Annotated in this window: 117 protein-coding genes and 2 tRNA genes (2 of these 119 cut by a window edge); 80 read left to right on the top strand and 39 right to left on the bottom strand. The window is 60.6% G+C overall.

Going from position 1 to position 111,521, the window contains the following annotated elements; all coding sequences use genetic code 11:
* The 17 genes from P3C18_RS13015 to betI all read left to right on the top strand — a co-directional run.
* Positions 1 to 861 carry the 3' portion of a glycine betaine/L-proline ABC transporter ATP-binding protein gene (locus P3C18_RS13015; RefSeq protein WP_275962267.1) on the top strand. 345 nt of this gene lie to the left of the window's left edge, so the window shows 861 of its 1,206 coding nt (coding positions 346-1,206); the start codon falls outside the window, past its left edge; it ends in the stop codon at positions 859 to 861.
* Positions 854 to 1,735 carry a proline/glycine betaine ABC transporter permease gene (locus P3C18_RS13010; RefSeq protein ID WP_275962266.1) on the top strand — a complete coding sequence of 294 codons (882 nt, stop codon included), beginning with the start codon at positions 854 to 856 and terminating at the stop codon, positions 1,733 to 1,735. The genes P3C18_RS13015 and P3C18_RS13010 overlap by 8 nt, the downstream gene beginning before the upstream one ends.
* 30 nt (positions 1,736 to 1,765) lie before the next feature.
* Positions 1,766 to 2,710: a choline ABC transporter substrate-binding protein gene (locus P3C18_RS13005; protein WP_275962265.1), complete on the top strand. Its 945-nt coding sequence runs from the start codon at positions 1,766 to 1,768 to the stop codon at positions 2,708 to 2,710.
* A gap of 382 nt (positions 2,711 to 3,092) precedes the next feature.
* Positions 3,093 to 3,953, top strand: a complete 861-nt coding sequence (locus P3C18_RS13000) for a glycine betaine ABC transporter substrate-binding protein (protein WP_275962264.1) — start codon at positions 3,093 to 3,095, stop codon at positions 3,951 to 3,953.
* A 304-nt stretch (positions 3,954 to 4,257) separates the two neighbouring features.
* Complete coding sequence (locus tag P3C18_RS12995) at positions 4,258 to 5,979, top strand: DUF262 domain-containing protein (protein WP_275962263.1); 1,722 nt, start codon at positions 4,258 to 4,260, stop codon at positions 5,977 to 5,979.
* A gap of 76 nt (positions 5,980 to 6,055) precedes the next feature.
* Positions 6,056 to 6,952 (top strand): hypothetical protein, encoded by an 897-nt coding sequence (locus P3C18_RS12990; protein ID WP_275962262.1) that lies wholly within the window; start codon positions 6,056 to 6,058, stop codon positions 6,950 to 6,952.
* A gap of 114 nt (positions 6,953 to 7,066) precedes the next feature.
* Positions 7,067 to 7,273 carry a DUF2986 domain-containing protein gene (locus P3C18_RS12985; protein WP_275962261.1) on the top strand — a complete coding sequence of 69 codons (207 nt, stop codon included), beginning with the start codon at positions 7,067 to 7,069 and terminating at the stop codon, positions 7,271 to 7,273.
* 40 nt (positions 7,274 to 7,313) lie between these two features.
* Complete coding sequence (locus P3C18_RS12980; RefSeq protein ID WP_275962260.1) at positions 7,314 to 7,619, top strand: cupin domain-containing protein; 306 nt, start codon at positions 7,314 to 7,316, stop codon at positions 7,617 to 7,619.
* A gap of 46 nt (positions 7,620 to 7,665) precedes the next feature.
* The gene (locus P3C18_RS12975; RefSeq protein WP_275962259.1) at positions 7,666 to 8,241 is read left to right on the top strand and encodes a nucleotidyltransferase family protein; all 576 of its coding nucleotides are present in this window, start codon (positions 7,666 to 7,668) and stop codon (positions 8,239 to 8,241) included.
* Positions 8,238 to 8,693, top strand: coding sequence for a hypothetical protein (locus P3C18_RS12970; RefSeq protein WP_275962258.1), 456 nt, complete (start codon positions 8,238 to 8,240; stop codon positions 8,691 to 8,693). Before P3C18_RS12975 ends, P3C18_RS12970 begins: the two co-directional genes overlap by 4 nt.
* Positions 8,694 to 8,800: 107 nt before the next feature.
* A complete protein-coding gene (locus P3C18_RS12965; RefSeq protein ID WP_275962257.1) occupies positions 8,801 to 9,496 on the top strand; it encodes a hypothetical protein in 696 nt (231 codons plus the stop codon).
* A gap of 29 nt (positions 9,497 to 9,525) precedes the next feature.
* The gene (locus P3C18_RS12960) at positions 9,526 to 10,500 is read left to right on the top strand and encodes an endonuclease/exonuclease/phosphatase family protein (RefSeq protein ID WP_275962256.1); all 975 of its coding nucleotides are present in this window, start codon (positions 9,526 to 9,528) and stop codon (positions 10,498 to 10,500) included.
* Between the two features lie 71 nt (positions 10,501 to 10,571).
* Positions 10,572 to 10,880: an NIPSNAP family protein gene (locus P3C18_RS12955; RefSeq protein WP_275962255.1), complete on the top strand. Its 309-nt coding sequence runs from the start codon at positions 10,572 to 10,574 to the stop codon at positions 10,878 to 10,880.
* Positions 10,881 to 10,907: 27 nt separating this feature from the next.
* Entirely contained in the window at positions 10,908 to 11,450 is a 543-nt protein-coding gene (locus P3C18_RS12950; RefSeq protein WP_275962254.1) for a DinB family protein, read from the top strand.
* A 32-nt stretch (positions 11,451 to 11,482) separates the two neighbouring features.
* Positions 11,483 to 11,719, top strand: a complete 237-nt coding sequence (locus P3C18_RS12945; RefSeq protein WP_275962253.1) for a helix-hairpin-helix domain-containing protein — start codon at positions 11,483 to 11,485, stop codon at positions 11,717 to 11,719.
* Positions 11,716 to 12,393 carry an L-2-amino-thiazoline-4-carboxylic acid hydrolase gene (locus tag P3C18_RS12940; RefSeq protein ID WP_275962252.1) on the top strand — a complete coding sequence of 226 codons (678 nt, stop codon included), beginning with the start codon at positions 11,716 to 11,718 and terminating at the stop codon, positions 12,391 to 12,393. The genes P3C18_RS12945 and P3C18_RS12940 overlap by 4 nt, the downstream gene beginning before the upstream one ends.
* 146 nt (positions 12,394 to 12,539) lie before the next feature.
* Positions 12,540 to 13,130, top strand: coding sequence for a transcriptional regulator BetI (gene betI, locus P3C18_RS12935; RefSeq protein WP_275962251.1), 591 nt, complete (start codon positions 12,540 to 12,542; stop codon positions 13,128 to 13,130).
* A gap of 134 nt (positions 13,131 to 13,264) precedes the next feature.
* On the opposite strand, the gene P3C18_RS12930 is transcribed toward betI, so the two are convergent.
* Together P3C18_RS12930 and P3C18_RS12925 are read right to left on the bottom strand one after the other, a co-directional pair.
* Positions 13,265 to 13,555, bottom strand: coding sequence for a type II toxin-antitoxin system RelE/ParE family toxin (locus P3C18_RS12930; protein WP_275962250.1), 291 nt, complete (start codon positions 13,553 to 13,555; stop codon positions 13,265 to 13,267).
* Positions 13,552 to 13,824 (bottom strand): ribbon-helix-helix protein, CopG family, encoded by a 273-nt coding sequence (locus P3C18_RS12925; protein ID WP_275962249.1) that lies wholly within the window; start codon positions 13,822 to 13,824, stop codon positions 13,552 to 13,554. The genes P3C18_RS12930 and P3C18_RS12925 overlap by 4 nt, the downstream gene beginning before the upstream one ends.
* Before the next feature lie 294 nt (positions 13,825 to 14,118).
* On the opposite strand from P3C18_RS12925, the gene betB reads away from it, so the two are divergent.
* The 11 genes from betB (at position 14,119) to P3C18_RS12870 (ending at position 28,448) form a co-directional block, all read left to right on the top strand.
* Positions 14,119 to 15,591, top strand: a complete 1,473-nt coding sequence (gene betB, locus P3C18_RS12920; RefSeq protein ID WP_275962248.1) for a betaine-aldehyde dehydrogenase — start codon at positions 14,119 to 14,121, stop codon at positions 15,589 to 15,591.
* A 263-nt stretch (positions 15,592 to 15,854) separates the two neighbouring features.
* Positions 15,855 to 17,543 (top strand): choline dehydrogenase, encoded by a 1,689-nt coding sequence (gene betA / locus P3C18_RS12915; RefSeq protein WP_275962247.1) that lies wholly within the window; start codon positions 15,855 to 15,857, stop codon positions 17,541 to 17,543.
* A 211-nt stretch (positions 17,544 to 17,754) separates the two neighbouring features.
* A complete protein-coding gene (gene argS / locus P3C18_RS12910) occupies positions 17,755 to 19,494 on the top strand; it encodes an arginine--tRNA ligase (RefSeq protein WP_275962246.1) in 1,740 nt (579 codons plus the stop codon).
* Complete coding sequence (locus P3C18_RS12905) at positions 19,495 to 20,175, top strand: SPOR domain-containing protein (RefSeq protein ID WP_275962245.1); 681 nt, start codon at positions 19,495 to 19,497, stop codon at positions 20,173 to 20,175. It abuts the gene before it with no gap.
* Positions 20,176 to 20,316: 141 nt separating this feature from the next.
* On the top strand, positions 20,317 to 20,847 hold the full coding sequence (hslV, locus tag P3C18_RS12900; protein WP_090254921.1) for an ATP-dependent protease subunit HslV: 531 nt from the start codon (positions 20,317 to 20,319) through the stop codon (positions 20,845 to 20,847).
* Between the two features lie 27 nt (positions 20,848 to 20,874).
* Entirely contained in the window at positions 20,875 to 22,215 is a 1,341-nt protein-coding gene (gene hslU, locus P3C18_RS12895) for an HslU--HslV peptidase ATPase subunit (RefSeq protein WP_275962244.1), read from the top strand.
* 57 nt (positions 22,216 to 22,272) lie between these two features.
* Complete coding sequence (locus P3C18_RS12890) at positions 22,273 to 22,647, top strand: DUF971 domain-containing protein (protein WP_275962243.1); 375 nt, start codon at positions 22,273 to 22,275, stop codon at positions 22,645 to 22,647.
* Positions 22,648 to 23,162: 515 nt separating this feature from the next.
* Positions 23,163 to 24,842 (top strand): class II poly(R)-hydroxyalkanoic acid synthase, encoded by a 1,680-nt coding sequence (gene phaC, locus P3C18_RS12885; RefSeq protein WP_275962242.1) that lies wholly within the window; start codon positions 23,163 to 23,165, stop codon positions 24,840 to 24,842.
* 156 nt (positions 24,843 to 24,998) lie between these two features.
* Positions 24,999 to 25,859: a poly(3-hydroxyalkanoate) depolymerase gene (phaZ, locus tag P3C18_RS12880; RefSeq protein ID WP_275962241.1), complete on the top strand. Its 861-nt coding sequence runs from the start codon at positions 24,999 to 25,001 to the stop codon at positions 25,857 to 25,859.
* 204 nt (positions 25,860 to 26,063) lie between these two features.
* The gene (gene phaC / locus P3C18_RS12875) at positions 26,064 to 27,746 is read left to right on the top strand and encodes a class II poly(R)-hydroxyalkanoic acid synthase (protein WP_275962240.1); all 1,683 of its coding nucleotides are present in this window, start codon (positions 26,064 to 26,066) and stop codon (positions 27,744 to 27,746) included.
* Positions 27,747 to 27,833: 87 nt separating this feature from the next.
* Positions 27,834 to 28,448 carry a TetR/AcrR family transcriptional regulator gene (locus P3C18_RS12870; RefSeq protein WP_275962239.1) on the top strand — a complete coding sequence of 205 codons (615 nt, stop codon included), beginning with the start codon at positions 27,834 to 27,836 and terminating at the stop codon, positions 28,446 to 28,448.
* 63 nt (positions 28,449 to 28,511) lie between these two features.
* Here the strand turns inward: P3C18_RS12870 and P3C18_RS12865 are convergent, their stop codons facing one another.
* The 3 genes from P3C18_RS12865 to P3C18_RS12855 all read right to left on the bottom strand — a co-directional run bounded on the left by P3C18_RS12865 (position 28,512) and on the right by P3C18_RS12855 (position 30,155).
* On the bottom strand, positions 28,512 to 29,294 hold the full coding sequence (locus tag P3C18_RS12865) for a phasin family protein (protein WP_275962238.1): 783 nt from the start codon (positions 29,292 to 29,294) through the stop codon (positions 28,512 to 28,514).
* A gap of 10 nt (positions 29,295 to 29,304) precedes the next feature.
* The gene (locus P3C18_RS12860) at positions 29,305 to 29,745 is read right to left on the bottom strand and encodes a phasin family protein (protein ID WP_275962237.1); all 441 of its coding nucleotides are present in this window, start codon (positions 29,743 to 29,745) and stop codon (positions 29,305 to 29,307) included.
* 131 nt (positions 29,746 to 29,876) lie between these two features.
* Positions 29,877 to 30,155, bottom strand: a complete 279-nt coding sequence (locus P3C18_RS12855) for a polyhydroxyalkanoic acid system family protein (protein WP_275962236.1) — start codon at positions 30,153 to 30,155, stop codon at positions 29,877 to 29,879.
* A 440-nt stretch (positions 30,156 to 30,595) separates the two neighbouring features.
* Between P3C18_RS12855 and ubiE the strand changes: the two genes are divergently transcribed.
* The 9 genes from ubiE to P3C18_RS12810 all read left to right on the top strand — a co-directional run bounded on the left by ubiE (position 30,596) and on the right by P3C18_RS12810 (position 36,522).
* Positions 30,596 to 31,366: a bifunctional demethylmenaquinone methyltransferase/2-methoxy-6-polyprenyl-1,4-benzoquinol methylase UbiE gene (gene ubiE / locus P3C18_RS12850; protein ID WP_275962235.1), complete on the top strand. Its 771-nt coding sequence runs from the start codon at positions 30,596 to 30,598 to the stop codon at positions 31,364 to 31,366.
* Positions 31,366 to 31,983: an SCP2 sterol-binding domain-containing protein gene (locus tag P3C18_RS12845; protein ID WP_275962234.1), complete on the top strand. Its 618-nt coding sequence runs from the start codon at positions 31,366 to 31,368 to the stop codon at positions 31,981 to 31,983. Before ubiE ends, P3C18_RS12845 begins: the two co-directional genes overlap by 1 nt.
* Positions 31,980 to 33,569 carry a ubiquinone biosynthesis regulatory protein kinase UbiB gene (ubiB, locus tag P3C18_RS12840; RefSeq protein WP_275962233.1) on the top strand — a complete coding sequence of 530 codons (1,590 nt, stop codon included), beginning with the start codon at positions 31,980 to 31,982 and terminating at the stop codon, positions 33,567 to 33,569. Before P3C18_RS12845 ends, ubiB begins: the two co-directional genes overlap by 4 nt.
* Before the next feature lie 67 nt (positions 33,570 to 33,636).
* Positions 33,637 to 34,038 carry a phosphoribosyl-AMP cyclohydrolase gene (gene hisI, locus P3C18_RS12835; RefSeq protein ID WP_275962232.1) on the top strand — a complete coding sequence of 134 codons (402 nt, stop codon included), beginning with the start codon at positions 33,637 to 33,639 and terminating at the stop codon, positions 34,036 to 34,038.
* 22 nt (positions 34,039 to 34,060) lie between these two features.
* Complete coding sequence (locus P3C18_RS12830) at positions 34,061 to 34,393, top strand: phosphoribosyl-ATP diphosphatase (protein ID WP_275962437.1); 333 nt, start codon at positions 34,061 to 34,063, stop codon at positions 34,391 to 34,393.
* 28 nt (positions 34,394 to 34,421) lie between these two features.
* Positions 34,422 to 34,652 (top strand): twin-arginine translocase TatA/TatE family subunit, encoded by a 231-nt coding sequence (tatA, locus tag P3C18_RS12825; protein ID WP_275962231.1) that lies wholly within the window; start codon positions 34,422 to 34,424, stop codon positions 34,650 to 34,652.
* Between the two features lie 3 nt (positions 34,653 to 34,655).
* A complete protein-coding gene (gene tatB, locus P3C18_RS12820; RefSeq protein WP_275962230.1) occupies positions 34,656 to 35,006 on the top strand; it encodes a Sec-independent protein translocase protein TatB in 351 nt (116 codons plus the stop codon).
* 2 nt (positions 35,007 to 35,008) lie between these two features.
* A complete protein-coding gene (gene tatC / locus P3C18_RS12815) occupies positions 35,009 to 35,818 on the top strand; it encodes a twin-arginine translocase subunit TatC (protein ID WP_275962229.1) in 810 nt (269 codons plus the stop codon).
* Positions 35,815 to 36,522, top strand: a complete 708-nt coding sequence (locus P3C18_RS12810; protein WP_275962228.1) for a 16S rRNA (uracil(1498)-N(3))-methyltransferase — start codon at positions 35,815 to 35,817, stop codon at positions 36,520 to 36,522. Before tatC ends, P3C18_RS12810 begins: the two co-directional genes overlap by 4 nt.
* 65 nt (positions 36,523 to 36,587) lie before the next feature.
* On the opposite strand, the gene P3C18_RS12805 is transcribed toward P3C18_RS12810, so the two are convergent.
* Positions 36,588 to 37,091, bottom strand: a complete 504-nt coding sequence (locus tag P3C18_RS12805; protein WP_275962227.1) for a helix-turn-helix domain-containing protein — start codon at positions 37,089 to 37,091, stop codon at positions 36,588 to 36,590.
* A 100-nt stretch (positions 37,092 to 37,191) separates the two neighbouring features.
* Between P3C18_RS12805 and P3C18_RS12800 the strand changes: the two genes are divergently transcribed.
* Positions 37,192 to 37,920: an SDR family oxidoreductase gene (locus tag P3C18_RS12800; protein WP_275962226.1), complete on the top strand. Its 729-nt coding sequence runs from the start codon at positions 37,192 to 37,194 to the stop codon at positions 37,918 to 37,920.
* Positions 37,921 to 38,040: 120 nt separating this feature from the next.
* A complete protein-coding gene (locus tag P3C18_RS12795) occupies positions 38,041 to 38,628 on the top strand; it encodes a 2-hydroxychromene-2-carboxylate isomerase (RefSeq protein WP_275962225.1) in 588 nt (195 codons plus the stop codon).
* A 7-nt stretch (positions 38,629 to 38,635) separates the two neighbouring features.
* Here the strand turns inward: P3C18_RS12795 and dtd are convergent, their stop codons facing one another.
* Both dtd and pip read right to left on the bottom strand, forming a co-directional pair.
* Positions 38,636 to 39,073, bottom strand: a complete 438-nt coding sequence (gene dtd, locus P3C18_RS12790) for a D-aminoacyl-tRNA deacylase (RefSeq protein WP_275962224.1) — start codon at positions 39,071 to 39,073, stop codon at positions 38,636 to 38,638.
* Positions 39,070 to 40,041: a prolyl aminopeptidase gene (gene pip, locus P3C18_RS12785; RefSeq protein ID WP_275962223.1), complete on the bottom strand. Its 972-nt coding sequence runs from the start codon at positions 40,039 to 40,041 to the stop codon at positions 39,070 to 39,072. The genes dtd and pip overlap by 4 nt, the downstream gene beginning before the upstream one ends.
* 108 nt (positions 40,042 to 40,149) lie before the next feature.
* Here pip and P3C18_RS12780 point away from each other — a divergent pair, with 108 nt between their 5' ends.
* On the top strand, positions 40,150 to 40,584 hold the full coding sequence (locus P3C18_RS12780; RefSeq protein WP_275962221.1) for a hypothetical protein: 435 nt from the start codon (positions 40,150 to 40,152) through the stop codon (positions 40,582 to 40,584).
* A gap of 4 nt (positions 40,585 to 40,588) precedes the next feature.
* Here P3C18_RS12780 and P3C18_RS12775 read toward each other — a convergent pair whose 3' ends face one another.
* Entirely contained in the window at positions 40,589 to 41,143 is a 555-nt protein-coding gene (locus P3C18_RS12775) for an isoprenylcysteine carboxylmethyltransferase family protein (RefSeq protein WP_275962220.1), read from the bottom strand.
* Between the two features lie 102 nt (positions 41,144 to 41,245).
* Between P3C18_RS12775 and P3C18_RS12770 the strand changes: the two genes are divergently transcribed.
* The 6 genes from P3C18_RS12770 to P3C18_RS12745 are packed head-to-tail and all read left to right on the top strand — an operon-like array spanning position 41,246 to position 45,631.
* Positions 41,246 to 41,653: a beta-hydroxyacyl-ACP dehydratase gene (locus P3C18_RS12770; RefSeq protein WP_275962219.1), complete on the top strand. Its 408-nt coding sequence runs from the start codon at positions 41,246 to 41,248 to the stop codon at positions 41,651 to 41,653.
* Positions 41,646 to 42,530, top strand: coding sequence for an ABC transporter ATP-binding protein (locus P3C18_RS12765; RefSeq protein ID WP_275962218.1), 885 nt, complete (start codon positions 41,646 to 41,648; stop codon positions 42,528 to 42,530). The genes P3C18_RS12770 and P3C18_RS12765 overlap by 8 nt, the downstream gene beginning before the upstream one ends.
* On the top strand, positions 42,527 to 43,714 hold the full coding sequence (locus P3C18_RS12760; protein ID WP_275962217.1) for an ABC transporter permease: 1,188 nt from the start codon (positions 42,527 to 42,529) through the stop codon (positions 43,712 to 43,714). Before P3C18_RS12765 ends, P3C18_RS12760 begins: the two co-directional genes overlap by 4 nt.
* On the top strand, positions 43,696 to 43,962 hold the full coding sequence (locus P3C18_RS12755; protein ID WP_275962216.1) for an acyl carrier protein: 267 nt from the start codon (positions 43,696 to 43,698) through the stop codon (positions 43,960 to 43,962). The genes P3C18_RS12760 and P3C18_RS12755 overlap by 19 nt, the downstream gene beginning before the upstream one ends.
* On the top strand, positions 43,959 to 45,083 hold the full coding sequence (locus tag P3C18_RS12750; RefSeq protein ID WP_275962215.1) for a beta-ketoacyl synthase N-terminal-like domain-containing protein: 1,125 nt from the start codon (positions 43,959 to 43,961) through the stop codon (positions 45,081 to 45,083). The genes P3C18_RS12755 and P3C18_RS12750 overlap by 4 nt, the downstream gene beginning before the upstream one ends.
* Positions 45,074 to 45,631 (top strand): hypothetical protein, encoded by a 558-nt coding sequence (locus P3C18_RS12745; protein ID WP_275962214.1) that lies wholly within the window; start codon positions 45,074 to 45,076, stop codon positions 45,629 to 45,631. Before P3C18_RS12750 ends, P3C18_RS12745 begins: the two co-directional genes overlap by 10 nt.
* Positions 45,632 to 45,747: 116 nt before the next feature.
* On the opposite strand, the gene P3C18_RS12740 is transcribed toward P3C18_RS12745, so the two are convergent.
* Genes P3C18_RS12740 through P3C18_RS12725 form a run of 4 tightly spaced genes read right to left on the bottom strand, consistent with a single transcriptional unit; the run spans position 45,748 to position 49,148 of the window.
* Positions 45,748 to 46,743: a BtrH N-terminal domain-containing protein gene (locus tag P3C18_RS12740; protein ID WP_275962213.1), complete on the bottom strand. Its 996-nt coding sequence runs from the start codon at positions 46,741 to 46,743 to the stop codon at positions 45,748 to 45,750.
* Positions 46,740 to 47,147: a hypothetical protein gene (locus P3C18_RS12735; RefSeq protein WP_275962212.1), complete on the bottom strand. Its 408-nt coding sequence runs from the start codon at positions 47,145 to 47,147 to the stop codon at positions 46,740 to 46,742. Before P3C18_RS12735 ends, P3C18_RS12740 begins: the two co-directional genes overlap by 4 nt.
* Entirely contained in the window at positions 47,144 to 48,310 is a 1,167-nt protein-coding gene (locus P3C18_RS12730) for a beta-ketoacyl-ACP synthase III (protein ID WP_275962211.1), read from the bottom strand. Before P3C18_RS12730 ends, P3C18_RS12735 begins: the two co-directional genes overlap by 4 nt.
* Before the next feature lie 19 nt (positions 48,311 to 48,329).
* A complete protein-coding gene (locus tag P3C18_RS12725) occupies positions 48,330 to 49,148 on the bottom strand; it encodes a dialkylrecorsinol condensing enzyme (RefSeq protein WP_275962210.1) in 819 nt (272 codons plus the stop codon).
* Between the two features lie 226 nt (positions 49,149 to 49,374).
* On the opposite strand from P3C18_RS12725, the gene P3C18_RS12720 reads away from it, so the two are divergent.
* A complete protein-coding gene (locus tag P3C18_RS12720; RefSeq protein ID WP_275962209.1) occupies positions 49,375 to 49,725 on the top strand; it encodes a DUF2141 domain-containing protein in 351 nt (116 codons plus the stop codon).
* Positions 49,726 to 49,733: 8 nt separating this feature from the next.
* Here the strand turns inward: P3C18_RS12720 and P3C18_RS12715 are convergent, their stop codons facing one another.
* The 7 genes from P3C18_RS12715 to P3C18_RS12685 form a co-directional block, all read right to left on the bottom strand.
* On the bottom strand, positions 49,734 to 50,297 hold the full coding sequence (locus P3C18_RS12715; RefSeq protein WP_275962208.1) for a lipocalin family protein: 564 nt from the start codon (positions 50,295 to 50,297) through the stop codon (positions 49,734 to 49,736).
* On the bottom strand, positions 50,297 to 50,551 hold the full coding sequence (gene bamE, locus P3C18_RS12710) for an outer membrane protein assembly factor BamE (RefSeq protein WP_275962207.1): 255 nt from the start codon (positions 50,549 to 50,551) through the stop codon (positions 50,297 to 50,299). Before bamE ends, P3C18_RS12715 begins: the two co-directional genes overlap by 1 nt.
* Before the next feature lie 68 nt (positions 50,552 to 50,619).
* Positions 50,620 to 51,237: a DUF924 family protein gene (locus P3C18_RS12705; protein ID WP_275962206.1), complete on the bottom strand. Its 618-nt coding sequence runs from the start codon at positions 51,235 to 51,237 to the stop codon at positions 50,620 to 50,622.
* A 3-nt stretch (positions 51,238 to 51,240) separates the two neighbouring features.
* Positions 51,241 to 52,248, bottom strand: coding sequence for a class 1 fructose-bisphosphatase (locus P3C18_RS12700; RefSeq protein ID WP_275962205.1), 1,008 nt, complete (start codon positions 52,246 to 52,248; stop codon positions 51,241 to 51,243).
* 92 nt (positions 52,249 to 52,340) lie between these two features.
* Positions 52,341 to 53,984, bottom strand: coding sequence for a histidine kinase N-terminal 7TM domain-containing protein (locus P3C18_RS12695; RefSeq protein WP_275962204.1), 1,644 nt, complete (start codon positions 53,982 to 53,984; stop codon positions 52,341 to 52,343).
* Positions 53,985 to 54,178: 194 nt separating this feature from the next.
* Complete coding sequence (locus tag P3C18_RS12690) at positions 54,179 to 55,549, bottom strand: DUF3999 domain-containing protein (protein WP_275962203.1); 1,371 nt, start codon at positions 55,547 to 55,549, stop codon at positions 54,179 to 54,181.
* Positions 55,546 to 59,136: a DUF2339 domain-containing protein gene (locus tag P3C18_RS12685; RefSeq protein WP_275962202.1), complete on the bottom strand. Its 3,591-nt coding sequence runs from the start codon at positions 59,134 to 59,136 to the stop codon at positions 55,546 to 55,548. Before P3C18_RS12685 ends, P3C18_RS12690 begins: the two co-directional genes overlap by 4 nt.
* 314 nt (positions 59,137 to 59,450) lie before the next feature.
* On the opposite strand from P3C18_RS12685, the gene P3C18_RS12680 reads away from it, so the two are divergent.
* The 5 genes from P3C18_RS12680 (at position 59,451) to P3C18_RS12660 (ending at position 63,679) form a co-directional block, all read left to right on the top strand.
* A complete protein-coding gene (locus P3C18_RS12680) occupies positions 59,451 to 59,849 on the top strand; it encodes a YkgJ family cysteine cluster protein (protein ID WP_275962436.1) in 399 nt (132 codons plus the stop codon).
* 45 nt (positions 59,850 to 59,894) lie between these two features.
* A complete protein-coding gene (locus tag P3C18_RS12675; protein WP_275962201.1) occupies positions 59,895 to 60,716 on the top strand; it encodes a helix-turn-helix domain-containing protein in 822 nt (273 codons plus the stop codon).
* A 48-nt stretch (positions 60,717 to 60,764) separates the two neighbouring features.
* Complete coding sequence (locus P3C18_RS12670; RefSeq protein ID WP_275962199.1) at positions 60,765 to 62,171, top strand: FAD-binding oxidoreductase; 1,407 nt, start codon at positions 60,765 to 60,767, stop codon at positions 62,169 to 62,171.
* Positions 62,172 to 62,182: 11 nt separating this feature from the next.
* Positions 62,183 to 62,524 (top strand): cupin domain-containing protein, encoded by a 342-nt coding sequence (locus P3C18_RS12665; RefSeq protein ID WP_275962198.1) that lies wholly within the window; start codon positions 62,183 to 62,185, stop codon positions 62,522 to 62,524.
* Between the two features lie 78 nt (positions 62,525 to 62,602).
* Positions 62,603 to 63,679, top strand: coding sequence for a polyamine ABC transporter substrate-binding protein (locus P3C18_RS12660; protein WP_275962197.1), 1,077 nt, complete (start codon positions 62,603 to 62,605; stop codon positions 63,677 to 63,679).
* Positions 63,680 to 63,755: 76 nt separating this feature from the next.
* On the opposite strand, the gene cptA is transcribed toward P3C18_RS12660, so the two are convergent.
* The 3 genes from cptA to thiI form a co-directional block, all read right to left on the bottom strand.
* Positions 63,756 to 65,513 carry a phosphoethanolamine transferase CptA gene (cptA, locus tag P3C18_RS12655; RefSeq protein WP_275962196.1) on the bottom strand — a complete coding sequence of 586 codons (1,758 nt, stop codon included), beginning with the start codon at positions 65,511 to 65,513 and terminating at the stop codon, positions 63,756 to 63,758.
* A 164-nt stretch (positions 65,514 to 65,677) separates the two neighbouring features.
* Positions 65,678 to 67,498 carry a translational GTPase TypA gene (typA, locus tag P3C18_RS12650; RefSeq protein WP_275962195.1) on the bottom strand — a complete coding sequence of 607 codons (1,821 nt, stop codon included), beginning with the start codon at positions 67,496 to 67,498 and terminating at the stop codon, positions 65,678 to 65,680.
* 161 nt (positions 67,499 to 67,659) lie between these two features.
* Entirely contained in the window at positions 67,660 to 69,114 is a 1,455-nt protein-coding gene (gene thiI, locus P3C18_RS12645; RefSeq protein WP_275962193.1) for a tRNA uracil 4-sulfurtransferase ThiI, read from the bottom strand.
* Positions 69,115 to 69,440: 326 nt separating this feature from the next.
* Between thiI and glnA the strand changes: the two genes are divergently transcribed.
* From glnA to ntrC, 5 genes are all read left to right on the top strand, one after another.
* Positions 69,441 to 70,847, top strand: coding sequence for a glutamate--ammonia ligase (gene glnA, locus P3C18_RS12640; RefSeq protein WP_275962192.1), 1,407 nt, complete (start codon positions 69,441 to 69,443; stop codon positions 70,845 to 70,847).
* Between the two features lie 173 nt (positions 70,848 to 71,020).
* On the top strand, positions 71,021 to 71,575 hold the full coding sequence (locus P3C18_RS12635) for a DUF4124 domain-containing protein (RefSeq protein WP_275962191.1): 555 nt from the start codon (positions 71,021 to 71,023) through the stop codon (positions 71,573 to 71,575).
* A gap of 2 nt (positions 71,576 to 71,577) precedes the next feature.
* Entirely contained in the window at positions 71,578 to 72,195 is a 618-nt protein-coding gene (locus P3C18_RS12630; RefSeq protein ID WP_275962190.1) for a DUF4124 domain-containing protein, read from the top strand.
* 210 nt (positions 72,196 to 72,405) lie between these two features.
* Positions 72,406 to 73,488 carry a nitrogen regulation protein NR(II) gene (glnL, locus tag P3C18_RS12625; protein ID WP_275962435.1) on the top strand — a complete coding sequence of 361 codons (1,083 nt, stop codon included), beginning with the start codon at positions 72,406 to 72,408 and terminating at the stop codon, positions 73,486 to 73,488.
* Complete coding sequence (ntrC, locus tag P3C18_RS12620) at positions 73,485 to 74,918, top strand: nitrogen regulation protein NR(I) (RefSeq protein WP_090254813.1); 1,434 nt, start codon at positions 73,485 to 73,487, stop codon at positions 74,916 to 74,918. The genes glnL and ntrC overlap by 4 nt, the downstream gene beginning before the upstream one ends.
* Positions 74,919 to 75,207: 289 nt before the next feature.
* Here the strand turns inward: ntrC and P3C18_RS12615 are convergent, their stop codons facing one another.
* Positions 75,208 to 75,639 (bottom strand): hypothetical protein, encoded by a 432-nt coding sequence (locus P3C18_RS12615; protein WP_275962189.1) that lies wholly within the window; start codon positions 75,637 to 75,639, stop codon positions 75,208 to 75,210.
* On the opposite strand from P3C18_RS12615, the gene trmL reads away from it, so the two are divergent.
* The gene (trmL, locus tag P3C18_RS12610; protein WP_275962188.1) at positions 75,638 to 76,102 is read left to right on the top strand and encodes a tRNA (uridine(34)/cytosine(34)/5-carboxymethylaminomethyluridine(34)-2'-O)-methyltransferase TrmL; all 465 of its coding nucleotides are present in this window, start codon (positions 75,638 to 75,640) and stop codon (positions 76,100 to 76,102) included. The two genes, P3C18_RS12615 and trmL, sit on opposite strands and share 2 nt — an antisense overlap.
* A 124-nt stretch (positions 76,103 to 76,226) precedes the next feature.
* On the opposite strand, the gene secB is transcribed toward trmL, so the two are convergent.
* Genes secB through P3C18_RS12595 form a run of 3 tightly spaced genes read right to left on the bottom strand, consistent with a single transcriptional unit; the run spans position 76,227 to position 77,422 of the window.
* Positions 76,227 to 76,712 (bottom strand): protein-export chaperone SecB, encoded by a 486-nt coding sequence (gene secB / locus P3C18_RS12605; protein ID WP_275962187.1) that lies wholly within the window; start codon positions 76,710 to 76,712, stop codon positions 76,227 to 76,229.
* Positions 76,713 to 76,752: 40 nt separating this feature from the next.
* Positions 76,753 to 77,007 carry a glutaredoxin 3 gene (grxC, locus tag P3C18_RS12600; RefSeq protein ID WP_275962186.1) on the bottom strand — a complete coding sequence of 85 codons (255 nt, stop codon included), beginning with the start codon at positions 77,005 to 77,007 and terminating at the stop codon, positions 76,753 to 76,755.
* Between the two features lies 1 nt (position 77,008).
* Positions 77,009 to 77,422 (bottom strand): rhodanese-like domain-containing protein, encoded by a 414-nt coding sequence (locus P3C18_RS12595; protein ID WP_275962185.1) that lies wholly within the window; start codon positions 77,420 to 77,422, stop codon positions 77,009 to 77,011.
* 147 nt (positions 77,423 to 77,569) lie between these two features.
* Between P3C18_RS12595 and gpmI the strand changes: the two genes are divergently transcribed.
* From gpmI to P3C18_RS12580, 3 genes are all read left to right on the top strand, one after another.
* Positions 77,570 to 79,105, top strand: coding sequence for a 2,3-bisphosphoglycerate-independent phosphoglycerate mutase (gene gpmI / locus P3C18_RS12590; RefSeq protein ID WP_275962184.1), 1,536 nt, complete (start codon positions 77,570 to 77,572; stop codon positions 79,103 to 79,105).
* Positions 79,106 to 79,265: 160 nt separating this feature from the next.
* Entirely contained in the window at positions 79,266 to 80,507 is a 1,242-nt protein-coding gene (locus tag P3C18_RS12585; RefSeq protein WP_275962183.1) for a murein hydrolase activator EnvC, read from the top strand.
* Between the two features lie 39 nt (positions 80,508 to 80,546).
* Positions 80,547 to 81,842, top strand: coding sequence for a S41 family peptidase (locus P3C18_RS12580; protein ID WP_275962182.1), 1,296 nt, complete (start codon positions 80,547 to 80,549; stop codon positions 81,840 to 81,842).
* A gap of 97 nt (positions 81,843 to 81,939) precedes the next feature.
* Here the strand turns inward: P3C18_RS12580 and P3C18_RS12575 are convergent, their stop codons facing one another.
* From P3C18_RS12575 to hisB, 8 genes are all read right to left on the bottom strand, one after another.
* On the bottom strand, positions 81,940 to 82,695 hold the full coding sequence (locus P3C18_RS12575; protein WP_275962181.1) for an ABC transporter substrate-binding protein: 756 nt from the start codon (positions 82,693 to 82,695) through the stop codon (positions 81,940 to 81,942).
* Between the two features lie 135 nt (positions 82,696 to 82,830).
* Complete coding sequence (locus P3C18_RS12570) at positions 82,831 to 83,586, bottom strand: ABC transporter substrate-binding protein (RefSeq protein WP_275962180.1); 756 nt, start codon at positions 83,584 to 83,586, stop codon at positions 82,831 to 82,833.
* A gap of 97 nt (positions 83,587 to 83,683) precedes the next feature.
* Positions 83,684 to 84,421 carry an ABC transporter substrate-binding protein gene (locus P3C18_RS12565; RefSeq protein ID WP_275962179.1) on the bottom strand — a complete coding sequence of 246 codons (738 nt, stop codon included), beginning with the start codon at positions 84,419 to 84,421 and terminating at the stop codon, positions 83,684 to 83,686.
* A gap of 164 nt (positions 84,422 to 84,585) precedes the next feature.
* On the bottom strand, positions 84,586 to 85,356 hold the full coding sequence (gene hisF / locus P3C18_RS12560) for an imidazole glycerol phosphate synthase subunit HisF (RefSeq protein WP_090379512.1): 771 nt from the start codon (positions 85,354 to 85,356) through the stop codon (positions 84,586 to 84,588).
* Positions 85,357 to 85,366: 10 nt separating this feature from the next.
* Positions 85,367 to 86,104 carry a 1-(5-phosphoribosyl)-5-[(5-phosphoribosylamino)methylideneamino]imidazole-4-carboxamide isomerase gene (hisA, locus tag P3C18_RS12555; RefSeq protein ID WP_275962178.1) on the bottom strand — a complete coding sequence of 246 codons (738 nt, stop codon included), beginning with the start codon at positions 86,102 to 86,104 and terminating at the stop codon, positions 85,367 to 85,369.
* 36 nt (positions 86,105 to 86,140) lie between these two features.
* Positions 86,141 to 86,401, bottom strand: a complete 261-nt coding sequence (locus P3C18_RS12550) for a DUF2164 domain-containing protein (RefSeq protein WP_275962177.1) — start codon at positions 86,399 to 86,401, stop codon at positions 86,141 to 86,143.
* Positions 86,402 to 87,040 (bottom strand): imidazole glycerol phosphate synthase subunit HisH, encoded by a 639-nt coding sequence (gene hisH, locus P3C18_RS12545; RefSeq protein ID WP_275962176.1) that lies wholly within the window; start codon positions 87,038 to 87,040, stop codon positions 86,402 to 86,404.
* A complete protein-coding gene (hisB, locus tag P3C18_RS12540; protein ID WP_275962434.1) occupies positions 87,041 to 87,634 on the bottom strand; it encodes an imidazoleglycerol-phosphate dehydratase HisB in 594 nt (197 codons plus the stop codon). It abuts the gene before it with no gap.
* 171 nt (positions 87,635 to 87,805) lie between these two features.
* Here hisB and P3C18_RS12535 point away from each other — a divergent pair, with 171 nt between their 5' ends.
* From P3C18_RS12535 to P3C18_RS12445, 19 genes are all read left to right on the top strand, one after another.
* The gene (locus tag P3C18_RS12535) at positions 87,806 to 88,906 is read left to right on the top strand and encodes an NAD(P)/FAD-dependent oxidoreductase (RefSeq protein WP_275962175.1); all 1,101 of its coding nucleotides are present in this window, start codon (positions 87,806 to 87,808) and stop codon (positions 88,904 to 88,906) included.
* A 261-nt stretch (positions 88,907 to 89,167) separates the two neighbouring features.
* Positions 89,168 to 91,402 (top strand): AsmA family protein, encoded by a 2,235-nt coding sequence (locus tag P3C18_RS12530; protein ID WP_275962174.1) that lies wholly within the window; start codon positions 89,168 to 89,170, stop codon positions 91,400 to 91,402.
* On the top strand, positions 91,399 to 92,475 hold the full coding sequence (gene mutY, locus P3C18_RS12525; RefSeq protein ID WP_275962173.1) for an A/G-specific adenine glycosylase: 1,077 nt from the start codon (positions 91,399 to 91,401) through the stop codon (positions 92,473 to 92,475). Before P3C18_RS12530 ends, mutY begins: the two co-directional genes overlap by 4 nt.
* Positions 92,472 to 92,744, top strand: a complete 273-nt coding sequence (locus P3C18_RS12520) for an oxidative damage protection protein (protein ID WP_275962172.1) — start codon at positions 92,472 to 92,474, stop codon at positions 92,742 to 92,744. Before mutY ends, P3C18_RS12520 begins: the two co-directional genes overlap by 4 nt.
* Before the next feature lie 220 nt (positions 92,745 to 92,964).
* Positions 92,965 to 93,040 (top strand) — tRNA-Phe (locus P3C18_RS12515).
* Between the two features lie 23 nt (positions 93,041 to 93,063).
* Positions 93,064 to 93,399, top strand: coding sequence for a hypothetical protein (locus P3C18_RS12510; RefSeq protein ID WP_275962171.1), 336 nt, complete (start codon positions 93,064 to 93,066; stop codon positions 93,397 to 93,399).
* 19 nt (positions 93,400 to 93,418) lie between these two features.
* Positions 93,419 to 94,933: a type I restriction-modification system subunit M gene (locus P3C18_RS12505; protein ID WP_275962170.1), complete on the top strand. Its 1,515-nt coding sequence runs from the start codon at positions 93,419 to 93,421 to the stop codon at positions 94,931 to 94,933.
* Entirely contained in the window at positions 94,923 to 96,122 is a 1,200-nt protein-coding gene (locus P3C18_RS12500; protein WP_275962169.1) for a restriction endonuclease subunit S, read from the top strand. Before P3C18_RS12505 ends, P3C18_RS12500 begins: the two co-directional genes overlap by 11 nt.
* 432 nt (positions 96,123 to 96,554) lie before the next feature.
* Positions 96,555 to 97,220, top strand: coding sequence for a YecA family protein (locus P3C18_RS12495; RefSeq protein ID WP_275962168.1), 666 nt, complete (start codon positions 96,555 to 96,557; stop codon positions 97,218 to 97,220).
* Between the two features lie 261 nt (positions 97,221 to 97,481).
* Positions 97,482 to 97,784, top strand: a complete 303-nt coding sequence (locus P3C18_RS12490) for a type II toxin-antitoxin system HigB family toxin (RefSeq protein ID WP_275962167.1) — start codon at positions 97,482 to 97,484, stop codon at positions 97,782 to 97,784.
* On the top strand, positions 97,784 to 98,143 hold the full coding sequence (locus P3C18_RS12485) for a transcriptional regulator (RefSeq protein ID WP_275962166.1): 360 nt from the start codon (positions 97,784 to 97,786) through the stop codon (positions 98,141 to 98,143). Before P3C18_RS12490 ends, P3C18_RS12485 begins: the two co-directional genes overlap by 1 nt.
* Before the next feature lie 62 nt (positions 98,144 to 98,205).
* Positions 98,206 to 101,457 (top strand): HsdR family type I site-specific deoxyribonuclease, encoded by a 3,252-nt coding sequence (locus P3C18_RS12480; protein ID WP_275962165.1) that lies wholly within the window; start codon positions 98,206 to 98,208, stop codon positions 101,455 to 101,457.
* A complete protein-coding gene (locus tag P3C18_RS12475; RefSeq protein ID WP_275962164.1) occupies positions 101,457 to 102,185 on the top strand; it encodes a SprT family zinc-dependent metalloprotease in 729 nt (242 codons plus the stop codon). Before P3C18_RS12480 ends, P3C18_RS12475 begins: the two co-directional genes overlap by 1 nt.
* A gap of 467 nt (positions 102,186 to 102,652) precedes the next feature.
* A complete protein-coding gene (locus P3C18_RS12470; RefSeq protein ID WP_275962163.1) occupies positions 102,653 to 103,426 on the top strand; it encodes an ABC transporter ATP-binding protein in 774 nt (257 codons plus the stop codon).
* 19 nt (positions 103,427 to 103,445) lie between these two features.
* Entirely contained in the window at positions 103,446 to 104,198 is a 753-nt protein-coding gene (locus P3C18_RS12465) for an ABC transporter substrate-binding protein (protein WP_275962162.1), read from the top strand.
* 50 nt (positions 104,199 to 104,248) lie between these two features.
* Positions 104,249 to 104,944, top strand: a complete 696-nt coding sequence (locus P3C18_RS12460) for an ABC transporter permease (RefSeq protein ID WP_090254729.1) — start codon at positions 104,249 to 104,251, stop codon at positions 104,942 to 104,944.
* Entirely contained in the window at positions 104,941 to 105,711 is a 771-nt protein-coding gene (locus P3C18_RS12455) for an ABC transporter permease (protein WP_275962160.1), read from the top strand. Before P3C18_RS12460 ends, P3C18_RS12455 begins: the two co-directional genes overlap by 4 nt.
* A 36-nt stretch (positions 105,712 to 105,747) precedes the next feature.
* Positions 105,748 to 107,022, top strand: a complete 1,275-nt coding sequence (locus P3C18_RS12450; protein ID WP_275962159.1) for a methyltransferase — start codon at positions 105,748 to 105,750, stop codon at positions 107,020 to 107,022.
* A 248-nt stretch (positions 107,023 to 107,270) separates the two neighbouring features.
* Positions 107,271 to 107,346: transfer RNA gene (locus P3C18_RS12445), tRNA-Thr, on the top strand.
* 261 nt (positions 107,347 to 107,607) lie between these two features.
* Here the strand turns inward: P3C18_RS12445 and P3C18_RS12440 are convergent.
* The 4 genes in view from P3C18_RS12440 to P3C18_RS12425 are tightly spaced (at most 9 nt apart) and all read right to left on the bottom strand, a layout consistent with a single transcriptional unit that may run on beyond the window.
* Complete coding sequence (locus P3C18_RS12440; RefSeq protein WP_275962158.1) at positions 107,608 to 109,014, bottom strand: lipid II flippase MurJ; 1,407 nt, start codon at positions 109,012 to 109,014, stop codon at positions 107,608 to 107,610.
* Positions 109,015 to 109,023: 9 nt separating this feature from the next.
* Positions 109,024 to 109,833 (bottom strand): acyltransferase, encoded by an 810-nt coding sequence (locus P3C18_RS12435; RefSeq protein WP_275962157.1) that lies wholly within the window; start codon positions 109,831 to 109,833, stop codon positions 109,024 to 109,026.
* On the bottom strand, positions 109,830 to 111,227 hold the full coding sequence (locus tag P3C18_RS12430) for an O-antigen ligase family protein (RefSeq protein WP_275962156.1): 1,398 nt from the start codon (positions 111,225 to 111,227) through the stop codon (positions 109,830 to 109,832). Before P3C18_RS12430 ends, P3C18_RS12435 begins: the two co-directional genes overlap by 4 nt.
* Positions 111,227 to 111,521 carry the end of a glycosyltransferase family 1 protein gene (locus tag P3C18_RS12425; RefSeq protein ID WP_275962155.1) on the bottom strand. The gene runs 809 nt beyond the window's last position, so the window shows 295 of its 1,104 coding nt (coding positions 810-1,104); its start codon lies beyond the right edge, outside the window; its stop codon occupies positions 111,227 to 111,229. Before P3C18_RS12425 ends, P3C18_RS12430 begins: the two co-directional genes overlap by 1 nt.

The following is a 111,521-nucleotide window of genomic DNA, read 5'->3' as shown; positions in this document are numbered from 1 at the left end:
TTCGCCCTGATGCCTTCGCGCAGCGTGCTGGACAACGCCGCCTTCGGCCTGGAAGTCGCAGGCAAGAGCAAGAAGGTGCGTGAAGAGCGCGCCATGCAGGTACTCAAGCAGGTTGGCCTGGACACCTTTGCGCACAAGATGCCGCATGAGCTGTCCGGCGGCATGCAACAGCGCGTCGGCCTGGCCCGCGCCCTGGCGGTTGACCCGTCAATGATCATCATGGACGAGGCGTTTTCCGCCCTCGACCCGCTCAAGCGCCGCGAAATGCAGGACGTGCTGCTGGAGCTGCAGAAGACCGACCGCCGCACCATCATCTTCGTCTCCCACGACATCGAAGAAGCCATGCGCATCGGCACCCGCATCGGCATCATGGAAGGCGGCAAACTGGTTCAGGTCGGCACCCCGCAGGAGCTGATCGACAACCCCGCCAATGATTACGTGCGCAACTTCTTCAACACCGTCGACACCAACCGCTACCTCACCGCCGGCCAGCTGATGGCCAACAGCGTGCCGATCTACGTGCACAACGGCAAAGCCCCGGATGCGCAAACGGTCTGCCAGGAACTGCAGGCGCTGGACAAGCACTACGCCTTTATCGTCGACGAGCAGAACACCTTCCAGGGCTCCATCAGCCTGGAGCGGATCGCCCTGCTGGTCGAGGGCGGCACCACCTGCGGCCTCGACGGCCAGGTGCTCAAGTCAATCAAACCGATCCCCGAAGACCTGCCGCTGGACCAGGTGATTGAACGCCTGGTGGACAACGAAGGGCCGATCCCGGTGGTCGACAGCAACGGCCGCTACAGCGGCGCCATCAGCAAAGGTCGCCTGCTGACCCGCCTGCAGGGAGAGTTCCATGAGTGAGAAACAGCTCGACCTGGGTAGCTGGGTCAACGACGTGGTGCAGCACCTGCTGGACAACTACAGCGATGGCTTCGACAGCATCGGCGCGGTGGTCAACGGTTTTTCCGAAGGCATCGAATGGCTGCTGATGCTGCCACCGGCCTGGCTGCTGATCGCCATCTTCGTCGCCCTCGGTCTGTGGCGCATCAGCTACAAGTTCGCCATCTTCACCGCCGTGGCCTTTGTGCTGATCGTACTCACCGGCTTCTGGGAACAGACCGTGGTGACCCTCGGCCTGACTTTCTCCGCCACGCTGATCAGCCTCTTGCTCGGCATCCCCCTGGGTATCTGGGCGGCGCGCAGCGAGCGGGTGGCGACCACCATCCGGCCGATTCTCGACTTTATGCAGACCATGCCGGCGTTCGTTTACCTGATTCCCGCCGCCATGCTCTTCGGCCTCGGCCGTGTGCCGGGGATCATCGCCACGGTGATCTTTGCCATGCCACCGGCGGTACGCCTGACCAACCTGGGCATCCGCCAGGTGAATAAAGAGATCATCGAAGCCGGCCAATCCTTCGGCTGCACCCCGCGTCAGCTACTGTTCAAGGTCCAGCTGCCCAACGCCATGCCGTCGATCATGGCCGGGGTCAACCAGACCATCATGATGGCCCTGTCGATGGTGATTATTGCCTCGATGGTTGGCGCCGGTGGCCTGGGTAACGACGTACTGGCGAGCATCCAGCGCCTGGACATCGGCCTGGGTTTCGAAAGCGGCATGGCCGTGGTGTTGCTGGCGATCATTCTCGACCGCATCACCGAGAGCTTCGGCACACCGCAAACCGCCAAGCGCAGCAGTCTGTTCAGTTGGTTCAGCGGCAAGCTTCAACGCCAGTAATCTAAATTTAACCATCACAGGGAATCGCAGATGAAGACGATTAAACAGCTCGCAGGCGTTGGCCTGCTCTCCGTGGCCATGCTGCAAAGCGCCTGGGCGCAGGAGCCGGAGAGTTGCAAGATGGTGCGCTTCGCCGAAATCGGCTGGGCCGACATTGCCGCCACCACCGGCGTGGCCATGACCCTCAGCGAAGGCCTGGGTTACCAGACGCGCAAAATCATGGCCTCCGTGCCTATCGCCTTTACCGGCGTGCAGAAAGGCCAGATCGACGTCTTCCTCGGCTACTGGGCGCCCTCGATGGACCCGGTGATCGAACCCTTCACCAAGGATGGCGGCGTCAAAGTGCTGCCCAAGGCCAACCTTGAAGGCGCCAAATACACCCTCGCCGTGCCGACCTACGCCGCAGAAGCCGGGCTGAAAAGCTTTGCCGACATCGCCAAGTTCAAAGACCAGCTGGGCGGCAAGATCTTCGGCATCGAGCCAGGCAACGACGGCAACCTGCTGATCGACGGCATGATCAAGAGCAATCAGTTCGGCCTCGGCGACTTCAAGATGGTCGAGTCCAGCGAAGCCGGCATGCTGGTACAGCTGCAACGCGCAGTGAAAAAGCAAGAACCTGCCGTGTTCCTCGGCTGGGCACCACACCCGATGAACACCCAGTTCGACATCACCTACCTGGAAGGCGGCGATGACGTGTTCGGCCCGGACTTCGGCGCCGCCAAGGTATACACCGTCGTGCCGCCGGATTACGAAGCGCGCTGCGCCAACGTCGGCAAACTGCTGAACAACCTGCAGTTCACCGTGGAAATCGAAAGCCAGCTGATGGAAAAGGTCCTGGATAAACAGAACCCAACCAAAGTCGCCGCCGACTGGATCAAAGCCAACCCGGCGATCCTCGACCAGTGGCTGGCCGGCGTTACCACCTATGACGGCCAGGACGGCGTTGCAGCGGTGAAGAAACACCTCGGCCTGTAAGCCAAACACCGCGCCGCCCCAGACACCTGCGGGCGGCGCGGTTAGCGAAAGCACCTGAATAAGCACCACACCCGCGAGGCCATACGGCCATCGCATGGGTTGTTGCAGCCGCGATTTAACGCATGACACCTGTAGGAGCCAGCTTGCTGGCGATGCTTTTGATCTGCCGGGATCGCCGGACCGCAAAAAGCTGGCGCCTACACACAACCGGGCCATTACGTAGCCCGGATGCAATCCGGGAACGGACTCGCCGGCACTGCAAAACCCCGGATTCCATCCGGGCTACACAAGCGCAACAGCAACATGTTTACCCAGCTAGGCCCGCAAGAAGAACGCGCCAGTAACTCACTGAACTGCCACTCTCACTGACGGAGCACACCCTATGCGAAACCTGAAAAACCTCTGCCTGCAAAGCCTCGGCGTCGCCGCCCTGGCCCTCGGCATGAGCAGCGCCATGGCGGCGGACAAACCCACCCTGAACATCGGCTACGTCAACGGTTGGGACGACAGCGTCGCCGCCACCTTTGTCGCTGGGGAAATCCTCCAGAGCAAGCTCGGCTACAGCGTAGCGCTCAAGCCCGTAGAGCCCGCCATCATGTGGCAAGGCGTAGCGCGCGGCGACCTCGACGCCACCCTCTCCGCCTGGCTGCCCGCCACCCACGGCGAATACTTTGAAAAGCTCAAAGACAAAGTCGAAGTGCTCGGCACCAACTACGCCGGCGCCAAAATCGGCCTGATCGTGCCCGACTACGTACAAGCGAAAACCATCGCCGACCTGCAAACCTACGCCAAAGACTTCGACGGCAAAATCACCGGCATCGACGCTGGCGCCGGCGTCATGCGCCGCGCCGAAGAAGCCATCAAGGAATACGCCCTGGCTGACATCAAACTGATGCCAAGCTCCGGCCCAGCCATGGCCACCGCCCTGACCCGCGCCGAGAAAAACAAACAAGCCATCGTCGTCACCGGCTGGATTCCGCACTGGATGTTCGCCAAATGGAACCTGCGCTTCCTCGAAGACCCGAAAAAAGTCTTCGGCGATGACGAACACGTCGACACCGTTGCCAACCCAAGCCTCGCCGGCAAGGCCCCAGAAGCCGCAGCCTTCCTGAAGAAATTCTCCTGGAGCGGTGAAGAAGTCGGCGCCGTCATGCTCGCCATCCGCGAAGGCGCCAAACCGGAAGACGCCGCCAAAGCCTGGATCAGCAAAAACCCGGAGCGCGTTGCTGAATGGCTTAAATAAGCCAAGGCACCACCTCTATATATAAAGCGGGCTACGGCCCGCTTTTTTACGCCTGCGAAATGACGGCGGGAGAATGTTCTAGACAGGGGGATAGGGGGCTGGATAGGGTTGAGGCATGGTGGCTGAGTAGTGGCCAGGTGGTCGCTTGGGCCGGCCTAATCCTGCTGACTTGCGACATACGATGCGGGATATAAACAGACCGCAGGTAAAGCGAAGTCACACGAAAGATAAGAGCGGCATGGGTATGTCGCATAATTAATATCTATAATTTTTTGCTCCTAAACATTTACGGAGAAATCAAATAATGTCGTTCCAAACACCAATTACAATTTGCGAAGCAATTAGGAACATTGAGCAAAATAGGTACTTGCTACCATCTATCCAAAGAGAGTTCGAATGGAGCCATGATAAAATAGAATGGCTGTACGACTCAATCATGAGAAATTATCCGATTAGCTCGTTTCTATTTTGGCGAGTAGAAGGCGAGACAAAGACTGACTTCAAGTTCTATCAATTCATTAGAGAATATCGGCAGAGATACAAAACTCACAACGAAGAATTTAGCACTTTGGGGCATAGCGACTTCACCGCAATCCTAGACGGCCAGCAAAGACTTACTTCTTTATATATTGGCTTAAGGGGTAGCTACGCATACCGCACTCCTCGGCTACGCGAAGAAAACTCTGAAAGAGTCTACCCAACACGTTACCTCTACCTGAACATTACTCGCCCTCTAGAAAATGAAGAAGATGGTAGAATTTTCGAATTCAAATTTTTAACAAAAACCGAAGCTGACGAGCACTCAGAATCGTGGTTCAAAGTTTCAGAAATATACGGACTCTCCGACGACTTTGATTTCAACAAACATTTAGATGACCACAAACTCAAAGACAATGAGTTCTCATACAGAACCCTCTCCACACTAAAAAACGTCATTCATTCGAAACCAATAATTAATTTCTTCTTAGAAACAGAACAAAAAATAGACAAAGCCCTAAACATTTTCATCCGCATAAACAGCGGAGGCGAGCCGCTTAATTTCTCAGACTTAATTATGTCGATTGCCGTTGCAAACTGGGAAACAAAGGATGCAAGACGAGAGATTCACGCACTGACTGATGCAGTTATAGAGAAAGGATTCTCCATAACAAAAGACTTTATATTAAAAGCATTCTTATACCTACACAGCAAAGACATCAAATTCAAAGTTACAAATTTTTCAAAAAGCAATGCAAGAGACTTTGAAAATGAATGGAACAGAATAAGGGACTCAATTCTATCTGCGTTTGATCTTATAAAATCATTCGGATTCATAGACGCCACGCTTACATCTAAAAACTCCGTTCTACCCATCGTTTATTATCTATACCATCGAGATATTTATAATGAATTCGAAAGCAGAACTGAGCACTCTGCGGATAGATTAATAATCAAAAAATGGCTTCATACAGCGCTTGTAAAGCGACTATTCGGCGCAACAACAGATAGCGTACTTAGCCAGATTAGAAAAGCCTTTACTGATGATGTCACCGAGCGATCAATCCCCTCAGACATTAATCAATTCCCAGTCACCAAGATAAATGGGCAAATCAGAAAAGATACCGGCATCAGCGATGAGTATATTGAAGAATTGCTTTTAACACAGAAAGACGACAAGTACTCTTTTTCTATATTAGCCCTGCTCTACCCAGATTTGGATTATAGGAATAATAACTTTCACAAGGATCACCTACACCCCGTGACCATGTTTAATAATCTCAATGATGCATGCGCCTACACTAATGACTGGCAAACATACAACTCTATAAAAAACTTGCAAATGCTTGATGCTAACGAGAACATGTCAAAAAATGGAAAGAGTCTATTTGACTGGGTAAGCAATCAAACCAACTCACCCGATAGGCTTCAGCCTTTTTTAAAGTCGCACCTTATACCGGACATAAGCCTTAGCATTGACAACTTCAGTCAATTTATTGAGCACAGAGAAAAGTTATTGCGAGAAAAACTAAGGGAAATTCTCGTATAAGCTTTTCATTGTACAACATACGCTCACAGGACTGACTAAAGCCAGCCCCTTAACTTAATCGTTAGAGCACTTAATCTTGAACACTGAAGACGAAGAATATAACGTAAAAAACGAAGGCTCTCGCAATCTGACATACATGCCTTGGCATGAGCACGCGAAGGAGTTCCTCTTATCTCAATGGAAATTATTTTTTATTTTCTGGGTAGGTATATTTGGCATTTTTTGGGGTTTAATCGAAGCCTTTAGTTTCTTTATCTCCGATTTGAGCCTGAGCAATATTGCTGTCCTTTCTACCGGGCTAATTATTGGATTGACAGCCTCACTCATTCACTGCACCAATATGTATATAGATTCGCCCCCCAAGGGCTTAGAGAATGAACCTCTGAAAATTCAAAAAATTGCATTCTCAAAGAAGCAATATTGGGAATACGCGCTCGCTTATGAGTTGATCAAATCAAGAATCCATGAAATCGACCAAGAACTGGAAGATGTAATTAAAAACAGAGTTCATATAAAAATAAAAAGAGTGATGAGTACCGAGCAGTATTCCGAATGGCTTCAGACAAGACCTGAGAATCTCCTCCGCATAGTTGCTGTAGCAAAACAATTGTTGATATTTGATTTAATAGAAGCAATCCATGCTAACGAATCAAACGAGGTTGACTATCACAACCTCATAAGAACCATAGAGCTAATTAAAGACGCATATAAAAGCGCATATGAATTTGAAGTAGAAGGCCGAGAAATAAAGATACCGGAAGAACTAGAAGCCGTGCATGAGATACAAGCCGGGTGGGCATCTGTTGTACGTGACGGATTCCATCAAATGCTAGAAATTCTGCAATCCGTTGCAACTCGGAAAAAAGGCGACTTTTCACCGCTAGACAAAACCATTGTGTTTAAAGAGCCTCCACGGATTGATGAATTTTGTGAAGAGCTAGAGAAAATTACCGCATCCATTGGATATCAATAATGGAATTTATTATTACCCTACTAAAAACAGTAGGGGACAGACCACGAATTAAGTCCAGACTGCTCATTCAAACGACTCAATAGTCCATCCTTAATACCTAAACCGAGTAAAACAATGAACCGCCGCAAAAAGATCAAACAGCTACTAGAAGCTCACGCCAAAAAAGCCAACGCCAAATTGGCACCAAAAAAGAAATCCACCTACATCAGCAAAGCCGACCGTTTAAAGCTGGCCGCTGAAGCCAGCCAAGATTCAATCGTTACTCCCGAGCCAGCGGGGTCGGATTTAATCGCCGAAACCAAAGACGCTTCACAACCATAAATTCAATACGCCGTGATGAACTACAAGGAAGAAAGCTCATATGCCTGGCCAATACCCAAACCGAATCAAACAGCTGCCCTTATTCGACGGCCGCTTTGACGCCTATAAGCTTGAAGCCAAAGACAGCACCGTTCTGTTTGCCTCCTACCCCGCCGGTACCTCCATCCCGCCGCATACCCATGACACCGATAACCATGGCGTGATTACTCGCGGCGAATTGATCCTGAGCATGAATAACCAAACGATCAGGGTTGGCGTCGGCGAGTGGTATCACGTACCTGCAAACGTTGAGCACTCGGCTTTGTTTGAGGTCGAGACCGATGAGGTTGAGTTCTGGTTTGTGTAAGGCACAACACCCCGAAATAAACCTGCCGCCTTTTGTGTAGATCACCATGCAAGCAAAATTTCGCGCCGACGTACTGCTTAACCGCCATAACGCACAGATCATCGAGCGCTGGGATGCGTTGAATCTCACGGATGGTTGGCTAGTGGCTGGCTGCCTGTTTCAGACGGTGTGGAATGTGCTTTCTGGGCAACCGCCGGAGAGCAAGATCAAAGACTACGACTTCTTCTACTTCGACCCTGCTGACCTGAGCGAAGCGGCTGAAAACGCCGTGCAGCATCATGTAGAAAGCGTATTGGCAGACCTGGGCATAACCGTGGAAGTCGCCAACCAGGCGCGGGTTCATCTTTGGTATGAACAGTATTTTGGCTATCCCTATGCAGCGCTGAGCAGTGCCAGGGAGGGCATCGACCATTTTCTGATACCGGGAACATGCGTTGGCATTAACCCCACAGAGGTCTATGCACCGAACGGCCTTGAGCTTTTGTATAAGGGAACCCTGACGCCAAACCCGCTGAAACCGCACAAAAGCCTTTTTGCCGAGAAAGCTGCGTCCTATCAGCAGCGCTGGCCATGGCTAAGCATCGACCCCAATGAGCCGCCACTTCACGAGTTCAAAGCATGAACGGAACATTTCGCACGGACGCTATCGCAACGGCGCTAGCTATAGCAGCAGTCACAGCGCTCACCCTGATCAAGGGCGATGTGCTCTTTATGGGGCTTTGGTATTACACCTTGGTGCTTCTTGGCACCTTCACCCTGGCACGGCTGGTTAAGCCAAAACCGTTATTTATCACTGGCAGCATTGTTGCAGCCTGCCTCTCATTCAGCATGTACATCTACGCCAACTGGACACCTGCGCCCACCCACGATCTGCTTGGCCTCGGCCATTTATGCTCATTACCCGGAGCGGCTATCGGCCTTCTTATCGGCGCAGTGATCAGCCGGCGTACACAACAGAGCAGTACCGCCGCTTTTGTCATTGGCATAAGCGGTTTCGGCTTGGGCTTTGCGGTTAATCAGGCAGTGCTTTGCTCTACCGTTATGTCCTGTCGTGCGTTGCTGCCGTTTTTATAACTCGCGTCCACCGATACTGGAAAACAGGGCACGCCCGCTGCCGAGCAGAGCGTCGCAGCAAAACCCACGGCCTCTTTTCTAGCGTACTTTTTGCAGAGTTAATCCATATGCGCCTCACGCTTTATCTCTTGTTGTTTGTCGCACCGGCATCACTGGCCAATGAGTGCGTGGTGCTATTGCACGGCATGGGCCGAACCAGCTACTCGATGAATGCAATCGAAGACTCGTTAGCCAAAGAGCATTACACCGTTATCAACAACAGCTACCCGTCCACGGAACAAGACATCCAACAGCTGGCGTCAGTGGTGGGGGATGGCATTGCCGAGTGTAAAAAAGCAGGCGCGCAGAGCATCCACTTTGTTACCCACTCTTTGGGCGGCATCTTGGTCAGGCAGTATTTTCAGAACAACGTCGTTGCCGAAGCCAAGCGTGTGGTCATGCTTGGCCCACCCAACCACGGCAGCGAGGTGGCAACGAAAAAGAAAGACCAGTGGTGGTACAAAATGGCCACCGGTCCAGCCGGACAGCAGCTCGGCACTGAAGCCGATAGCACGCCCAACCAGCTTAAATCGATCCCTCTGGAGATAGGCATAGTTGCCGGCACGGAAAGCCTGGACCCATGGTTTGCAGGCGATTTGCCCAAGCCAAACGATGGCAAGGTTTCGGTGGAGAGCACAAAGCTCGCCGAGATGAAGGACTTTATTACTGTTCCGCACAGCCATACGTTTATGGCCAATGCAGATGTTGTGACCAGCCAGATCAAGCTGTTTCTGCAGCATGGTCATTTCCACCATGAGCCCTAACCCGTTGTTGGCAGCGCGAATAATCGAATATGGCCACAACTAACTCGCCCGATAAGCCCAAGCCAGACCGCAGCGCCTTCTGGGCCCGTCGCGTTTATACGCTCGCGCTGCTTTGCCTACTCGGCCTGCTGCTGCCGCTGCTCTCGCATTTGCTTGCCGACTCTGCAGGCGTGCTGGCCTGGCTGATCGACCTGGCCAGCCATTGGCAGTGGCTGTTCTTGTTGGGGCTGGTGGTGTTTGCCGGGTTGGCCAGCTGGCGCGATAAGCGCTGGGCCGTTTTACTGTTGGCGCTGCCGCTGCCCTGGCTGACGGCATCCGCACCGGCACCGGCTGGCGAGCCGCATGCCCAGATGTTTACCGTGGCCAGTGCCAACGTCCATCTAGATAGCCGCAACACGCAAGGGTTAGCCACTTGGTTGGCCCAGGAAAAGCCGGATGTGCTGGTGCTGCTGGAGGTTGCCCCGGCCTATGCGCAAGGCTTGCGCACGCTGCGCGATTACCCCTTTCAACATATCGTTGCCCAGGACAGCCCCTTTGGCATCGCCGTGCTGTCACGCCATCCGCTGCAGCAGGTAGAGGTGATCGAGGATGCGCAGGGCATTGCCCATATCGAGGCGCAGCTGCAGTGGCACGGCCAACCGGTCGGGATTATCGCTCTGCACCCCATGCCGCCGCTTTCGCCGCAGTATCACAGTGTGCGTAACGCCAAGTTGGCGGCCCTGGCCAGGCAAGCCGCAGCCAGCGGCATACCGACGGTTTTAGCCGGCGACCTGAATGCCACGCCTTGGTCGTCGGCCTTTAGCGGGCTGGCGCAATTGGGTTTGCGCCGCGCCAGCGGCTTGGCTGCGACCTGGCCAGCCTTTTTGCAGGGCGTGTTCGGGCTGCCTATCGACCAGGTGCTGGTCACGCCGCATTGGGCAGTAGTAGCGCGTAAGGTAGGTCCACAGTTGGGTTCGGATCATTTGCCGGTGCTGGTTCGCCTGGTGCCGGCGCTAGAGAAATAAAGGCGACAGGTTTACCTTGCCTAACCGCCTGCACCCGCACAGCCAGCCATTCCAATCATTGAGAGACCACCATGATCACCTGCCATATCCGCTATGTGCTCGACCCGCGCAAACTCAAGGAATTCGAGCATTACGGCAAGCTGTGGATTGCCCTGGTGACGAAGTTTGGCGGCACGCACCACGGTTACTTTCTGCCATCGGAAGGTGCCAACAATATCGGCCTGGCGATGTTCAGCTTCCCCAGCCTGGCGGCGTACGAGCAGTACCGGCTGAAATCCTTTGCCGACGCCGAGTGCCTGGCGGCCTTTAACTATGCCGAAGAGACCCAGTGTGTAATCAGCTACGTGCGCACCTTTTTTCGCCCGGTATTCGATGCCTGACTGAACCTTAATTGCCGAGTTAAGCGCATGTCCCAGCTAGCCCACTTCCAGTTAATGGCCCGCTATAACGCATGGATGAATGACAAGCTCTATGCGGCTGCCAGCCAGCTGTCGCCGCAGGCGCTGAGCGAGGATCGCGGGGCGTTTTTCCCGTCCATCCTCGCCACGCTTAACCATATTGCGGTGGCCGATATCATCTGGCTCAAGCGCTTTGCCGAGCATCCGGCCTGCACAGAGCTGCGTGCGGCGATCAGCGATCTGCAACGCCCAGTGTCGCTGGATCAGCTGTTGTGCGAGACCTTCGCGCCGTTGCAGGTTTTGCGCAGCCGGCTGGATGGGCATATCCGCGATTGGGTCGCAGCGCTGAGCGAGGCGGATCTGGAGCATGTGCTGGCCTACGGCAATATGCAGGGCGTGCCAGCGCAGCGCCCCTATGTCAGCCTGATGCTGCACTTCTTCAACCATCAGACTCACCATCGCGGCCAGGCCAGCACCCTGCTGCATCAGGCCGGGCAGGATATCGGCGTGACCGATTTACTGGCGCTGATTGCCGATGTAGACCCGCGCTAACGCACGCACAACCACAGGACAGGACGTCGCACATGGCCTTTAACCCAACCGAACGCCTTAGCCTGCTCGCCATCAAGGGCGTTGGCCCCACGGTGATCAAACGCTTCGAGGAGCTAGGCATCGACTCCCTGGCGCAGCTGGCCACTTACCGGGCCGAGGATATCGCCGAGATGGTTGCCGCCATGCTCGGCAGCACCTGCTGGAAGAACAGCCCGCAGGCCAAGGCGGCGCTAAATGCTGCCATCGCCAGAGCCAAAGACAGCCAATGAAACCGCTGGCACTGCTGCGGGTTTATCTCCCGCGCATCGCCTTTCGCCGGGCGGCGCAGGCGCAGCTAGGTGCTTGTTTGCCGGCGGCCACGGCGGCAGCGGTATGGGCCAGAACCCTGGAAATACAGGGCGAATTGCAAGGCACGCGGCTGCGCCATTCGCCGGGGGTGAATCTGCTGCTGCGTTATATGCAGTGGGATTACGCGCTGTACCGCGCCTTGCAGGAGCACGGCATAGGCCAGCAGCAGGCCGGCGAGTGGATCGAGCAGATCAACTGGCAGATCTTCGCCCCTGCCAGCGCCCTGGCCTTCAAGCTGTCGCGCCTGCGCAGCAACCGCTTGCAGACGCGCATCCAGTGGCTGCTCGATGCGCTATTTCGCCTGGTGTTTACCCGCCCGTTTCGCCGCACAAACCTGCCCGCCGCCGCTGGCGTGGCCTTTGATGTGCAGGTGTGTCCGCTGGCCAGTTACTTGCGCGAGCAGGGTGCGCCGGAGCTGAGCCACTTTGCCGCCTGCAGCCTGGATTACCGCATGGCCAGCGATTGGGGCGTGACGCTGCAACGCACGCAAACCCTCGCTGGCGGCGCGGCCTACTGCGATTTCCGCTTTAGCGTGCCACCCGTTCAGCTGATTGCCCGTGAAGGCGCGGGCGTCGATAAAACCGCCGCCGATTAGCCTGGAAACTAGCGACGGCGGCCCTCGCGTAACGGCATGCCCCTGACCGACAGGTTATCCCTGGAACGTCATGTTGATTGATCGTTCAACAATAACCGGCCTAGACTGCGCGCATTCCGGGGACGCCCCCATCGATGGAGAAGCAGATGCCCAAGGTCGGAATGCAACCGATCCGCCGCTCGCAATTGATCGCGGCCACCCTCGAAGCGGTTGATCAGGTCGGCATGAGCGATGCCAGCATCGCCTATATCGCGCGGATCGCCGGGGTCTCCAACGGCATCATCAGCCACTATTTCCGCGACAAGAACGGCCTGCTCGACGCCACCATGCGCCACCTGATGCAGGCGCTCAGCGATGCAGTGCGCGAACGCCGCGCCAGCTTGCCGCCGGACCAACCGCGCGAACACCTGCGGGCGATGATTGAAGGCAACTTCGACGACAGCCAGGTCAACGGCCCGGCGATGAAAACCTGGCTGGCGTTCTGGGCCACCAGCATGCACCAGCCGGCGCTGCGGCGTTTGCAGCGGGTCAACGACCACCGCCTGTATTCCAACCTGTGTGGGCAATTCAGCCGGGTATTGCCGCAGGAGCAGGCGCGCACCGCCGCCCGTGGCCTGGCGGCATTGATCGATGGCTTGTGGCTGCGCGGGGCGCTGTCCGGTGAGGGTTTCGACACCCGCCAGGCGATTGAGATCGCCTACGAATACCTCGATCTGCAATTGGCCAAAGCTACGTAGGGTGGGTTAGGCGCCGGCCACTGGCGTCCAGCCACAGATGGCTTAATTGCGCCGTAATCCACCATGGGGCTCAACCAACCTCCTGCCTGATGGTTACGCGGCGCTCAACCAACGCAGCAAAGTCAAACCCGTAATTAGGTTCTTTGCATGCGGTCTTCGTAGTGATGCCATATACGAAGAATCACGATTGTTTCGCTTTGAGCTGCATAGCGAATTACGTATTTCCCGAAAATTGCGTCACGAATTGCGCTGGGGTCTGGCGCTAATTCAACTGCTCGGCCCATTGTCGGGAACAGGCGAAGATTTTCGATGCGCGCAATGAGTTCTGTTGCTACACGTGCGGCAGCAAGGGGATCTTTCTCAGCAATAAATGCCCGCAGACGAACCAAATCTGCCACGGACTCTTCTGAGTAGACCAGCTTCATTGGCCCGCCTTGGGTGGTGGCAGTTCATTGGAGCTGCCCCAGCTTTGCAGCCAGGTGTTTACGGCCTCACCGGACACGACCTTGCCCTGCGCCACGGACTCCATAGCGTGGAGTGTTTCCTGCCAGCGGTTCTGCTCTAATGCCTGGCGCTCAAAGAACTCTCTAAGCGCCTGATTAATAAGCCAGCTTTTACTCCGGTTAAGCTTTTCGGCCATGGCTCCAAGATTTTCTTCGAGTTCAGGTTGCAGCCGCACGGTTGTGACGCTCATTAGGATGCCCTCCACATTGTTGAATGCAATGTATTACAAGGTATTCAACGGAGCAAACTGGCGTTGACCGGTGGTTGATCCCAGCATCCAACATGCTTTCTGCGCCGCTAACCCACCCGCTTTCAACAGCCCAAATACCGCCCCGAGGCACCCTGCGTGTCGCGTTTGGCTGCGCCCTGTCGCTTTTATTGATTGATCGTTCAATTAAGATAATTTAGCCTTGGGTCTATATTGCTTACACCGACGACCTGCGCCAGCTGGCTCGCGTCGACCACCGCACACGAGGAACGCGCCATGCCCCGCTTCGACGAACAGCAGCTCTTTATTGGCGGCCGTTATGTAACGGCCAGCAGTGGCGAAACCTTCGACAGCATCAACCCCGCCACCGGTGAAGTACTGGCCCGCGTGCAGCGCGCCAGCCAGGCCGACGTGGAACTGGCCGTGACCAGCGCCACCGAGGGCCAAAAGGTGTGGGCGGCGATGACCGCCATGCAGCGTTCGCGCATCCTGCGCAAAGCAGTCGACATCCTGCGCGAGCGCAACGATGAGCTGGCCGAGCTGGAAACCCTCGACACCGGCAAGCCTTTGAGCGAAACCCGCTACGTCGATATCGTCACCGGCGCCGATGTGCTGGAGTACTACGCCGGCTTGATTCCGGCCATCGAGGGCGAGCAGATCCCGCTGCGCGACACCAGCTTCGTCTACACCCGCCGCGAGCCGCTGGGCGTGGTCGCTGGCATCGGCGCGTGGAACTACCCGATCCAGATCGCCCTGTGGAAATCCGCCCCGGCCCTGGCCGCCGGCAACGCGATGATCTTCAAACCGAGCGAAGTCACCTCGCTGAGCGCACTGAAACTGGCGGAAATCTACAGCGCCGCCGGCGTGCCGGATGGTGTGTTCAACGTGCTTACCGGCAGCGGCCGTGAAGTCGGCCAGTGGCTGACCGAGCATCCGGGCATCGAGAAGATTTCCTTTACCGGCGGCACCGTGACCGGCAAGAAGGTCATGGCCAGCGCCTCCAGCTCGTCGCTCAAGGAAGTGACCATGGAGCTGGGCGGCAAGTCGCCGCTGATCATCTTCGAAGACGCCGACCTCGATCGCGCCGCCGATATTGCGGTGATGGCCAACTTCTACAGCTCTGGCCAGGTCTGCACCAACGGCACCCGCGTGTTTGTGCCGCGCATGTTGCAGGCGCGCTTCGAAGCCAAGGTGGTTGAGCGGGTCAAACGCATCCGCCTCGGCGATCCGCTTGCCGAGGCCACCAACTTCGGCCCGCTGGTCAGCGCGGCGCATATGGACAGCGTGCTCAGCTATATCGAAAAAGGCCGCAGCGAAGGCGCGCGCCTGCTGATCGGCGGCAATCGCGTCACCGAGGGCGACTACGCCAAGGGCGCCTATGTCGCGCCAACGGTGTTCACCGACTGCAACGACGGCATGACCATCGTCCGTGAAGAAATCTTCGGCCCGGTGATGAGCATTCTGGTTTACGACACAGAAGACGAAGTGATTCGCCGCGCCAACGCCACCGAGTACGGCCTGGCCGCCGGCGTGGTAACCCGCGACCTGAACCGCGCGCACCGGGTGATCCACAAGCTCGAAGCCGGCATCTGCTGGATCAACACCTGGGGCGAGTCGCCGGCGGAAATGCCGGTGGGCGGCTACAAGCAATCCGGCGTCGGCCGCGAAAACGGCCTGACCACCCTGGCGCACTACACGCGGATCAAATCGGTGCAGGTCGAACTGGGCGGTTACAGCTCGGTGTTCTAAGCATTTACTTGTAGGAGCGGGCCATGCCCGCGATAGCGCTTCGCGGGCATGGCCCGCTCCTACAGATCACTACCCCGAAGATCCTACGTTCATTCTCAAGGCGCTCGACTTCGTAGGGTGGATGACGCTTCACCCATCCACCAATTGCAACGGTGGATGAAAAAAACGTCATCCACCCTACATAGAGCAACCCGTAGCCCGGATGCAATCCGGGAACAGTCACCGCGTTTTCCCCGGAGTGCATCCGGGCTACAGGAGCTTTTATGCCCCAGGAATTCGACTACATCATCATCGGGGCCGGCTCGGCCGGTAACGTGCTGGCCACCCGCCTGAGCGAGGATGCTGACGTCAGCGTGCTGCTGCTGGAAGCCGGCGGCCCGGATTACCGCCTGGATTTCCGCACCCAGATGCCCGCTGCCCTGGCCTTCCCGCTGCAAGGCCGGCGCTACAACTGGGCCTACCTGACCGAACCCGAGCCGCATATGAACAACCGCCGTATGGAATGCGGACGTGGCAAGGGATTGGGCGGTTCCTCCCTGATCAACGGCATGTGCTACATCCGTGGCAACGCCATGGACTACGACGGCTGGGCTGCGGAAAAGGGTCTGGAAGACTGGAGCTACCTGGATTGCCTGCCGTATTTCCGCAAGGCGGAAACCCGTGATATCGGCGCCAACGCCTACCACGGTGGTGATGGCCCCGTGTCGGTAACCACGCCGAAAAACGGCAATAACCCGCTGTTCCACGCCATGATCGAAGCCGGCGTGCAGGCCGGTTACCCGCGCACTGATGACCTCAACGGCTACCAGCAGGAAGGCTTCGGCCCGATGGACCGCACCGTTACGCCCAAGGGCCGCCGTTCCAGCACCGCGCGTGGTTATCTCGACCAGGCCCGCGAACGGCCGAACCTGACCATCGTTACCCACGCCCTGACCGACCGTATTCTGTTCAGCGGCAAGCGCGCCAGCGGCGTGGCTTATCTGCTCGGCGACAACGACACACCAATCACCGTCAACGCGCGCCGCGAGGTGCTGCTGTGTGGCGGCGCGATTGCCTCGCCGCAAGTGTTGCAACGCTCCGGCGTCGGCCCGGCGGCGCTGCTGCGTGAACTGGACATCCCCTTGGTGCACGACCTGCCCGGCGTCGGCCAGAACCTGCAGGACCACTTGGAGGTGTACCTGCAATACGCCTGCAAGCAACCGGTGTCGCTGTACCCAGCGCTGCAATGGTGGAACCAGCCGATGATCGGCGCCAACTGGCTGTTCCTCGGCAAGGGTATCGGCGCCAGCAACCAGTTCGAGGCCGGCGGTTTTATCCGCTCAAGCAGCGAGTTCGAATGGCCGAATATCCAATACCACTTCCTGCCGGTGGCGATTAACTACAACGGCAGCAACGCGGTAAAAGAGCACGGCTTCCAGGCGCACATGGGCTCCATGCGCTCGCCGAGCCGTGGACGCATTCAGGTCAAGTCCAAGGACCCGCGCCAGCACCCGAGCATCCTCTTCAACTACATGGCGCACGAGCAGGACTGGCGCGAGTTCCGCGATGGCATCCGCATCACCCGCGAAATCATGGCGCAATCCGCCCTGGATCCGTATCGCGGACGTGAGATCAGCCCCGGCGCCGAGCTGCAAACCGACGCCGAACTGGACGCCTTTATCCGCGAACATGCAGAAACGGCCTACCATCCGTCGTGTTCCTGCAAGATGGGTGAAGACGCTATGGCGGTGGTTGACGGCCAGGGCCGGGTACATGGCGTGCAGGGCCTACGGGTGGTGGATGCCTCGATCATGCCGCTGATCGTCACCGGTAACCTGAATGCGCCAACCATCATGATGGCCGAGAAGATTGCCGACAAAATCCGTGGTCGCGCCCCGCTGCCACGCAGCAGCGCGCCGTATTTCGTCGCTGGCAATGCCGCCGTGCGCGGCACCGCGCAGCGTTCCGCTTAACACCAAGCGCCACACTCAAACGCCGCAGCGGTTTCGCCTCTGCGGCGTTTTCTTATGCAGGCTTGGTGGCGTGATCGGCCACCCAGAACGCCGGCCTTTAGCCCGGCGAAACCACACGCTGCTTGAAGCTGCGGGCGAAGGGCGTCGATAATGCGCAGTTTTCAACCAGCGCCTTTGTGCGCCGCCGCCCCCACGGCCGACCGAGCAGACCATGAAAGACAGCATTCGCCACCTGATCCAGCAAGCCCTGACCCGCCTCACCGCCGACGGCGTGCTGCCGGAAGGCCTGAGCCCGGCCATTCAGGTGGAGAACACCAAGGACAAGACCCACGGCGACTTCGCCAGCAATATCGCCATGATGCTGGCCAAGCCGGCCGGCATAAAGCCGCGTGACCTGGCCGAGAAGCTGATTGCCGCGCTGCCGAGCGATGCTGCGATCAGCAAGGTCGAGATCGCTGGCCCGGGCTTCCTCAATTTCTATCAGAACACCCAGGCCCTGGCCGCGCGCCTGGATGCCCTGCTGGCCGATGCCAAGCTTGGCGTGCGCAAGGCCGGCCCGGCGCAGCGCGTGGTGGTCGACCTGTCCGCGCCCAACCTGGCCAAAGAGATGCACGTCGGCCATCTACGCTCGACCATCATCGGTGACGGCGTGGCGCGGGTGCTGGAATTCCTCGGCGACGAGGTGATCCGCCAGAACCACGTGGGCGACTGGGGCACCCAGTTCGGCATGCTGCTGGCCTTTATGCAGGAAAACCCGGAGGCCGCAGAAAGCGAGCTGGCGGACCTGGAAGGTTTCTACCGCGCGGCGAAGAAGCGCTTCGACGAATCCACGGAGTTTGCCGAGCGTGCCCGTGAACTGGTGGTGCAGCTGCAAGCCGGCGACGCCGAATGCCTGCGCCTGTGGCACCGCTTCAACGATATTTCCCTGAGCCACTGCCAGGCGCTGTATGACCGCCTCGGGGTGAAGCTGAGCATGGCCGACGTCAAGGGTGAGAGCGCCTACAACGACGACCTGGCCAACGTGGTCGCCGACCTCAAGGCCAAGGGCCTGCTCAGCGAAAGCGACGGCGCCCAGTGCGTGTTTATGGACGAGTTCAAGAACGCCGAAGGCAACCCGCTGCCGCTGATCGTGCAGAAGGCTGGCGGCGGCTACCTGTACGCCACCACCGACCTGGCCGCCACCCGCTACCGCGCTAACGTGCTGAAGGCCGACCGCGCGCTGTACTTCGTCGATCAGCGCCAGGCTCTGCACTTCCAAATGGTCTTCACTGCCGCGCGTCTGGCCGGCTTTGTCCCAGCCAACATGCAGCTGGAACATATGGGTTTCGGCACCATGAACGGCGCCGATGGCCGCCCGTTCAAGACCCGCGATGGCGGCACCGTAAAGCTGGTCGACCTGCTCGATGAGGCCGAAGAGCGCGCCTACGCCCTGGTCAAAGGCAAGAACCCCGAGCTGGACGAGGCCGAACTGCGGCAGATCGCCCGCGCTGTGGGCATCGGTGCGGTGAAATACGCCGACCTGTCCAAGCACCGCACCAGCGACTACCGCTTCAACTTCGAGCTGATGCTGAGCTTCGAGGGCAACACCGCGCCGTATCTGCTGTACGCCTACACCCGTGTGGCCAGCGTGTTCCGCAAGCTGGGCAAGGGCTTTGAGCAGATCGAAGGCAGCCTCGACCTGCAGGCCGCCCACGAAATCGAACTGGCCGGCAAGCTCGCGCAATTCGCGGAAGTGCTCGCCAGCGTCGCCGACAAGGGCGAACCGCACCTGCTCTGCGCTTACCTGTACGACCTGGCCGGGCTGTTCTCCAGCTTCTACGAGAACTGCCCGATCCTCTCCACCGAGGACGAGGCGCTGCGCAACAGCCGCCTGCGCCTGGCCGCACTGACCGCGCGCACGCTCAAGCAGGGCCTGCAGCTGCTCGGCCTGGAAACCCTGGAGCGCATGTAAGTGGCGGCGAAAAAGAAACCCGCCGCCAAACGCGGCGCCAGCCGCTACCAGGCTCCGGCGAAAAAGCCGGTGCCGGGCTGGTTCTGGCTGGTCTGCGGGCTGGTGATCGGTGGCTTTATGGTGTTTCTGTTCAACCTTGAACCGGGTCGCGATGAGATCAAGCGCACCAAGGTCGAACAGGCCCGCGCCACTCAGGCCAATAAAGCAGCGGCCGCCAAGCCCGCGACCAGCGAGCCGGCCAAGCCTAAATACGACTTCTATACCCTGCTGCCGGAATCGGAAGTGATCCTGCCGCCGCAAAGCATCGAACCCGTCGCACCGCCCGCGCAGAAACCGGTTACCCCGGAAGAAGCCGCGAAGATCGATGCCGCCCGCGCCGAGGCCGCGCTCAACGGCCAGGTGCCGCCACCGCCGCCAGTAGTCGCCAAAGGCCCGGTCAGCTCACAGTTCTTCCTCCAGGCCGGCTCGTTCCGCCGCAAGGACGACGCCGACAGCCTGCGCGCGCAGATCATCCTGCTCGGGCAGAACGTGCAAGTGGAATCCGGCACGGTGCGCGAGGAAACCTGGCACCGCGTGCTGGTCGGCCCCTTCGCCACCCGCGAACAGCTCGGCCAGGCGCAGAAATCCCTGGCCGCCAGCGGCTTTAGCAATCTGTTGTTACAGCAGCGCCAGGCGCAATAACCCGCACAATTTCAGGCTCTCGGGCACCGTCTGACGACTATTTGTCGGACAGCGGATGCCCCAGGGCTTGAAGCAGGGCTCTGCTGCCCCCACTTCATTCGGCATTGGGCACTTTCGCCCCGCTGCGTGGAGACTCTCCCCTTGACCACCATCGTTTCAGTGCGCCGCAACGGCAAAGTCGTCATGGGCGGCGACGGCCAGGTGTCCCTCGGCAATACCGTGATGAAAGGCAACGCGAAGAAAGTTCGTCGCCTGTACCACGGTCAGGTGCTGGCCGGTTTTGCCGGCGCCACCGCCGACGCCTTTACCCTGTTTGAACGCTTTGAAGGCCAGCTGGAAAAACACCAGGGCCATCTGGTGCGCGCCGCCGTCGAGCTGGCCAAAGACTGGCGCACCGACCGCTCGCTGAGCCGCCTGGAAGCCATGCTGGCCGTGGCTAACAAGGACGCCTCGCTGATCATCACCGGCAACGGCGATGTGGTTGAGCCCGAGCATGGCCTGATTGCCATGGGCTCTGGCGGCGGCTTCGCCCAGGCTGCGGCCATGGCCCTGCTGCAGAAAACCGATTTGAGTGCCCGTGAAATCACCGAAACCGCGCTGAACATTGCCGGCTCCATTTGTGTCTTCACTAACCAAACCCTGACTATCGAAGAAGAAGACTGCGCCGAGTAAGCGCGCCTTCTTCTGGAGTAAACCCGCATGTCCATGACGCCCCGCGAGATCGTTCACGAACTCAACCGCCACATCATCGGTCAGGACGACGCCAAACGCGCCGTGGCCATTGCCCTGCGCAACCGCTGGCGGCGCATGCAGCTGCCGGTTGAGCTGCGCGCTGAAGTGACGCCGAAGAACATCCTGATGATCGGCCCAACCGGCATCGGTAAAACCGAAATCGCCCGCCGCCTGGCCAAGCTGGCCAACGCACCGTTTATCAAGGTGGAAGCAACCAAGTTCACTGAAGTCGGTTATGTCGGCCGTGATGTCGAGTCGATCATCCGTGACCTCGCCGATGCGGCAATCAAGATGCTGCGCGAGCAGGAGATGGTCAAAGTCCGTCACCGCGCCGAAGATGCCGCTGAAGAGCGCATCCTCGATGCCCTGCTGCCACCGGCCCGCACCGGTTTCAGCGAAGAAGCCGCACCGGGCAACGACTCCAACACCCGCCAGCTGTTCCGCAAGCGCCTGCGCGAGGGTCAGCTGGATGACAAGGACATCGAGATCGAAGTGGCCGACGCTCCGGCCGGCATCGAAATCATGACCCCGCCGGGCATGGAAGAGATGACCAACCAGCTGCAAAGCCTGTTTTCCAACATGGGCAAGGGCAAGAAGAAGAGCCGCAAGCTCAAGGTCAAGGAAGCCCTGAAGATGGTGCGCGATGAAGAAGCCGCGCGCCTGGTCAACGAGGAAGAACTCAAGGCCCAGGCACTGGAAGCCGTGGAACAGAACGGCATCGTGTTTATCGACGAGATCGACAAAGTGGCCAAACGCGGCAACACCGGCGGTGCCGACGTGTCCCGCGAAGGCGTGCAGCGCGACCTGCTGCCGCTGATCGAAGGCTGCACGGTGAACACCAAGCTGGGCATGGTGAAAACCGACCACATCCTGTTTATCGCCTCCGGCGCGTTCCACCTGAGCAAGCCGAGCGACCTGGTGCCCGAGCTGCAAGGCCGCCTGCCGATTCGGGTCGAGCTGAAAGCCCTGACCCCGCAGGATTTCGAGCGCATTCTCACCGAGCCGCACGCCTCGCTCACCGAGCAATACGCCGCACTGCTCAACACCGAAGGCCTGGGCATCCAGTTCGTTGCCGAAGGCATCAAGCGCATCGCCGAGATTGCCTATCAGGTCAACGAAAAGACCGAGAACATCGGCGCGCGCCGCCTGCACACCCTGCTCGAGCGCCTGTTGGAGGAAGTCTCTTTCAGCGCTGGCGACCTGGCTGGCCAGCAGAACGGCACGCCGATCGTGATCGACGCGGCCTACGTCAACAGCCACCTCGGCGAGTTGGCGCAGGACGAAGACCTGTCGCGCTATATTCTGTAACGCGCCCCGCCCTGGCCCGGATGCTCTCCGGGCCAGGGCGCCATTCAGGAAGCGAGCATGCGCATCCCCACCGCGATCAAACTGCACAAGGCCTCGAAAACCCTGGAGCTGCATTACGGGGCCGACGAGCACTACACCCTGCCTGCAGAGTTTCTGCGCGTGCATTCGCCATCGGCGGAAGTGCAGGGCCATGGCAAACCGATTCTGCAGACCGGCAAGCTCGGCGTCGGCCTGAGCAAGATCGAGCCCGCCGGCAATTACGCGTTGAAACTGACCTTCGATGACGGCCATGACAGCGGCCTGTTCACCTGGGATTACCTGGAACAGCTGTCCCTGCGCCAGAGCGAACTGTGGAGCGATTACCTCGCCACCCTCGCCGCCGCCGGCAAGTCCCGCGACCCCAGCGAAAGCGTGGTCAAACTGATGCTCTGAAGCGCCTGGGCCACATGCCGTCAGGAATTGACTCAGGTGCTTCAGCTATTTCCTCACTCGCACAGCGCCAAGCGGCAATCTGCCGCAGCGCAGCAGCCCGTCTAGCCCGTTGATCCTGACCGGTTAGAGCGCATTTTCTAATCCTTCCCTGCATACTCATCGCGCATTCGGCCTGGATCGCGGCCGGCTTGCACAAATTCTCAAACTCGGGTAACCAAGTAGTTGGAAGTTTCTCGCGCCAGGCAGCCCCTGCGACGAGGAAGATTGCGGAGCGATCCGCCCTTGGTAATCCGGGCAATACCTGGTTCATGGAACCTGTTCAAAGTCTCGCGAGCTAGAGTCATGCAAGGCAAGAACAGGCGAGGAAGCGGAGTGTACTTTTGTACATGAGCATTCCGAGCCTGCTCTTAACGCAGCAGGACCGACGCGCAGCAGACTTGGAGCAGGTTCTAGCCCTGTGTCGCCGTGCACAGTATTACGCCGGTATTTCGTCTCAGGACAATGGAGCGTTGTAGATGACAGATAAGAATAATGATGACCTGAAGCACCAGGCCTCCGAGAACACATTGGGCCTTAACCCGGTGATCGGCATCCGCGGTAAAGACCTACTCAGCTCCGCTCGAGTCGTGCTCAAACAAGCCCTCAAGCAACCCCTGCACAGTGCCAAACACCTTGCCCACTTCAGCCTGGAGCTGAAGAACGTGATGCTCGGCCAATCCGACCTCACCCCCGCCGATGGCGACCGGCGCTTTGCCGATCCGGCCTGGAGCCAGAATCCGCTGTACCGCCGTTACCTGCAGACCTACCTGGCTTGGCGCAAAGAGCTGCATGACTGGGTCGAGCACAGCAACCTGTCCGAACAGGATGCCAGCCGTGGCCACTTCGTGATCAACCTGATGACCGAAGCCATGGCCCCGAGCAACAGCATGGCCAACCCAGCGGCCGTTAAGCGCTTCTTTGAAACCGGCGGCAAGAGCCTGCTCGACGGTCTGTCGCACCTGGCCCAGGACATCGTCAACAACGGTGGCATGCCGAGCCAGGTCAACATGAATGCCTTCGAGGTCGGCAAAAGCTTGGCCACCACCGATGGCGCGGTGATTTTCCGCAACGACCTGCTTGAGCTGATCCAGTACAAGCCGATCACCGAACAGGTGCACGAGCGCCCACTGCTGGTGGTGCCGCCGCAGATCAACAAGTTCTACGTCTTCGACCTGTCACCGGAAAAGAGCGTGGCGCGCTTCCTGTTGCGCAACGGCATCCAGACCTTCGTGGTGAGCTGGCGCAACCCAACCAAGGCACACCGCGAGTGGGGCCTGTCGACCTATATCGAAGCACTGAAAGAAGCCATCGACGTGGTGACCGCCGTCACCGGCAGCAAAGACATCAACATGCTCGGCGCCTGCTCCGGCGGCCTGACTACCACCTCGCTGCTGGGCCATTACGCCGCGCTGGGTGAGAAGAAGGTGCACGCCCTGACCCTGCTGGTCAGCGTGCTGGACAACCGTCTGGAAACCGACGTGGCGCTGTTCGCCGACGAGAAAAGCCTGGAGATGGCCAAGCGCCGCTCCTATCAGGCCGGCGTGCTGGAAGGCAGCGACATGGCCAAGGTGTTCGCCTGGATGCGCCCCAACGACCTGATCTGGAACTACTGGGTCAACAACTACCTGCTCGGCAACGAGCCGCCGGTGTTCGACATCCTCTACTGGAACAACGACACCACGCGCCTGCCGGCTGCCCTGCATGGCGAATTTATCGACATGTTTACCTCCAACCCGCTGATCCGCGCGGGCGCACTGGAAGTCTGCGGCACCCCGGTCGACCTCAAGCAGGTCACCAGCGACCTTTACTGCGTGGCCGGCACCACCGACCACATCACGCCGTGGGAGTCGTGCTACAAGTCGGCCAAACTGTTTGGTGGCAATGTCGAATTCATTCTGTCCAACAGCGGGCATATCCAGAGCATTCTCAACCCGCCGGGCAACCCGAAATCACGCTACATGACCAACACCCAGATGCACGCGGACCCAAAAACCTGGCAAGCCAGCTCGACCAAGCACGCCGACTCCTGGTGGCTGCATTGGCAAGTCTGGCTGGGCGAGCGCTCCGGCGCGCAGAAAAAGGCACCGAGCCAACTGGGCAACAAGAAACATCCGGCCGGCGAAGCAGCCCCCGGTACCTACGTTCACGAACGTTGATCAACTGCGCACTGCGCAACACTGCCCGCGGCACTGGAGGTGTCGCTCGCCCACCCGCTCATTTGCGCGGGTGAGGCGAACCAGGCTTTGCCCTGGCGTTTCTGGAAAAGACCCGGAGGGTCTGATCCAGCGTTTTAATTGATAGGGCTTTTGCGCATGTCGCTACCTTTCGTATTCCGTACCATTGAACTGGACGGCCAGACCATCCGTACCGCGGTTCGCCCCGGTAACGGCAAGATGACCCCGCTGCTGATCTTCAACGGCATTGGGGCCAACCTGGAGCTGGTCATGCCTTTCGTGCGTGCCCTGGACCCAGGCCTGGAGGTCATCGCCTTCGACGTACCCGGCGTTGGCGGCTCCTCTACGCCCAGCACGCCGTATCGCTTTCCTGGCCTGGCCAAACTCGCCGCGCGCATGCTCGATTACCTCGACTACGGTCAGGTCAATGCGATTGGCGTGTCCTGGGGCGGTGCCCTGGCGCAGCAGTTCGCCCATGACTACCCGGAGCGCTGCAAGAAGCTGATCCTCGCCGCCACCTCGGCCGGCGCAGTGATGGTGCCCGGCAAACCCAAGGTGCTCTGGTGCATGGCCAGCCCGCGGCGCTATGTGCAGCCGTCCTACGGCGTGCAGATTGCCCCGGAAATCTACGGCGGCGCCTTCCGCCGCGACCCGAAACTGGCCCTGGCGCACGCCAGTAAAGTCCGTTCGGGCGGCAAGATGGGCTACTACTGGCAGCTGTTCGCAGGCTTGGGCTGGACCAGCATCCACTGGCTGCACAAGATCCGCCAACCGACGCTGGTAATGGCCGGTGACGATGACCCGCTGATCCCGCTGGTGAATATGCGTCTGCTGGCCTGGCGCATCCCCAACTCCGAGCTGCACGTAATCGACGATGGCCACCTGTTTCTGGTGACCCGCGCCGAAGCCGTGGCACCGATCATCATGAAATTCCTCGAGGAAGAACGTCAGCGCGCGGTCATGCACCCGCAGCCCGCGTCAGCCCGCACGCTCGGCTAACCGCACCTTGGTTGGGCAAGCGCCTCAACAGCGCGCACTGAGGCTGTGCTGCACGCACAGTGCTTGACCCACTTTCGGGCACGTTGTATTACCTGGGACTTGGCGCGCGGCAGTCTGGAACGCACATGCGCGCGCATTGGTATAAGCCTTGCTGCTTATCTATCAACCTTGAAGTCTCACGGTTTGACGACGGAGTGTTGCCCAATGCGAGACCAACCCAGCAAACGCGCCTTGCCGGCGAACAAAAGCGTGATGAACGCGCAAAATGCAGTAGTCGGTCTGCGCGGCCGCGACCTGCTGTCCACCCTGCGTGGCCTGGCCCTGCAGGGGATCAAGCAACCCATTCACAGCGCCCGGCATGTTGCTGCGCTAGGCGGCCAACTGGGTCGCGTGCTGATGGGCGACAAGCCGTTCAAGGTCAACCCGCAAGACCCGCGCTTCGCCGACCCAACCTGGCGTGATAACCCGATCTACAGCCGCAGCCTGCAAGCCTACCTGGCCTGCCAGAAACAGCTGAACAGCTGGATCGACGAGAGCAACCTGGATGCCGATGACCGCGCCCGCGCACGCTTTGTTGCCACCCTGCTCGGTGACGCCCTGGCCCCCAGCAACACCCTGCTCAACCCACAGGTGATCAAGGAGCTGTTCAACAGCGGCGGCAGCAGTCTGCTCAAGGGCGTAAGCCATCTGTTCGATGACCTGGTGAACAACGACGGCATGCCCAGCCAGGTCAGCAAGCATGCCTTCGAGGTCGGCCGTAACCTGGCCACCACCAGCGGCGCCGTGGTGTTTCGCAGCGAGTTGCTGGAGCTGATCCAGTACAAGCCGATGAGCGAAAAGCAGTACGCCAAGCCGCTGCTGATCGTGCCGCCACAGATCAACAAGTTCTATATTTTCGACCTCTCCAGCGAGAAGAGCTTCGTCCAGTACGCGCTGAAGAACGGCCTGCAGACCTTCGTGGTCAGCTGGCGCAACCCCGATCCACGGCACCGCGAGTGGGGCCTGTCGAGCTACGTGGAAGCGCTGGAAGTTGCCATTGATGCCTGCCGGGAAATCACCGGCAGCAAGGACGTCAACCTGCTCGGTGCCTGCGCCGGCGGCCTGACCATCGCCGCCCTGCAAGGCCACCTACAGGCCAAACGCCAGCTGCGCAAAGTGGCCAGCGCCACCTATATGGTCAGCCTGCTGGACAGCCAGATCGACAGCCCGGCCATGCTGTTTGCCGACGAGCTGACCTTGGAGGCCGCCAAACGCCGCTCCTATCAGCAAGGCGTGCTGGATGGCCGCGACATGGCGCGGGTATTCGCCTGGATGCGGCCGAATGATCTGATCTGGAATTACTGGGTCAACAACTACCTGCTCGGCAAGCAGCCACCGGCCTTCGACATTCTCTACTGGAACAACGACAACACCCGCCTGCCGGCCGCCCTGCATGGCGACCTGATCGACTTCTTCAAACACAACCCGCTGACCCACCCACGCGGCCTGGAAGTCTGCGGTACCCCGGTCGATCTGCAGAAGGTCACGGTGGACAGCTTCAGCGTCGCCGGGATCAACGACCACATCACCCCCTGGGATGCGGTGTACCGCTCGACCCTGCTGCTGGGCGGTGACCGCCGCTTTATTCTGTCCAACAGCGGACATATCCAGAGCATTCTCAACCCGCCGGGTAATCCGAAGTCCAATTACCTGGAGAACCCCAAGCTCACTGGTGACCCGCGCGCCTGGTACCACGATGCCGAGCACGTACAGGGCAGCTGGTGGCCAGTGTGGCTGAACTGGATGCAGGAGCGTTCGGGCGAGCAGAAGGACACCCTGATGGCCCTGGGCAACCAGAATTACCCAGCCATGGAAGCCGCGCCCGGCACCTATGTGCATGTGCGCTAAAACGCCAAGCCACGCATGATCAGACTGGCCGCAAGCCCTTGCGGCCAGGTATCGTCAGCCTTCCCGCGGCCAGAATAAGAAGACCGGATGAAAACCCGCGACAGAATCCTTGAATGTGCCCTGCTGCTGTTCAACCAGAAGGGCGAACCGAACGTTTCCACCCTGGAAATCGCCAACGAACTGGGTATCAGCCCGGGCAACCTGTACTACCACTTCCACGGCAAAGAGCCGCTGATCCTCGGTCTGTTCGAACGCTTTCAGGCGGAACTGGCACCACTGCTTTCGCCGCCGGAAGACGTGCAGCTGGATGTGGAGGATTACTGGCTGTTTCTGCACCTGATCGTCGAGCGCCTGGCGCACTACCGCTTTCTGTTCCAGGACCTGTCCAACCTGACCAGCCGCCTGCCGAAACTGGAGCGCGGCATGCGTCACTGGCTCAATAGCCTCAAACGTGCGCTGGCCGAATTGCTCGCCCAACTGCAACTTGATGGCCAACTGCAAAGCGACACCCAGTCGCTGGGCCAGCTGGTCGAGCAGATCACCCTGACCCTGTTGTTCTCCCTCGACTACCAACGCATCATCGGTCGCGAAGGCGAGAGTCGCCTGGTGGTCTATCAGGTGATGATGCTGGTGGCCCCGCACCTGGCCGAAGAGTCGCGCTACGCCGCCGAACACCTGGCGCAACGCTACCTGGAAGATTAACCCGTACACCTGAACGCAAACGCCCGGCACTAGGCCGGGCGTTTACGTTAACTGCTGCGCGTCTTACGACTGGGCGGCAGGTGTCACGGGTGCAGCAGGTGCAGCGGCCGGAGCAGGTGCAGCAGCGGCTGCCGGAGCAGCCGGTTTGGCGGCTACTGGCTTAGCTGGTGCCGGCTTGGCGGCAGCTTTGACTGCCGGTTTAGCGGCAGGCTTGGCTGCTGGTTTGGCAGCAGGTTTAGCTGCTGCTTTGGCAACCGGCTTGGCAGCAGGTTTAGCAGCTGGCTTGGCAGCAGCCTTGGCTACCGGTTTAGCGGCAGGTTTGGCCGCTGGCTTAGCTGCAGCTTTGGCAACCGGCTTGGCAGCGGGTTTAGCGGCAGGCTTGGCAGCAACCTTCTTCACGGCAGGCTTGACCGACTTAACCGAAACCCCGGTCAGTTGCTCGATCTGCTTGGTCAGGCTTTCCACTTTGGCGTTGAGCGCTTTCACTTCATTGCGGCTCGGTACACCGAGACGCGAAATGGCATTGTTCAGACGCTTGTCGAAGGCTTCTTCCAGCTCGCCCCACTTGCCAATAGCCTTGTCTTTGACTTCATCGACTTTCGACTTGGCAGTGCCCACTTTCGAACCCACAGTGGACTTCACTGCGCCAACTTGCTTGTCGACTTCGGTCTTGGCTTGCTTCTCAGCTTTTTCGCCATCCTTGACCAGCGTGTCGAACAGCTTGTTGCCGTCCTTGCTGACCTTGGAGTAGGCACCCAAACCAGCCAGCCAGATTTGACGCGAGTATTTTTCTACTTCGCCGATCCAGGAAGTGGTTTGCTTTTCGGTTTTCTTTTTGACAGCCATCCTGCTCTCCTTACTTGGTACGCGCGACGTGCTCGAGCAACGCGCTCAGCTCATCCAGCTTAGCAGAGAGTGCTTCAACATCCTGCTTGGACGGGATACCAATGCGGTTCAGGGCGCTGGCAACACGGTTGTCGAAGGCTTTCTCGATCTTGTCGAGCTGCACTTCAAACTTGCCTTTGACGCTGCTGACGTTGCTGGTGACAGTGCTCTTAACGCTGTCGATCTGGCTGTTGGCGGCTTCAACTTGTTCGTTGACCAGTTTTTTGCCTTGTTTTTCAACGCCTTCGCCGCTCTTCACGAGTTCTTTGAAGTACTCGGCACCTTCCTGACCCGCTTTGGCGTAAGCGCCCAGGCCGGCCAAGTAGATCTTGCGGGCGTACACTTTTGCGTCGCTCAGCACGCTGCTGGCTTCTTCAACGACGGCTTTCTTTTTAACGGCAACTTTCGACATGGTGCACCTCACTCTAAGTGTTTCGAGGAAACGCCCACGGAATGCAGGCTTAGGAGCACGGTATCGATGAAAATTAGAAACCGCATACTAAGCCTATAAAAAAATTGCCCAGGGCAATTTTAAACAGCACCTCACGCCTGCAGATTCTTATCCAGCACTTCTTCGATTTCGCGCTTGATGCTGCTGCTCATTGCCGACAACAACAGCCCCAGGCTGAGCTGCACACGCACGCTGTGCTCATGCACCTCAATACGCCCATCCGCGCCGCTACGCTTGAACTCCAGGTTGTCACCATTCCAGCGGTAACGCACGTCGTATTCGCGGGCCAGACGCTCGGCCAGTTGCTCAGCTTTCTCGCGGGCAACTTCGCGCCCCAGGGAGTGGGGACGTTCTACGGTGATCTTGGCCATGGCATTTCTCCTCGCCCGTTAACTGCGACCTTAGGGTCTGTTGTCGTTTCAGCGCGACCGCGCCGGAGCCTGTTTTAACGCGAGGCAAGGCACGAGACGCGAAGTTTGGTGCTCCAAATGAGCTGTCGAGAAACGCAGTATCGCGCTAAAACAGGCCCGGCCCTGCGGGTTGCGCGGAAAATATCGCCAGGCGGTGTTGGAGGACTTGGCAAGGGAACAACCATTACCTGCGCCCTCCGCCTAGCCTGGCGATATTTTACGCAGCAACGCGGTTCGCGACGAAACGACAACAGACCCTAGACTGCGAGACTATAGCAAGCTGCACGCATGCAACGCCTTCGGGCTTTTACTTGCGCGCGCGGCTTGAAGCCTCTGGCGGCTTTTAGGTTTAGAATGGCCGCCACTTTAGATGCAGCCTCTGTGTTTTAGGAAAGGCCACGATGAACGATCCGCGCAAGAGCAGCGACAGCGAACCCACCACGCACTTTGGTTTCCAGAGCGTGCCGGAAAGCCAGAAGGCGGAAAAAGTCGCCGAAGTCTTTCACTCGGTCGCGGCCAAGTACGACCTGATGAACGACGTGCTGTCTGGCGGCATGCACCGCTTGTGGAAGCGTTTCACCATCGAACTGTCTGGCGTGCGCAGCGGCAATCGGGTGCTGGATATTGCTGGCGGCACGGGCGATCTGACCCGCAAGTTCTCCGCCTTGGTCGGCCCGACCGGCGAAGTGGTGCTGGCGGATATCAACGAATCGATGCTGCGCGTCGGCCGTGATCGCCTGCTCGACAAGGGCGTGGCCGGCAACGTCAGCTTCGTCCAGGCCGATGCAGAAAAGCTGCCGTTCCCGGACAATCATTTCGACGTGGTGACCATCGCCTTCGGCCTGCGCAACGTGACGCATAAAGAAGACGCCATCCGCTCGATGCTGCGCGTGCTCAAGCCCGGTGGCCGCCTGTTGATCCTGGAATTCTCCAAGCCGTCCAGCCCGCTGCTGTCGAAGTTCTACGACGCCTACTCGTTCAAGTTTATGCCGCTGGCCGGCAAGCTGATCACCAACGACGCCGAAAGCTACCGCTACTTGGCTGAGTCGATCCGCATGCACCCGGATCAGGACACCCTCAAGGCGATGATGGTTGAAGCCGGTTTCGAGCGCGTGACCTTCCACAATATGACCGGCGGCATCGTCGCCCTGCACCGCGGCATCAAGCCCTGATGCTGCTGACCGGGCTACTGGCCGGCGTCGAACTCGGCCTCAATCGCGTATTGGCCATGGACAGCACCGCGCTGCCGCGCCTGGCACGATTGAGCGGTCGGGTGATTGCCGTCGAGTGCGCCGCGCCGAATCTGCAGCTGTTTATTCTGCCCAGCGCCAGCGGTCTGCAACTGGCCGCGCAGTGGGCAGGCGAAGCGGATTGCCGCTTGCGCGCCCCCGCCGCAAGCCTGTTGCGCCTGGCCACCAGCAAAGACAAAACCAGCATCCTGCACAGCCCGGACGTCAGCCTGGATGGCGACAGCGCCGCCCTGTTGGAGCTGGCCGGAATCCTTCAAGACCTGGAGCTGGACTGGGAATATGAATTGTCACGTTGGCTTGGCCCGGTTGGCAGCCAGCTGCTCGGTGGCCATCTGCGCAGCCGGGTGAACTGGAGCAGCCAGGCCCTCGACAGCCTGCGCCTGAACCTGGCCGATTACCTCAGTGAAGAATCCCGCAGCCTGGTCGGCCAGCGCGAAGCCGATGCGCGCTTCGCCGAACTGGACCACCTCAAGCTATCCCTCGATCGACTCGACGCGCGCATCGAGCGCCTCGCCCAACGCCATAAGCCCATCGCATGAAGCTGCTTGCCGTTCGTCGTCTGTTGCGTATCCAGCGCGTAGTCATCCGCTACCAGCTGGACGATTTGTTATTCGCCCTGCCACTGCCCCTCTGGGCACGCGTGCTGCGTTATGTGTTGCCCTGGCGCTGGCTGCCGCGCCGCGACTTACTGCTGTCGCGCGGTGCACGCTTGCGTCTGGCGCTGGAAGAGCTAGGGCCGATCTTTATCAAGTTCGGCCAGCTGCTTTCCACCCGCCGCGACCTGCTGCCAACCGATATCGCCGATGAGCTGGCCAAGCTGCAGGATCAGGTGCCGCCCTTCGATCCGGCCAAGGCGCTGGCGCTGATCGAGTCCCAGCTGGGTGCCAAGGTCGGTGAAGTGTTTGCCCGCTTTGATACGCAGCCGCTGGCCTCGGCCTCCGTCGCCCAGGTACATGCCGCGCAGCTGAAAAGCGGCGAAGAGGTGGTGGTCAAGGTCATCCGCCCCGGCCTGAAACCGGTGATTGAGCAGGACATTGCCTGGCTGTTTCTGCTCGCCAAACTGGCCGAGCGTGCCTCCGCCGATGCCCGCCGGCTGCGCCCAGTGGAAGTGGTCAGCGATTACGAAAAAACCATTTACGACGAACTCGACCTGCTGCGCGAAGCGGCCAACGCCAGCCAGCTGCGGCGCAACTTTGAAGGCTCGCCGCTGCTCTATGTGCCGCAGGTGTACTGGGACTATTGCCGGCCGAAAGTGCTGGTGATGGAGCGCATCTACGGCATTCAGGTCACCGACCTGGACACCCTGGCTGACCAGCGCACCGATATGAAGCTACTGGCCGAGCGCGGCGTGGAGATTTTCTTCACCCAGGTGTTCCGCGACAGCTTCTTCCACGCAGACATGCACCCCGGCAATATCTTCGTCAGCACCCGCACGCCCTGGAACCCGCAGTACATTGCCATCGACTGCGGCATCATCGGCAGCCTCACCGCCGAAGATCAGGACTACCTGGCGCGCAACCTGATCGCCTTCTTCAAGCGCGATTACCGCCGCGTGGCGCAGCTGCATATCGACTCGGGCTGGGTGCCGGCGGAAACCAAGATCAATGATTTCGAGGCGGCAATCCGCACGGTGTGCGAGCCGATCTTCGAAAAACCACTGAAGGACATCTCCTTCGGCCAGGTGCTGCTGCGCCTGTTCCAGACCGCGCGACGCTTCAATATGGAAGTGCAGCCGCAGCTGGTGCTGCTGCAGAAGACTCTGCTGAATATCGAAGGCCTCGGACGCCAGCTGTACCCGGATTTGGACCTGTGGAGCACCGCCCAGCCGTTTCTCGAACGCTGGATGCGCGAGCGCATCAGCCCGCTGCACCTGCTGCGCAACCTGCAACTGCAGGCCGAGCAGGTGCCGCACCTGTCGCAGATCGCCCGCGAGACCCTGGAGCGTCTCAACCAGCAGCCGACCAATCGCCAGGAACAGCCTGCGTCCCGCCGCCAATGGCCTGCGCGCCTGCTCGGTGCGGCGCTGATCGCTGGCGCGGCTACACAAGGCCTGGCCTTGAGCCTGATCGCCTGGCCGAGCTGGCTGATGCTCGCCGGCGGCCTCTATCTGGTGCTGCGCCGATAGCCACACCGGGTGCGCACTGGCACACTAGCTTTCTCAATCAAGCAGCCCGAGATGGGCGGATAGCGCAATGACTGACTGGCTCGACGAAATCAACTGGAACGCGGACGGCCTGGTGCCGGCCATCGCCCAGGACCACAAAACCGGCCGAGTGCTGATGATGGCCTGGATGAACCGTGAGGCCCTGGCCCTGACCGCCGCCGAGCAGCGTGCCATCTACTGGTCGCGCTCGCGTGGCAAGCTGTGGCGCAAGGGTGAAGAATCCGGCCATGTGCAGAAGCTGCACGAGCTGCGCCTGGATTGCGACGCCGATGTGATCATCCTGATGGTCGAGCAACTGGGCGGCATCGCCTGCCACACCGGTCGCGAAAGCTGCTTCTACCGGGTATACGACAACGCCGAGTGGAAGACCGTCGACGCGGTGCTCAAAGACCCGCACGCCATCTATGCCGCAGGAGACAGTCATGAGTAACGCGGGCATGAGAGACACGGACATGACCGACACCCTGAGCCGCCTGGCCGAAGTGCTGGAGTCGCGCAAAGGCGCGGCCGCTGACAGCTCCTATGTCGCCAGCCTGTACCACAAGGGTCTGAACAAGATTCTGGAAAAGGTCGGTGAGGAATCGGTGGAAACCATCCTCGCCGCCAAGGATGCTGCCGTCAGCGGTGACTGCAGCGATGTGATTTATGAAACCGCCGACCTGTGGTTCCACAGCCTGGTTATGCTCGCCGCCCTCGGCCAGCACCCCCAGGCGGTACTGGACGAACTGGACCGGCGTTTTGGCTTGTCCGGGCATGCGGAAAAGGCTGCGCGCGCACAAGACTGATTAACCCTTAAATTACGGAGTACGCGTTATGGGATTCGGTGGCATTAGCATCTGGCAACTCCTGATCGTTCTGCTGATCGTGGTCATGCTGTTCGGCACCAAGCGCCTCAAGGGCCTGGGCTCGGATCTGGGCGATGCAATCAAGGGCTTCAAGAAGTCCATGGGCAACGAAGAAGACAAACCTGCCGTGGAAGAACCCAAAGGCCAGACCATTGACGCCCAGGCGCGCAAGGTCGAAGAGCCGGCGAAAAAAGACTAAGCCATGTTCGATATCGGCTTTACCGAGCTGCTGCTGATCGCGGTGGTCGCCCTGGTGGTGCTGGGGCCTGATCGCCTGCCCGGCGCAGTGCGCACGGCCGGTTTGTGGATCGGCCGGATCAAACGCAGCTTCAGTGCGATCAAGGCTGAAGTCGAGCGCGAGATCGGCGCGGATGAAATCCGCCGCCAACTGCATAACGAGCAGATCCTCGAGCTGGAGCGGGAAATGAACGCGATGAAGCAAAGCCTCAACGCGCCGCTCAGCACCATCACCGAACCGAGCCCTGCCACGCCCCCAGCAGCAGAGTCGGCCACCGCGACTGATAGCAGAACCCGCCAGGATAAAAGCCCGTAGCCATGAGCCAACGACCGGACAGCGATCAGGAAATGCCCCTGGTCTCCCACCTGACCGAACTGCGCACGCGCCTGCTGCGTATTGTCGGCGCCGTCCTGCTGCTGTTCGCCGGACTGTTCTATTTCTCCCAGGACATCTACGCGCTGGTCGCCGCGCCGCTGCGTGCCTACCTGCCCGAAGGCGCGACGATGATCGCCACCGGGGTGGCCTCGCCGTTCCTTACGCCGTTCAAGCTGACGCTGATGGTTGCGCTGTTTTTGGCCATCCCGATCATCCTGCATCAGATCTGGGGCTTTATCGCACCGGGGCTGTACAAGCACGAGAAGCGCATTGCCATACCACTGCTGATCTCCAGCATTCTGCTGTTCTACGCCGGCATGGCCTTCGCCTACTTCGTGGTGTTCCCGATCATGTTCGGCTTCTTCGCCAGCGTGACCCCGGAAGGCGTGGCGATGATGACCGACATCGGTCAGTACCTGGATTTCGTTCTGACCCTGTTCTTCGCCTTCGGCGTGGCGTTCGAGATCCCGATTGCCACCTTTCTGCTGATCTGGATCGGCGTTGTCGACGTTGCCACCCTGCGCAAAAGCCGGCCCTATGTGGTCGTCGGCTGCTTTGTCGTCGGCATGGTCCTGACCCCGCCGGACGTGTTCTCGCAAACCCTGCTGGCCGTGCCCATGTGGCTGCTGTTCGAAGCCGGCCTGCTCTGCGGCAGCCTGGTCAAACGCCGCGCCGAACAGGACGCAGCGGCTGAAGCCGAAAGCGAAAGCGACAGCCCCTCCAACGACCAGCCGCCAGCCGCGCAACCGTGAACCTGCTGCTGCTGGAAGACGGCGACTTTATCGCCGCCGACCGCGTGCTGCTCAGCGGCCGCCGCCTCAAGCACCTGCATGACGTGCACCGCGCCGAAGCCGGCGACAACCTGCGCGTCGGCCGCCTGAATGGCTTGATGGGCAGTGGCCAGCTGCTGCGCCTGAATGCAGAAGAAGCCGAGCTGTCTGTGCAGCTCGACCAGCCTCCGCCTGAGAAACTGCCACTGACCCTGCTGCTCGCCCTGCCTAGACCAAAGATGCTGCGCCGCGTGCTGCAAACCGTCAGCAGTATGGGCGTGCCTCGGATGATTCTGCTGAACAGCTACCGGGTGGAAAAAAGCTTCTGGCAGACGCCCTTCCTCGAACCCGCAGCGATTCGCGAACAGCTGATCCTCGGCCTGGAGCAGGCCCGCGATACCGTGCTGCCGGAAGTGATTATCGAGAAGCGCTTTAAGCCCTTTGTCGAAGACCAGCTGCCTGGCATCGCAGCCGGCACAGTGGGCTTGGTCGGCCATCCCGGCGACTTCCCAGCCTGCCCACGGGCAGTCGAACAGGCCGTGACACTCGCCATAGGCCCGGAAGGCGGCTGGATTCCCTACGAAGTGGAAAAGCTTGCCGAAGCCGGCCTGCAACCGGTGCAACTGGGTGCGCGGATTCTGCGGGTGGAAACCGCGGTGACGGCCTTGTTGGCGCGCTTGTTCTAGCCTCAAAGCACCTTGCCGTAGCCCGGATGTAATCCGGGACCACGTATTCCCGGATTACATCCGGGCTACGGGCTTTCTGCGGCCTGCTTTTCGTGCCAATGCGCCGGCAGTAGCTGGCCCTTGAGCGCAGGCGCTTCCTCCAACTGAACGTCACGCGGCTGCAGCGGCTCACCACAATCCGAACACACCAGCACGCCATGCATAGGCCTGCCGCAACTGCGGTGAATATGCCGAATCGGCGCGCCCTCGGCGCCGCTCATATGACGGTCGCCCCAATGTACCAGGGCCATGATGACGGGATACAGGTCGCGGCCCTTGGCGCTCAGACAATACTCCTCGCGCAACGGCCGCTGCTGATAGGCCACCTTATCCAGCACCCCAGCCTCCACCAGCTTTTTCAGCCGCTCGGCCAGCACATGGCGGGTAATCCCCAGACGCTTCTCGAACTCGTCAAAACGACGAATACCGAGAAAACTCTCGCGCAGCACCAGCAACGTCCAGCGATCACCCACCACCGATAGGGTGCGAGCCAGGGAGCAGGGTTGCTGCTCTAGTTCTTCCCAACGCATAAGCCAGTCTCCTGCAACGATGGCTCACCATAGCTTGACAGGTTCCAAAATGGAACCGACTATCAAGCCAGGTTCCAAAATAGAACTGATGGAGATCGTAATGAGCGAACGCAAAGCAATTCTGGTAGTCGGCGCCGGTGACGCCACCGGCGGCGCCATCGCCAAACGCTTCGCCCGCGAGGGCTATGTCGCCTGCGTGGCGCGACGCAATGCCGAGAAACTTGGCCCACTGCTAGCGGAGATCGAAGCGGCTGGCGGAACGGCTCGCGCCTTTGGTTGCGATGCGCGGATCGAAGAGCAAGTGGTCGAGCTGTTTGCCACCATTGAGCGCGAGGTCGGCCCGCTGCACGCGGTGATCTTCAACATCGGCGCCAATGTGCAGTTTTCCATTACCGAAACCACCGAGCGGGTCTACCGCAAGGTCTGGGAAATGGCGGCGCTGGCAGGCTTTCTCACCGGTCGTGAGGCGGCCAAAGTGATGCTGCCGCGAGGCCAGGGCACGATCATCTTTACCGGCGCCACCGCCTCCTTGCGCGGCCGGGCGAATTTCTCCGCCTTTGCCAGCGCCAAGTTCGCCCTACGTGCGTTGGCCCAGAGCATGGCCCGCGAACTCGGCCCCAAGGGCATCCATGTCGCCCACCCGATTATCGACGGGGCCATCGACACTGCGTTTATCCGCGATACCTTTCCCCAGCTGTACCAGCTCAAGGAACAGGACGGCATCCTCAACCCCGAGCACATTGCCGACACCTACTGGCAGATTCATTGCCAGCCCCGCGATTGTTGGGTGCATGAGCTGGATCTACGGCCATGGAGCGAAACCTTCTGAGCCGAAATGCCCCCGTTTGCCCCGTAGGATGGGTGCCAACCCATCGGCAATTGATGGGTTGACACCCATCCTACTGACTGCACACCAACCCAATAACAAGACCTCCCGAAGGAGCATGCAATGAGCAAAACCCTGGAATTCTTTTTCGATTTTGGCAGCCCAGCCAGTTACCTGGCCTGGACCCAGCTACCGCGAATTGCCCAAGAGGCCGGTGCGCAGATCGTTTGGCGCCCGATGCTGCTCGGCGGCGTGTTTAAGGCCACCGGCAACCAGTCGCCGGTGATGATTCCGAGCAAAGGTGCCTGGATGCTCAGGGACCTGGCGCGTTTCGCCAGCCGCTACGGCGTGCCGATGGCCTTCAGCCCGAGCTTCCCGATCAACACCCTGACACTGATGCGCGGCGCGGCCGGCTATGAAAACAGCGAGCGTTTCGAGCACTACGTGAAAACCATCTTCGAGGCGCTGTGGGTACAGCAGAAGAACCTCGGTAAAGCCGAAGTGGTTGCCGAAGTGCTGAGCAAAGCCGGCTTCGATCCAGCCGAGTTCGAACGCCTAGTCAGCGATGAAGCGGTCAAAGAACACCTCAAGGCCACCACCGAAGAGGCGATCAAGCGCGGCGTGTTTGGCGCACCGACCATCTTTGTCGGCAGCGAGATGCACTTCGGCCAGGATCGCTTGGACTTTGTTGCCGAAGCCCTGGCGCGTTAGCAGGCTGTTAGCTTTCTAGCAGAAAGGTTACCGGCCCGTCATTAACCAAATGTACCTGCATATCGGCGCCGAACTGGCCGGTGGCGACCTGCGGATGTTTGCCGCGGGCCTGGGCGACCAGCAGGTCGAACAGCTCAGCCCCCAGCGCCGGCGGCGCGGCACTGGAAAAGCTCGGGCGTAGGCCGCTCTTGGTATCGGCGGCCAGGGTGAATTGCGAGACAAGTAGCAGGCCGCCGCCAATATCGCTGAGCGACAGGTTCATCTTGCCGGCCGCATCACTGAACACGCGGTAGTTGAGCAGCTTGTGCAGGATTTTCTCGACACTGGCCGGGCTGTCCTGTGGTTCAACGCCGACCAGCGCCAGCAGGCCCTGATCAATCGCCCCAACCACCTCACCCGCGACTTCTACTCGGGCGCCACGCACCCGTTGAATCAGCGCCTTCATGCTTCGTCCGGCGCCAGGTTGAGCAAGCGCCGCGCCAGTTCGTCTGCGGCACGCACCAGAGCGTCGGTGATACCGGTCTCGGCGGCCGAATGGCCCGCGTCGCGGATGATCTGCAGTTCGCTGTTCGGCCAGGCCTGATGCAGTGCCCAGGCGTTATCCAGCGGGCAGATCACGTCATAGCGGCCATGCACGATCACCCCCGGCAGATGGGCGATCTTCGGCATATCGCGCAGCAGCTGATCGGGTTCGAGGAAGGCGTTATTGACGAAATAGTGGCATTCGATACGAGCAATCGACAGCGCGCGGTGGGCGTCGCTGAAGCGGTCGACCACCTGCGGATTGGGACGCAGGGTGGCGGTGCGGCCTTCCCAGGTCGACCAGGCTTTGGCAGCGTGCATCTGGGCAATCTGATCCGGGCCGGTCAGCCGTTTATGGAAGGCTTGTACCAGATCACCACGCTCATCGGCCGGGATCGGCGCCAGGTAGTCTTCCCAGTAATCGGGGAACAGGCGGCTGGCACCTTCCTGGTAGAACCACTGAATTTCCTGTGGGCGACAGAGGAAGATGCCGCGCAGGATCAGCCCATGCACGCGCTGCGGATGGGCTTGAGCATAAGCCAGGGCCAGGGTCGAGCCCCAGGAGCCGCCGAACAGCACCCACTTGTCGATACCAAGGTGCTCGCGGATCTGCTCCATGTCGGCGATCAGCGCCTGGGTGGTGTTGTTCTCCAGGCTGGCGTGGGGGGTGGAACGGCCGCAGCCACGCTGATCAAAGGTGACGATGCGGTAGAGGTTGGGGTCGAAATAGCGCCGGCTCGCGGCATCACATCCGGCACCCGGGCCACCATGGATAAACACCACAGGCAGACCATCCGGCGAACCACTTTCGTCGACATAGAGCACGTGCGGCGCCTGCACCGCCAGCTCATGACGGGCGTAGGGTTTAATCTCCGGATACAAGGTCTGCATGGCATGCTCCTGAATTGATGCGTAACTTGACGGCTGGCGAAGGTGATTCGCCTGTCGCGGCCGCCTAAAGCCCTGCCGGGCATCATAACCATGAAAAAGGAGTTGAGCATGCCAACAAGGATATTTGCCTTAGCTTTCCTAATGTTTTGCACCCTGCTCGCCGGTTGCGGCGCCAAGGATGACCCGCAAGCAGCGCTGGAAGCGGCCGTGCAACAACTGCAGGACAACCTGGAAGCGAAGCAGAACAGCGCGGTACTCAACCAGCTGCATCCGCAGTTTTCGGCCCAAGGGGAGTTCGACCGCGAGTGGGCACAGCGCACCATGTTGCTGCTGTTTATGCGCCACAAGAACGTCAAGGTGCTGGCCCTGAGCAAGAACAGCTACCTCGATACGACCTACCGCGAAAAAGGCCACACCGAGGCCCAGGTCGGTCTGGCCGGCGCTGAAGGTTTGATTCCCGACAGTGCCCGTCACTACAGCGTAAAACTGGAATGGTGGCTGGAGGGTGATGAGTGGAAGCTGGCGCGGCTGAACTGGGAATAGATGATTAGAGGAGCCAAGGAATAAACATCTTACTGCGCTGCATATAGTCGCGGTACGCCTCACCAAACTGCTGCAAACACTCGGCCTCGTCACGCTTGGCGGTCAGCCAGAGCGCCAGACTGGCCAGCAGTGCCAGAACCAGGCTCAGGCCATTGGGTTGCTTGCAGGCCACGCCCCAGGCCAGCAACAGCAGCGAGGCGTACAGCGGGTGGCGGATCAGGCGGAAGATGCCGCTGGTGACCAACTGCGAGGTGCGCTCGAAGGCGAACAGCTCGGCATCCGTACGCTGCCCGTCAGGGCGGCCCATGCGCCGAAGCTGATAGAGGCCGGCAAACAGCAGCAGCAAGGAGGCGAACAACAACAGCCAGGACAGGCGCTGATGCAGGGCAAAACGCTCGACAAACCAGACCGGCCCGTTAAGCACCAGCAAGGCCAAAATCGCCTCCCAGGCGAAGAACCGGTAGAAGCCGTGGGACTGCGGCCGCAGCAACGCCCGCCAGGACAGCGCCAGCAACACCAATGTCCCCAGCCCGAAGGCCAACCCCTGCAACCAGCCCATAACGCCTTCTCCTACTCCGCCCAATAATCCGTCAAAGCCAGGCGCTGCGCGACCTGCAGCCCCTCTGTTACACTGCCGGCCTGTTTACCTCGGCCGCCCGCAATGGATCGCACTCAACTGCACAGCCTGCTGCCCCACCAAGGCCCAGCCCTCTGGCTGGATGGCCTGTTGGCGCATGACAGCCTGAGCATTCAGGGCCTGAGTGCCTGGCGCTATCTGGACACATTTGGCACCGACGCCTCGCCTTGCCTGCTGTTCGAGGCGGCCGCCCAATTGTGCGCCGCGCATGGTGCCTTATACGGCGATGCCAGTGCCATTGAAATGGCCCTGGTCGGCAAGCTCTCGCAGTTGCAGCTGCACCATGAACCGACCCAGCGCAGTGGTGCGCTGCAGGTCAGCGCCCAGCAGGAGGCGCTAAGCCCGGCCGGCGCGCTGTATGCCTTCAGCATCCATAGCGAGCAACGCCTGCTACTCGACGGCAAACTGCTGTTGGTACTGATCCATGCTTGAACTGCGCAATGTCGTCCACAGCTATCCAGGCGCCAACCGCGCCGCGCTGCAAGGCATCGACCTGCAGTTGCAGGCCGGCGAATGCCTCGGTTTGCTCGGCAGCAATGGCGCCGGCAAGACCACCCTGCTCTCGCTGCTGAGCGGCGTGCTGGCGCTGCAACAGGGCGAACTGCATTGGCAAGGCCAACCCAGGCTCGGTCTGGTGCCGCAACAGCTGGCCTTCTATGCCGGGCTCAAGGTCGGCGAAAATCTCGAACTCTTTGCCGACCTCTATCGCCTGCGCGGCAATGAGCGCCGCCAGCGCCTGCAGCAGTGCATCGACATCTGCGCCCTGCAAGACAAGCTGACCCGGCGCAGCGAGCAGCTCTCCGGCGGCGAACAGCGGCGCTTGAATTTCGCCATCGGCCTGCTGCAACCCGCCGATCTCTATCTGTTCGATGAAGCCACCGTGGGCGTCGATGCGGCGAGTCGTCAACACTTGCTAGCCGCCGTGGAACAGCTGACCGCCGACGGCAAAGCGGTGATCTACACCAGCCATTACCTGGAAGAAGTCGAACGGGTTGCCCAGCGTATTCTGTTGCTGCACGAAGGTCAGGTGCGCCTGGATCTGGACAAGCGCCAGCTGCTCGGCGACGACCACGGCCTGCTGCTGGAATGGCCGGACGCGCCACCCGCCGGCCTTAACCAGTTGCTCGCGAGCCTGCAGCTGACGGCCGAAGTGCTGCCCAGAGGCCTGCGTATTGCATCACTGAATGGCCAGCAACTGCGGGCCATCAGCGAATTTGTCACCGCCCAGGATGGCCTGCCCAATCTGCTGCGCTTCGGCCGCCCGTCACTGGAACAGCTCTACCTGCGCCTGAACGGAGGTCGGCTATGAGGCTCTTGGCATTGGCGCGCAAGGAAGTGCTGTTGCTGCTGCGCGACCCCCATGCGCTGGCTGTGCTGTTTATTATGCCGACGCTGTTTCTGCTGCTGATGGCAGGGGCCATGTCCAGCTATTTGCGCGATGAACCGCCAGCACTGCGCCTGGTGCTGGAGATACCCCAACCCAGTAGCGCTAGCGAGTTCTTTCAGCACGCCCTGGCCAACCAGTTGCCTGGCAGCAGCCTGGCAAGCGATAGCCATGAGCCGCTGCCACGCATCCAGTTGGACGCCAACTTCGCCGACACGCTGCTGGACACGCCCCACCAAGGGCCAAACCTGAACTACCCGGCGCAGATCGACAGCCAGAGCCGCCAGCGTTTGCGCAGTGCCGTCACCATCGCCCTAGCCCAAACCCGACTGCTCGCCTATATGGAAGACAGCGGCGTGGTCAGCCCGGATCTACCACTGGAACAGCGCCTCGAACTAGCCCGCCAGCGCACCCATAGCCAGATCAGCGAGTTGCAACTGCTCAGCGGCGGCGACCTTAGCGGCCGCGCCAACGCCACCCAACTAAGCGTGCCGGCCTGGCTGATCTTCGGCATGTTCTTCGTCGTGCTGCCCATGGCCGGCGGTTTTCAGCGTGAGCAGCAAAGCGGCACCTTGCTGCGCCTGCGCTGCCTGGGCCTGAACCTCGGCACCCTGGTGCTGAGCAAGCTGCTGCCGTACCTGGCGATCAACCTGCTGCAATTTGTCCTGCTGCTGGGCATCGGCGTTTATGGCCTGCCGCTGCTCGGCCTTCCCGCCCTGAGTTTGCCCGGCAGCGCCGTGGCCTACCCGCTGCTGGCCATCAGCATCGCCCTGGCCACCTGCAGCCTGGGCTTGCTGCTGGCCGCATTGGGACGCAGCAGCGAGCAGGCGCTATTGCTCGGCGGCGGTATCAATATCCTCCTCGCCGCAATTGGCGGGATCATGGTGCCGAAAAGCGTAATGCCGGCAGCCATGGCCCAGCTGGCGGAAATTTCCCCTATGAGCTGGGCGCTGGACGCCTTTCTCACCCTGCTGGTGGGCCATGGCTCACTGGCCGACATCGCCCCCTACTGCGCACGCCTGCTGCTGTTTGCAGCGCTGTGCGGCATGGCTGGGCTGCTTCTGTTCACCCGACGAGTACAGCGCACGCAATGGACCACTCACTACTAGAACAACAACTCAAACAACTGCTGATCCGCGAGTGCGACAAGGAAGATGATATCGACTGGCAGAGCATCAGCGACGACGAGCCGCTGTTCGGCGCGAAAAGCCGTATCGCCATGGACAGCCTGGATGCCCTGCAAGTCTCCCTGGCGCTGCAGCAGCACTATGGCGTACGCATTGAGGGCGCCAAAGACGGCCGTCGCATCCTCGGCACGATCGCCAGCATCGCCGCCTATATCAGGCAGCAGCAGTGACCCCGATCTACCTGCAACGCGCCGCCCTGCACTGCGCCCTCGGTGATGACCTGCACAGCGCCGCCCTGGCCCTGCACAGCGACCAGCCGCCCCAAGGCGAGCCCTTTGTGCTGCATGAAGTGCTTGAGCCGCGCACGTATCTGTACGCCGCTAGAACTGACGAAAGCCTGAGCCAGCGCCTGGATCGCCTGCTCGGCGAAACCCTCGGTGCCAATCCTCAGGCACTCGACGACTGCCTGCTGATCATCGCCAGCACCAGCCTGGATATCAGCGAACTGGAAGCCCTGACCAGCCAGCAGCAGAGCTTTCGCCCGGAAGATTCGACGCCGCTGGATCTGCTCGCCAGCCAGCTGCGCCAGCGCTGGGGCTTTGCCGCCGCCTTTACCCTGAATACCGCCTGCACCAGCGCCGCCAACGGTCTGCTCTACGGCGCTCGGCTGATCAACGCGGGCCAGTCTGCCCGCGCCCTGGTGCTGAGTTTCGAAACGCCCAGCACCATTGCCATGCAGGGTTTTGGCGCGCTGATGCTGACCAGCCCCAGCGGCCAGTATCGGCCCTTTCACCCAGAACGCGACGGCCTGTTGCTGGGCGAAGCCTATGCCGCCGTGCTGCTCGGCCGCGAACCCGGTGAAGCACCACTGGCGCGCCTGCTCGGCGGCTTTAGCGCCTGCGACACCAGCAGCCTGACCACCACCCGCGAAGATGGCAGCCATATCCATTGGGTGATGCAACAGGCGCTGCGCAGCGCCGATTGCACGGCTGCGCAGATAGACCTGGTGAAACTGCACGGCACCGCCACCAGCGCCAACGATGAAGCCGAAAGCAACGGCATGCGCCTGCTGTATGGCGAACACATGCCGGCCCTGAGTCTGCTCAAACCCTGGCTAGGGCATACCCTGGGGGCCTGTGGCCTAAGCGAAAGCCTGTTGCTGCTCAAGGCCCTGCAACTGGGCCCATTGCCGGCAGTGGATTACGCCAGCGAAGCACTGCTGCCATTGAGTGCAGAACCGCAGCAACTGGCGGCAGATAGCCTGCTGCTGACCAACTTCTTCGGCTTTGGCGGCAATAACGCCAGCCTGGTATTGCAAGGCTGCGCTCAGGGGGACACGACATGCCGGTAATAGCCGCCAGTGAAGTCCACGGCCTGGCCAGCACGGATGACAAACAGCTGAAGACAGCCCTCGGCCAGTGGCTGGACAGTCCGCCACGGCGTATCGACCGCCTGATCCTGCAATGCCTGCTGGCCGCTGCGCCCCTGAAAGCACAGGTGCGCAACAACTGCGGCCTGTACCTAGCCTCCGCCCACCCGGCGCGGGCCACCATGGGCGCGCTGCTGGAAGCGGTGTGCGTGCAGCACAAGCAGCCCAAGCCTTTCGAGTTTGTGAACAGCGTGAGCAACGCCGCCGGTTTTCATATCGCTCAGCAACTGGGCATCGACGGGCCGAATCTGTTTATCGGTGCAGGCGAGCAGATCTGGGCGCAATTACAGGCCCTGGCCAATCTGGATTTGCAGGATGGTTTGATCAAGCAGGCGTTGCTGCTGGTGTGTGATGAGCGGGGGGATTTCTGCGTGCAGGCTGTGCTGTTGGAAGGTGCGATAACCAGCGCCTATACCAACAGCTTTAACGAACTGAGCGCAGGCACCGAGGTACAGCGAATCAAGCTGTAGCCCGTAGGATGGGTGGCAACCCATCACCATCCGATGGGTTATCACCCATCCTACGAAACGCAGCAGGGCTTAGGTTGTCGGGCGTTTGGTGGTGGATCGATAAAGCGCGATCCACTCTACCGCTTGCTCCAGGCCGCCAGTTCTTTCATCAAGCCACGCTCTTGCAAAGCGATGCTGCGCAGACTCTCGGCGATGGGGGCGAAGTTTGGCGTCTCGCCCTTGTTGCGGCTGGCGCGTACGCAGGCCGAGGCGAATTGGCGCCAGTTGTCGCCAATTGCCGTCAGCTGAGCGGAAGCGTCCTGCAGATTGCGGTCGCCAAGTTTCTCGCCGGCCTCCTGCAAAAAGCTGGCATACATAAAGCGGAAACCCGCACCGCCGGTGCCGATTTCTTCCTGCATACGCACGATATGGGTCAGGTACAGGCGGTTGTATTTGCTCTGCGCCGGATCGAGTTTGTCGATCTGTTTGGCCAAGTGCTGAATGCCGCGAATACCGATCCACGGCAGCGGCATGCCATCGAGAATGCGCGTGGTGGAGAGCACGCTCTGGCGGATCAGCTTGTTCCAGTCCTGCTCCAACGGCACGTCATCGAGCCAGTACATCAGCCCCTTGGCGGCCAGCGCGCCCTTGGCGAAACGGGCTTTCTGCAGGTCTTCGGCGGCGCAACGCACCGGTTCTTCAAACACCGGGTCGCTGATCAGGTAGTCATTGCCCTCGCGGCCATAGGCCAGCAGGTTGTGCGCGTTGAAGTGAAAACGCATCTCCGGCGGAAAGTACGGCAACCAGAACACCGAACTCTGCAGCCCGGCCAGACGCCCGCTGTCCAGCGCCGCATCCAGCTCACGACGGCCCTGCTCGGGATCGCCAAAGGTGCGCGTGTGCAGCTTCGCCCCCAGGCGCTTGCTCAGAGTTTTGATCAGGTGCTTGGGCGGCATGCGGTAAGCAATCAGCGGCATGCCGCTAAGTTTGACGATCGGCAGGTAGGCGAACGCCAGGCCCGAGGCCAGGCCGAAGGCCATCGGCTCGCTTATCGGCAGACCGGCATGGGTCAACAGGCTGGCCATCACCCCGCTTTCGCAGTGGGCGCTCTGTTGATGCTGAAAACTGCTCATGCCATGCCCTTCTGATAAGAAATCAATTGCTCAACGGGCAGGCCGAACGCCTCCGCATAACGCGCCAGAATAGCTGCCGACAGCTTGCGGTAAATCGTCGGGCGAAAATGCCGACGAATACGCCATTGCCACAGCCCGGTGATCTGCGCCAGCGCCGGTTCATCCAGGCGGTAGCGGTACATCAGGCACTTCAGCGGCGACAGCTCGCCGCGCTGCCAGCCAGCTTCAGCCTCGGCTTCCTGCTCCTGCAGTTCGGCCACGGCGAGCTGGGTGGCGAAGGCTTCCGGCTCCCAGCCATCGCTCTGCGCGCCCTGGTAATGGCCGCTGGCGTCTACCGCGTAGACCAGCTTGCAGTGGCCGCCGTAAGTGGAGCTGTGATCCTGGGGAACCTCATCGAGCTTCATGTGTTGTCACCGTCCTGGCCAACCACCGTGAGATGCATAAAGGCGCTGGAGAAGCGCCCACTTTCCGGCACATAGCAGAGCAAACGCTGGCCGCTGCGCAGGCTACCTGAATTGAACAACTCATCAAGCATGATAAAGATCGACGCGGCGCCGGTATTGCCCTTGCTGGTCAGGTTGGTAAACCAGCGTTCCTGCGGAATCGGCAAGCCCGCATTGGCCAGGCCCACAGACAGACGCTCGCGGAAAAACTCGGAAGAATAATGGGGAAGGAAATAATCCACCGCATCGGCATGCAGCTCGCGGCGCGCCATGATGCGTTTGAGGGTTTCTTCCACGGTGTATTTGACGATGTTGTCATTCAGCAGTTTGACGTCCTGCTTGATCGCCATCAGCGAGCGGCGATTGCGCTCGGCACCTTCATAGCGGCTCCAGCCCTGCAGCTGGCCATCGACCATTTCCGCGCCAGCGTACATGCACGGCGGCATCTGATCGGCGAAAGAGAAGATGTCGATCCAGTCGATGCGCAGGCTCAGGCCCGTGCGATTCGGCTGGCCTTGCAGCAGCACGGCACCGGCGCCATCGGAGAGCATCCAGCGCAGAAAATCCTTCTCGAAGGCAATTTCCGGGTGGGTTTCCAGTTCGTCGAGGCGGCTTTCGTACTCGGCGTTAAAGTTGCTCGCCTGCATCAGCGTCGAGGCCACTTCCGAGCCGCAGGCCACGGCGTTGCGGCTTTCGCCACTGGCCACACTCATCCAGGCGTATTTCAGCGCGGTCATGCCGCACAGGCAGATACCGGCGGTGGACACCACTTCACACGGCGGATTGCCCAGCTCGCCCTGCACCATCACCGCATGACCAGGCATGACCTGATCCGGCGAAGCGCTGCTGGCCACCAGACAATCAAGATCCGCCAGCTGGAAATCGCCGCCCAACAGGCCGCGAATCGCTGCCGCGCTGACCTGGGCATTGCTCATGCTCGGTGCGCCAGTCTGCGGGTCGATTACATAGTGGCGCTGCTGAATGCCATTGCTGCGCAATATCAGCTTGCGCGCGCGCGACGGCTTACCGCCGACCAAACCCAGACGCGCTTCCATCTGCTCGTTGTCGACCGGCTCATGGGGCAGGAAGGCGCTGATGCGATTGATAAATACAGGTTGTACCACGGGACTTCCTCAGGTCACTTCACTCACCAGACGGGCCGGCAAAGTAAGCCTTCTCACGCTGGGTGCGCTCTTTTAACAGCGGCGCCAACAACTTTTTAAGCAAAGCACTGAGCGGCACTACGGTGACGATCAGGCACAACAGAAACAGGATATAGACCACCAGCCCGGCACCGCGGCGACGGCTCTGCTGCGGGCCTAAAGCGGCCAGCAAGCGGCTCCAGAGCTGAAAGCTGCGATTGCCGACCTTCTCACTGGCGATCAGCTTTTCATCAATCTTCACCGCCCCCAGGCCGCTGAGCATCGGCTGCTCAATCGGCAGGCGGTCGGCCGTCAAGCGTTGCGCCATGGCCACGCCAAAGCGGCTGGCGGCGACAATTTCAGCCTCATCAATACCGGCGCGCGGCACCCAGCTGTAGGATTTCTGCCGCCCGGTAAACAGCCACAAGGGCGTCGCCAGAAAACTCGCCGCAGTGCCGCAGGCGTCAGTCAGGGCGATATTGTCCACCAACCGCGCGCCCAGTTCAGTGAGCCGGTTCTTGACCTTCTCCTGAGCCATCAGCCACATATTGCGGCAGCCGATCAGGGTTACCACCGGCGTGCCCTTGAGCAACTGCGCGGCCTCAGGCGAAGCAAGGAAAGCAGTCATTGGCTGCGACGGCGAAAGGAACCACACCTGATAGGCGAGAATCACCAGGTCATAACGCTTGCTCGCATCCACCGCCAACGGCAGCAGAGGCTGCGGACGCATCAGCACGGTTTCCGGAAAAATCCGGAAAAACTCGAGAAACGGCCAGGGAAAGGGGTAAGGTTGCGCGGGTTGCAGCTGGAGGTAATCCAACTGAATATCGCTGCATTGCTGTAACGGCTCGCATACCGATTGCGCCAACCTATCTAGCTGGCCGGTTTGTGAAAAATGTACGATCAAGACCTGACGCATCGCCAGCCACTTCCTGCGAAATGCCCGGATTATGCCACAGAGAATTCTTCAAACCGTAAAGAAGGCCGGCTATCAGACTGGCCTTTTGCTGCTACTGGTCGGCTCATACGCCCGAGCCGGTGACATCATGGTCACAGTAGATGGCATACAAGCCACAGCAACCGTGCATGCGGCACTGGTGAGCGGCATGCTGCAACGTTGGCCAGAACAGCCACTGCGCCTGCAGCAGAGTGACGACGGCCAGCTGCGCCTAGTCGACCTGCCGCCTGGGCGTTATGCCATTCAGCTGTACCAGGACAGCAATGGCAACGGCCAGCTCGACCATGGCCGGCGCGGCATCCCGCTAGAACCGGTGGGCTTTTCCGCCAACCCACCGCTGCTCAATGGCAAGCCCACACCAGCTGACAGCCTGTTCGAGCACGGCACAGCGGACACCCAACTGCGCATCCGCCTGCAGAGCCCGAAAGCCAAGAAATAAACCGCAGCTTAACGCGGCAGGGCCATCTCAGCAGCCGTGCGTCGCCAGATCAGCTCACGGGTGTCATAACCACGGCTGCGCGCTTCTTCAAGTAGCGTCGCAAGGTGTTTCGCGCTGGGGTCCTGATCACGGGTCAGCAGCCAGAGATACTTGCGATTGGGATGCCCAACCAGCGCGGCCTGGTAACCATCATCCAGATAGAGCACCCAGTACTCGCCCTTGGTCAGCCCCGGCAGCAGGCTGCTGGCCCAGTTGTCGAAACGCACCCAGAGTTTATTGGTCTCGCCCGGCACCTGCGCCACGGCCTGGCCCTGCACCTGCTGCATATCGCCATCGTAGGTGCGGCAGCGATTGGTCACGCCGATAGTGCCGCCTTCCTGCAGCTCATAAAGCGCCTCGGACTGCGCGCAATTGCGCTGGAAGAACATCGGCAAACGCGCCTGTTCGTACCAGAGGCCTTGATAACGCTTTAGGTCGACCTGCTCGACAGTCTTCGGCGGCACCACGCCCGTACCGGAATTGGCGCAGCCCACCAGCAGCGCCGCTGCGGCCAACGCCGCCAGCAGGCGCATCACTTCAAACCCTTGCCGGAAAACATCATGACCTTGTCGCCGGCGTACTGAACGCTGATAAAGCGCTGTTCATCGCCCCAGGTGCAGCTGGACATGCCCAGGGCGCCGGCGCATTCAGTCGGTTTACCCAGCAGGTTCTGGACTTCATCCTTGCTCATGCCGGCCTTGAGCTGGGTGTAATTGTTCTGATTGATCTTGTTGCAGGCGACCAGTAGCAGGCAACCGGCGAGTAGTGCGACGACACGCAGAGACATGGGGAAACTCCTGAGGAAAGAACCAAGACCAGCTTGGCATAGCAATACCGAGCCTGCCTGCTTGGATGCTAGAAGCGCGAGCCAGGTTCCAGCAGAAAGGCAGATTCCTCGGCGCTGGAAGCGCGCCCGAGTATCTGATTGCGATGGGGGAAGCGAGCAAAGCGCGCGATCACCCGCTGATGGCGCTCGGCATAGTCCAGATAGCCGGCAAACAGCTCACGCTCGGCGCTTGCAGCCTGCTCAAGCAATGCCTGAAACAGCTGCACGGCCTGATTCTGCAGCGTCAGGTCTTCGGCATGCTCCAGCACCAGATAGGCAAACACCCGTTGGATCGGGCGCAGCTGCTGATCCCAGCCCTGGGCCAGCCCGTGCAGGGCCAACGGTCGAGCCAGCGGATCACCGGCAAAAGCGCGCGGGGTATCGCGAAAGATCATCCGCGGCAGCTGATCAAGCAACAGCAGGGTTGCCAGCCAGCCCTCAGGTTCGCCTTGCCAGTCTTGCAACCCACTGGCCAGAGCCTGCTCGACCAGCGCGCCAAACTGCTCGCGCGCCTGCTCATCCTGACGATCCTGCTTGCCGAACCACAACGCGGTACGCCTGGCGGCCACCTCAGCAGCCGTCACGCCAGGGCCGCAGCCGGCCGCACCGAACCACCAGTCAAGCAACGGCTGCCAGGGCGCGTTCATCGCTTACTCGCGGTGATAGGCGCTGATGCGCAGCACTTCTTCCTTGGAACCGAGGAAGACCGCGACACGCTGGTGCAGGGAAGTCGGCTGAATGTCGAGAATGCGCTGGGTGCCGTTGGTGGCCACGCCGCCAGCCTGCTCGATGATCATCGACATCGGGTTGGCTTCGTACATCAAGCGCAGCTTGCCCGGCTTCTCTGGCTCACGGCTGTCGCGCGGGTACATAAACACGCCGCCACGGGTGAGGATGCGATGCACATCGGCCACCATCGAGGCGATCCAGCGCATGTTGTAGTTCTTACCCAGCGGGCCTTCTTCGCCCGCCAGCAACTCGCTGACATAGCGCTGTACCGGCGCCTCCCAGTGACGCTGGTTGGACATGTTGATGGCGAATTCCTTGGTCGACTCCGGCACCTTGATGTTGTCGTGGGTCAGCACGAAGCTGCCCAACTCGCGGTCCAGGGTGAAGCCTTTAACGCCATCACCGAGGGTCAGCAGCAGCATGGTCTGCGGGCCGTAGATTGCATAACCGGCAGCCACCTGCTCGGTGCCCGGCTGCAGGAAGGCTTCCTCACCCAGATCGCCTTCATCACCATTGCGGTCCGGGCAGCGCAGTACCGAGAAGATGGTGCCGACCGAGACGTTGACATCGATGTTGCTGGAGCCGTCCAGCGGGTCGAAAACCAGCAGGTAGGCACCTTTTGGGTACTTGCCGGGAATCTGGTAGGCATTGTCCATTTCTTCGGACGCCATACCGGCCAGGTGACCGCCCCACTCGTTGGCTTCCAGCAGGATTTCGTTGGAAATCACGTCGAGCTTCTTCTGCACCTCGCCCTGCACGTTCTCGGTGCCCATGCTGCCCAGCACGCCGCCCAGAGCACCCTTGGATACCTGATGGCTGATCTCCTTACAGGCCCGTGCGACCACTTCGATAAGGAAACGCAGATCGGCTGGGGTGTGGTTGCAGCGGGTCTGCTCGATCAGGTAGCGGCTGAGGGTAACGCGGGACATGGATGGCTCCGGGAAGGAAGAAAAATCGCGCGCAGTTTACCCCTTTAGCGGGGAAAGCGCTTTAGCACTGGATGGAAGGAGCGGCCGGGCCATCAGGCCAGGCTACAAACCCTATTACGCCCCGCATGCTTGGCCTGATACAGGGCGGCATCAGCCACCTGCAGCAACTCATCAAGCACCAGGCCCTGCTCGGGCCACAGCGCCAAGCCGGCGGACAAGGTTACATAGCGTGCGCCACCGCGGGTCGGCAGGGGATGTGCGGCTAAATCGCGGCAGATGGTTTCCAGACGCGCGCGGGCTTCATGGGCATCGGCGCGCGGCAGGATCAGCAGGAACTCTTCGCCACCGATACGGAATACCGCGTCCGAGCTGCGCAGGTTCTCCAGCAGGTGCTGGGCCACGCCCTTGAGCACGTCGTCGCCTTCAAGGTGGCCATGCTCGTCGTTGAGCTGCTTGAAATGATCCAGATCGATCAGCGCCAGGGAAATCGGCGTGCGTTCGCGCTGCGCCACGGCCAACTCGCGGGTAAAGAACTCATCTAGATAACGCCGGTTGTACAGCCCGGTCAGCGGGTCACACAGCGCCTGCTCCTGCAGCTGCTCATGCAGATTGGTGATGGTGCGCAGACGCTCTTCGCTGAGGGCCAGGGCTTCGGCCAGCTTCAGTTCACTAAGGTGGCGCTGGGTGACATCACGCAGGTAGAGCATCTGCCCGAGCACCAGGGTGCCGCGATGGGTCACCCGCTCGATGGCGCGGATACGCACTTCGAAATACCGCGCCGAGTTGGCCAGGGTCAGCAGCCGATCATGCTCGCCCTGCGTCTGCTGGCTCAGCAACTGCTGCAAATCCGCACCGAGGATCGGCCAGTCGGCCAGCTGCCGACCCTGCCAACCACTGCGCAGTCCAGCCAGTTTCAATGCCGCCGGGTTCGCCTCGATCACCCGCAACTGCGCATCGACCACCAGCACCGGATCGAGCAGGGCATCCAGCAGCAGGTGGCGAGCCACAGGCAGCAGATCAAACAACCGCACACCGACAATCAGCCAGGCAAAGGCCACCAGGGTAAAGGCGAAACTGAAGGGCGTCGGGTCAAAGCCAAAGAGCATCCAGCCGAACACTACATAACTGATATTGGCGACCCAGGGCACCGCAGTAACGAAGACAAACGCCAGGTAGTGGCGCCGATGCACGCCATAACTGACGATGGCCGCGCGCAGCACCACGCCCATGCAGAAAGCCATAAACAGGTAGACGTAAGCGGCGGCGGCGTAGAACAGCGGCCCATGTTGATAGCGGATCGGCGCGCCCGGCTCATCACTCAGCGGCGCCGTACCAGCGCCGTAGAACAGGCCATGCCAGGGGTTGCTCAGGGCCATCAGCCAGATCAGCACCGGCACCACGGCCAACCCCAGGGTGCTGCGCAGTGGCAGCGGTTGGCGCACGCTGTTGACGTATTGCCAGAGGAAGATTGCCCAGAAGGTGGGCACCACAAGAATCCCCGGCCAGGCCATGGTGGCCCAGAACACCTTGCACTGCGGGCCTTGCGCGGCCATTTCCAGGCTCGCGGCGATCAGCCACCAGAGGCTCGCCAGGTGCAGCACGATAAAGCTTTCGCGCCCTGGGAAATAACGTTGCTGCGTAACCCAGCGGGCCAACAGCAGCACACCGATGCAGACCACAGAAGTCAGAATCACCGGAGCACTGAGCGCCCAGCCGGAATCACCGCAGGCATTCATCGGGAGGGCACTGCCAAGGAAAACGGCTGTGCACGCTTGCCGACCAAGCCGGGCAAACGCACGAGAATCACCCGAAGACGGGTCGCAGTAGAAATACGCAAGGGCCTTCCTGACCTCAAACGCCAATCAATTGAAGATGCCAACCATACTGCAAAATTCGTTAGGCAGCTGGGCTTTATTTCTGTTAGCGGGCTCTATTCGGCGCTCGGCCGACGCAACAGGCTGACCGCCATCAGTGCCAATAAGCCTACCCCGAGTAGCAGCACCAGCCACAAGCCCCAGCGTTTCCAGTCGCTCTCAGCAGCTGCGGCCTGCTCTTGCTGCGCCAGGTTCTCAGCCTGTAACTGCGCCTCAGCTATGCCCAGTTGTTGCAGACGCTGTGGCTGATAGCCGGGAATCAAGGTGGTCAGCGGCAAAGCCGCCGACTGCGCTCCCGCTCGCCCCAGTGCCAGCCGATAGGGCGGGCTGCCACGCTGAAGGAACACCAACTGAGTTGACCGCACGGCGACTTTGATTTGCGGTGGCTCGACGCCCAGACCGCCGCCGCGCTCGTCCACCTGCAGGCGCAGCTGCTGCACTGCCCAACCCGGCAACGGCAATTCATCCTGACGGATTTCCACGCCATTTTCCGGCAGCCGATAAAGCAGGCCCTGCGCCAGCGATTGCCAAGCGCCCTTGGCTTCACTGCGACCACTGACACGAATCGGCGCCAGGCTATTGGCCTGACTGAGTTCGACGTGCAAGCGCTCCAACGGCAAGGCCAGGGGCAACTGCCACTGGTATTCGCCATCCGGGCTGCGTGTCGCGGCCAGCGGCTGCGACCACACCAGCGGCGCCGGCATGCTGTCACTGCGCTGGCTGCGCAAGCTGGCAGCGGTCAATTGCGGCGCCTGTTGCGGGCTTTGCCAGAGCAGACGCAGGTAGCGCGCCTTGCTGCCCGGCAGTTCGATCTGCCGTTGCTCGATACGTTCGCCATCGAACGACAGACGCGCCAACTGGCCGCGGCCCCAGGAGCGCCAGCTTTGCAGATCATCACTGGCCTCGATGCTGAAGCGTTGAAAACCGTCCTGGCCGCCGCTCCAGTCCAGCTGCAGGCGCACCAGCGGCTCATCCAATGCGCTGGCATCCAGCAGCCAACCACGCAGCAGCGCCGGCTTGGCGGCTGCATCCGGCTCATCAAGTAGTTCGATCAAGGTACCGCTAGTGCTGCGCTGTACCCGCAGGCTCGGCGTAGCGCTGCTATCGCCCTGCTCGGCGTACAGCGGAAACCACTTCACCGCCTGCTCCTGCTGGCTGTCGCGCGACTCGCCCTGCCCTGCCACCAGGGCATAAGCTAGCGCCTGACCTTCGGCGTTAAACACCCGCAGATCGCGCAAATCGCCATAGCGCGCGGCAAAATGCAGCGCCATCGGCACATCCAGGCGGTACCAGGGGCCTTCGCCGCTAAGGCTCAGCGGCAGCTGTACGGCATAGTCAGTGGGCTGCTCCTGCGCCAGGGCTGGCGCACTGCACAGCAAGCCAAGCAACGCAGCGCTGCCCACTCGGTGAATTAAACGACTGATCATGCTTGCTCCTGCGGCTGATCCGCATCCGCCTTGCGTGCCGGCAACGGGGCGAAATAGCCCACCACCAACAGCAACACACCCACACCAATAAACGACACGATGCGCTCCAGGCCACCACGATTACCCAGCTCAACAAAGAACAGCTTGGCCACCACCAGCGCGATCAACGCCGCACCGATCAGCCACAGCTCGCGCCGGCCAAGGCGGTTGCCGAGGACCATCAGCGGCAGAGCGATCAACGTCCAGACAATCGACAAACCGGCCTGCACCAGCATCGAATCGAGCAGCGCATCCAGCTGATAGGGCACGCCACCCCAATGATGGGCGGTGCGCATGACCATCGCAGTCAGCAGAGCAAACAACGAAGCACCGGCCACGGCCTGGGTCAGCCACTGGCTGCGCACGCTTGCCACGCCCAGCTCAGCCAGGCCCATGCACGCCCAGGCGAACACTGCGCCAAGGGCAAACAGCAAACCCAGCTCCAGCGGATTGAGCAGCGGCAGGTAGGCCAGCGGCTCGGCATCCCCGGCGCTGGCGACGTTGGCCAGACAGAACCAGCCGAGCATCAGCAGCGCCAGCGGCGCCGCCGCCAGCAAACGGTATTCCCGCGGATAGGCCGCCAGCGGCCAAGGCCAGCGACGCGGCAACGCCATCAGCCACAGATAGGCACTCGGCAGCAGCGCCCAGCCCAGCCAGCGCCAGGCGTTGTAATGCTCCGCCAGGGCCAACAGCAGGTAGCGCAACTCCAGCGCCAGCACGCCCAGCAACAACCAGCAGCCGAGTACATGGGCGGCGCTCAGCGCCCCTGCCGGCAACTGTGGTGCCAGACGCCGCAGCGCCCAGAAGTGCACGGCAAACAGCAGCGTCCAGGCCAGCCAGCCAAACTGCGCAGCCGGGTGATAGTGCAGGTGCCAGGCGTGCAGCAGCACCACGCCGGCCAGCGGCGTCAGCAGGCAGCACAGCAGTGCCAGTTCGGCCCAGCGGGTGCGCGGCGCGATAAATGCCGCCAGGGCCACGCTAGCTGCCAGCACCGCGAGCAAAGCACTGGCCTGCCATTCCGGCGCAACAAAGCGCAGCACCTCACTGCTTAGCGCCAGCGCCCACCAGGCCGCGCCCCACACCAGCAGCAGTTGCGCCAGGCCAAGCAAACTGAAATTACCCAACGCACTGGACGCTTCGCGACGCGCCAACTGTTGCAAACGCCAGGCGCCGACCAAAGCGGCCACGCCGAGTACCAGCGGCGTCCAGAAATCCATATGCGCCAGCGGGCGAATGCCCTCGGCCGACAGCTGACCGAACAGCAGCGGGCTGACGGCGAGAAACACCAGCCCGGCCAACACCTGGAGCAATAGACCGAAGACAAAACTGGCGCGCTGTTGCAGGTGCAAACTGAGCCAGATGATCAGCAGCCCACTGCCGCCCCATACCGCACTGGCCGTGACCAAAGGCAGCACAAACAACACCGCCAGATTGAGAAACACCAGCCCGACCAGCAGCACCACCGAAAGGCCACGCAGCAGACGACGGTCGTTACCCACCTGCGGATCACGCGCCGCCAGCAACATGCCGGCGATCAGGCCAAAGCCGATCAAGGACGAGGTCAGCAAGCCCTGCCAGCCGGCAGAGAAGCCGCCTATACCGGTGGCCGCATTGCCGGCCATGTCCAGCATAAACACCACCCCGCCAAGCAACTGCACGGCAAAGGCACTGAACAGAAAGCTGCGCGCCTGAATACGCAAACCCAGCCACAGGGTCAGCAAGCCGGCCAACGCCCAGCTGATCGCCGTGCCCTGTGCGGCAAACAGCAGTGGCGCAAGCAGATAGAGAAACGCCAGTCCGGCACAGGCCAACAGCGGCAGCCCACGCACCTCCCAGCTGCTCGCGTGCTGCGTGTTCTGGCGCAACTGCCAGTAGCTGAACAGCAAAGCCACGCCAAGCATCAACGCGCCCAGCGGCGCACCGTCCAGCAGGGTCAATTCGCCGCCGCGCAAGCCGATCACGAACGCCAGCGCCGCGCCAACCTGCAGCAGCAGGGCGAATGCCCGTGCCAGGCTGCGTTGCTGACGCAAGCCGAGCCAGAAGATACCCGCGCCTTCGACCGCCCAGGCGGCCGAAGTCCAGCGCGCATCCAGACCCAAGGGAATCGCCAGGCTGCCGAACACCACGCCCAGCGCCAAACAGGTTTCCACCAGCAACGCTGCACGATCACCGGTGCGACCGACCAGCAGCCGCGCCAGCACTAGGTAGAACAAGCCCAGCGCCAGCGCGCTGAAGGCTGCGGCAAACTCGATGTGCTGCACCAGCGCAAACTGCAGGCCAAAGCCCACCAGCGGCGGGCCGAACAGCACGGTGGCGTCGATATAGTCGCCCTTGCGCGCCGCCCAGCGCAGCAGCGCATCGCGATCCTCGGGCGCGTCCAGAGCCTCACGCAACTTGCGCCGGGCAAACAGCAGGCCGATGGCCACATACATCAGGAAGAACAGAATCAGGAACGGTTCGGTGCTCCAGAGCAGCTCCGGCGTATAGGAGCGAATACCCCAGGCAAAGCCGATGCCGAAGGTGCCGACAAAACCGATCAGGTTGAGCAGCCGCCAGGCCTTAAACCAGGCGATGGCAAAGATCCCGGCGTTAAGCAGGGCGAAGTAGCTGAACAGCGCCACATGGTTGCCGCTGCCCGTGCTGGTCAGGATTGGCGCGGCAAAACCGCCCAACGCCGCTGCAGCCGCCAGGCCCAGGGCATTCTGCTTGACCGCCAGAATCGCCGAGAACACCGTCACCAGCACCAGCAGACCCAGCGCCACGCCAGGGTCCAGCAGCGGGTGTAGGCGCATCGCGGCGAACACCGTCAGGTACAGCACCGCAACCCCAGTGCCCTGCAGCATCAGCGCATAGTTCGGGTTGCGCAAACGCAACCACCAGCCCAGGCCGAGCAAGGCCACCGCACTGGCGGCGACACTGGCGTAACGCAACTCCACCGGCACCACCACACCCTCAGTGGCGTAACGCAGCAGGAAGGCCAGACCGAGAAACAGCAGCACCACGCCGACACGCAACACCGTATTGCCACCCAGCAGCCAGTTCTGGGCAAGGTCGATGGCCCGCTCAATCGGCGAAGGCTGACGCGGCTCGGCAGGCTTCCTGGGTGTAGCGGGCGGCGCTTTGATCGGTGCGACGGCGGGTTCGGGAACAGCCTGCATAGGCGCGATAGGTTCAGGCGCAGGTTCGGCCAGGACAAAATCCAGGGTCCAGTCCAGCTCGGGCTCGGCCGCCTGGGCAGTGACAATCGGCTCAGGTGCGGGCTCGGCAACGGAGCTGAGCGGCTCCGTCACAGGCGGCGCTTCAGCGGCTGGCGTGGCGCCCTGCTCCAACTTGAGCAAACGCTCATACAGCGCCGCAGTACCCTGCTCGAAACGCTGAGAAAAGGCCTTGAGCTGCGCCGTTAGCGCGGCATTCTCGCGTTCCAGCCCATGCAGCTTGAGCGCCTGACCAAGGCCCAGGCCCAGTAATGCACCCAGCAGCGAAGCCGTCAGCGTCTCATCCGCCAAGGCACCGAGTACCAACCCCACCAGCATGAAAATCCATTGCATGCAGCGCGTTCCTATTCAGCTAAACCCGAACATCCTGTTGCCCGGCCAGCGGCGCAAACTGCGCAGCAGTATAGGAGCCCGACCGGTGCATACCCAGAGAGACGAATGCCGCACGCATCACAGCACAGCAAAAAATGGCAGGAGCCATTTTTAACGTTGCGCAGCAACGGCCCGAAGGGTGTCTGCCATGGACGGCAGACATAAAGAATTGCCCCGGCCACAACCGCATAAACCATGACCAGCCGGCAGATAGTCATTCACAAACGCCGCAAGGCCGCTATCATCGCGCGCCGCATAACTGATGCATGCCTGCGCTGATGAAAAACAACCTGATTGCCGCCGCCGAACTCGACCGCCTGGAAACCTGGGCCAAATACACCGCTGATATGTGCCACAGCTGCATGTCCAGCTGCTGCACGCTGCCGGTCGAAGCGCGTCTGAATGACCTGATCCGCATCGGCGTGGTCGATGAGTTCGAACGCAGCGAGCCGCTGAAGAACATCGCCAAGCGCCTGCAGAAAGACGGCATCGTCGAACGCTTCCATCAGAAGTCGGGCATCTTCACCCTGACCCGCATGAGCAACAACGACTGCTACTACCTCGATCGCAAAACCCGCCTGTGCACCATCTACGAAAAGCGTCCGGACACCTGCCGCAACCACCCGAAGATCGGCCCGCGCCCAGGCTATTGCGCCTACAAGCCAAAGAGCTAAGTAACGGCATTGAGCTGCCGGCAAGCCTCGGGCAAGCTGGCAACCATGCACAGCCCTGACTTCCCCGATGACGCCCAGCAGACCGAGCGCACTCGCGCCACGGTGATGCGTTATCACTACAGCTGGAAAGACCGCGACCTCGACGCGGTGATGGCGCTGTATCACCCGGATATCCAGTACCACGACTTCTTCCAGCAGCGCTGCATGGGCTTTGCCGAGCTGCGCGAGTACGTGCGCCACAACCTGCCGCGCCAGCCCGGTGAAGCCCTGGAGCACACCGACCGCATCCGCATCGATGGTCATACCGCGTTTATCCAGTACCGCATCAGCCTGCACGGCAGCGGCGGCCTGCTGGCGTTTCGCACCGGCGAGGCGATTACCGTGCGCGACGGCCTGATCTGGCGCATCCATGAATACGCCACGCTGATGCGCGAAGAGCGCGACCTATCCGCCGCCAGTGATTCCCGCCCAGCCCTTAGCCGCCTCGGCCTTAGCGCCCGCCAGCTGGGCCTGTTGGCGCAGGACCTGGAAGACTACATGCAGCGCGCCCAGGCCTACCTCGACCCGCAGCTCAGCCTGCCGCAGGTCGCCGCAGCCACCGGCTACAGCCGCAACCAGATCTCCCACCTGCTCAACCAGGTGCTCGGCCAGAGCTTCTACCGCTATATCAACCACAAGCGCTTGCAGCACCTGCTCGCCAGTCTGGAGGCCGGCAACGACCTGCAGCGCATCGATGAGCTGGCCTTCGCTGCCGGGTTCAATTCGCTCTCGGCGTTCTACAGCTGCTTCCGCCGGCACACCGGCATGTCGCCCAAGGCCTACCTCAAACAAATTTCCTTGCGGGCACGCACACAAGACAAGCCCTGATCGACCTCCTAGTCTCTGCGCAGAGTTATCAACTGCCGGAGATCGACGATGAGCCCATGGCGCTCCCTCAGCCTGTGGATGGATCAGCTGGACGAACCGCTGACCGCCCGCCCCGCGCTGACCGAAGACCTGCACGCCGATGTGGCCATTATCGGCGCGGGCTATACCGGCCTGTGGACCGCCTACTACCTCAAGCGCCAGGCGCCGCAGCTGCGCATCGTCATCCTCGAAGGCGAGATTGCCGGTTTCGGCGCCTCCGGGCGCAACGGCGGCTGGCTGATGGGCAACCTGCTCGGCCAAGACAACCTGCTCGCCGACCAGCCCAGCGCCGCGCGCCAGAGTGCCTATGCGCTGCTGCACGGCATTCCCGATGAAGTCGCCAGCGTGCTGCAGCGTGAACAGATCGCCTGCGATTACCGCAAAGCCGGCGTGCTGTATTGCGCTGCGCGCTACCCCGAGCAGCTGACCAGCCTGCGCCAGCACCTGGCCGAGCTGCGCGACCTGGGCCTGGATGAACACGACTACCGCTGGTTGACGCCCTTTGACCTCGGCAAGCAGTTGCAGCTGGCCAACGCCTTCGGCGCCATCTACACCCCGCACTGCGCGACCATCCAGCCGGCCAAACTGGTGCGCGGCCTGGCGCGCTGCGTGGCCGCCATGGGCGTCGAGCTGTATGAGCAAAGCCGGGTGATCGACTGGCAAACCGGTCTGGTGCGCACCGCCAGCGGCAGCGTGCGCGCTGACTGGATCGTCCCGGCCGTGGAAGGCTATGCCGCCAGCCTGCCGCCCCTGGGCAACCATCAGTTACCGGTACAGAGCCTGCTGGTGGCCACCGAGCCGCTGCCTAAGGAAGTCTGGGCCGACATCGGCCTAGAGCGCGGTCAGGCCTTCAGCGAGAACAGCCGCCAGGTCACCTACGGCCAGCGCAGCGCCGACGACCGCTTGGTGTTTGGCGCCCGTGGCGGTTATCGCTTTGGCGGCCAGCTGCGCCACGACTTCAATCTCAGCGAGAACGAGCGCGACCTGCGCCGTTACTTGTTTGGCGAGCTGTTCCCGCAGCTCAAGCAAGTACGCATCACCCACGCCTGGGGCGGCAATCTGGGCATGGCAAGGCGCTTTCGCCCGCACATGCTGGTGGACCGGCAGAGCGGCATCGCCCTGTCCGGTGGTTACGGCGGCGAGGGCGTCGGCGCCAGCAACCTCGGCGGACGCACCCTGGCGGACCTGATTCTCAACCAGCAGAGCGAGCTGACCCGCCAGCCCTGGGTGCTAGGCGACCAGCCACTCAGCCGCCTGCCGCGCTGGGAGCCGGAACCCCTGCGCTGGCTCGGCTACAACGCGATCATCCAGAGCTTCGTGCACGAAGACCGTGTGCTGGCCAACCCAGACAGCGCGCCCTGGCGGCGCAAGCTGGCCAGCAGTCTGGCCGGCACCATGGAAAAATTCATGCGTTAACGGAGAGTTTCATGAGCATCGAACACTTCAAGAACACCGCCCAGCTGACCCTGACGGACATCAACCCGGTCGCCGTCCCGCTGAGCGAGCCGGTGGCCATCACCAGCAGCCAGGGCATCGAGCATGCCGACGGCGTCGCCGCCGGCATCTGGGAATGCACACCCGGACGTTGGCGCCGGCAGATCGCCCAGCAGGAGTTCTGCCACTTTATCGCTGGGCGCTGCACCTTCACCCCGGATGGCGGCGAGCCCATGCAGATCCAGGCCGGCGATGCCCTGCTAATGCCGGCCAACACCTTCGGCGTGTGGGACATCACGGAAACCGTGCGCAAGAGCTTCGTCCTGCTCAAATAACCCGGCCCCGCGCAGGCCAACGCCATTCACTTGCTACTGCCACTTCGACAACACCGATAAAAACGATGAGGTACTCCCATGCTGAAGAAATTGCTTCCTCTGCTGCTGCTCAGCAGCGTCAGCCAGGCCGCAGAAACCGTGCGCATCTACAACTGGACGGACTACATCGCCCCGGACACCCTCAAGCAATTCGAGCAAAGCAGCGGCATCAGCAGTCACTACGATGTGTACGACAGCAACGAAACCCTCGATGCCAAGCTGATGGCCGGGCGCTCGGGTTATGACGTGGTGTTCCCGTCCAATCACTACATGGCCCGGCAGATTCAGGGTGGCGCACTGAAGAAACTCGACAAAAGCCGCCTACCCGGCTGGAACAACCTCAACCCGATCCTGATGAAAGCCCTGGAAACCAATGACCCCGGCAACCAGTACGGCTTTCCCTACCTGTGGGGCAGCACCGGTATCGGCTACAACGTAGCCAAGGTGCGCGAAGTGCTCGGCGAAGATGTACCGCTCGATTCCTGGGACCTGATCTTCAAGCCCGAATACCTGGCCAAGCTCAGCCAATGCGGCGTGGCGATCCTCGACAACGGCCCGGAGCTGCTACCGATTGCCCTGCATTACCTGGGGCTGCCGCACCACAGCCAGAACCTTGAGGACTACCAAAAGGCCGAAGCGCTGCTGCTGGAGATGCGCAAGAACGTGCGCTATTTCCATTCGTCCAAGTACGTCGGCGATCTGGCCAATGGCGATATCTGCATGGCCGTGGGCTTCTCCGGCGACATCATGCAGGCCGGCAACCGCGCCACTGAGGCGAACAATGGCATCAGCATCAACTACGTGATCCCCAAAGAAGGCACGCCGATCTGGTTCGACATGGTCACCATGCCCGCCGACAGCAACAACGAGCAGGCCGCCTACGCCTTTATGAACTACCTGCTGCAGCCCGAGGTGATCGCGCAGATCACCAACCACGTGCAATACGCCAACGGCAACAGCGCCGCCGACAGCCTGGTCGACCCCAAGCTGAAAGCCGATGCCACGGTTTACCCGCCGCAGGACGCGATGGCCAACCTCTACGCCCTGGAAGCCATGCCGCTGAAGATCGACCGCGTACGCACGCGCATCTGGAGCAAGGTCAAAAGCGGGATATGAGTCGTCGTAAATATAAAATCACAACCCATAAAAAGCCCCCGCCAGCATAAGTTGGCGAGGGCTTTTGTCTGCCGCATTACAGCTCGGTGGCGCCCTGTTTCTTATCACGCTGGGCCAGCTCACCCGCGCTGGCTTTTGGCTTGATCAGGCTAAAGTCGATCAAACTTTTTGGCTGTTCGGGGTTGCCAATAAGCAACGGCAACGGCCGGAATTCGTTGCTGACCAGGCTTTTATGCGCCTCGTACCCGTCGAAGCGCAGGCCCGCCAGATCCGCCCAGGTGTGAATAAAGTGCGACGAGCTGTAGGCCCGTGACAGCGCCGCGGTGAAATCACGGGGTTGCTGCGCTTGCCACTGGGGCGAGTTCCACAGAATAAACGGTACGGTGTACATCGGGCTGGTCGGCGCGGCCTCATTACGCCCCAATATATCGGCCTTCGGCGCATCGAACACCGCCTCACCATGGTCCGCCAGGTACAGCAGAAAACCATTCTCCTGCTGCCCCGCCAGGCGCTTGATCAGGCTGGCCACCACATGGTCGTTGTACAACACCGCGTTGTCGTAGCTGTTGTAGGTCGGCAGCTGATCATCGGTAACATTCGCCGGTACGCCCGTACGGTCGGTAAAGCGCTCGAACGCCGGCGGATAGCGGTACTGGTAGCTCATGTGCGTACCAAGCAGGTGCACCACCACAAACTTGCGTGGCGCGGGGTCTGTCAGCACCTTGGCAAAGGGCTCCAGCACATCACCGTCGTACTGGCGGGCGTTCTGCTCACGGTTGTTGTTCAGGTAGACCTGCTCATCAGCTTGCTTGGAAAAGGTCGTCAGCATGGTGTTGCGCTTGGTCATGGTCTGCTGATTAGTGATCCAGTAGGACTTGTAGCCCGCCTGCTCCATCAAATTGACCAGAGAAGGCGTGGTCAGATAAAGGTCCGGATTCTCCTGGTCGGCAAAGGTCAGCACCTGCTGCAACGCCTCGATCGTGTAAGGGCGCGGCGTCACCACCGAGTCAAACACCTGCAACTGATCGCGTAACTGGTCCAGCTCCGGCGTGGTTTGCCTTGGGTAGCCGTACAAGCTCATGCGCTGGCGGTTGGTCGATTCGCCAATTACCAGCACCAGGGTAGCGGGCTTGCCAGCATGAACATCCTGCAGGTTGCTCAGCGGTGGAATGCTGGCGTTTTCCGCCAGCATTGCCTGCATATTGGCCAGTTGCTCGCGGTAATTCTTATAGCCAACCACCAACTGCCAAGGTGTAGCGGCCTCGATGCGTTCCGCGAAATTATCCAGACCGCCCTGCCAGCTGTCGTGCTTGCTGAACTGACGAATCGCCGGATAGCCCAATGACACAAACAACGCCAGGGCTGCGGCAAGATAAGCCCCAGGGCGCGACAGATAGACCGGCCGGACCTTGCGCCACAGCAGCCAGCCACCGACGCCATAGGCCAGAAAAGCGGGCAGCATCCACCAGGCGAAGTACTGCACCAGGTACTCCTGGCTCTCCGACACGTTCGACTCGAACATGATGAAGATGACGCTCTGAGAAAACTCCTGACCGTAAATCAAAAAATAGCCAAAGCTGCCCAATGAACACAGCCACAGCACAGTCCCGATCACGGCTGCCAACTGGCGAGTGCGCGCGGGCCAAAGTAATAGAGGAATCAGCCACAACGCGCTGGCTAGCAGTGCCTGGCGAAAGCCCGCAAAGCCTGCCGTACCGGTCAGCTGAATCAATAACTGAGTAACACCAGAGAAGTACCAGAAAAACAGAAAAGCCCAACCCAGCCCCGCCCAGTCGACCCGCTGACCCGACGCTTTCGCCATCACTGCAGACATAACAACCTCATAACGTTTTTATAGCCGTTCTGTTACGCCAGACAGCCGGTGAAAAATTCGTCAAACCATGCGCCAAAGCGCGTCGCCCGTCCAGTGGACAATCGGCCAAGAAAAAGCCCCCGCAGGCTCTCGCCGGCGGGGGCTTTTAGTCAGCTAGAACTGGATCAGTTCTTGGCTTTCTTGGCAGCGCGGGTGCGCTCGCCTTCGTCGAGGATCTTCTTACGCAGACGGATCGACTTCGGCGTAACTTCGCACAGCTCGTCGTCCTGGATGAATTCCAGAGCCTGTTCCAGGGTGAATTTCACCGGTGGAACCAGGGCGATGGTTTCGTCCTTACCGGAAGCGCGCATGTTGTCGAGCTTCTTGCCTTTGGTTGGGTTAACGCCCATGTCGTTGTCACGGCTGTTCAGACCAACGATCTGACCGTTATAGATTTCCTGGCCGTGCTCGACGAACAGCTTGCCACGCGCTTGCAGGGTTTCCAGGGAGTAGGTCAGCGCCTTGCCGGTTTCTACCGAGACCAGTACACCGTTCTGACGGCCGGACATGTCGCCGGACTTCATGGTGTCGTAGCGATCGAAGATCGAGGTCAGGATGCCAGCACCGTTGGTCAGGGTCAGGAACTGGTTACGGAAACCGATCAGACCACGAGCAGGGATGTTGTATTCCAGACGCACACGGCCTTTGCCATCCGGCACCATGTTGGTCAGGTCGCCCTTACGCAGGCCCATCTCTTCCATGACCTTGCCCTGGGATTCTTCCGGGGTGTCGATGGTGACGTTTTCGAACGGTTCCTGCTTCACGCCGTCAACCTGACGGATGATCACTTCCGGACGACCTACACCCATTTCGAAGCCTTCGCGACGCATGGTTTCGATCAGTACCGAGAGGTGCAGCTCACCGCGGCCGGAGACCTTGAACTTGTCAGCGCTGTCGCCTTCTTCAACACGCAGGGCCACGTTGTACAGCAGCTCTTTGTCCAGACGCTCTTTGATGTTGCGGCTGGTAACGAACTTGCCTTCTTTACCGCAGAACGGCGAATCGTTGACCTGGAAGGTCATGGATACGGTCGGCTCGTCAACGGTCAGCGGGGTCATCGCTTCAACATGGTTGATGTCGCACAGGGTGTCAGAGATGAACAGCGAGTCCATGCCGCTGACGCAGACAATGTCACCAGCGGTGGCTTCTTCAACGTCGATGCGGTGCAGGCCGTGGTGACCCATCAGCTTGAGGATACGACCGTTGCGCTTCTTGCCGTCGGCGTCGATGGCGATCACCGGGGTGTTCGGCTTGACGCGACCACGGGCGATACGGCCAACGCCGATAATGCCGAGGAAGCTGTTGTAGTCCAGTGCGGAGATTTGCATCTGGAACGGACCATCGATATCAACCTGCGGGGACGGCACGTTGTCGACGATGGACTGGTACAGCGGGGTCATGTCTTCAGCCATCTCGGTGTGATCCAGACCAGCAATGCCGTTCAGGGCCGAGGCGTAGACGACTTTGAAGTCCAGCTGCTCTTCGGTGGCACCGAGGTTGTCGAACAGGTCGAAGATCTGATCCAGAACCCAGTCCGGACGCGCGCCCGGACGGTCAACCTTGTTGATCACCACGATTGGACGCAGGCCAGCTTCGAAGGCCTTCTTGGTCACGAAACGGGTTTGCGGCATCGGGCCGTCTTGGGCGTCGACCAGCAGCAGTACGGAGTCAACCATCGACATCACGCGCTCAACTTCACCGCCGAAGTCGGCGTGGCCGGGGGTGTCGACGATGTTGATGTGGTAGCCGTTCCAGTTGATCGCGGTGTTCTTCGCGAGAATGGTAATGCCGCGCTCTTTTTCCTGGTCGTTGCTGTCCATCACGCGCTCGTCGTTGAGCTCGTTGCGCTCAAGGGTGCCGGACTGGCGCAGGAGTTTGTCTACCAGGGTGGTCTTACCATGGTCAACGTGGGCAATGATGGCGATGTTGCGTAGATTTTCGATCACGTGTGTATCTCGATCAGAGGATTCGGTGTGCCGCTTATTCTAGGCGGCGAGTATTAACTAATTGCGATTTCTGCCAGGCGGCGTACGAGCGCTGTGGCTGTTACGCCGCCTGTGGGTCGGGAGGGCGATGGCGGATACTGCCGCCATTCAACCCGGGCGTTTTATGCCGGACGATAAACGCGCACATTGGCATGCCCCTCACTCAGCAAGTGGTGGGCGTGCAAACGACTCATCACACCTTTATCGCAATACAACAGGTACTGGCGCGCCTCATCCAGCTCTTTGAACTTGCTGTTCAGGGCATAGAACGGCAGCGCTTGCACTTCGATGCCGGGCAGCTCAAGGGGCTGATCTTCGGCGCTATCGGGATGGCGGATGTCGATGACGACATGACCGGCCAGGGCTTCACTGACTTCCTCGATCTGTACGTCCTTGCCCAGCTCGTCGATCACTTTGTCGATCGGCAGCAAGGTCGCGCGCTCCAGGGCGCGCTCGAGGATGGCCATATCGAACTGGCTTTCCTCGTATTCGATGCGCAGCTTCTTCGCCTTGGTGGTCGGGTTGACCGAAATCACCCCGCAATATTCCGGCATATGTTTGGCGAACTCGGCAGTGCCGATGCGCGTGGCGGTATCGATGATGTCCTGCTTATGACTGGCAAGCAGCGGACGCAGCACCAGCATATCGGTGGCCGAATCGATCACCGCGAGGTTCGGCAGGGTCTGGCTCGACACCTGGGAAATCGCTTCACCGGTGACCAGCGCATCAATCTGCAGGCGCTCGGCCATCCGCGTGGAGGCGCGCAGCATCATGCGCTTGAGGATCACGCCCATCTGGCTGTTGTCGACCTTGCCGAGAATCTCGCCCAGCACTTCCTCAAACGGCACGCTGATAAACAGGACGCGCTGCGAGCTGCCGAACTTCTGCCAGAGGTAGTGCGCCACTTCCATCACGCCCAGCTCGTGAGCGCGGCCGCCTAGATTAAAGAAACAGAAGTGGGTAACCAGACCGCGGCGCATCATCTGGTAAGCGGCGACGGTGGAATCGAAACCGCCGCTCATCAGCACCAGGGTCTGTTCCAGCGAGCCGAGCGGGTAACCGCCCAAGCCTTCGTGCTGGTGGTGAATCACGAACAGGCGCTGGTCGCGGATCTCCATGCGCACCACAACGTCGGGATCTTTCAGCGAGATGCCGGCCGCGCCGCACTGCTGGCGCAGCTGGCTGCCGACATAGCGCTCGACATCCATGGAGCTGAACGCATGCTTGCCGGCGCGCTTGCAGCGTACGGCGAAAATCTTGCCCGGCAGCTGATCGGCGAAGTGCAGCTTGCACTTTTCCAGCACATCGTCGAAATCACCCAGCGGGTATTCATCAACTTGCAGGAAATGAGTGATGCCCGGCGTGCAGCTCAGGCGCTCAATCATTGCCTGCAGGGTCTTCGCCTCACTGATCTGGGTTTCGACTTCCAGGTTGTCCCACACACCGCTGACCTGCAGCTGTGGATCGAACTCACGCAAAACCGAACGAATGTTCTTCGCCAGCTGCCGGATAAAGTGCTTACGCACCGGCCGACTTTTAATGGTGATTTCTGGGAAGACTTTAACGATCAGTTTCATGAAAACAGTGAGTGCCGAGGCCGCGAAAAAACAGGGGCGCGGATTATAGCGGAAATTGCTCACGCTTTGATCAAAAATCCTCACGCGCGCAAAACGCGCACCATTTAAGGGCGCACAACAAATACAGCGACCCATAACAGTGCAAATATTTATCAGGCAGCGCCGCGCAGCCCCCGCCAGCCCTGAGTTTCAGGGCTTACACCCATTCCTGTGCACTGGCATGCAATTTGCTCCCTTGTGAGGCAGGATGCCCTGGCGGAGTATGCCGCGGCCGTACCGTACTATTGAGGGCTCACGATTCGAGCCTTATCCACCTGGAGGACAGCATGTCGAAGTCGATTCAACTTATTAAAGAACACGACGTGAAGTGGGTTGACCTGCGCTTCACCGACACCAAGGGCAAACAGCACCACGTGACCATGCCGGCACGCGATGCGCTGGACGACGAGTTCTTCGAAGTCGGCAAAATGTTCGACGGCTCCTCCATCCATGGCTGGAAAGGCATCGAAGCCTCCGACATGATCCTGCTGCCGGTTGACGAAACCGCTGTACTGGACCCGTTCACCGAAGAGCCAACCCTGATCATCGTTTGCGACATCATCGAGCCAAGCACCATGCAAGGCTACGATCGTGACCCGCGTTCGATCGCCAAGCGCGCTGAAGAGTTCCTGAAAACCACCGGTATCGGTGACACCGTATTCGTCGGCCCAGAGCCTGAGTTCTTCATCTTCGACGAAGTGAAGTTCAAGTCCGACATCTCCGGCTCGATGTTCAAGATCTTCTCCGAGCAGGCGTCCTGGAACACCGACGCTGACATCGAAGGCGGCAACAAGGGCCACCGCCCAGCCGTCAAAGGTGGTTACTTCCCAGTTCCGCCATGTGACCACGACCACGAAATCCGTACTGCCATGTGTAACGCCATGGAAGAAATGGGCCTGGTCATCGAAGTTCACCACCACGAAGTGGCGACTGCCGGTCAGAACGAAATCGGCGTGAAGTTCAACACCCTGGTTGCCAAGGCTGACGAAGTTCAGACCCTGAAGTACTGCGTACACAACGTGGCTGATGCCTACGGCAAAACCGCAACCTTTATGCCGAAGCCGCTGTACGGCGACAACGGTTCGGGTATGCACGTTCACATGTCCATCTCCAAAGATGGCAAGAACACCTTCGCTGGCGAAGGCTATGCCGGTCTGTCCGACACCGCTCTGTACTTCATCGGCGGCATCATCAAGCACGGTAAAGCGCTGAACGGCTTCACCAACCCGTCGACCAACTCCTACAAGCGTCTGGTCCCAGGTTTCGAAGCTCCAGTAATGCTGGCCTACTCGGCCCGTAACCGTTCGGCTTCGATCCGTATTCCGTACGTGTCCAGCCCGAAAGCCCGCCGTATCGAAGCACGCTTCCCGGACCCGGCTGCCAACCCATACCTGGCCTTCGCAGCTCTGCTGATGGCTGGTATCGACGGCATCCAGAACAAGATCCACCCAGGCGATGCTGCCGACAAGAACCTCTACGACCTGCCGCCAGAAGAAGGCAAGCTGATCCCACAAGTGTGCGGCAGCCTGAAAGAAGCCCTGGAAGAGCTGGATAAAGGCCGTGCGTTCCTGACCAAAGGCGGCGTGTTCTCCGATGACTTCATCGACGCTTACCTTGAGCTGAAAAGCGAAGAAGAAATCAAAGTACGCACCTTCGTACACCCGCTGGAATACGACCTGTACTACAGCGTCTAATCCCGCACGTAAGACAAGAGGCCACCTTCGGGTGGCCTTTTGCGTTTGGCGACCCACCCGCAACACCTTTTAACCTGATGATTGCTGCGCTGGTACACGCCCAGCCATCAACGCGCTTGCCAGCGCGCGCTACCAGTGCAAGGCTTAGGGCACATCACTAGGGAGAGTCAGGCATGCGCCCTCTACTTATCTGCCTGCTACTGGGCCTGGCATTGCCGGCCAGTGCGCAGATCTACAAATACACCGACGCCAATGGCAACACGGTATTCACTGACCAGCCGCCGGAAGGCCAGGCGACGCAGAATGTCGAGCTGCCGAAAACCAATAGCGTGTCGATGCCAGTACCCAGCCTGCCCGCAGCTACCACCCCCGACCCCGTCGACAACGCCGCGCCTTACAGCATCCTGCAGCTGACCGGCATCCCTGACGATGAGGCCATGCGTGCCAACAACGGCACCTTCAGCGTTGGCGTGGACATTCAGCCGCGCCTGGCCAGCAACCATCGCCTGCGCCTGCTGCTTGACGGCAAGCCTTACGGCCAACCGAGCAACGTGCCGCGCCTGCAAGTGAGCAATGCTGATCGTGGCGAGCACAGCCTGGCCGTGGAAGTACTCAGTGGCGAGCAGTCGATCCAACAAAGCGCCACTGCCACCTTTACCGTGCAGCGGGTCAACACCAGTAGCCCAGCTCTGCGTCCACCACCACCGAAACCAAAGCCAGCCCCCTGACTATGCGCAATCTGCTGTTCTGCGGCCTGATGCTGCTCGCCCTGCCTGCCCTCGCGCAGGTCTACACCTATATAGATAGCGAAGGGAATCGCGTCTTTACCGACAAACCCCGGTCAGGGAATGCCGAGCGCGTCGAACTGGCGCCCAGCAACTCGATGCCGGCCACCCAGACGCAAACCGCCCCCGTAATTGAAGCGCCGCCCGAACCCAGCCAGCGCTACAGCCTGCTGCGCATTCTGGTGCCGCAGCCTGACGCGACCATCCGCGACAGCGCCGGCAACCTGATTGTCAGCGTCAACAGCGAGCCGAAACTCTTCCCCCAGCACAGCTATCGCCTGCTGTTGGACGGCGTACAGGTCGGCGAAGCGGGCACAAGCCCGGTGTTCCCACTGGAGAATATCGACCGCGGCACCCACCAGCTGGCGGTGGAGATCATCGATCAACAGGGCCGCATCATCGAACGCACGCCGACCCAGCCGTTCCATATGTTGCGCATCTCCCTCGCGCAGAAGCGCATGGTCAACCCATGCAAGAAGGCCGATTACGGCGTGCGCCCGGAGTGTCCGCTCAAGGACAAGCCGCCGGAAAAGAAAGACATTCCCTTCGTGCCATTTATCTAAACCGGCACAGCGCACCAAAGCAGTGCGCATATTGCCCGGCATTTCTATACTCTCCCTGTTTTGGGTCGCCACGCGCGACCCGGCTGCGCTGAAAAGCAGCTAATTCCCGGCATCCCACGGCCAAACACGCTTCTTTTCGGGGCTTTGGTTTGCTTCTTGCATTTTCCAGCTGCATTGCTGGAACCCAAGGGTCTGCTGACATCCCATATGATCATCAACGACGCACTGCACCGCCTGCTGCTGGACAACCTGACCACTGCCACGCTGCTGCTCAACGACGACCTGCGTCTTGAGTACATGAACCCGGCAGCGGAGATGCTCCTGGCCGTCAGTGGCCAGCGCAGTCACGGGCAATTCATCAGCGAACTGTTTACCGAATCCAGCGAGGCGCTAAGCGCCTTGCGCCAGGCCGTCCAGCAAGCCCACCCCTTCAACAAGCGTGAAGCGGTGGTGACGTCAGTCAGCGGCCAGACCCTGACCGTCGACTATGCGGTGACGCCGGTGCTCAGCCGTGGCGAAACCCTGCTGCTGCTGGAAGTGCATCCGCGCGACCGCTTGCTGCGCATCACCAAAGAAGAAGCGCAGCTGTCCAAGCAGGAAACCACCAAACTGCTGGTGCGCGGCCTGGCCCACGAGATCAAGAATCCACTCGGCGGCATCCGTGGCGCCGCTCAGCTGCTGGCCCGCGAGCTGCCCGAAGAAAGCCTCAAGGATTACACCAACGTCATCATCGAAGAGGCCGACCGGCTAAGAAATCTAGTCGACCGTATGCTCGGCTCGAACAAGCTGCCATCCCTGGCGCTGACCAACGTGCACGAGGTGCTGGAGCGCGTCGGCAGCCTGGTGGAAGCGGAAAGCCAGGGCAGCATCATTTTGGTGCGCGACTACGACCCAAGCATTCCGGATGTGCTGATCGACCGCGAACAGATGATCCAGGCAGTGCTGAATATCGTGCGCAATGCCATGCAGGCGCTGTCCGGACAAAACGATCTGCGCCTGGGCCGCATCACCCTGCGCACCCGCACCCTGCGCCAGTTCACCATTGGCCATTGTCGCCATCGCCTGGTGACCAAGATCGAAATCATCGACAACGGCCCGGGCATTCCGCCCGAGCTGCAGGAAACCATCTTCTACCCCATGGTCAGCGGGCGTGCCGACGGCACCGGCCTGGGCCTGGCCATTACCCAGAACATCATTAGTCAGCACCAAGGTTTGATCGAGTGCGAGAGCCATCCTGGCCACACCGTGTTCTCGATCTTCCTGCCGCTGGAACAAGGAGTAACTCCGTCATGAGTCGCAGTGAAACCGTCTGGATTGTCGATGACGACCGCTCCATCCGCTGGGTCCTGGAAAAAGCCCTGCAACAGGAAGGCATGACCACCCAGAGCTTCGACAGCGCCGATGGCGTGCTCAGCCGCCTGAGCCGTCAGCAACCCGATGTGATCATTTCCGATATTCGTATGCCGGGAGCCAGCGGCCTCGATCTGCTGGCGCGCATCCGCGAGCTGTACCCGCGCCTGCCGGTGATCATCATGACCGCCCATTCCGACCTGGACAGCGCTGTGGCGTCCTACCAGGGCGGCGCGTTCGAGTACCTGCCCAAACCGTTTGACGTTGATGAAGCCGTGTCGCTGGTCAAGCGCGCCAATATGCACGCGCAGGAGCAGCAGAGCCTGGCCGTGCCGGTCGAGCAGCCACGTACGCCAGAGATCATCGGCGAAGCGCCGGCCATGCAGGAGGTGTTCCGCGCCATCGGCCGTCTCTCGCACTCCAATATCACCGTGCTGATCAACGGCGAATCCGGTACCGGCAAGGAGCTGGTCGCCCACGCCCTGCACCGCCACAGCCCACGCGCCGCCTCGCCGTTTATCGCGCTGAACATGGCGGCGATTCCCAAGGACCTGATGGAATCCGAGCTGTTCGGCCACGAAAAGGGCGCCTTTACCGGCGCGGCCAACCAGCGTCGCGGGCGTTTCGAGCAAGCCGACGGCGGCACGCTGTTTCTCGATGAAATTGGCGATATGCCCGCCGACACCCAGACCCGCCTGCTGCGCGTGCTGGCCGACGGCGAGTTCTACCGGGTCGGCGGACACACCCCGGTAAAGGTCGATGTGCGCATCATCGCCGCCACCCACCAGAATCTGGAAAGCCTGGTGCAGGCCGGCAAGTTCCGTGAAGACCTGTTCCACCGCCTTAACGTGATCCGCATTCATATCCCGCGCCTGTCGGATCGACGCGAAGACATTCCTACTTTGGCTCGGCACTTCCTTAGCCGCGCCGCGCTGGAGCTGGCAGTCGAGCCCAAGCTGCTGAAAAGCGAAACCGAAGACTACCTGCAGCAGCTGCCGTGGCCGGGCAACGTGCGCCAGCTGGAGAACACCTGCCGTTGGATCACCGTGATGGCTTCGGGCCGTGAAGTGCATGTCGACGACCTGCCGCCGGAGCTGCTCAGCCAGCCGCAGGAAAGCGCACCGGTGAGCAACTGGGAACAGGCGCTGCGCCAATGGGCCGATCAGGCGCTGGGCCGCGGTCAGTCCAGCCTGCTGGATACCGCCGTACCCGCCTTCGAGCGGATCATGATCGAAACCGCCCTCAAGCACACTGCCGGCCGCCGCCGCGACGCCGCCGTGCTGCTGGGCTGGGGCCGCAACACCCTGACGCGCAAGATCAAGGAACTGGGCATGAACGTCGAAAGCGCCGATGACGAGGACAGCGACGACTAAACCGCTGACGCTGCGCCAAATGCAAAACGGGCCCACCTGGGCCCGTTTTTATTTACACCGGTAAACAACCTGAGAATGCGCCAGAGCAATGCACCGGCATCGACCCAGTGCACAGCGACGGTTCACATCCCAGCGCCTGCGTCGCCCCAGCAGCACCCTAGACAACCGCTGAAACCCAGCATTTACGCGGCCTTCAGCCAACGTAATAAAACTGGCACACAGCCTGCATAGACTCAAGCAATCCCAGTTTTGGGGACCTTGGTACAGGCAGGCCGGGGATTCCCCTCTTTTATTGCTCCACCAGGCTGACTACCAGCCGCCAGCGCCCGTCCACTTCCTCAGCGCGCCACTCACCGCGCAATGGACGGGCTGCCACCACCCTCAGCAACAAATCCCTTCTCTCGCGCTGCAAACGCCAATTGGCCAACCTTCCCTGCATCTGCAGCTGGCCCTGTTGCTGGCGGCCAAAACTCTGCAGGCGCAGGATAAACACGCCGCCCGCATGCTCCTCGCGCGGCAGCGGCTCGACGTTGAACCACAGCTCAAGGCCCTGCTCGATCACATCCACGCGCTCAAGCCAGAGCGGGTCCGGCTGCAACAGCCGACCAATCATCAAACCGATTAAAAAACCAAACACCGCCAATGAAGCAATCACCCGCACCCACGGACGGGGGCGCGGGTCTGTAGAATGCTGCTCGTCTTCAAGCTCGGAGCCGCGCATGTTTCACGTCATCCTTTTTCAACCGGAAATACCGCCCAATACCGGCAACATTATCAGGCTCTGCGCCAACAGCGGCTGCCACCTGCACCTGATCGAGCCGCTGGGCTTCGAACTGGATGACAAACGCCTGCGCCGCGCCGGCCTGGATTATCACGAATACGCCACCCTGCAGCGCCACGCTGACCTCGACAGCTGCCTGGCCAGCATCGGCCAGCCGCGCGTGTTTGCCTTTACCACCAAGGGCTCGCAAGCGTTTCACCAGGTCAGCTACCAGCCTGGCGATGCCTTCCTGTTCGGCCCGGAAAGCCGCGGCCTGCCCCAGGAGATTCGCGATAGCCTACCGCCCGAGCAACGCCTGCGCCTGCCGATGCGCGAAGGCTGCCGCAGCCTGAACCTGTCCAACACCGTCGCCGTGGCGGTCTATGAAGCCTGGCGTCAGCAGGGTTTTGCCGAGGCCCAGTAGCGCCCATAAAAAATTGCCGGGAGCAATTTTTAACGTCGCGCAGCGACGGCCCGCAGGGTGGCCGCCAGGGATGGCAGGCCATAAAAAACGCCCCGTAGGGCGTTTTTTGTTCCAACCGCAAACCTTAGTGTGCGGTGGCCACTTCGCCGGCCTGCTGCATACGCTGCAGTTCCTGGGCGTAGAGGGCGTCGAAGTTCACCGGAGCCAGCATCAGCGCCGGGAACGAGCCACGCACAACCAGGCTGTCCAGGGTTTCGCGGGCATAGGGGAAGAGGATGTTCGGGCAGAACGCGCCCAGGGTGTGGCTCATGGACGCCGCGTCCAGCCCCTTGATCAGGAAGATACCAGCCTGCTGAACTTCAGCGATAAAGGCGGTTTCTTCGCCAGTCTTCACGGTTACCGAGAGGGTCAGCACCACTTCGTGGAAGTCGCCATCCAGCGCCTTCTGACGGGTGTTGAGGTCCATGGCGACGCTAGGCGCCCACTCCTGACGGAAGATTTCCGGGCTCTTCGGCGCTTCGAAGGACAGGTCACGTACATAGATACGCTGCAGGGAGAATTGCGGGTTTTGTTCGCCCTGAGCGGCGCCGTTGCTAGCTTGTTCTGTCATGGCAAAGCCTTCTTGTCGTTAGGTACGGGTAAACAGGGAATTAAGCCTTGAGCAGCGCGTCGAGCTTGCCGGCGCGCTCCAGGGCGTAAAGGTCATCGCAACCACCCACATGGGTGTCACCGATCCAGATTTGCGGCACCGAGGTCTGCCGCGCCTTGCGGGTCATTTCCGCCCGCACATCCGGCTTGCCATCAACCTTGATCTCGTTAAAGGCCACGCCTTTATGAGTCAGCAGCTGCTTGGCGCGGATGCAGTACGGGCACCAGTCGCTGGAATAGATGACGACAGACTGCATCTCACTTCACCAGCGGCAGGTTGTCGCCACGCCAGCTGGCAATCCCACCAGACAGCTTGGCAGCGGTGAAGCCAGCCTTTTTCAGGTCGCGGCAAATGCCGCCGCTGTGCTGGCCCATGGCGTCGACCACGATAATGGTCTTGGCTTTGTGCTTGTCCAGCTCAACCATGCGCGCGGCGAATTTTTCGAACGGAATATTCAGTGCACCGACGATATGCCCAGCGGAAAAGTCCTTCTGCCCGCGAATATCCAGCACCACGCCCTGCTCGCTGTTAACCAGTGCGGTCAGCTCGCGGCTGCTCAGGCTCTGCCCGCCCTTGCGCGCTTCGGTGAAGATCAGCAGCGCGAGCAGAGTTGCGAACAAACCGCTCAGTACATAGTGGGTAGTGGCAAATTCAATCAAGTTGGCAAGCATTGTGCGGTTCCGGGGCGGTAAAATGTCGGCCAGTATACACAGCCGCACAGGTCGGCCAAACCCCGCCCGGCGGTGACGTTTGCGCCACTTGGCCGTAAAATGCCCCTCCTTTGTTTCCCGCCCATCGACCCAGAGCGAACCAGCTTTATGAGCGCCACGCCCAAACCCCTGGTACTGATCATCCTCGATGGCTTCGGCCACAGTGACAGCCCCGAATCCAACGCCATCATGGCCGCCAACACGCCGGTCTACGACCATCTGCGCGCCACCCAGCCCCACGGCCTGATCTCGGGCTCAGGTATGGATGTGGGCCTGCCGGACGGGCAGATGGGTAATTCCGAGGTCGGTCATATGAACCTCGGCGCGGGCCGTGTGGTGTATCAGGACTTCACCCGGGTGACCAAAGCAATTCGTGATGGCGACTTCTTCACTAACCCGGCCATCACCGGCGCTGTGGACAAGGCGGTAAACGCCGGCAAAGCCGTGCATATCCTCGGCCTGCTCTCCGATGGCGGCGTGCACAGCCATCAGGACCATCTGGTAGCCATGGCCGAACTGGCCGCCCAGCGCGGTGCCGAGCGTATTTACCTGCATGCCTTCCTCGACGGTCGCGACACCCCGCCGAAAAGCGCGCAACCATCCATTGAACTGCTCGACGCCACCTTCGCCAAACTTGGCAAGGGCCGTATTGCCAGCCTCAGCGGCCGCTACTTCGCCATGGACCGCGACAACCGCTGGGAGCGCGTCGAGCAGGCCTACGGCTTGCTGGTCGACGGTAACGGTCAGTTCAACGCTGCCACTGCCGTGGAAGGCCTGAATGCTGCCTACGAGCGTGGCGAAAGCGATGAGTTCGTCAAAGCCACCACTATTGGCGAGCCCGTGCGCATGGAAGACGGCGACGCCGTAGTCTTTATGAACTTCCGCGCCGACCGCGCACGCGAGCTGACCCGCGCCTTTGTCGAGCCGGGCTTCAAGGAGTTCGAGCGCACGCGCGTGCCGCAACTGGCTGGCTTCGTCATGCTCACCCAGTATGCCGCAAGCATCCCGACGCCTAGCGCCTACAAGCCGGAAGCTCTGACCAACGTGCTCGGCGAATACCTGGCTAATAACGGCAAGACCCAGCTGCGCATCGCCGAAACCGAGAAGTACGCCCACGTCACCTTCTTCTTTTCCGGCGGGCGTGAAGAACCCTTTGCCGGTGAAGAGCGCATCCTGATCCCGTCACCGAACGTCGCCACCTATGACCTGCAGCCGCAGATGAGCGCGCCGGAAGTTACCGACAAGATCGTCGACGCCATCGAAAATCAGCGTTATGACGTGATCATCGTCAACTACGCCAACGGCGACATGGTCGGCCATACCGGCGTGTTCTCCGCCGCCGTGGCCGCCGTGGAATGCCTGGACGGCTGCGTCGGCCGCATCGTCGCCGCGCTGGACAAGGTCGGCGGCGAAGCGCTGATCACCGCCGACCACGGCAACGTCGAGCAGATGGCCGATGAAAGCACCGGCCAGGCGCACACCGCACACACCTGCGAGCCGGTGCCGTTTATCTATGTCGGCAAGCGCCCGGCGACCATTCGCGCTGGCGGTGTGCTGGCCGACGTAGCCCCGACCCTGCTGACCCTGATGGGCTTGCCAGTACCGGCGGAAATGACCGGCACCAGCATCGTCGAGCTGAACTAAGCTGCTGCCCGCCGGCCAGGTGCAATGCCTGGCCGGCGGGCAAATTGCCGGCTGCCTCACGCTGCAAGTGCAGCCCCGCGCACAGCGCTGATGACATGCAGCTTGCCGCTGTTTTTTTAGGCATACTAGGCGCGTCCTTGCCCCAGGTGCTGCCAGCCCCATGTTTCGTGCACTCGCCCTTATTTTCCTGACCCTCCTGCTGCCGCCTGCCTTCGCCGACGAGAAGAGCGATGCGCAGAAGCAACTGGATGCCGCGCGCGCCGATGTCGCCGAGCTGAAGCAACTGCTGGAGAAGCTGCAGCAGGAAAAATCCGGCGTGCAGAAAGACCTGAAGAAAACCGAAAGCGAGATGGGCCAGCTGGAGAAGCAGGTCAAAGGCCTGCAGCAGGACCTGAAAAAGAGCGAAGAGGAAATTCAGCGCCTCGATAAAGAGAAAAAAAAACTCGAGGGCGCGCGCCTTGAACAGCAGCGTCTGATCGGCATCCAGGCCCGCGCCGCCTACCAGAGCGGTCGCCAGGAATACGTCAAACTGCTGCTCAACCAGCAGAACCCGGAAAAATTCTCGCGCACCCTGACCTACTACGACTACCTCAGCGAAGCGCGCATGGAACAACTCGCCGCCTTCAATGAAACCCTGCGCCAGTTGGCCAATGTCGAGCTGGACATCGCCAACCAGCAAAGCCAGCTGCTGGAGCAGAAAAGCGCTCTGGATGGCCGCCGCGAACAACTCGCCAGCGTGCGCAAGGAGCGTCAGCTGGCGCTGGCCAAGCTGAACAAGGAATTCTCCGCCCGCGACCAGAAGCTCAAGGCCCGCCAGCAGGAGCAAGCCAATCTGGCGCGGGTGCTGAAAACCATCGAGGAAACCCTCGCACGTCAGGCTCGCGAAGCTGAAGCGGCGCGCCAGCAAGCCCTGCTCGCCGAACGCGAACAATCACGCAGCAGCACTAATCCGGCGCCGACGGGTCCACTGGTGAGTTCTGGCGCCAGCTTTGGCGGTCCATTCGCCAAGGCCCGGGGCAAATTGCCCTGGCCGGTTGATGGTCGCCTGGTGGCCCGCTACGGCACACCACGCGGTGGCGATGCCCGCACCAAATGGGATGGCGTGCTGATCGGCGCCTCCGCTGGCAGCCAGGTACATGCAGTGCATGGCGGCCGCGTAGTGTTTGCCGACTGGTTGCGTGGCGCCGGGCTTCTGGTCATTCTCGACCATGGCAACGGCTACCTGAGCCTCTACGGGCATAACCAGAGCCTGCTCAAGGATGCCGGCGACGTGGTCAAGGCCGGCGAAGCCATCGCCACCGTTGGCAACAGCGGCGGCCAGGAAACCCCAGCACTGTATTTCGCAATTCGCCAGCAGGGCCGCCCGATCGACCCCGCTCAATGGTGCCGCGCACAAGGATAAGTGTCGCGATTACCGATTTAGGACAGGAGTAAGTTCGACATGCCGCATCTGTTCCGCCTCACCGCCCTCGCGCTGGCCGTTACCCTGCTGGGTAGCACTGCCGTATTTGCCGCGCCAGCACCGGCCACCGCCAACGACAGCGCGCCACTGCCGCTGGACGACCTGCGCACCTTTGCCGAGGTGATGGATCGTATCAAGTCCGCCTATGTCGAGCCGGTCAGCGACAAGACCCTGCTGGAAAACGCGATCAAGGGCATGCTCAGCAACCTTGACCCCCACTCAGCCTACCTGGAGCCGGAAGCCTTCCGCGATCTGCAGGAAAGCACCAGCGGCGAATTCGGCGGCTTGGGCATTGAGCTGGGCAGCGAAGACGGCTTTCTCAAAGTGGTCTCGCCAATCGATGACACCCCGGCGTCCGCCGCTGGCATCCAGCCGGGCGACCTGATCGTGAAAATCGACGGCCAGCCAACCAAAGGTCTGTCGCTGATGGAAGCCGTCGAGAAAATGCGTGGTAAAGCCGGCAGCGATATCGAATTGACCCTGGTACGCGAAGGCGGCAAGCCCTTCGATGTCGAGCTGACGCGCGCGGTGATCAAGGTCAAGAGCGTGAAAAGCCAGCTGCTCGACGACGGCTACGGCTATGTGCGCATCACCCAATTCCAGGTCAACAGCGGCGAAGAAGTCGGCAAAGCCCTGGCCAAGCTGCGCAAGGACAACGGCAAGAAGCTGCGCGGCCTGGTCCTCGACCTGCGCAACAACCCCGGCGGCGTGCTGCAGGCGGCGGTGGAGGTCACCGACCATTTCCTCAAGAAGGGCCTAATCGTCTACACCGAAGGGCGCATCGCCAACTCCGAGCTGCGCTTCAATGCCGATCCGGCCGACGCCAGCGAAGGCGTGCCGCTGGTGGTGTTGATCAACGGTGGCAGCGCCTCGGCCTCCGAGATTGTCGCCGGCGCTCTGCAGGATCACAAACGCGGCGTGCTGATGGGCACCGACAGCTTCGGCAAGGGCTCGGTGCAAACCGTGCTGCCACTGAACAATGACCGCGCACTAAAACTCACCACCGCGCTGTACTTCACCCCCAAGGGCCGCTCGATACAGGCTCAGGGCATCGTCCCGGACATCGAGGTGGCGCGCGCCAAGCTGACCCGTGAGCAGGATGAAAGCGGCATCAAGGAAGCCGACCTGCAAGGTCACCTGGGCAATGGCAACGGCGGCGCCGACAAGCCCAGCAAGGGCAAAAGCAGCACCCCGGCACGCCCACAGGATGACGACTACCAGCTGAGCCAGGCCCTGAACCTGCTCAAGGGCCTAAGCGTTACCCGCGGAGACTGATCGCCTTACCCAGTAGCAGGCCATGCCCGCGAAACTGCAGCCAAGAAAAAGCCCGACCTTGATCACTCAAGGTCGGGCTTTTTAATAACGCCTGAAACTACAGGTAGTTATTGGTCATTTCGTCGATAAAACCTTCGGCACGCAGCTCATCCAACGCCTTCTGCAGACGCTGCACCACCTCATCCGGGGTGTCCTTGTTCAGCGCCAGATACAGCTCCGCCTCGTTGAAGCGCAGCGCAGTATTCAGGCCGCTGACGCCTTCTTGCTTGGCCAGGTAGCGCCCGACCGGATCAGTGGTGGCCCACAGGTCGATTTTTCCGCTGAGCAGCTTCTTGATGTTTTCCTGATCACGCAACGCATTGACCGGGCTCAACCCCTGGCTTTCCAGATGCTGGCTGACCGCGTCGTTCTTGTAGGCACCGATCTGGTACTGCGCAGCGTCCTTGAGACTGGCGACGCTCAAGTTATTACCCGGCGCAGCCAATAGCACCCAACCCGTCTTGGCCAATGGCCCCACCCACTTGAACAGTGGCTGACGCTCAGGGGTGAAGGTGGTGGAGAACAGGCCGTAGTTGGGCTTGTCCAGGGTCAGGCGATACAAGCGATCCCAGGGGAAACGCAGGGTCAGGGTGTAATTGATGCCGGCGCGCTTGAACATCTCACGGACGACTTCAGTGCTGATGCCATCGATACCGTCGTCGCGGGCGTAGTTCTTGTCATCCACGGCCATGTTGAATGGCGGGAAGTTCTCGGTCAGCAACACCACTTTGTAATCGGCTGGAAGCTCTGCACGGGCTGCGCAGGCACTCAGGACAAGCCCGAACAATAGGCTGGCTTTCAGGGTTTTCAACATAGGTCATTCCGCTCGCATGAATTGTGATTATGGCTAGCGGCATCCATGCTCGGGCGAATCCCGGCGACGTATGGTACGTGGCGTCAGCCATCCATGGCCGCGGGCTGGCTTGTGGCCGACCCGCTGGTGTACGTATTACAGGTAGTTGTTCAGGGTATCGTCGACAAAGCCTTCGCTGCGCATCTTGTCCAGCTCGGCTTGCAGCTTCTGTACAACCTCGTCCGGCACCTCTTTGTTCAGCGCCAGATACAGCTCTGCACTATCGAAACGCAGAATGGTTTTCAGGCCAGAAATACCGTCCTGCTTGGCCAGGTAGCGGCCGGCAGGGTCGCCGGTTGCCCACAGGTCAATCTGACCTGCCATCAGCTTCTTGGCATTTTCCGTATCGCGCAGGGCAGTAATCGGCTCCAGGCCTTTCTCCACCAGGTGCTCGGCAATCGCGTCGCCCTTGTAGGCACCGACCTTGTACTGCTTGGCGTCTTCCAGGCTGTTCAGGGTAATGCTGCTGTCGGCCTTGCCGAGCAGCACCCAGTCATCCGGACCAATCGGGCCGACCCATTTGAACAGTGCCTCACGCTCCGGTAGCCGCGCCGCAACGAACACGCCGTAGCCAGGTTTTTCCAGTGCCAGCTTGTAGATGCGATCCCAAGGGAAACGCAGGGTCATGCTGTACTGAATGCCGGCGCGCTTGAACATCTCGCGGATGATATCCACGGCAATACCGTCGATATTGTCTTCCTGGGCGAAGTTCTTGCCGTTGATCGCCATGTTGTACGGCGGGAAGTTTTCGGTCAGCAGGACCATGCGGTAGTTCGGGTCAATTTCGGCCCGAGCACTGCCCGCGAGCACCATAACTGTGCCGGCGAGGGCGACTAGTAATTGTTTGAACATGATGTCTCACATCGATAGTTGGGCTGAGCATACAAGCATACCCAGCACGTCCGACTAAGCCCAGCCCAGGTTTTGCGCAGGTACGGCAGCAACACGCTTACAGATAACCGTCCTTGATCGTACCCAGCTCACCTTGAGCGCGCATATCGTCCAGGGCTTTCTGCAACTTCTGCACCACATCATCGGGCGTCTCTATATTCAGCGCCAAGTAGAGGTCGGCGCTGTTGAAACGATGCACCACCTTGAGCGCACCCAGTGGCGACTGCTTGGCCATATAGCGCCCACCGACTTCATCGGTGGCCCACAGGTCGATCACATCCTTCTCCAGCTTGCTGAGATTTTCCTTGTCCTGCAGGCTGGTTTGCACTGTAACGCCACGCTCGATCAGAAATTGCGAAATCGCGTCGTCGCGATAACCGCCGATCCGATAAGCACCAGCCTGCTCCAGGCTGTCCAACGTAATGCTGCTATCGGCCTTAGCTAGCAACACCCAATCGCTTACCGCAATCGGCCCAACCCACTTGAACAGCGACTCACGCTCCGCCGTGCGAATAGTGGAGAACACCCCGTAACCCTTGCTCTCGAGCGCCTGCTTGTACTGACGATCCCAGGGGAAGCGCAGAATCATCTGGCACTCAAGCTGCGCCTTGCTGCACAGCGCACGCACCGTATCGCTGCTAATGCCCTGCACATCAGCATCCTTGGCAAAATTGCCACCACTGGCTGCCATGCTGAACGGCGGCAGGTTTTCGGTAAGCAGAACCAGAGGCTCTGCGCGAGCCAGGCTGACAGCACACAACAGCCAAACCGCGGTGAATAGCCGGATAGCGGGCATAAGAACTCCGTGTATGGAAAAACCATTTATTAGAAATAGGAGCGCTCAAAGGGATGCCCAATGCATCGACCTGAGCGCAAACATTCTGATTTTAGCGGGCTAGTCGACATTTTGCTGTCGACTCGCCCGCAGCAGTGGCCGGCAGGGCTGCCGGCCAGCGAGGTTTAGCGCACGACAATCCCACGAGCGGCCATATACGCCTTGGCTTCCGGCACGGTGTATTCGCCGAAGTGGAAGATGCTTGCAGCCAGTACCGCAGCGGCCTTGCCTTCAATAATGCCGTCGGCCAGGTGCTGCAGGTTGCCGACGCCACCGGAGGCGATCACCGGGATGCCGACCATTTCGCTGATAGCGCGGGTCACGCCCAGGTCGTAGCCGCTCTTTACGCCGTCCTGATCCATGCTGGTCAGGAGAATTTCACCGGCGCCGAGGTCTTCCATCTTCTTCGCCCAGAGCACCGCATCCAGGCCGGTGGGTTTGCGCCCGCCGTGGGTGAAGATTTCCCAGCGCGGGGTTTCGCCCGGCTTGGAGACCTTCTTCGCGTCGATGGCGACAACAATGCACTGCGAACCAAAGCGCGAGGCGGCTTCGCCGACGAACTCAGGGGTGAATACCGCAGCCGTGTTGATCGAGACCTTATCCGCACCGGCATTCAACAGGTTGCGGATGTCCTGCACGGTGCGCACGCCGCCACCCACGGTGAGCGGAATAAACACCTGGCTGGCCATACGCTCAACGGTGTGCAGGGTGGTGTCACGGCCATCGACGCTGGCGGTGATGTCGAGAAAGGTAATCTCGTCGGCACCCTGCTCATCGTAACGACGGGCGATTTCCACCGGATCGCCGGCATCGCGGATGTTCTCGAACTGCACGCCCTTGACCACGCGGCCGTTGTCCACGTCGAGGCAGGGGATAATGCGTTTAGCCAGCGCCATGAGTTTGTCCTCAGCCCTTGTAGGAATCGCAGAAGGCTTGCGCCTCGGCGACATCCAGGGTGCCTTCGTAGATGGCCCGGCCGGTAATCGCACCGATAATGCCCGGCGCCTTGGCGTCCAGCAGAGCTTTGATATCGCCCAGGTTGTGGATGCCGCCAGAAGCGATAACCGGAATCTTGGTCGCCGCCGCCAGGGCTGCGGTGAAGGGCACGTTGCAGCCCTGCATCATGCCGTCTTTGGCGATGTCGGTATAAACGATGGAGGACACGCCGTCGGCTTCGAACTGCTTGGCCAGATCAATCACCTGCACGGTGCTGATTTCAGCCCAGCCGTCAGTAGCGACAAAACCATCTTTGGCGTCGAGGCCGACGATAATTTTGCCCGGGAAAGCACGACAGGCTTCAGCAACGAACGCCGGATCTTTCACGGCCTTGGTGCCGATGATCACGCAGCTGACGCCGGCCTTAACGTAATGCTCGATGGTCTCCAGTGAGCGGATACCGCCGCCGATCTGGATCGGCAGGTGCGGGTAGCGCTTGGCGATGGCGGTGACTACTTCACCGTTGACCGGCTGGCCTTCAAAGGCGCCATTGAGGTCGACCAGGTGCAGGCGACGGCAGCCGCCCTCGACCCACTTGGCCGCCATGCTCACCGGGTCATCGGAAAACACCGTGGAGTCTTCCATGCGGCCCTGGCGCAGACGCACGCAAGCGCCGTCCTTCAGATCGATAGCGGGGATAATCAGCATCGGTTGAACCTGCTCAAGTCGTGTGAATTCGGTGGGTCAGCTCTTTTCCAGCGCCCAGAGGTCGCTTTCGATGCTCTCGAACCGTTCTTTCAGGTGAGTCTGCACATCGAAAACCGCCCGGTTGTAGTAGTGCGGCGCAATCTCGCGGGCAAACAGCTCAAGGATTTCCGCCGCCTCAAACGAGCCCAGCTGCAGCTCGAAGCGCTCTTCCATAAAACGTTTGAGAGCATTGGTCGCTTCACGCTCCTGCTCAGCAGAGAGGGTGAGAATCGGCGGCTTCTGCTTGGCCCGGCTCATTTACCAGCGACCATCCCAGGCGGCGAAGTTCTGCAGCAACTGCAGGCCGTGGGTGTGGCTCTTTTCCGGGTGGAACTGCACAGCAAAGCGCGAGCCTTCGGCCAGCGCGGCGGCGAAGTCCTTGCCGTAATGGCCGCGACCAACCACCTGCTTGGGGTTGCCGGCCTCGATGTAATAGCTGTGCACAAAGTAGAAGCGTGCCTGGTCCGGAATGTTGTGCCACAGCGGGTGTTTGACCGACTGCGCCACCTCGTTCCAGCCCATATGCGGCACCTTCAGCGGCTCGCCGTCTTCGACCATGTCCTTGCCGAAGAAGCGCACCTTGCCGGGGAACAGACCGATGCAATCAACGCCGTCGTTCTCTTCGCTGTGCTCCAGCAACGCCTGCATGCCCACGCAGATACCGAGAAACGGCCGATCCGCGCTGACTTCACGCACCAGGCTGTCGAAGCCCAGGCGCTTGATTTCGGCCATGCAATCGCGAATCGCGCCGACGCCGGGGAATACCACCCGGTCGGCTTCGCGAATCACTTGGGCATCGCTGGTCACCAGCACCTTGCCGGCGCCCACGTGCTCGAGGGCCTTGGCCACCGAGTGCAGGTTGCCCATGCCGTAGTCGATTACTGCAACTGTCTGCATTTACAGGCAGCCCTTGGTCGACGGCATCTGCCCAGCCATGCGCGGGTCCAGCTCGACGGCCATGCGCAGGGCGCGGCCGAAGGCCTTGAACACCGTCTCGATCTGGTGGTGGGTGTTGGTGCCACGCAAGTTGTCGATGTGCAGCGACACCAGCGCGTGGTTGACGAAGCCCTGGAAGAACTCCTGGAACAGGTCCACGTCGAAGCCGCCAACCACCGCGCGGGTGAACGGCACGTGCATCTGCAGGCCCGGACGACCGGAGAAGTCGATCACCACGCGCGACAGCGCTTCATCCAGCGGCACGTAGGAATGGCCATAACGGGTCATGCCGCGCTTGTCGCCGATGGCCTTGGTGAATGCCTGGCCGAGGGTGATACCGACGTCTTCCACGGTGTGGTGGTCGTCGATATGCAGGTCGCCCTTGCACTCGATATCGAGGTCGATCAAGCCATGGCGGGCGATCTGGTCGAGCATGTGCTCGAGGAATGGCACGCCAATATCGAACTTGGCTTTGCCAGTCCCATCCAGGTTGATCGAGACCTTGATCTGGGTCTCCAGGGTATTGCGCTCGACGGATGCCGTACGTTCGGCCATCACCAGCTCCAGAAATTGCCCACGGAAAAAGGCTGGCATTATAGGCGGGCATCCGCCTGGGCGGCTACCGGCGGCGATCAGAGGTGCCGACTATCGGCTGCATAGGCCGTGAGGGCATGTTTTCCGCCCAAACGACCAGCACAGCAATCACAGGATAAGCAGCGGGAAACCATGGACAGTATCGACACCCTGATTATCGGCGCAGGCGCCCTGGGCCTGGCCTGCGCCGCGCGCTTGAGCACACCAGGGCAGAGCTGCCTGATCGTCGAGACGGAAAGCCTGATCGGCAGTCACACCTCCAGCCGCAACTCCGAGGTGATCCATGCGGGCCTGTATTACCCACCCGGCTCGCTCAAGGCCGAACTGTGCCTGGAGGGCCGCGAGCGCCTGTATGCCTGGTGCCGCACCCATCAGATAGCGCACCGCCAGCTCGGCAAGCTGCTGGTAGCGGTGGAAGTGGCGGAAATAGCCAAGCTCGAACAACTGCAGCGCAACGCCCAAGCCTGCGGCGTGCATGACCTGCAGACCATCGAACAGCCCCAACTGAATGCCCTGGAACCCGCCGTACGCGGCACCTGTGCCCTGCTCTCGCCCAGCACCGGAATTATCGACAGCCACGCCTACCTGCAATCGTTGCTGGCGGCGGCAGAAAATCGCGGCGCGCAGCTGGTGCTGCACACCCGCGTGGAGCAACTCGAAGCAGACGGCGCTGGCTGGATAGCCTCGGGCCACAGCGGCGGCGAGCCGTTCCAGCTGAAAGCCCAACGGGTGATCAATGCTGGCGGCCTGTTCGCCCAGCAACTGGCCGGGCAAACCCAAGGGCTGCGGAACATACCGCCACTGCATTTGTGCCAGGGTCGCTACTTCAGCTACAGCGGCCGCTCGCCCTTCCAGCACTTGATCTATCCGATGCCAGAAGCCAACACCGCCGGCCTTGGCATCCACGCCACTCTGGATCTTGGCGGCCAGCTGCGTTTCGGCCCGGATACCCACTACATCACGCAGCTCGACTATCAGGTCGAGGAAAACCTGCGCGAGCCGTTCGCCGATGCCATCCGCCGCTACTTCCCCGCTATCGACAGCGCGCGCCTGGTACCAGGCTACAGCGGCATCCGGCCGAAACTCGCAGGCCCTGGGGAACCGGCCGCCGACTTCATTATCCAAACGCCCAACGAGCATGGCCTGCCAGGCCTGGTTAACCTGTTCGGTATCGAGTCGCCAGGGCTTACCGCCAGCCTGGCGATTGCCGAGCGCGTGGCGCAGGCACTGTAAGAGCCGACCTGCTGCGCGTCGGCCCTGCGGCGTTAAAAACAAACTCGGAATGCTCATGTACAAAAGTACACTCCGCTTCCTCGCCTGTTTTCGCCTTGCATGGCTCTAGCTCGCGAGCTCGTAATAAACAGGCTCTAAAAGCCGCTTGCAAAATCACCGCGTAAACGGGACTGTCGGCGGTCCAGGTAAAAGCGCTGGCGCTATACTCGCCGGCTTGAATTGCTGCTCTTCACCATCCAGTTTCGAAACAAGGATTCGCACATGAAAGCGCTCGGCAAAATTCTCGGCCTGTTTTTTCTCGGGCTCTTGCTGATCATCGTGGCGCTGGGCTTTGCCCTCACCCACCTGTTCGATCCCAACGATTACAAAGACGAAATCCGCCAGCTTGCCCGCGACAAGGCCAGCCTGGAGCTGACCCTCAAGGGCGATATCGGCTGGAGCCTGTTCCCCTGGCTCGGCCTGGAGCTGACTGACGCCACGCTCGCCAGCCTAAGCACCCCGGACAAGCCGTTCGCTGACCTGCGCCTGCTCGGCCTGTCGGTGCGCGTGCTGCCGCTGCTGCGCAAAGAAGTGCAGATGAGCGATATCCGCATCGACGGCCTCAACCTCAACCTGCAGCGCGACGAAAAAGGCCATAGCAACTGGGAAGATGTCGGCAAACCGGCCAAGGCCGCGACCACAACAGCCGACACCCCACCAGCAACCGCTGACAGCACGCCGACCGCAAGCACCACAGCTGAAGCAAAAGGCCGCGGCCAGCCGCTGAAGCTGGATATCGACAGCCTGATCGTCAACAGCGCGCGCATCGACTATCACGACGCGCAGAAAGGCCAGCAATTCAGCGCCGAAAGCATCCAGTTGACCACCGGAGCAATCCGCGAAGGCGCAGGCATCCCGGTCAAACTCAGCGCCTTCTTCGGCCTCAACAAGCCGGTTCTGCGCGCTCGTAGCGAACTGCAGGGCGAACTGCGCTTCGACCGCGCACTGAAACGCTACCAACTGGAAGACGCCAAACTCTCCGGCGAAGTGTCCGGCGAGCCTTTCGATGGCCAGACCCTGACCTATTCGGCCCAGGGCCAGCTGCTGGTCGACCTGGCCGCCCAGGTCGCCGAATGGAATGGCCTGAAGTTCTCCGGCAACCAGCTGCGCGCCCTTGGCGAGCTGAAAATCCGCGACCTCGACAAGCAGCCAAAACTCAGCGGCGGCCTGTCCATCGCGCCGCTCAACCTGCGTGAGTTCCTCGCCACCATCGGCCAGAAACTGCCGCCGATGGCCGACAACAAGACCCTCAGCCAGTTCGAACTGGTCACCCGCCTCAGCGGCAGCGACAACAGCCTGACCTTTGAAGAACTCAAGCTGACTCTGGACGACAGCCACTTCAGCGGCCAGCTGGCGATTGCCGACTTCGCCAAGCAGGCCCTGCGTGTGCAGCTCAAGGGCGATCAACTGAACCTCGACCGCTACCTGCCCGCGCCATCCACGGACGCCAAGGATGCCGGCGCTGCCCGCAAGGCCGAGGTCAAGGCCAGTGTCGCCAGCGCCGGGCAGAGCGGCAGCACACCGCTGCCTGATGCGCCAACCCAGCACGCCTGGAGCAGCAGCGAAGTGCTGCCAATCGAAACGCTGCGCAAGCTCGACATGCAACTCAACCTCAGCCTGGACCAGCTCACCGCCCAGCAGCAGGTGATCAGCAATTTCAGCGCCAAGGCGCAGAGCAAAGGCGGCCTGCTGACCCTGCAGGATGTGCGCGGCAACATCGGCAACGGCAGCTTCGACGCCAAGGCCAGCATCGACGTGCGCCCAGCCATCCCGCTGCTCAGCGTGCAAAAGAACCTCAGCAGCATCCAGATTGAGCCCTTCCTGAAAAAGCCCGACCAGCCTTCACCGGTTAAAGGCCTGCTGGATTTCAAAGCCAATCTGACCACCAGCGGCAACAGCCAGCGCGCCTGGGTCGATGGGCTGACGGGCGATGCCAGCTTCCTGCTTAACGACGGCGTGCTGGTCGACGCCAACTTGGAACAGCAACTGTGCCGCGGCATCGCCACGCTCAACCGCAAATCCCTGAGCAGCGACCCACGCGGCAAGGACACCCCCTTCGAAACCCTGCAAGGCCGCCTGATCCTGCGTAACGGCGTGGCCCACAACCCCGACCTCAAGGCCGTTATTCCGGGCCTGGCGGTTAGCGGCAATGGCGACCTGGACCTGCGCATCCTCGGCCTCGACTACCGCGTCGGCATCACCATCACCGGTGATCAGCGCGAAATGCCTGACCCAGCCTGCCAGGTCAACGAGCGCTATGTCGGCATCGAATGGCCGGTGCGCTGCCGCGGCCCGCTGGAAATGGGCGGCAAGGCCTGCCGCCTGGATCAGGACGGCCTGGGCAAGGTCGCCGCCAAACTGGCCGGCAACAAGCTCAACGAGAAGATCGAAGAAAAACTCGGCGACAAGGTCAGCCCCGAGCTGAAAGACGCGCTCAAGGGCCTGTTCAACCGATGAGCCCCGAGCAGTTTTCTGACGCGGTACTGCACTGGTACGACAGCCACGGACGCAAGGACCTGCCCTGGCAACAGGGCATCACGCCGTACCGCGTGTGGGTCTCGGAGATCATGCTGCAGCAGACCCAGGTCAGCACCGTGCTCGGTTATTTCGACCGCTTTATGGCCGCATTGCCAACGGTAAATGACCTGGCCGCCGCGCCGGAAGACGAAGTGCTGCACCTGTGGACGGGCCTCGGTTACTACACCCGCGCACGCAACCTGCAGAAAACCGCGCAGATCGTTATGCGCGAACATGCCGGCGACTTCCCCCGCGATGTCGACCAGCTCACCGAACTTCCCGGCATCGGCCGCTCCACCGCCGGCGCCATCGCCAGCCTGAGCATGGGCCTGCGTGCGCCGATTCTCGACGGCAATGTCAAACGCGTCCTAGCGCGCTACGTGGCGCAGGAAGGCTATCCGGGCGAACCGAAAGTAGCCAAACAACTGTGGGATGTGGCCGAGCGCTTTACCCCGCACACCCGGGTAAACCACTACACCCAGGCGATGATGGATCTCGGCGCCACGCTGTGCACCCGCAGCAAACCGAGCTGCCTGCTCTGCCCGCTGAAAAGCGGCTGTCAGGCGCACCTGCTCGGCCTGGAGATCCGCTACCCAATCCCCAAACCGCGCAAGGCGCTGCCGCAGAAACGCACGCTGATGCCGATTTTCGCCAACCGCAATGGCGAGGTGTTGCTCTACCGCCGCCCCTCCAGCGGCCTCTGGGGCGGCCTGTGGAGCCTGCCGGAGCTGGACGAAGCCACAGCCATCGCCACACTGGCCAGCCGCCACAGCTTGCAGCTCGGTGCGCAGCGCGAACTGAGCGGCCTGACCCACACCTTCAGCCACTTCCAGCTGGCCATCGAACCCTGGCTGATCCAGGTCGACGCCGCGCCAGCCGCCGTGGCCGAGGCTGACTGGCTCTGGTATAACCTCGCCACCCCGCCGCGCCTGGGCCTCGCCGCCCCAGTGAAGAAACTGCTAAAGCGCGCGGCCGATGCACTCGCAACCCCGAACACTGGAGAAACGCCATGACCCGCACCGTACAGTGCCGCAAACACAAGCAAGAACTCCCCGGCCTGGACCGCCCGCCGTACCCAGGCGCCAAAGGTGAGGACATCTTCAACAACGTCTCCAAGCAAGCCTGGGACGAATGGCAAAAGCACCAGACCCTGCTGATCAACGAACGCCGCCTGAACATGATGAACGCCGAAGACCGCAAGTTCCTCCAGGCTGAAATGGACAAATTCCTCTCCGGCGAGGAATACGCCCAGGCCGACGGCTACGTGCCGCCCAGCGAGTAAGCGGCCAGGCACTACACCCGTAGCCCGGATAAAGCGCGGCACGCGCTGCAATCCGGGACGGCACCCTCCCGGATTGCGCCAAGGCTTATCCGGGCTACCCAACCACCCTGTACACCCGCCCCCGAACCCTCGCTCGAACCTAAGCGCCCGTAATAATTAAATATTTTTCAAACTCACGCTTGACACCTACCCCTCAAATCCGTCTAATAGCGCCCCGTTAGCCCGGGTAGCTCAGTCGGTAGAGCAGGGGATTGAAAATCCCCGTGTCGGCGGTTCGATTCCGTCCCCGGGCACCAAATACAGAGAAAGGCTCACAGCGATGTGGGCCTTTTCTTTTTCTACAGAAAGCAATCTGCAGAAAAAGCTGGCGACCTTGCTCGCCCTGCGCCATGTTCAGCACCGTCAGCCACTAGGGACGCCCGCTGCCATGCATGACCTAATGCCCTACACCGTCAATGACCAGGCAGTGCAACTGCGCACCCGCGCCCGGGCGAACTCGCCGGCATTCGCCAAGCGGCCTATCCGCAACACGCCCAGTCAAAACACAGCGAACCCCGCAACTATCAAGCAATCCTTGACAGTTCAGCCCATGGCCAGCCGCCAGATCAGCCGCCGCACCCAGCGCAATACAGCACTCGCCGTCCGCCAACCCTGATTCAGCCAAGAAGAAGCCCATGAGCCATAGCCCCATCAGCCAGGACGAAATCAACGCCATCATCTGGAAGTCGTGCGACACCTTCCGTGGCAGCGTGGATGCCAGCGACTACAAGAACTATGTGCTGACCATGCTGTTCTTGAAGTACCTGAGCGACGTCTGGCAGGACCACTACGAGGGCTACCAGGCCAAGTACGGCAATGAGCCGGCGCTGATTGCCGCCATGATGAAGACCGAGCGCTTTGTGCTGCCGCCCAAGGCCAACTTCTACAGCCTGCACAAAGACCGCCACCTGCCCGGCAATGGCGAGCGCATCGACGAAGCCCTGCACGCCATCGAAGACGCCAACAGCGCCAAGCTGCGCGGCGTATTCCAGGACATCAGCTTTAACGCCAACAAGCTCGGCGAAGAAAAAAGCAAAAACAACCTGCTGCGCCACCTGCTGGAAGACTTCGCCCAGGCGGACATGAACCTGCGCCCCTCGCGCATCGGCAGCCAGGACATTATCGGCAACGCCTACGAGTTTCTGATTTCGCGCTTTGCCGCCGGCGCCGGCAAAACCGCTGGCGAGTTCTACACCCCGGCCCAGGTCAGCGATTTGCTCGCCGAACTGCTCGACCCGCAACCCGGCGAACAGATTTGCGATCCGGCCTGCGGGTCCGCGTCGCTGTTAATGAAATGCGGGCGCAAGGTGCTGGAGAAAACCGGCTCGCGCAACTACGCCCTGTTCGGCCAGGAATCCATCGGCGCCACCTGGGCCTTGGCCAAGATGAACCTGTTTCTGCACGGCGAAGAAAACCACGACCTGCGCTGGGGCGATAGCATCCGCCACCCGCAACTGCTCGACGCCAGCGGCGGCCTGATGCACTTCGACGTGGTAACCGCCAACCCGCCCTTCTCCCTAGAGAAATGGGGCGTGGAACAGGCGGAGAACGACAAGTACGGCCGCTTCCAGCGCGGCATCCCGCCGAAAACCAAGGGCGACTACGCCTTTATCCTGCATATGATCGAAACCCTGAAACCGGGCACAGGCCGGATGGGCGTCGTGGTGCCGCATGGCGTGCTATTCCGAGGCGGCAGCGAAGGCAAAATCCGCCAGGCACTGATCGAAGAAAACCTGCTGGATGCGGTGATCGGCCTGCCGGAAAAACTGTTCTTCGGCACCGGCATCCCGGCGGCGATTTTGCTGTTCCGCAAAACCAAGAGCAGCGAGGACGTGATTTTTATCGATGCCTCCCGCGACTTTATTGCCGGCAAAAACCAGAATCAGCTGGGCCCGCAGCAACTTGAGCGCATCGTTGCCGCCTACCGCGCCCGCCAGCACCAGAGCCGCTATGCCGAATGCGTCAGCCTGCAAGCCATCCGCGATAACGACTACAACCTGAATATCCCTCGCTATGTGGATACCTTTGAGGCTGAGGACGAGATTGATTTGCTGGCGATTAAGGCTGAGCGCGAGGTGTTGGAGCGGGAGTTGGTGGCGTTAAAGCGGGAGATGGATGGGTATTTGGAGGAGCTTGGTTATGGTGCCTGAGGGTTGGAGCGAGTACTCAATTGGGGATATTGCCTCAATCCAAGTAGGTAGAGATCTTAAAGAAGACCGCTACTCCGACGAAAAAACAGAGACCCATATATATCCGGTCTACTCCAATACAGTCGACAACCTTGGACTGTATGGATTTTACGACTTTGAAGAATACACAGACCATAGCGTGACCATAGTAGGCAGAGGGGCGGGCCTAGGTACTGCCTTCTCAAGAAGAACAGGATTTGGTGCTATCGGCCGGCTATTAGTAGCCTCTCCGATAAACAAAAGCTTCGATGTTGATTACTTGGCGAACTATATAAATTTCAGCTTAACCATTCACCACGAGAGCGGTGGAATACCTCAGCTCCCCGGCGCGACCTTCGCGAAATACAAAGTTTTGCTCCCGCCCATTTCCGAACAAACCAAGATCGCCCAAATCCTTTCCACCTGGGACAAAGCCATCACCACCACCGAGCGCCTGCTTGCCAATAGCCAGCAGCAGAAGCAGGCACTGATGCAGCAGTTGCTGACCGGCAAGGTGCGATTCCCGGATGCAGAGGGCGAATGGCACGAAGTTGAGATAGGCAACATCATCAAGGAAGTTAAACGTCCAGTTGTATGGGACGACGATGTTCAATATCGACTTCTAAGCGTTAAACGACGCGCAGAAGGTGTTGTTCTTCGAGAGGTTCTAGCCGGCAGCCAGATACTGACAAAGAAAATGAACACAGCCCGAGCAGGCGACTTCCTGATTTCCAAAATGCAAGTCACCCATGGCGCGATGGGGCTGGTTACTGACGAGTTTGATAACCACCATATTTCAGACTCCTATATCGCTGTGATAGCGAAAGACCCTACGAAGTTAGATATCAACTTTTTCAGCTGGCTTGGCAGAACGAAAGCGTTGTGGCGCTTGGCTTTTCTATCCAGCTACGGTGTGCACATTGAAAAACTGACATTCAATTTTTCTTTGTTCTTAAAAGAAAAAATCAACATACCTAGCAGCCTTGCCGAACAACAAAAAATCGCCCAAGTACTCTCCACCGCCGACGCCGAAATCACCAACCTGCAAGCCCAGCTGGCCAAGCTCAAGTTGGAGAAAAAAGCCCTGATGCAACAACTGCTTACCGGCCAGCGCCGGGTACGCTTGGACGACGAGGTGGAGGAAGAGCTACAGATCCGCAGGGTGGGTTAGGCCGCGCCCGACAGGCTTGCGGCATTCACCCCATCCATGGGGATTGCGCCTGTCACGCTCGCAAGGCCGCAGCCAAGCCCGACTACGCCGTAACCCACCATCGCGGCCTACCGGTAAACCGCAATGGTGGATGGGTGAAGCGTCATCCACCCTACGAAAAACCTGCTGCAACAACAAATCACTGGCCAGCGTGTAGGGTGGATAACGCTGTTTTTATCCACCTTAAAATCGCCACGATGGATGGCTGAAGCGTCATCCACCCCACGAAAAATCGGATGTCACAACGGCTCACCGGCCAACGCCGAGTACGGCTGGACAACGAGGTGGAGGCCTTATTGGCGTGGGAGCGCCGCCCGGCCCCTCCCACAAGCAGCGCACTGCCCTACGCACTCGAGCAAACACCGCCGCTATCCCCGAACCACGGAACTGCATATGAAAACCGCCCCACTCAGCGACGCCGAACTGGATTTTGTCGAAAGCATCCTGCTCAAGTACGGCAACGATGACTCGATTCTGGACGCCTGCGAACTGGACGGGTTTTTCACCGCACTGATCTCCGGCCCCGAGGTATTGCCGCCCAGCCGCTGGCTGCCGGCGCTGTGGGGCGGCGTAACGCCCAAGTTCGCCAAGGACGCCGAACTGCAGCGCTTTATGAACCTGCTGATTCAGCACATCAACAACTGCGTATTGATGCTGATGGAATACCCAGCCGAGTTCGCCGCACTGTTCAGCACCCGCGAGTACGAAGGCGAAACCCTGACCATCGTTGAGGAATGGTGCTTCGGCTATATGCGCGGCGTGGCCCTGGGCCAATGGCCGGCGCTGCCGGAAGCCGAGGCCGCGCACCTGGCGGCCATCGAGTTGCATGGCAGCGAAGCCAACTTCCCGCTGCTGGAGCACATGAGCCAGGCCGAGCACCAGCAATCAGTCACGGCCATCGAACCCGCCGTGCGCGCCCTGCATGCCTATTGGCTATCGCAACGCAGCCAAGCGGCCAGCTCGGCACAAGCCCCCGTGCAAGCAGCGCCCAAAGCCGGCCGCAACGATCCCTGCCCGTGCGGCAGCGGCAAGAAGTTCAAGCAGTGCTGCCTGCACTAAGCGCCAAGCCAAACCGTAGGGTGGGTTAGGCGCGCCCACGGTTATGCAAACAACGCAAAACCCAAGCGCGCCGTAACCCACCATGGCGGCTGACCGGCAAATCGCAATGGTGGATTACGCGGCGCTCGACTGACGCGGCGATACCTACATTGACGACCTCCGCCGCTAACCCGCCCTACGATCCGCAGCATTGCGTCTGAGGCGCGGCTTGCCGCAAGGGCGCTTGCCGGATAGACTCACTCCCAAAACGGGAGAACCTCCATGCGAGTGATTGCCCGAGGCACCTTGCGCGCCTTCTGGGAAAGCAGCCCGGCCTATGCCGACGCCATGACACCGCTGGTGGAGTGGTACCGGCATATGGAAAAGGCCGTTTACCCCACGCCGCAAGCGCTCAAGGCTGAGCTGCGCACGGCCAGTATCCTGAAAGGCAGCCGGGTGGTATTCAACATCGCCGGCAACAAGTACCGGGTCATCCTGGCTATCGACTATGAGCGCCAACTGGGCTTTATTCGCTTTGTTGGCAGCCACGCCCAGTACGACCTGATCGACGCGGAGACCGTGTGATGAACATCAAACCGATTCGTAACGACGACGACCTGACCAACGCACTGGCGCGTATGCAACAGCTATGGGGCGCGCCGATCGGCTCGCCCGAGGGCGATGAGCTGGAAATTCTGGCCGTGCTGATCGAGAAATACGAAGAGCAACACCAGCCGCTACCGGCCTGCGACCCAATCGACGCGATCAAATTTCGCATGGATCAACAAGGCCTGGTGCCGCGCGACCTGGAGCCCTTCATCGGCTCCAGCGGCCGGGTGTCGGAGGTGCTGAACCGCAAGCGCAAGCTGAGCCTGGCCATGATCAAACGCCTGCACGACGGCCTGCACATCCCCTATGAAAGCCTGCTGGCTGGCGCGGCCTGACAGGCCATTGCGAAACCCTGCACGCTTTACCTTTTATGCTTGGCCGAACAAGGAATAGTGCTGTGAGCGTCACGCCACGTTTTCAGGAAGAGTACAGCGCCAAGATCCCTGCCCTGGCGCTGCTGGCCAACCTAGGGTTTACCTACCTAAGCCCCAGCCAGGCGCTGGAATTACGCGGCAGCAAGGAGCGCGTGGTGCTGGCCGAGGTTTTGCGCGCCGAGCTGAGCAAACGACGCTTTTTCAGCAATGGCGTGGAACATGGCCTGAGCGAGGCGGCGCTGAGCAAACTGGTGAGCGAGATCAGCCATCCGCCGCTGAACGAGGGTTTGCAGGCAGCCAACCAGCGCTTGTCTGACCAGTTGCTGTACGGGGTGAGCGTGGCCGACTTCATAGCCGGGGCCAAGGTCAACCCGACCATTGCGCTGATCGACTGGAACACCCCGAGCAACAACAGCTTCCACCTCACCGAGGAGTTGGGCGTAGGCTGCACCAGCGGCATTGGCCAGCGCATCCCGGATATCGTGCTGTATGTAAACGGCCTGCCACTGGTGGTGATCGAGGCCAAACGCCCGGACTCCAACAGCGGCAAAGACCTGATCAGCCAGGGCATCTCACAGATGCAGCGCAATCAGCGCGCCGATGAAATCCCCCAGCTATTCGCCTTTAGCCAGTTGCTGCTGGTGGTCGATGGCAGTGGCGGGCGTTACGGCACAGTCGGCACCACCGAGAAGTTCTGGGCCGCCTGGCGCGAGGAGGAAATCGGCGAGGTGGCCTTCGCCGAGCTAAAGAACCGCCCACTGGACGCCACTCAAGAGCAGGCAATTTTTGCCCAACGCCCGGCCGCCAGCCTGGCCTGGTATCGCAGCTGGCTGGCCGGCGGGTTGCTCGCCAGCCAGCAGGACAAATTACTCGCCAGCCTGTGCCGGCCGGATCGCCTGCTGGAGCTGGTGCGCTTTTACACTTACAGCGACAACAAGCACGGCAAGATCGTCGCCCGTTACCAGCAGGTGTTTGGCATCCGTGCGCTGATTACGCGCATCCAGCAGCGCGATGTACGCGGCGCACGCCAGGGCGGGGTGATCTGGCACACCACCGGCTCGGGCAAGTCGATCACCATGCTGTTGCTGGCCAAGGCGCTGATCTTCCACCCGGACCTGCAGAACTGCCGGGTGCTGGTGATCACCGACCGCACCGATCTGGAAGCGCAGCTGAGCAAGACCTTCGCCAGCGCCGGGGTACTCACCGCACGCGACCAGCAGGAGGCGCTGAGCCAGTCTGGCCGGCACCTGGCCCAACAGATCGGCAAGGGTACGGCGCGGGTGATGTTCAGCCTGATCCAGAAATTCAATTCGGCGGCCAAGCTGCCGGAGTGCCGCAACGACAGCAGCGATTTCATCGTACTGGTGGACGAAGGCCATCGCTCCCAGGGCGGCGAAAACCATGTACAGATGCGCCTGGCCCTGCCCAACGCGGCCTTTGTCGCCTTTACCGGCACGCCGCTGCTGCAGAACGAGAAAACCCAGAACAAGTTCGGCCCCATCGTGCACGCCTACACCATGCAGCGCGCCGTGGAAGACGGCACGGTGACGCCGCTGCTGTACGAGGAACGCCGCCTGGAGCTGGACGTCAATGACCGCGCCATCGACAGCTGGTTCGAGCGCAGCACCCGCGGCCTGAGCGAGGCGCAGCAGGCCGACCTGAAGAAGAAATTCGCCAAGAAGGGCGAGCTGTACAAGGCGCTGGGCCGGCTGGAGCTGATTGCACATGACATCAGCGAGCACTTCGGCAACATCCCCGATGGTTTGAAAGGCCAGGTGGCCTGCGACAGTCGAGTGTCAGCAATTCGCTTGAAGGGCTTTCTCGATGAGATCGGCCAGGTCAGCTCGGCGCTGGTGATGTCCGCCCCGGACAGCCGCGAGGGTAATAGCGACAGCGACGAAGACAGCAAGTCGGTGGTGCAGGCCTGGTGGGACAAGCATGTCGGCAAGGAAGACGGCACCGTCTACAAGCAACGCATGATCGACGCCTTTGCTCAGGACGATGGGCCGGACCTGCTGATCGTTATCGACCAGTTGCTGACCGGCTTCGACGAGCCGCGCAACGCGGTGCTGTATATCGACAAGAACCTCAAGCAGCACAACCTGATACAGGCCATTGCGCGGGTCAACCGCCTGCATCCGAACAAGAAGCACGGCCTGCTGATCGACTATCGCGGCATCCTCGGCGAGCTGGATATCACCATCGCTCAGTATCAGGACCTGGCCACGCGCACCCAGGGCGGTTACAGCATCGAGGATCTGGACGGCCTGTACAGCCCGATGAGCACCGAATACAAAAAACTGCCAGGCCTGCACCAGCAGCTGTGGGCGATCTTCGCCGAGGTGAAAAACACCCAGGATATCGAGCAGATGCTCGCGGTGCTGCTGCCGCGCCTGCAGGAGGTGGATGGCGCGCAGGTGGATATGCGGCAGAAGGCCCGTGATGACTTCTATGCGCTGCTCAGCGAGTTTGCTGCTTGCTTGGCGATTGCCTTGCAGTCGCAGGCGTTCTTTCAGGACAAGAGCGTCAGCGAACAGACCCGTCGCCAGTACAAGGAGACGGTCAAGCAGCTGTCCAACCTGCGTCAGCGCCTCAAGCAGGCCACCGGCGATACCGTGGATTACGACGAGTACGCGGTGCAGGTGAAAAAGCTGATGGACAAGCATGTGCTGGGCATTGGCGTGCGCGAATCCAAGGGTGCCTATGTTGTGGGCGATATGGGCGCGCATAAACCCGAGGCCTGGAGCGAGGAAAAAACCCGCAACGAGAAGGACATTATCCAGACCCGTCTGACCAAGGAAATCGACCAGTTGCTGGACGACCCTTATGCGCAGAAACGCTTCTCCGAGCTGCTGCGCCAGGTAATCGCCGAGGCCGATGCGCTGTTCGATAACCCGCTTAAGCAGTACCTGCTGTTCAAGTCGTTCGACGAGCAACTGCAGCAGCGCCAGCTCGACGAGCTGCCCAATGCAGTACGCGGCAACCCGCATGTGCAGGCGTACTACGGCGCCTTCAAGCTGCTGCTGGATGAGCAGCGTGTGGCCGCTATTGATACTCCGCACTGGGTGGCGCTTGCCGAGCAGACCGACGCCATCGTCAGCCAGGCGGTACGCGAGTTCTCCATCAACCCGCTGAATATCGAGGCGGCCGTGCGCCAGCAATTGCTGCCGCTGTACTTTATGGCGCTAAAAGCCCTGGGCCTGGGGATGGATCAGGTGCAGGCGCTGGTGGAACAGGTGGTGCAGATCGTCCGCGCCGGAGCGCGCAAAGCCTGATGGCCAGCCTGCATTACGGCGGCGAGACAATTGCCTATCGGGTGCAGTACGCGCCACGCCCGGCGCGCAAGCTGACCATCAAGGTGCAGCCCGATGGCCAAGTGCTGGTGCTCGCCCCACAGGACGCCAGCGCCGAGCAGATCACCACTGGAGTGAACAAACGCGCCCGCTGGATCTGGGAGCAATTGCAGCCGATCCGCGAGCGCCTGCTGCATGTGCGCCCACGCCAGTACATCAGCGGCGAAACCCATTTCTATCTGGGTAAGCGCTACCCGCTAAAAGTCCAGGAAGACGCCCGCGCACCGCAACAGGTCAAGCTGCTGCGCGGCATGCTGTGCATCAGCGTGCGGCATAACCGTCCGGAGAAAGTCCGCGAATTGTTGTTCGCCTGGTACAAGGTGCGCGCCCGTGAGCAGTTCAGTCAGCGCCTGGAGCGACTGACTGCGCAGGCGCGCTGGCTGACGCAAAAACCGGCCCTGCGCCTGCTGACCATGCAGACGCAGTGGGGCAGTTGTTCGCATTCCGGCACCCTGACGCTCAACCCGCATCTGGTCAAAGCTGCGCCCGAATGCATTGACTACGTGTTGCTGCACGAGCTTTGCCACCTGGCCGAACACAACCACTCGGAAGCCTTCTGGCGCTTGCTCGATCAATTGATGCCGGACTGGCAGCCGATCAAGGCGCGTTTGGATGAGATGGTGGAGTTGTATCTGAATGATGTGCGCTAAGGCGTTTTTTTATGGCCTGCCATCCATGGCGGCCACCCTTCGGGCCGTCGCTGCGCGACGTTAAAAACTGCTCCAGGCACTTTTTTATGGCCATACCATCCTTGGCGGCCACCCTTCGGGCCGTCGCTGGGTGACGTTAAACATGTTTCCCGTCCATTTTTTTGCATCTGCGCGACAGCCAACTGCAGCCAGGCGACAGCGTGACCCGGCAAGCGCTCCTAGCCCGGTAAACGGCTTGGCGGTCAGCGAAACGCTATGCTAGCTTGACGCCTCGCCAGGAAGGCCACGCAACGCCGAGAAGCTGTCTCGGCTCTAGCGAGCTAGAGCCAAACAAGGCGAAAGCGGCTGAGGAAGCGCAGTTTACGAGCTGTAAATGAGCATCCGAAGCCGCTTTCAACGCAGTTTGGCCGACGCGCAGCAGATCCGAGGCAGGTTCTAAGCGCAACCGAAGAATAAGAGGACCATCCATGGCCGAGGCCACGCCCGCGCTGGAAATACGCGACCTGCATAAACGCTACGGCGACCTTGAGGTGCTCAAGGGCATCTCCCTCACCGCTCGCGACGGCGATGTGATTTCCATCCTCGGTTCTTCCGGCTCCGGTAAGTCGACCTTTCTGCGCTGCATCAACCTGCTGGAAAATCCACACAAGGGGCAGATCATCCTCGCGGGCGAAGAGCTCAAGCTCAAAGCCGCGAAGAATGGTGACCTGGTCGCCGCCGACAGCCGCCAAATCAATCGCCTGCGCAGCGAAATCGGCTTTGTCTTCCAGAATTTCAATCTGTGGCCGCACATGAGCGTGCTCGACAACATCATCGAGGCGCCGCGCCGCGTGTTGGGGCAGAGCAAGGCTGAGGCCATCGAGATGGCCGAGGCGCTGCTGGCCAAGGTCGGTATCGCCGACAAGCGTCACGTTTATCCGAATCAGCTTTCCGGCGGCCAGCAACAGCGCGCGGCGATTGCTCGCACGCTGGCCATGCAGCCGAAAGTCATCCTGTTCGATGAGCCCACCTCGGCCCTCGACCCGGAGATGGTACAAGAAGTGCTTAATGTGATCCGCGCACTCGCCGAGGAAGGCCGCACCATGTTGCTGGTCACCCATGAGATGGGCTTTGCCCGTCAGGTGTCCAGCGAAGTGGTGTTTCTGCATCAGGGCCTGGTTGAAGAACAGGGCTCCCCGGAGCAGGTGTTCGACAACCCGAACTCGGCGCGCTGCAAACAATTCATGTCCAGTAATCACTGAAAACACGGAGCAACTACGCATGCAGAACTATAAGAAGATCCTGCTGGCCGCGGCCGCCACCCTGGCCTTCGGCACCAGCGCCGTCGCCGCGGACAAGCTGAAACTGGGTACTGAAGGCGCCTATCCGCCGTTCAACCTGATTGACGCCAGCGGCCAGGTCGGCGGTTTTGACGTGGAAATCGGCCAGGCCCTGTGCGCCAAGATGAAGGCCGAGTGCGAAGTGGTCACCTCCGACTGGGACGGCATCATCCCGGCCCTGAACGCGAAGAAATTCGACTTCCTGATCGCCTCCATGTCGATCACTGAAGAGCGCAAGGCGGCGGTGGATTTCACCGAGCCCTACTACACCAACAAGCTGCAGTTTATCGCGCCAAAAGGCGGCGACTTCAAAACTGACAAAGCCAGCCTCAAAGGCAAAGTGATCGGCGCTCAGCGCGCAACCATCGCTGGCACCTGGCTGGAAGACAACCTCAATGGCGTGGTCGATATCAAGCTGTACGACACCCAGGAAAACGCCTACCTCGACCTGTCCTCGGGCCGCCTCGATGGCGTACTGGCTGACACCTTCGTTAACTGGGAATGGCTGAAGAGCGACGCCGGCAAGAGCTTCGAATTCAAAGGCGACCCGGTATTCGACAACGACAAGATCGGCATTGCCGTACGCAAGGGCGATGCCCTGCGCGACAAGCTGAACGCCGCACTGGCCGAGATCGTGGCTGACGGCACCTACAAGAAGATCAACGACAAGTACTTCCCGTTCAGCATCTACTAAGCTGCCGGCACTGCGTCGCCCGCCCGGGCGGCGCAGGCTTCTGAGCCCCTATGAATTTCGATCTCTACGGATTCGGCCCGGCCCTGGCTGCTGGCACCCTGATGACCATCAAGCTGGCGCTTAGCGCGCTGTGCCTGGGTCTGGTGCTCGGCTTGCTCGGCGCCCTCGCCAAGACTTCCCCGTACAAGCCGCTGCAATGGCTTGGCGGTACTTACTCGACCATCGTGCGCGGAATTCCCGAGCTGCTCTGGGTATTGCTGATCTATTTCGGCACCGTGCAGCTGATGCGCAACCTGGCGGACCTGCTCGGCATCGAAAGCCTTGAGCTAAACGCCTTCGCCGCCGGCACCATCGCCCTCGGCATCTGCTTCGGCGCGTACGCCACCGAAGTGTTTCGCGGCGCGATCCTGGCCATCCCCAAGGGCCATCGTGAGGCCGGTCAAGCCTTGGGCATGTCAAAGCCGCGAATCTTCTGGCGGCTGATCCTGCCGCAGATGTGGCGCATCGCCCTGCCCGGCCTGGGCAACCTGTTTATGATTCTGATGAAGGACACCGCACTGGTGTCGGTGATCGGCCTGGAAGAAATCATGCGCCGCTCGCAAATTGCCGTGACCGCCAGCAAGGAGCCCTTCACCTTTTATATGGTGGCGGCCTTTATCTATCTGGGCCTGACCGTGCTGGCGATGATCGGCATGCACTTCCTTGAAAAACGCTCCAGCCGTGGCTTTGTCAGGAGCGCGTCATGAGAAAAATCTCTGAAATAGCCGCCTGGTCGGCTGCCGTTGCGCTGATTGCCTATGCGCTCTGGGGCGGCCTGACTGCGCTCAACTGGGACGTGATCATCAAGTGGCTGCCGCGCCTGTCTGAAGGCGCCCTGCTGACCCTGGAGCTGGTGGCCATCGCGGTTCTCGCCGGGTTGATTCTCGCGCTGCCGATGGGCATCGCCCGCGCCTCGCGGCACTGGTATGTGCGCGCCCTGCCCTACGGCTACATCTTCTTCTTCCGTGGCACGCCGCTGCTGGTGCAGCTGTTCCTGGTGTATTACGGACTGGCGCAGTTCGATGCGGTGCGCGAAGGCCCGCTCTGGCCCTATCTGCGTTCCCCGTACTGGTGCGCGGTACTGACCATGACCATGCACACCGCCGCGTATATCGCCGAGATCCTGCGCGGCGCCATTCAGGCCGTACCGCCGGGCGAGATCGAAGCCGCCCGCGCACTGGGCATGTCGCGAGCCAAGACCATGTTCTATATCGTTCTGCCACGAGCGGCGCGTATCGGCTTGCCTGCATACAGCAACGAAGTGATCCTGATGCTCAAGGCCAGCGCCCTGGCCAGCACCGTGACCCTGCTAGAGCTGACCGGCATGGCCCGCACCATCATCGCCCGCACCTACCTGCCGGTGGAGATATTCTTTGCCGCCGGGATGTTCTACCTGCTGATCGCCTTCCTGCTGGTGCGCGGCTTCAAGCTGTTGGAGCGCTGGCTGCGCGTCGACGCCTGCCAGGGCCGCTGATTGCCTGAGGGTTCACGCCCTCAAGCACCATCCATCATGCCAACCACCTCACCCGCCCAGATCCTGCAAGACGCTGCTTTGCAGCAGCGTTTTCAGGCGCTCGACAGCTTTCTTATCGAGCACCAGGCGCTCTGGCGACCACGGCCTTTTGTGCATTACCCGGCATTACCCTGGGAAACCGAACACCCACAACTGGCCGCCTGGCTGAGGTCGCAAAGCCTGGAGCATGCCGAGGCGGCGCATAACCAGCCGCACCTGCTGCAAGCACCCGCACCCTTTCCGCAACTGGCCGCCCAGGCTCATGACCTAAGCCAGATCGATGAACTGCCACAGTCATCCGCGCAGGTATTACCCGCCCGCTTTAGCAGCGATGTACCGGGGCGCAAGTGGCAGCAGATCGACGCCTTCGCCCGCAGCCTGAGTTTTAGCGATACACCGCAGCACTGGCTGGACTGGTGCGCCGGCAAAGGCCACCTCGGACGGATACTTGCACATGGCGGCGGCAACCTGACTTGCCTGGAATACAACCCGCAGCTGGTCAGCAGCGGTCAACAACTCAGCCATAAACTCGGCATCGCCGCGCAGCATATCGAGCAGGATGTAATGGCCGCCAACGCCGCGAAGCAACTGCAGGCGCAACACACGCCCGTGGCGCTGCATGCCTGCGGAGAGCTGCATACGCGCATGCTGCAACTGGCCAGCCAGGCCGGCTGCCAACAACTGGCCGTAGCGCCCTGCTGCTACAACCGCATCAGTACTACGAGCTATCAGCCACTTTCGGCAAGCGCCCAAGCCTCAACACTGCAACTGTCTATCGACGATCTCGGCCTGCCCCTAAGCGAAACCGTCACCGCTGGCGCACGGGTACGCCGCCAGCGCGATCAATCCATGGCCCGCCGCCTGGCCTTCGACCTGCTGCAGCGCCAGCTGCGTGGCGTCGACGAATACTTACCAACGCCATCCCTGCCGCCCGCCTGGCTCGACAAGCTTTTTGCCGAGTACTGCCAAGACCTCGCCGCACTCAAACAGCTACCAGCACCCGCCGCACAAAACTGGCAACTGCTTGAGCAACAAGGCTGGCAACGCCTGGCCGAGGTGCGCAATCTGGAACTGCTACGCGGTTTATTCCGCCGCCCACTGGAACTCTGGCTACTGCTCGACCGCGCCCTCTATCTACAAGAACAAGGCTACACCGTGCGCCTTGGCACCTTTTGCAGCCACCAACAGAGCCCGCGAAACCTGCTACTGCTGGCAGAGCGCCAGCAAAAATTTCCCACAGCATCTGTGGATAACTCTGTTGACAGAATCTGAGCAAACCGCGCAAAAGCCCGCCCCAGCTGCATATCGCCAACCTGCGCATTTTTTAGTCTGAAAATATACCCTGTAAAAACATGCACTTAGCCAATACCGCGAACCAGCGCACAAAGTCTGCGCACGTCCGTACCAGATGCCCCGCATATGTGCATAACGATTTGGCTACTGATAACAATGCCTGCACAGAACTACGCTCAGACGGCTTTACTCAGCCAAATGAATGGATATAATGGCGACCCTCAAAGGCCGGTATAGCTCAGCTGGTAGAGCAACTGACTTGTAATCAGTAGGTCCCGGGTTCGATTCCTGGTGCCGGCACCATACAAAACAAAGGGTTACGTGAAAACGTAGCCCTTTTTTGTGCCTGACATTCGGCTAGGGGTAGAGTTGGGGTACACATTTGTAGCAATAACAGGGGCCGAGGTAGAAATATCTGCGCTCTCTGATGAACCGAAAAAGAATGTGCGCGCAGAACGCCCCCCTGAGCCTGGATCGAAACACGCGGCGGTCAGATCAGCACCAGCACTCTCAAATATTCAACCAACGCAACCATTGCCCAGAAGTACTGTGCAATAGACCGCGCTAGGCGCGCCAGGGCTTTAGCCATGCGGCCAACGCCATAAGAGCCAGCGAAGACACAAGGGTGCCCAAACCCAACTGCAGCCAGCCGGGCTCGAGCGGATACAACGCTGCAGCCACCAGACCGAGCAGCAAAAGGCCAAGCAGCCATTGCCTGGCCCAGCCTACATCAGCAAGAAGTCCCTGCCGCTGCATCAGCAACAATCCGGTGACAAGCACGCCCGCCAGCGCTGCCAATGCCACGCCGACCACACCGATGGCGAACGGTAAACTGATCAGCAACAGCGCTGTACACAGGCTTCCCCATAGCTCACAGCGCAGCGGCAAGCGGGTATCTCCGGCGGCGTAGGCGTAGCGTGCCAAGAGCGCGTTCCAAGCACCAAAAATCAATGGCACTGCAAACCAGGCCAGTAACAAGGGAAGTGGGCCGCCTTCAACTTGCTCAGGAAGCAGCAACGCAACCAACGTCGGGCTGGTACCCACCAGGCCAAGCGAAGCGGGCACGCTGAGGATGGTAGCCGCAGCCAATCCCTGCTTGAGCAGGCCGAGACGCGCGGCGCCTTGGCGGGCACTCATCATGCCCAGCAGAACCTGATTCAGGTTCATCAGGGCAATTAGTGGCAGGTTGATCAACTTGCGCGCCAGGTTGATCCAGGTAACTGCGCCCTCTCCCAGCATGCTCGCAACCATTCGTTCCAGCAGCGCAAGCCCTTGGCTCGCGAGGTTACTGCCAAATAAAGGGCCAAGCTTACTCAACAGCTCACGCCCCGCACCCGCCTCACCATTGCGGCTGTATGGACGCCAGCCAAGACGCCAGACCGGTATCAGCAACGACAGTGGCATCAGTAAGCTGCCGAACAGGCAAGCCAATGCCACATGCTGAGGCTGACTGTCTGCCCCCGACAACCCCAGGTAAATGACCGCAGGCAGGTTGAACACCAGTGAGCCAAGGCCCGCTAAGACGAAACGTTCGCGGGCCTGCAAAGGAATACTCAGCAGGGCATGCAACACAAACCCCGGCGCACAGGCGGCTAGCAGGAAAAGGTTATCTGCCGCCTGACTGCGCGCGGCTTCGCCCAAGCCAGGACCAATCAATTGCACCCAGAGTGGCGCACCAAGGGCAAACAGTCCTGCCAGCAGTAACGCGCAGAGTAATAACCAAGGACTCAGCCCATTCAACCAGCGCTGTTGGGCCACATTGTTACGCAGGTTGTAGAGCGGTAGTGCCGCTGCCGCCAGTAGACCACCTGCCATGGTCATGCGTAATGCTTCCGGGAGAAACAGCGCAACCAGAAAGGCGTCACTGCGGCTACCAGCCCCCCACGCAGCCACCAGCAGCCACTCGCGGGCGAAACCGGCTGCAAGGCCGGCCAATGTAGCCAGGGTCAACCAGAGCGTGCTGTTGAACATAACGGACCGTCAGTGGAACAACGTGAACAGGCCTTTGCCGCCGACCTTATAATTGAGGTTCTGTGGACGCTCTCCCATCGGCTTGGCACCGCTACCGCCAACAATCTTGTACGGCGCAATCTCCTTGGCGACCAGCGTATTGGCCGTCACCACCGCACCACGACCAATACGCGCGCCATGGCCAATCAACGCTCGGCTGGCAATCCAGGCGTAATCGTCGATGTAAATGGGCGCAGAAACCGACCAGAACTCAGGCGCGGTCAAATCATGGCTACCAGCGATGATCAGCACATGGGAGGCAATGGCCACATGATCGCCAATAATCAGCCCGGCACGGGCATCCACCTGACAATGCCAGGCAATAACACTGTCATCACCCAGCACTAAGTTTTCCACCCCAAGCACTTCCGTATTGCGCCAGATAGAGGAGCCCTTACCGATCTTCGCGCCACCGGCACGCAACCACCAAATACGCACATGGTGACTGGGGATCTTGTTGATCAGGATGTTGTAGGCCTGCTCCCATGCTCGCAGCCAACGATCTTTGAGGGTTACCCAGTTCTTGCCGTAAAGCGGCACCAAATTAGTTGGGATCTCGTCACGCAGCATGGCGTAGAAACGCCGAGCCAGCAGATGCTCGATCAAAGGCTCAATATTGACCGAGCAGATACTGCTACGCGCGCCCTCGTCGAAGAGGATGTCGTTAGCCAACATATAGTCGTAGGCTTCAGCTAGCGCCTCCTCGTTACACGTCAGACGCTTAGCGTAATCACTGAGCCGCGAACGCAAATCGTTGGAGTGGAATACGCGGTGCTTCATGGCGAAAGGTCCTTGGCGGTGCTGCAATCCCGCGTTTGCTGTGGATAAAGCCTGACCTGCTGCAGGCTAAGGCCCACCAGCAGCCAAAACAGGGCAATGATGACAAAGGTAAAACTGTAGTAATGGTCAAAAATGCCTGTCAGCAAAGCCGCCATCACACCCGCCACACTACCCAGCCAAATGGCGTTCTGCGGGTTGATGCTGCGAATCGCTCCCTGCGGACGGACCTCGCGCCACCAAAGTACGGTTACCGCAATAAATAGCAGCATGCCCGGAATACCAATCTTGTAGATAAAGTTCAGCCAGAGATTGGAAATACCCGGCAAGCCGCTACCTGGCACCGGAGGGTCAATCTTGAAGCCGATGCCGAACGGGTAGCGCGCCATGGCCTCGGGGAACATGGCGTATTCCTCGAAACGGATTTCGGTACTGGCGTTACTGGCTGAGAACATGCTCATGAGGCGTTCTTGCAGCGGCGGATAGAACATCACTAGTGCGACGCCAAAGGCTGCGCCCAACCCGATGATGCGCACGCTGTAAGGCACCCGCTTATAACTCAACCAGAACAATACCAGGACCAGGGCGACGATAGCCCCGCGCGAAATACTCAGGAGCAACCCCGCGCAACCGAGAATTGCCACCGAAAGCCCTAGTGCTCGGCGCCAGCCATTGCGAGTCATGCCGTAGAGAAAGGCCAGGGGAATAAACAGCGCGAGAATACCGCCAGTCAGGTTCGGATGAACCCAAGGCGATGCCATACGCTGATAGTTAGCGGAGAAAATGTCCTTAACCGCCTCAGGATGGGCATATTTGAGGTCGGTCAAAATCGGAATCATGGTCATCGCATTGCGGTCTTTCAGAAAGATAAAAATTGAAAGACAGAGCATCGCCAGGTTGCCAAGCAGCAGCGCCACTATTAGCTGGTCACGATCACGGTCAGTGCGCAGCAAGAGCGGAACCAGGAACAAGACCGATAGATTCATCAACCAACGCACCCAGTTAACCGGGCCATTGCCTTCGGCAGCGATGGTCAGCATGCCGATCACAAACGGCACCGCACTGAACAACATCAACCAGGCCAGACTGCGTTCTGTGGGATGCCATTTGAACAATCCCCGCGTGCGGCCAAGAAATGCTTGCCAGAACACTGCCAGCCAGGTCAGTGCCAGTACCGCTTCACTGATAGTTGTGCGAATACCCAACTGCACCGTGGTGTACGGTAGGCTGGTGGCCAGTACAGCAAAGATCAGCAACCCCCATAGCGGCTTGCGCAGCAACGTCAGAGTTAGCGCTACACCAACCAGCAGAATTAGCAGTTTGACGATTGGCAGTACCCACAGAAGGGCGCCGAAGAGGAGCCCCAGTAACACGGCGATGGGAAGCCCGATAGCCATTAGCGCGCCAACTCTTGCAGCAGTTGTTCAAGGCGCGCCCGGTAGGCAGTGAAATCAAAACGCGCTGCCCATTGCTGCAACTCAAGCTGGTCACGCCGCTCAGGTTGATGAGCGAGGTGCAGCATGCAGGCCAGTAATTCATCCGGCTGGTCTGCGTTGAACCGCGGACTGCTCAAAGGGGCGACTTCATCCAGAGCGGAGCCACGGGCTAACGCCACTGGCGTCCCCAGGCTCAGGGCCTCCACAACCGGCAAACCAAACCCCTCGGCAAAAGATGGCTGCCACAAACACTCA

The sequence above is a fragment of the Pseudomonas sp. 1928-m genome, assembly GCF_029269135.1.
Lineage (GTDB): Bacteria > Pseudomonadota > Gammaproteobacteria > Pseudomonadales > Pseudomonadaceae > Aquipseudomonas.
The sequence above is the reverse complement of the archived record's forward strand: the minus strand, read 5'-3'. Positions and strand labels throughout refer to the sequence as shown.

Bases quoted from the DNA above. Each gene is read 5' to 3' on its own strand.
- P3C18_RS13010 (WP_275962266.1), top strand. From the start codon at position 854: ATGAGTGAGAAACAGCTCGACCTGGGTAGCTGGGTCAACGACGTGGTG.
- P3C18_RS13005 (WP_275962265.1), top strand. From the start codon at position 1,766: ATGAAGACGATTAAACAGCTCGCAGGCGTTGGCCTGCTCTCCGTGGCC.
- P3C18_RS13000 (WP_275962264.1), top strand. From the start codon at position 3,093: ATGCGAAACCTGAAAAACCTCTGCCTGCAAAGCCTCGGCGTCGCCGCC.
- P3C18_RS12995 (WP_275962263.1), top strand. From the start codon at position 4,258: ATGTCGTTCCAAACACCAATTACAATTTGCGAAGCAATTAGGAACATT.
- P3C18_RS12985 (WP_275962261.1), top strand. From the start codon at position 7,067: ATGAACCGCCGCAAAAAGATCAAACAGCTACTAGAAGCTCACGCCAAA.
- P3C18_RS12980 (WP_275962260.1), top strand. From the start codon at position 7,314: ATGCCTGGCCAATACCCAAACCGAATCAAACAGCTGCCCTTATTCGAC.
- P3C18_RS12975 (WP_275962259.1), top strand. From the start codon at position 7,666: ATGCAAGCAAAATTTCGCGCCGACGTACTGCTTAACCGCCATAACGCA.
- P3C18_RS12970 (WP_275962258.1), top strand. From the start codon at position 8,238: ATGAACGGAACATTTCGCACGGACGCTATCGCAACGGCGCTAGCTATA.
- P3C18_RS12965 (WP_275962257.1), top strand. From the start codon at position 8,801: ATGCGCCTCACGCTTTATCTCTTGTTGTTTGTCGCACCGGCATCACTG.
- P3C18_RS12960 (WP_275962256.1), top strand. From the start codon at position 9,526: ATGGCCACAACTAACTCGCCCGATAAGCCCAAGCCAGACCGCAGCGCC.
- P3C18_RS12955 (WP_275962255.1), top strand. From the start codon at position 10,572: ATGATCACCTGCCATATCCGCTATGTGCTCGACCCGCGCAAACTCAAG.
- P3C18_RS12950 (WP_275962254.1), top strand. From the start codon at position 10,908: ATGTCCCAGCTAGCCCACTTCCAGTTAATGGCCCGCTATAACGCATGG.
- P3C18_RS12945 (WP_275962253.1), top strand. From the start codon at position 11,483: ATGGCCTTTAACCCAACCGAACGCCTTAGCCTGCTCGCCATCAAGGGC.
- P3C18_RS12940 (WP_275962252.1), top strand. From the start codon at position 11,716: ATGAAACCGCTGGCACTGCTGCGGGTTTATCTCCCGCGCATCGCCTTT.
- betI (WP_275962251.1), top strand. From the start codon at position 12,540: ATGCCCAAGGTCGGAATGCAACCGATCCGCCGCTCGCAATTGATCGCG.
- P3C18_RS12930 (WP_275962250.1), bottom strand. From the start codon at position 13,555: ATGAAGCTGGTCTACTCAGAAGAGTCCGTGGCAGATTTGGTTCGTCTG.
- P3C18_RS12925 (WP_275962249.1), bottom strand. From the start codon at position 13,824: ATGAGCGTCACAACCGTGCGGCTGCAACCTGAACTCGAAGAAAATCTT.
- betB (WP_275962248.1), top strand. From the start codon at position 14,119: ATGCCCCGCTTCGACGAACAGCAGCTCTTTATTGGCGGCCGTTATGTA.
- betA (WP_275962247.1), top strand. From the start codon at position 15,855: ATGCCCCAGGAATTCGACTACATCATCATCGGGGCCGGCTCGGCCGGT.
- argS (WP_275962246.1), top strand. From the start codon at position 17,755: ATGAAAGACAGCATTCGCCACCTGATCCAGCAAGCCCTGACCCGCCTC.
- hslU (WP_275962244.1), top strand. From the start codon at position 20,875: ATGTCCATGACGCCCCGCGAGATCGTTCACGAACTCAACCGCCACATC.
- P3C18_RS12890 (WP_275962243.1), top strand. From the start codon at position 22,273: ATGCGCATCCCCACCGCGATCAAACTGCACAAGGCCTCGAAAACCCTG.
- phaC (WP_275962242.1), top strand. From the start codon at position 23,163: ATGACAGATAAGAATAATGATGACCTGAAGCACCAGGCCTCCGAGAAC.
- phaZ (WP_275962241.1), top strand. From the start codon at position 24,999: ATGTCGCTACCTTTCGTATTCCGTACCATTGAACTGGACGGCCAGACC.
- phaC (WP_275962240.1), top strand. From the start codon at position 26,064: ATGCGAGACCAACCCAGCAAACGCGCCTTGCCGGCGAACAAAAGCGTG.
- P3C18_RS12870 (WP_275962239.1), top strand. From the start codon at position 27,834: ATGAAAACCCGCGACAGAATCCTTGAATGTGCCCTGCTGCTGTTCAAC.
- P3C18_RS12865 (WP_275962238.1), bottom strand. From the start codon at position 29,294: ATGGCTGTCAAAAAGAAAACCGAAAAGCAAACCACTTCCTGGATCGGC.
- P3C18_RS12860 (WP_275962237.1), bottom strand. From the start codon at position 29,745: ATGTCGAAAGTTGCCGTTAAAAAGAAAGCCGTCGTTGAAGAAGCCAGC.
- P3C18_RS12855 (WP_275962236.1), bottom strand. From the start codon at position 30,155: ATGGCCAAGATCACCGTAGAACGTCCCCACTCCCTGGGGCGCGAAGTT.
- ubiE (WP_275962235.1), top strand. From the start codon at position 30,596: ATGAACGATCCGCGCAAGAGCAGCGACAGCGAACCCACCACGCACTTT.
- P3C18_RS12845 (WP_275962234.1), top strand. From the start codon at position 31,366: ATGCTGCTGACCGGGCTACTGGCCGGCGTCGAACTCGGCCTCAATCGC.
- ubiB (WP_275962233.1), top strand. From the start codon at position 31,980: ATGAAGCTGCTTGCCGTTCGTCGTCTGTTGCGTATCCAGCGCGTAGTC.
- hisI (WP_275962232.1), top strand. From the start codon at position 33,637: ATGACTGACTGGCTCGACGAAATCAACTGGAACGCGGACGGCCTGGTG.
- P3C18_RS12830 (WP_275962437.1), top strand. From the start codon at position 34,061: ATGACCGACACCCTGAGCCGCCTGGCCGAAGTGCTGGAGTCGCGCAAA.
- tatA (WP_275962231.1), top strand. From the start codon at position 34,422: ATGGGATTCGGTGGCATTAGCATCTGGCAACTCCTGATCGTTCTGCTG.
- tatB (WP_275962230.1), top strand. From the start codon at position 34,656: ATGTTCGATATCGGCTTTACCGAGCTGCTGCTGATCGCGGTGGTCGCC.
- tatC (WP_275962229.1), top strand. From the start codon at position 35,009: ATGAGCCAACGACCGGACAGCGATCAGGAAATGCCCCTGGTCTCCCAC.
- P3C18_RS12805 (WP_275962227.1), bottom strand. From the start codon at position 37,091: ATGCGTTGGGAAGAACTAGAGCAGCAACCCTGCTCCCTGGCTCGCACC.
- P3C18_RS12800 (WP_275962226.1), top strand. From the start codon at position 37,192: ATGAGCGAACGCAAAGCAATTCTGGTAGTCGGCGCCGGTGACGCCACC.
- P3C18_RS12795 (WP_275962225.1), top strand. From the start codon at position 38,041: ATGAGCAAAACCCTGGAATTCTTTTTCGATTTTGGCAGCCCAGCCAGT.
- dtd (WP_275962224.1), bottom strand. From the start codon at position 39,073: ATGAAGGCGCTGATTCAACGGGTGCGTGGCGCCCGAGTAGAAGTCGCG.
- pip (WP_275962223.1), bottom strand. From the start codon at position 40,041: ATGCAGACCTTGTATCCGGAGATTAAACCCTACGCCCGTCATGAGCTG.
- P3C18_RS12780 (WP_275962221.1), top strand. From the start codon at position 40,150: ATGCCAACAAGGATATTTGCCTTAGCTTTCCTAATGTTTTGCACCCTG.
- P3C18_RS12775 (WP_275962220.1), bottom strand. From the start codon at position 41,143: ATGGGCTGGTTGCAGGGGTTGGCCTTCGGGCTGGGGACATTGGTGTTG.
- P3C18_RS12770 (WP_275962219.1), top strand. From the start codon at position 41,246: ATGGATCGCACTCAACTGCACAGCCTGCTGCCCCACCAAGGCCCAGCC.
- P3C18_RS12765 (WP_275962218.1), top strand. From the start codon at position 41,646: ATGCTTGAACTGCGCAATGTCGTCCACAGCTATCCAGGCGCCAACCGC.
- P3C18_RS12760 (WP_275962217.1), top strand. From the start codon at position 42,527: ATGAGGCTCTTGGCATTGGCGCGCAAGGAAGTGCTGTTGCTGCTGCGC.
- P3C18_RS12755 (WP_275962216.1), top strand. From the start codon at position 43,696: ATGGACCACTCACTACTAGAACAACAACTCAAACAACTGCTGATCCGC.
- P3C18_RS12745 (WP_275962214.1), top strand. From the start codon at position 45,074: ATGCCGGTAATAGCCGCCAGTGAAGTCCACGGCCTGGCCAGCACGGAT.
- P3C18_RS12740 (WP_275962213.1), bottom strand. From the start codon at position 46,743: ATGAGCAGTTTTCAGCATCAACAGAGCGCCCACTGCGAAAGCGGGGTG.
- P3C18_RS12735 (WP_275962212.1), bottom strand. From the start codon at position 47,147: ATGAAGCTCGATGAGGTTCCCCAGGATCACAGCTCCACTTACGGCGGC.
- P3C18_RS12720 (WP_275962209.1), top strand. From the start codon at position 49,375: ATGGTCACAGTAGATGGCATACAAGCCACAGCAACCGTGCATGCGGCA.
- P3C18_RS12715 (WP_275962208.1), bottom strand. From the start codon at position 50,297: ATGCGCCTGCTGGCGGCGTTGGCCGCAGCGGCGCTGCTGGTGGGCTGC.
- bamE (WP_275962207.1), bottom strand. From the start codon at position 50,551: ATGTCTCTGCGTGTCGTCGCACTACTCGCCGGTTGCCTGCTACTGGTC.
- P3C18_RS12705 (WP_275962206.1), bottom strand. From the start codon at position 51,237: ATGAACGCGCCCTGGCAGCCGTTGCTTGACTGGTGGTTCGGTGCGGCC.
- P3C18_RS12700 (WP_275962205.1), bottom strand. From the start codon at position 52,248: ATGTCCCGCGTTACCCTCAGCCGCTACCTGATCGAGCAGACCCGCTGC.
- P3C18_RS12695 (WP_275962204.1), bottom strand. From the start codon at position 53,984: ATGAATGCCTGCGGTGATTCCGGCTGGGCGCTCAGTGCTCCGGTGATT.
- P3C18_RS12690 (WP_275962203.1), bottom strand. From the start codon at position 55,549: ATGATCAGTCGTTTAATTCACCGAGTGGGCAGCGCTGCGTTGCTTGGC.
- P3C18_RS12685 (WP_275962202.1), bottom strand. From the start codon at position 59,136: ATGCAATGGATTTTCATGCTGGTGGGGTTGGTACTCGGTGCCTTGGCG.
- P3C18_RS12675 (WP_275962201.1), top strand. From the start codon at position 59,895: ATGCACAGCCCTGACTTCCCCGATGACGCCCAGCAGACCGAGCGCACT.
- P3C18_RS12670 (WP_275962199.1), top strand. From the start codon at position 60,765: ATGAGCCCATGGCGCTCCCTCAGCCTGTGGATGGATCAGCTGGACGAA.
- P3C18_RS12665 (WP_275962198.1), top strand. From the start codon at position 62,183: ATGAGCATCGAACACTTCAAGAACACCGCCCAGCTGACCCTGACGGAC.
- P3C18_RS12660 (WP_275962197.1), top strand. From the start codon at position 62,603: ATGCTGAAGAAATTGCTTCCTCTGCTGCTGCTCAGCAGCGTCAGCCAG.
- cptA (WP_275962196.1), bottom strand. From the start codon at position 65,513: ATGTCTGCAGTGATGGCGAAAGCGTCGGGTCAGCGGGTCGACTGGGCG.
- thiI (WP_275962193.1), bottom strand. From the start codon at position 69,114: ATGAAACTGATCGTTAAAGTCTTCCCAGAAATCACCATTAAAAGTCGG.
- glnA (WP_275962192.1), top strand. From the start codon at position 69,441: ATGTCGAAGTCGATTCAACTTATTAAAGAACACGACGTGAAGTGGGTT.
- P3C18_RS12635 (WP_275962191.1), top strand. From the start codon at position 71,021: ATGCGCCCTCTACTTATCTGCCTGCTACTGGGCCTGGCATTGCCGGCC.
- P3C18_RS12630 (WP_275962190.1), top strand. From the start codon at position 71,578: ATGCGCAATCTGCTGTTCTGCGGCCTGATGCTGCTCGCCCTGCCTGCC.
- ntrC (WP_090254813.1), top strand. From the start codon at position 73,485: ATGAGTCGCAGTGAAACCGTCTGGATTGTCGATGACGACCGCTCCATC.
- trmL (WP_275962188.1), top strand. From the start codon at position 75,638: ATGTTTCACGTCATCCTTTTTCAACCGGAAATACCGCCCAATACCGGC.
- P3C18_RS12615 (WP_275962189.1), bottom strand. From the start codon at position 75,639: ATGCGCGGCTCCGAGCTTGAAGACGAGCAGCATTCTACAGACCCGCGC.
- secB (WP_275962187.1), bottom strand. From the start codon at position 76,712: ATGACAGAACAAGCTAGCAACGGCGCCGCTCAGGGCGAACAAAACCCG.
- grxC (WP_275962186.1), bottom strand. From the start codon at position 77,007: ATGCAGTCTGTCGTCATCTATTCCAGCGACTGGTGCCCGTACTGCATC.
- P3C18_RS12595 (WP_275962185.1), bottom strand. From the start codon at position 77,422: ATGCTTGCCAACTTGATTGAATTTGCCACTACCCACTATGTACTGAGC.
- gpmI (WP_275962184.1), top strand. From the start codon at position 77,570: ATGAGCGCCACGCCCAAACCCCTGGTACTGATCATCCTCGATGGCTTC.
- P3C18_RS12585 (WP_275962183.1), top strand. From the start codon at position 79,266: ATGTTTCGTGCACTCGCCCTTATTTTCCTGACCCTCCTGCTGCCGCCT.
- P3C18_RS12580 (WP_275962182.1), top strand. From the start codon at position 80,547: ATGCCGCATCTGTTCCGCCTCACCGCCCTCGCGCTGGCCGTTACCCTG.
- P3C18_RS12575 (WP_275962181.1), bottom strand. From the start codon at position 82,695: ATGTTGAAAACCCTGAAAGCCAGCCTATTGTTCGGGCTTGTCCTGAGT.
- P3C18_RS12570 (WP_275962180.1), bottom strand. From the start codon at position 83,586: ATGTTCAAACAATTACTAGTCGCCCTCGCCGGCACAGTTATGGTGCTC.
- P3C18_RS12565 (WP_275962179.1), bottom strand. From the start codon at position 84,421: ATGCCCGCTATCCGGCTATTCACCGCGGTTTGGCTGTTGTGTGCTGTC.
- hisF (WP_090379512.1), bottom strand. From the start codon at position 85,356: ATGGCGCTGGCTAAACGCATTATCCCCTGCCTCGACGTGGACAACGGC.
- hisA (WP_275962178.1), bottom strand. From the start codon at position 86,104: ATGCTGATTATCCCCGCTATCGATCTGAAGGACGGCGCTTGCGTGCGT.
- P3C18_RS12550 (WP_275962177.1), bottom strand. From the start codon at position 86,401: ATGAGCCGGGCCAAGCAGAAGCCGCCGATTCTCACCCTCTCTGCTGAG.
- hisH (WP_275962176.1), bottom strand. From the start codon at position 87,040: ATGCAGACAGTTGCAGTAATCGACTACGGCATGGGCAACCTGCACTCG.
- hisB (WP_275962434.1), bottom strand. From the start codon at position 87,634: ATGGCCGAACGTACGGCATCCGTCGAGCGCAATACCCTGGAGACCCAG.
- P3C18_RS12535 (WP_275962175.1), top strand. From the start codon at position 87,806: ATGGACAGTATCGACACCCTGATTATCGGCGCAGGCGCCCTGGGCCTG.
- P3C18_RS12530 (WP_275962174.1), top strand. From the start codon at position 89,168: ATGAAAGCGCTCGGCAAAATTCTCGGCCTGTTTTTTCTCGGGCTCTTG.
- mutY (WP_275962173.1), top strand. From the start codon at position 91,399: ATGAGCCCCGAGCAGTTTTCTGACGCGGTACTGCACTGGTACGACAGC.
- P3C18_RS12520 (WP_275962172.1), top strand. From the start codon at position 92,472: ATGACCCGCACCGTACAGTGCCGCAAACACAAGCAAGAACTCCCCGGC.
- P3C18_RS12510 (WP_275962171.1), top strand. From the start codon at position 93,064: ATGTGGGCCTTTTCTTTTTCTACAGAAAGCAATCTGCAGAAAAAGCTG.
- P3C18_RS12505 (WP_275962170.1), top strand. From the start codon at position 93,419: ATGAGCCATAGCCCCATCAGCCAGGACGAAATCAACGCCATCATCTGG.
- P3C18_RS12500 (WP_275962169.1), top strand. From the start codon at position 94,923: ATGGTGCCTGAGGGTTGGAGCGAGTACTCAATTGGGGATATTGCCTCA.
- P3C18_RS12495 (WP_275962168.1), top strand. From the start codon at position 96,555: ATGAAAACCGCCCCACTCAGCGACGCCGAACTGGATTTTGTCGAAAGC.
- P3C18_RS12490 (WP_275962167.1), top strand. From the start codon at position 97,482: ATGCGAGTGATTGCCCGAGGCACCTTGCGCGCCTTCTGGGAAAGCAGC.
- P3C18_RS12485 (WP_275962166.1), top strand. From the start codon at position 97,784: ATGAACATCAAACCGATTCGTAACGACGACGACCTGACCAACGCACTG.
- P3C18_RS12475 (WP_275962164.1), top strand. From the start codon at position 101,457: ATGGCCAGCCTGCATTACGGCGGCGAGACAATTGCCTATCGGGTGCAG.
- P3C18_RS12470 (WP_275962163.1), top strand. From the start codon at position 102,653: ATGGCCGAGGCCACGCCCGCGCTGGAAATACGCGACCTGCATAAACGC.
- P3C18_RS12465 (WP_275962162.1), top strand. From the start codon at position 103,446: ATGCAGAACTATAAGAAGATCCTGCTGGCCGCGGCCGCCACCCTGGCC.
- P3C18_RS12460 (WP_090254729.1), top strand. From the start codon at position 104,249: ATGAATTTCGATCTCTACGGATTCGGCCCGGCCCTGGCTGCTGGCACC.
- P3C18_RS12455 (WP_275962160.1), top strand. From the start codon at position 104,941: ATGAGAAAAATCTCTGAAATAGCCGCCTGGTCGGCTGCCGTTGCGCTG.
- P3C18_RS12450 (WP_275962159.1), top strand. From the start codon at position 105,748: ATGCCAACCACCTCACCCGCCCAGATCCTGCAAGACGCTGCTTTGCAG.
- P3C18_RS12440 (WP_275962158.1), bottom strand. From the start codon at position 109,014: ATGTTCAACAGCACGCTCTGGTTGACCCTGGCTACATTGGCCGGCCTT.
- P3C18_RS12435 (WP_275962157.1), bottom strand. From the start codon at position 109,833: ATGAAGCACCGCGTATTCCACTCCAACGATTTGCGTTCGCGGCTCAGT.
- P3C18_RS12430 (WP_275962156.1), bottom strand. From the start codon at position 111,227: ATGGCTATCGGGCTTCCCATCGCCGTGTTACTGGGGCTCCTCTTCGGC.